Origin of the sequence: Pseudomonas sp. EpS/L25 (assembly GCF_001512295.1) — a bacterium.
In the GTDB taxonomy this organism is placed as follows: Bacteria; Pseudomonadota; Gammaproteobacteria; order Pseudomonadales; family Pseudomonadaceae; genus Chryseomonas.
The window spans coordinates 200,416-308,506 of sequence record NZ_LNUP01000014.1 but is presented as its reverse complement, the minus strand read 5'-3'; the positions used below and the strand labels follow the sequence as shown (position 1 = coordinate 308,506).

94 protein-coding genes and 5 pseudogenes (1 of these 99 cut by a window edge) are annotated in these 108,091 nt (G+C 63.7%); 57 read left to right on the top strand and 42 right to left on the bottom strand.

The window, feature by feature from the left end:
* From AR540_RS26225 to AR540_RS16310, 3 genes and pseudogenes are all read left to right on the top strand, one after another.
* A pseudogene (locus tag AR540_RS26225) lies at positions 1-119 on the top strand (IS30 family transposase); the annotation flags it as partial.
* A gap of 280 nt (positions 120-399) precedes the next feature.
* Positions 400-2,607, top strand: a complete 2,208-nt coding sequence (locus AR540_RS26120; protein ID WP_153014261.1) for a hypothetical protein — start codon at positions 400-402, stop codon at positions 2,605-2,607.
* Positions 2,608-3,050: 443 nt separating this feature from the next.
* Complete coding sequence (locus tag AR540_RS16310) at positions 3,051-5,468, top strand: DEAD/DEAH box helicase (RefSeq protein ID WP_059230259.1); 2,418 nt, start codon at positions 3,051-3,053, stop codon at positions 5,466-5,468.
* A 337-nt stretch (positions 5,469-5,805) separates the two neighbouring features.
* Here the strand turns inward: AR540_RS16310 and AR540_RS16305 are convergent, their stop codons facing one another.
* Positions 5,806-6,708, bottom strand: coding sequence for a LysR family transcriptional regulator (locus tag AR540_RS16305; RefSeq protein WP_059230258.1), 903 nt, complete (start codon positions 6,706-6,708; stop codon positions 5,806-5,808).
* Between the two features lie 136 nt (positions 6,709-6,844).
* On the opposite strand from AR540_RS16305, the gene AR540_RS16300 reads away from it, so the two are divergent.
* A complete protein-coding gene (locus AR540_RS16300) occupies positions 6,845-7,591 on the top strand; it encodes an SDR family oxidoreductase (protein ID WP_059230257.1) in 747 nt (248 codons plus the stop codon).
* A gap of 81 nt (positions 7,592-7,672) precedes the next feature.
* Positions 7,673-8,347 (top strand): glutathione S-transferase family protein, encoded by a 675-nt coding sequence (locus AR540_RS16295; protein ID WP_059230256.1) that lies wholly within the window; start codon positions 7,673-7,675, stop codon positions 8,345-8,347.
* A 501-nt stretch (positions 8,348-8,848) separates the two neighbouring features.
* Here AR540_RS16295 and cls read toward each other — a convergent pair.
* Positions 8,849-10,288 carry a cardiolipin synthase gene (gene cls, locus AR540_RS16290; protein WP_059230255.1) on the bottom strand — a complete coding sequence of 480 codons (1,440 nt, stop codon included), beginning with the start codon at positions 10,286-10,288 and terminating at the stop codon, positions 8,849-8,851.
* 27 nt (positions 10,289-10,315) lie between these two features.
* On the bottom strand, positions 10,316-11,446 hold the full coding sequence (locus AR540_RS16285; RefSeq protein WP_059230254.1) for a methyltransferase: 1,131 nt from the start codon (positions 11,444-11,446) through the stop codon (positions 10,316-10,318).
* 72 nt (positions 11,447-11,518) lie between these two features.
* Here AR540_RS16285 and AR540_RS16280 point away from each other — a divergent pair, with 72 nt between their 5' ends.
* Positions 11,519-12,295 carry a ferredoxin--NADP reductase gene (locus AR540_RS16280; RefSeq protein WP_059230253.1) on the top strand — a complete coding sequence of 259 codons (777 nt, stop codon included), beginning with the start codon at positions 11,519-11,521 and terminating at the stop codon, positions 12,293-12,295.
* Positions 12,296-12,528: 233 nt separating this feature from the next.
* Positions 12,529-14,085: a TerC family protein gene (locus AR540_RS16275; RefSeq protein WP_059230252.1), complete on the top strand. Its 1,557-nt coding sequence runs from the start codon at positions 12,529-12,531 to the stop codon at positions 14,083-14,085.
* 168 nt (positions 14,086-14,253) lie between these two features.
* Here the strand turns inward: AR540_RS16275 and mscL are convergent, their stop codons facing one another.
* Positions 14,254-14,703 carry a large-conductance mechanosensitive channel protein MscL gene (gene mscL / locus AR540_RS16270; RefSeq protein ID WP_059230251.1) on the bottom strand — a complete coding sequence of 150 codons (450 nt, stop codon included), beginning with the start codon at positions 14,701-14,703 and terminating at the stop codon, positions 14,254-14,256.
* Positions 14,704-14,928: 225 nt separating this feature from the next.
* Between mscL and AR540_RS16265 the strand changes: the two genes are divergently transcribed.
* The 5 genes from AR540_RS16265 (at position 14,929) to AR540_RS16245 (ending at position 18,302) form a co-directional block, all read left to right on the top strand.
* Positions 14,929-15,168, top strand: coding sequence for a YdcH family protein (locus AR540_RS16265; RefSeq protein ID WP_059230250.1), 240 nt, complete (start codon positions 14,929-14,931; stop codon positions 15,166-15,168).
* A gap of 238 nt (positions 15,169-15,406) precedes the next feature.
* Positions 15,407-15,616, top strand: coding sequence for a hypothetical protein (locus AR540_RS16260; RefSeq protein ID WP_059230249.1), 210 nt, complete (start codon positions 15,407-15,409; stop codon positions 15,614-15,616).
* Between the two features lie 146 nt (positions 15,617-15,762).
* Positions 15,763-16,029, top strand: coding sequence for a hypothetical protein (locus tag AR540_RS16255; protein WP_059230248.1), 267 nt, complete (start codon positions 15,763-15,765; stop codon positions 16,027-16,029).
* A gap of 115 nt (positions 16,030-16,144) precedes the next feature.
* Positions 16,145-17,506 (top strand): DNA repair protein RadA, encoded by a 1,362-nt coding sequence (radA, locus tag AR540_RS16250; RefSeq protein ID WP_058760248.1) that lies wholly within the window; start codon positions 16,145-16,147, stop codon positions 17,504-17,506.
* Between the two features lie 85 nt (positions 17,507-17,591).
* Positions 17,592-18,302 (top strand): copper resistance protein B, encoded by a 711-nt coding sequence (locus AR540_RS16245; protein ID WP_059230247.1) that lies wholly within the window; start codon positions 17,592-17,594, stop codon positions 18,300-18,302.
* A gap of 377 nt (positions 18,303-18,679) precedes the next feature.
* Here the strand turns inward: AR540_RS16245 and AR540_RS16240 are convergent, their stop codons facing one another.
* The 3 genes from AR540_RS16240 to AR540_RS16230 all read right to left on the bottom strand — a co-directional run bounded on the left by AR540_RS16240 (position 18,680) and on the right by AR540_RS16230 (position 21,198).
* Positions 18,680-19,045 (bottom strand): PilZ domain-containing protein, encoded by a 366-nt coding sequence (locus tag AR540_RS16240; RefSeq protein WP_059230246.1) that lies wholly within the window; start codon positions 19,043-19,045, stop codon positions 18,680-18,682.
* Between the two features lie 144 nt (positions 19,046-19,189).
* The gene (locus tag AR540_RS16235) at positions 19,190-19,828 is read right to left on the bottom strand and encodes a response regulator (protein WP_059230245.1); all 639 of its coding nucleotides are present in this window, start codon (positions 19,826-19,828) and stop codon (positions 19,190-19,192) included.
* The gene (locus AR540_RS16230; protein WP_059230244.1) at positions 19,825-21,198 is read right to left on the bottom strand and encodes a cache domain-containing protein; all 1,374 of its coding nucleotides are present in this window, start codon (positions 21,196-21,198) and stop codon (positions 19,825-19,827) included. The genes AR540_RS16235 and AR540_RS16230 overlap by 4 nt, the downstream gene beginning before the upstream one ends.
* 451 nt (positions 21,199-21,649) lie before the next feature.
* On the opposite strand from AR540_RS16230, the gene AR540_RS16225 reads away from it, so the two are divergent.
* The 3 genes from AR540_RS16225 to yjiA are packed head-to-tail and all read left to right on the top strand — an operon-like array spanning position 21,650 to position 24,973.
* The gene (locus tag AR540_RS16225) at positions 21,650-23,707 is read left to right on the top strand and encodes a carbon starvation CstA family protein (protein WP_059230243.1); all 2,058 of its coding nucleotides are present in this window, start codon (positions 21,650-21,652) and stop codon (positions 23,705-23,707) included.
* A 12-nt stretch (positions 23,708-23,719) separates the two neighbouring features.
* Positions 23,720-23,923 (top strand): YbdD/YjiX family protein, encoded by a 204-nt coding sequence (locus AR540_RS16220; protein WP_007162682.1) that lies wholly within the window; start codon positions 23,720-23,722, stop codon positions 23,921-23,923.
* 57 nt (positions 23,924-23,980) lie between these two features.
* Complete coding sequence (gene yjiA, locus AR540_RS16215) at positions 23,981-24,973, top strand: GTPase (RefSeq protein WP_059230242.1); 993 nt, start codon at positions 23,981-23,983, stop codon at positions 24,971-24,973.
* Positions 24,974-25,081: 108 nt separating this feature from the next.
* Here the strand turns inward: yjiA and AR540_RS16210 are convergent, their stop codons facing one another.
* Positions 25,082-25,561 carry a DUF721 domain-containing protein gene (locus AR540_RS16210; RefSeq protein ID WP_059230241.1) on the bottom strand — a complete coding sequence of 160 codons (480 nt, stop codon included), beginning with the start codon at positions 25,559-25,561 and terminating at the stop codon, positions 25,082-25,084.
* Positions 25,562-25,946: 385 nt separating this feature from the next.
* Here AR540_RS16210 and secA point away from each other — a divergent pair, with 385 nt between their 5' ends.
* From secA to AR540_RS16190, 4 genes are all read left to right on the top strand, one after another.
* Entirely contained in the window at positions 25,947-28,688 is a 2,742-nt protein-coding gene (gene secA / locus AR540_RS16205) for a preprotein translocase subunit SecA (protein ID WP_059230240.1), read from the top strand.
* Between the two features lie 217 nt (positions 28,689-28,905).
* Entirely contained in the window at positions 28,906-30,123 is a 1,218-nt protein-coding gene (gene argJ / locus AR540_RS16200) for a bifunctional glutamate N-acetyltransferase/amino-acid acetyltransferase ArgJ (RefSeq protein WP_059230239.1), read from the top strand.
* Positions 30,124-30,198: 75 nt separating this feature from the next.
* Positions 30,199-30,837: a glutathione S-transferase family protein gene (locus tag AR540_RS16195; protein WP_059230238.1), complete on the top strand. Its 639-nt coding sequence runs from the start codon at positions 30,199-30,201 to the stop codon at positions 30,835-30,837.
* Positions 30,834-31,781, top strand: coding sequence for a Nudix family hydrolase (locus AR540_RS16190; protein ID WP_059230237.1), 948 nt, complete (start codon positions 30,834-30,836; stop codon positions 31,779-31,781). The genes AR540_RS16195 and AR540_RS16190 overlap by 4 nt, the downstream gene beginning before the upstream one ends.
* Positions 31,782-31,954: 173 nt before the next feature.
* On the opposite strand, the gene AR540_RS16185 is transcribed toward AR540_RS16190, so the two are convergent.
* From AR540_RS16185 to AR540_RS16175, 3 genes are read right to left on the bottom strand one after another with little or no spacing between them, the layout of a single operon-like run.
* Positions 31,955-33,004, bottom strand: a complete 1,050-nt coding sequence (locus AR540_RS16185) for an alkene reductase (RefSeq protein WP_059230236.1) — start codon at positions 33,002-33,004, stop codon at positions 31,955-31,957.
* 15 nt (positions 33,005-33,019) lie between these two features.
* The gene (locus tag AR540_RS16180) at positions 33,020-34,183 is read right to left on the bottom strand and encodes an MFS transporter (protein ID WP_059230235.1); all 1,164 of its coding nucleotides are present in this window, start codon (positions 34,181-34,183) and stop codon (positions 33,020-33,022) included.
* 18 nt (positions 34,184-34,201) lie between these two features.
* The gene (locus AR540_RS16175) at positions 34,202-34,492 is read right to left on the bottom strand and encodes an ArsR/SmtB family transcription factor (protein ID WP_059230234.1); all 291 of its coding nucleotides are present in this window, start codon (positions 34,490-34,492) and stop codon (positions 34,202-34,204) included.
* A gap of 194 nt (positions 34,493-34,686) precedes the next feature.
* Between AR540_RS16175 and AR540_RS16170 the strand changes: the two are divergent.
* The 4 genes and pseudogenes from AR540_RS16170 to AR540_RS16155 all read left to right on the top strand — a co-directional run bounded on the left by AR540_RS16170 (position 34,687) and on the right by AR540_RS16155 (position 40,523).
* Positions 34,687-35,402: pseudogene (locus tag AR540_RS16170) on the top strand (OmpA family protein).
* A 249-nt stretch (positions 35,403-35,651) separates the two neighbouring features.
* Entirely contained in the window at positions 35,652-37,790 is a 2,139-nt protein-coding gene (locus AR540_RS16165) for a putative bifunctional diguanylate cyclase/phosphodiesterase (RefSeq protein ID WP_177339245.1), read from the top strand.
* 178 nt (positions 37,791-37,968) lie between these two features.
* Positions 37,969-39,123: a phospholipase D-like domain-containing protein gene (locus tag AR540_RS16160; RefSeq protein WP_059230231.1), complete on the top strand. Its 1,155-nt coding sequence runs from the start codon at positions 37,969-37,971 to the stop codon at positions 39,121-39,123.
* A gap of 95 nt (positions 39,124-39,218) precedes the next feature.
* Positions 39,219-40,523, top strand: a complete 1,305-nt coding sequence (locus AR540_RS16155) for an acyltransferase family protein (RefSeq protein ID WP_082707028.1) — start codon at positions 39,219-39,221, stop codon at positions 40,521-40,523.
* On the opposite strand, the gene AR540_RS16150 is transcribed toward AR540_RS16155, so the two are convergent.
* From AR540_RS16150 to yaaA, 6 genes are all read right to left on the bottom strand, one after another.
* The gene (locus tag AR540_RS16150; RefSeq protein WP_059230229.1) at positions 40,498-40,866 is read right to left on the bottom strand and encodes a putative quinol monooxygenase; all 369 of its coding nucleotides are present in this window, start codon (positions 40,864-40,866) and stop codon (positions 40,498-40,500) included. The genes AR540_RS16155 and AR540_RS16150 overlap by 26 nt on opposite strands.
* Before the next feature lie 128 nt (positions 40,867-40,994).
* Positions 40,995-42,515, bottom strand: a complete 1,521-nt coding sequence (locus tag AR540_RS16145) for a fumarate hydratase (protein ID WP_059230228.1) — start codon at positions 42,513-42,515, stop codon at positions 40,995-40,997.
* A 222-nt stretch (positions 42,516-42,737) separates the two neighbouring features.
* Positions 42,738-43,712, bottom strand: a complete 975-nt coding sequence (locus AR540_RS16140) for a 2-hydroxyacid dehydrogenase (RefSeq protein WP_059230227.1) — start codon at positions 43,710-43,712, stop codon at positions 42,738-42,740.
* Positions 43,713-43,736: 24 nt separating this feature from the next.
* Positions 43,737-44,600: a TIGR01459 family HAD-type hydrolase gene (locus tag AR540_RS16135; RefSeq protein ID WP_059230226.1), complete on the bottom strand. Its 864-nt coding sequence runs from the start codon at positions 44,598-44,600 to the stop codon at positions 43,737-43,739.
* 116 nt (positions 44,601-44,716) lie between these two features.
* On the bottom strand, positions 44,717-46,177 hold the full coding sequence (locus AR540_RS16130) for a mannose-1-phosphate guanylyltransferase/mannose-6-phosphate isomerase (RefSeq protein ID WP_059230225.1): 1,461 nt from the start codon (positions 46,175-46,177) through the stop codon (positions 44,717-44,719).
* A gap of 395 nt (positions 46,178-46,572) precedes the next feature.
* Complete coding sequence (yaaA, locus tag AR540_RS16125) at positions 46,573-47,352, bottom strand: peroxide stress protein YaaA (protein ID WP_059230224.1); 780 nt, start codon at positions 47,350-47,352, stop codon at positions 46,573-46,575.
* A gap of 353 nt (positions 47,353-47,705) precedes the next feature.
* Here yaaA and AR540_RS16120 point away from each other — a divergent pair, with 353 nt between their 5' ends.
* From AR540_RS16120 to moaE, 4 genes are all read left to right on the top strand, one after another.
* Positions 47,706-49,097 carry a PhoH family protein gene (locus AR540_RS16120; RefSeq protein ID WP_059230223.1) on the top strand — a complete coding sequence of 464 codons (1,392 nt, stop codon included), beginning with the start codon at positions 47,706-47,708 and terminating at the stop codon, positions 49,095-49,097.
* A 140-nt stretch (positions 49,098-49,237) separates the two neighbouring features.
* Entirely contained in the window at positions 49,238-49,717 is a 480-nt protein-coding gene (gene moaC, locus AR540_RS16115) for a cyclic pyranopterin monophosphate synthase MoaC (RefSeq protein WP_059230222.1), read from the top strand.
* Positions 49,714-49,965 (top strand): MoaD/ThiS family protein, encoded by a 252-nt coding sequence (locus AR540_RS16110; protein WP_059230221.1) that lies wholly within the window; start codon positions 49,714-49,716, stop codon positions 49,963-49,965. The genes moaC and AR540_RS16110 overlap by 4 nt, the downstream gene beginning before the upstream one ends.
* Positions 49,966-49,967: 2 nt before the next feature.
* A complete protein-coding gene (gene moaE / locus AR540_RS16105) occupies positions 49,968-50,423 on the top strand; it encodes a molybdopterin synthase catalytic subunit MoaE (RefSeq protein WP_059230220.1) in 456 nt (151 codons plus the stop codon).
* Positions 50,424-50,799: 376 nt separating this feature from the next.
* Here the strand turns inward: moaE and rhlB are convergent, their stop codons facing one another.
* From rhlB to AR540_RS16090, 3 genes are all read right to left on the bottom strand, one after another.
* Positions 50,800-52,278: an ATP-dependent RNA helicase RhlB gene (gene rhlB / locus AR540_RS16100; RefSeq protein ID WP_059230219.1), complete on the bottom strand. Its 1,479-nt coding sequence runs from the start codon at positions 52,276-52,278 to the stop codon at positions 50,800-50,802.
* A 95-nt stretch (positions 52,279-52,373) separates the two neighbouring features.
* Positions 52,374-53,324, bottom strand: a complete 951-nt coding sequence (locus AR540_RS16095) for a GGDEF domain-containing protein (RefSeq protein WP_059230218.1) — start codon at positions 53,322-53,324, stop codon at positions 52,374-52,376.
* A 205-nt stretch (positions 53,325-53,529) separates the two neighbouring features.
* A complete protein-coding gene (locus AR540_RS16090) occupies positions 53,530-54,186 on the bottom strand; it encodes an alpha/beta hydrolase (RefSeq protein WP_442963797.1) in 657 nt (218 codons plus the stop codon).
* A 357-nt stretch (positions 54,187-54,543) separates the two neighbouring features.
* Here AR540_RS16090 and AR540_RS16085 point away from each other — a divergent pair, with 357 nt between their 5' ends.
* The 7 genes from AR540_RS16085 (at position 54,544) to AR540_RS16055 (ending at position 61,194) form a co-directional block, all read left to right on the top strand.
* Complete coding sequence (locus AR540_RS16085) at positions 54,544-55,572, top strand: amino acid ABC transporter substrate-binding protein (RefSeq protein WP_059230216.1); 1,029 nt, start codon at positions 54,544-54,546, stop codon at positions 55,570-55,572.
* A 98-nt stretch (positions 55,573-55,670) separates the two neighbouring features.
* The gene (locus AR540_RS16080) at positions 55,671-56,858 is read left to right on the top strand and encodes an amino acid ABC transporter permease (RefSeq protein ID WP_059230215.1); all 1,188 of its coding nucleotides are present in this window, start codon (positions 55,671-55,673) and stop codon (positions 56,856-56,858) included.
* Between the two features lie 9 nt (positions 56,859-56,867).
* Positions 56,868-57,968 (top strand): amino acid ABC transporter permease, encoded by a 1,101-nt coding sequence (locus AR540_RS16075; protein ID WP_059230214.1) that lies wholly within the window; start codon positions 56,868-56,870, stop codon positions 57,966-57,968.
* A gap of 10 nt (positions 57,969-57,978) precedes the next feature.
* Positions 57,979-58,746 (top strand): amino acid ABC transporter ATP-binding protein, encoded by a 768-nt coding sequence (locus tag AR540_RS16070; protein WP_059230213.1) that lies wholly within the window; start codon positions 57,979-57,981, stop codon positions 58,744-58,746.
* Positions 58,747-59,252: 506 nt separating this feature from the next.
* Complete coding sequence (gene pcsA, locus AR540_RS16065; RefSeq protein WP_153014265.1) at positions 59,253-59,945, top strand: phosphatidylcholine synthase; 693 nt, start codon at positions 59,253-59,255, stop codon at positions 59,943-59,945.
* Complete coding sequence (locus AR540_RS16060) at positions 59,942-60,268, top strand: GIY-YIG nuclease family protein (protein WP_442963799.1); 327 nt, start codon at positions 59,942-59,944, stop codon at positions 60,266-60,268. Before pcsA ends, AR540_RS16060 begins: the two co-directional genes overlap by 4 nt.
* Positions 60,256-61,194, top strand: a complete 939-nt coding sequence (locus AR540_RS16055; protein ID WP_059230210.1) for a glutathione S-transferase family protein — start codon at positions 60,256-60,258, stop codon at positions 61,192-61,194. The genes AR540_RS16060 and AR540_RS16055 overlap by 13 nt, the downstream gene beginning before the upstream one ends.
* Before the next feature lie 60 nt (positions 61,195-61,254).
* Here AR540_RS16055 and AR540_RS16050 read toward each other — a convergent pair whose 3' ends face one another.
* From AR540_RS16050 to AR540_RS16030, 5 genes are all read right to left on the bottom strand, one after another.
* Positions 61,255-61,875 (bottom strand): flavin reductase family protein, encoded by a 621-nt coding sequence (locus AR540_RS16050; RefSeq protein ID WP_059230209.1) that lies wholly within the window; start codon positions 61,873-61,875, stop codon positions 61,255-61,257.
* Positions 61,876-61,884: 9 nt separating this feature from the next.
* Positions 61,885-62,355: a metallophosphoesterase family protein gene (locus AR540_RS16045; RefSeq protein ID WP_059230208.1), complete on the bottom strand. Its 471-nt coding sequence runs from the start codon at positions 62,353-62,355 to the stop codon at positions 61,885-61,887.
* Positions 62,356-62,364: 9 nt separating this feature from the next.
* The gene (locus AR540_RS16040; protein ID WP_059230207.1) at positions 62,365-63,894 is read right to left on the bottom strand and encodes an apoptosis inducing factor family protein; all 1,530 of its coding nucleotides are present in this window, start codon (positions 63,892-63,894) and stop codon (positions 62,365-62,367) included.
* 77 nt (positions 63,895-63,971) lie between these two features.
* Positions 63,972-64,886, bottom strand: a complete 915-nt coding sequence (locus AR540_RS16035; protein ID WP_059230206.1) for a cation diffusion facilitator family transporter — start codon at positions 64,884-64,886, stop codon at positions 63,972-63,974.
* Entirely contained in the window at positions 64,886-65,311 is a 426-nt protein-coding gene (locus tag AR540_RS16030) for a hypothetical protein (protein ID WP_059230205.1), read from the bottom strand. Before AR540_RS16030 ends, AR540_RS16035 begins: the two co-directional genes overlap by 1 nt.
* Before the next feature lie 102 nt (positions 65,312-65,413).
* Between AR540_RS16030 and hrpB the strand changes: the two genes are divergently transcribed.
* Complete coding sequence (hrpB, locus tag AR540_RS16025; RefSeq protein ID WP_059230204.1) at positions 65,414-67,933, top strand: ATP-dependent helicase HrpB; 2,520 nt, start codon at positions 65,414-65,416, stop codon at positions 67,931-67,933.
* A 36-nt stretch (positions 67,934-67,969) separates the two neighbouring features.
* On the opposite strand, the gene AR540_RS16020 is transcribed toward hrpB, so the two are convergent.
* Together AR540_RS16020 and AR540_RS25655 are read right to left on the bottom strand one after the other, a co-directional pair.
* Entirely contained in the window at positions 67,970-68,773 is an 804-nt protein-coding gene (locus AR540_RS16020; RefSeq protein ID WP_059230203.1) for a nucleotidyltransferase domain-containing protein, read from the bottom strand.
* A 792-nt stretch (positions 68,774-69,565) separates the two neighbouring features.
* Positions 69,566-69,970: a hypothetical protein gene (locus AR540_RS25655; RefSeq protein ID WP_059230202.1), complete on the bottom strand. Its 405-nt coding sequence runs from the start codon at positions 69,968-69,970 to the stop codon at positions 69,566-69,568.
* On the opposite strand from AR540_RS25655, the pseudogene AR540_RS26115 reads away from it, so the two are divergent.
* Positions 69,969-70,346: pseudogene (locus AR540_RS26115) on the top strand (translesion DNA synthesis-associated protein ImuA); the annotation flags it as partial. The gene AR540_RS25655 and the pseudogene AR540_RS26115 overlap by 2 nt on opposite strands.
* A gap of 8 nt (positions 70,347-70,354) precedes the next feature.
* Here the strand turns inward: AR540_RS26115 and AR540_RS24930 are convergent.
* From AR540_RS24930 to AR540_RS15985, 6 genes and pseudogenes are all read right to left on the bottom strand, one after another.
* A pseudogene (locus tag AR540_RS24930) lies at positions 70,355-71,514 on the bottom strand (IS3 family transposase); the annotation flags it as partial.
* 58 nt (positions 71,515-71,572) lie between these two features.
* Positions 71,573-71,935, bottom strand: coding sequence for a hypothetical protein (locus AR540_RS24925; RefSeq protein WP_082707026.1), 363 nt, complete (start codon positions 71,933-71,935; stop codon positions 71,573-71,575).
* Positions 71,936-71,999: 64 nt separating this feature from the next.
* Positions 72,000-73,289, bottom strand: a complete 1,290-nt coding sequence (locus AR540_RS16000; protein ID WP_059230201.1) for a cation:dicarboxylate symporter family transporter — start codon at positions 73,287-73,289, stop codon at positions 72,000-72,002.
* Between the two features lie 69 nt (positions 73,290-73,358).
* Positions 73,359-74,567 (bottom strand): pyridoxal phosphate-dependent aminotransferase, encoded by a 1,209-nt coding sequence (locus AR540_RS15995; protein ID WP_059230200.1) that lies wholly within the window; start codon positions 74,565-74,567, stop codon positions 73,359-73,361.
* A gap of 11 nt (positions 74,568-74,578) precedes the next feature.
* Complete coding sequence (locus AR540_RS15990) at positions 74,579-75,244, bottom strand: RraA family protein (RefSeq protein WP_059230199.1); 666 nt, start codon at positions 75,242-75,244, stop codon at positions 74,579-74,581.
* Between the two features lie 199 nt (positions 75,245-75,443).
* On the bottom strand, positions 75,444-76,361 hold the full coding sequence (locus AR540_RS15985) for a LysR family transcriptional regulator (protein ID WP_059230198.1): 918 nt from the start codon (positions 76,359-76,361) through the stop codon (positions 75,444-75,446).
* 532 nt (positions 76,362-76,893) lie between these two features.
* Here AR540_RS15985 and AR540_RS15980 point away from each other — a divergent pair.
* The 3 genes from AR540_RS15980 to pxpB all read left to right on the top strand — a co-directional run bounded on the left by AR540_RS15980 (position 76,894) and on the right by pxpB (position 80,423).
* Positions 76,894-78,231, top strand: a complete 1,338-nt coding sequence (locus tag AR540_RS15980) for an MFS transporter (protein WP_059230197.1) — start codon at positions 76,894-76,896, stop codon at positions 78,229-78,231.
* A gap of 113 nt (positions 78,232-78,344) precedes the next feature.
* Positions 78,345-79,592 carry an OprD family porin gene (locus AR540_RS15975; RefSeq protein ID WP_082707033.1) on the top strand — a complete coding sequence of 416 codons (1,248 nt, stop codon included), beginning with the start codon at positions 78,345-78,347 and terminating at the stop codon, positions 79,590-79,592.
* 171 nt (positions 79,593-79,763) lie between these two features.
* Positions 79,764-80,423: a 5-oxoprolinase subunit PxpB gene (pxpB, locus tag AR540_RS24920; protein WP_082707025.1), complete on the top strand. Its 660-nt coding sequence runs from the start codon at positions 79,764-79,766 to the stop codon at positions 80,421-80,423.
* Positions 80,424-80,464: 41 nt separating this feature from the next.
* On the opposite strand, the pseudogene AR540_RS25480 reads toward pxpB, so the two are convergent.
* From AR540_RS25480 to lon, 5 genes and pseudogenes are all read right to left on the bottom strand, one after another.
* A pseudogene (locus AR540_RS25480) lies at positions 80,465-80,596 on the bottom strand (IS5/IS1182 family transposase); the annotation flags it as partial.
* A 563-nt stretch (positions 80,597-81,159) separates the two neighbouring features.
* Positions 81,160-82,128, bottom strand: a complete 969-nt coding sequence (gene cmoB / locus AR540_RS15970) for a tRNA 5-methoxyuridine(34)/uridine 5-oxyacetic acid(34) synthase CmoB (RefSeq protein ID WP_059230196.1) — start codon at positions 82,126-82,128, stop codon at positions 81,160-81,162.
* Complete coding sequence (gene cmoA / locus AR540_RS15965) at positions 82,125-82,862, bottom strand: carboxy-S-adenosyl-L-methionine synthase CmoA (protein ID WP_059230195.1); 738 nt, start codon at positions 82,860-82,862, stop codon at positions 82,125-82,127. The genes cmoB and cmoA overlap by 4 nt, the downstream gene beginning before the upstream one ends.
* 68 nt (positions 82,863-82,930) lie before the next feature.
* Positions 82,931-83,323 (bottom strand): protease inhibitor I42 family protein, encoded by a 393-nt coding sequence (locus tag AR540_RS15960; RefSeq protein WP_059230194.1) that lies wholly within the window; start codon positions 83,321-83,323, stop codon positions 82,931-82,933.
* A gap of 61 nt (positions 83,324-83,384) precedes the next feature.
* Positions 83,385-85,775: an endopeptidase La gene (gene lon, locus AR540_RS15955; RefSeq protein ID WP_059230193.1), complete on the bottom strand. Its 2,391-nt coding sequence runs from the start codon at positions 85,773-85,775 to the stop codon at positions 83,385-83,387.
* A 246-nt stretch (positions 85,776-86,021) separates the two neighbouring features.
* Here lon and AR540_RS15950 point away from each other — a divergent pair, with 246 nt between their 5' ends.
* The 6 genes from AR540_RS15950 to AR540_RS15925 all read left to right on the top strand — a co-directional run bounded on the left by AR540_RS15950 (position 86,022) and on the right by AR540_RS15925 (position 91,153).
* Positions 86,022-86,669, top strand: coding sequence for a methylamine utilization protein (locus AR540_RS15950; protein WP_059230327.1), 648 nt, complete (start codon positions 86,022-86,024; stop codon positions 86,667-86,669).
* Positions 86,653-88,971 carry a putative bifunctional diguanylate cyclase/phosphodiesterase gene (locus AR540_RS15945; RefSeq protein ID WP_059230192.1) on the top strand — a complete coding sequence of 773 codons (2,319 nt, stop codon included), beginning with the start codon at positions 86,653-86,655 and terminating at the stop codon, positions 88,969-88,971. The genes AR540_RS15950 and AR540_RS15945 overlap by 17 nt, the downstream gene beginning before the upstream one ends.
* On the top strand, positions 88,968-89,819 hold the full coding sequence (locus AR540_RS15940; protein WP_059230191.1) for a DUF3034 family protein: 852 nt from the start codon (positions 88,968-88,970) through the stop codon (positions 89,817-89,819). The genes AR540_RS15945 and AR540_RS15940 overlap by 4 nt, the downstream gene beginning before the upstream one ends.
* Positions 89,819-90,247: a group I truncated hemoglobin gene (locus tag AR540_RS15935; protein WP_059230190.1), complete on the top strand. Its 429-nt coding sequence runs from the start codon at positions 89,819-89,821 to the stop codon at positions 90,245-90,247. The genes AR540_RS15940 and AR540_RS15935 overlap by 1 nt, the downstream gene beginning before the upstream one ends.
* 78 nt (positions 90,248-90,325) lie before the next feature.
* Positions 90,326-90,763 (top strand): hypothetical protein, encoded by a 438-nt coding sequence (locus AR540_RS15930; RefSeq protein ID WP_059230189.1) that lies wholly within the window; start codon positions 90,326-90,328, stop codon positions 90,761-90,763.
* 153 nt (positions 90,764-90,916) lie between these two features.
* Entirely contained in the window at positions 90,917-91,153 is a 237-nt protein-coding gene (locus tag AR540_RS15925) for a hypothetical protein (RefSeq protein WP_065242545.1), read from the top strand.
* Here the strand turns inward: AR540_RS15925 and AR540_RS15920 are convergent.
* Positions 91,150-92,133, bottom strand: coding sequence for a DctP family TRAP transporter solute-binding subunit (locus AR540_RS15920; protein ID WP_059230188.1), 984 nt, complete (start codon positions 92,131-92,133; stop codon positions 91,150-91,152). The genes AR540_RS15925 and AR540_RS15920 overlap by 4 nt on opposite strands.
* A gap of 168 nt (positions 92,134-92,301) precedes the next feature.
* Here AR540_RS15920 and AR540_RS15915 point away from each other — a divergent pair, with 168 nt between their 5' ends.
* Entirely contained in the window at positions 92,302-93,135 is an 834-nt protein-coding gene (locus tag AR540_RS15915; protein ID WP_059230187.1) for an aldo/keto reductase, read from the top strand.
* On the opposite strand, the gene mnmC is transcribed toward AR540_RS15915, so the two are convergent.
* The gene (mnmC, locus tag AR540_RS15910) at positions 93,132-95,072 is read right to left on the bottom strand and encodes a bifunctional tRNA (5-methylaminomethyl-2-thiouridine)(34)-methyltransferase MnmD/FAD-dependent 5-carboxymethylaminomethyl-2-thiouridine(34) oxidoreductase MnmC (RefSeq protein ID WP_059230186.1); all 1,941 of its coding nucleotides are present in this window, start codon (positions 95,070-95,072) and stop codon (positions 93,132-93,134) included. The genes AR540_RS15915 and mnmC overlap by 4 nt on opposite strands.
* Before the next feature lie 55 nt (positions 95,073-95,127).
* A complete protein-coding gene (locus AR540_RS15905) occupies positions 95,128-95,343 on the bottom strand; it encodes a DUF6316 family protein (RefSeq protein ID WP_059230325.1) in 216 nt (71 codons plus the stop codon).
* 297 nt (positions 95,344-95,640) lie between these two features.
* On the opposite strand from AR540_RS15905, the gene AR540_RS15900 reads away from it, so the two are divergent.
* The 8 genes from AR540_RS15900 (at position 95,641) to gspK (ending at position 102,211) form a co-directional block, all read left to right on the top strand.
* Positions 95,641-96,279 (top strand): peroxiredoxin, encoded by a 639-nt coding sequence (locus AR540_RS15900; RefSeq protein WP_059230185.1) that lies wholly within the window; start codon positions 95,641-95,643, stop codon positions 96,277-96,279.
* 162 nt (positions 96,280-96,441) lie between these two features.
* The gene (ssuE, locus tag AR540_RS15895; RefSeq protein WP_059230184.1) at positions 96,442-97,029 is read left to right on the top strand and encodes an NADPH-dependent FMN reductase; all 588 of its coding nucleotides are present in this window, start codon (positions 96,442-96,444) and stop codon (positions 97,027-97,029) included.
* A gap of 14 nt (positions 97,030-97,043) precedes the next feature.
* Positions 97,044-98,009 (top strand): sulfonate ABC transporter substrate-binding protein, encoded by a 966-nt coding sequence (locus AR540_RS15890; RefSeq protein ID WP_059230183.1) that lies wholly within the window; start codon positions 97,044-97,046, stop codon positions 98,007-98,009.
* Between the two features lie 24 nt (positions 98,010-98,033).
* A complete protein-coding gene (ssuD, locus tag AR540_RS15885) occupies positions 98,034-99,182 on the top strand; it encodes an FMNH2-dependent alkanesulfonate monooxygenase (RefSeq protein WP_059230182.1) in 1,149 nt (382 codons plus the stop codon).
* Between the two features lie 11 nt (positions 99,183-99,193).
* The gene (gene ssuC, locus AR540_RS15880; protein ID WP_059230181.1) at positions 99,194-99,982 is read left to right on the top strand and encodes an aliphatic sulfonate ABC transporter permease SsuC; all 789 of its coding nucleotides are present in this window, start codon (positions 99,194-99,196) and stop codon (positions 99,980-99,982) included.
* Positions 99,979-100,788, top strand: coding sequence for an aliphatic sulfonates ABC transporter ATP-binding protein (gene ssuB / locus AR540_RS15875; RefSeq protein ID WP_059230180.1), 810 nt, complete (start codon positions 99,979-99,981; stop codon positions 100,786-100,788). Before ssuC ends, ssuB begins: the two co-directional genes overlap by 4 nt.
* A 23-nt stretch (positions 100,789-100,811) precedes the next feature.
* Positions 100,812-101,027 (top strand): TOBE domain-containing protein, encoded by a 216-nt coding sequence (locus AR540_RS15870; RefSeq protein WP_059230179.1) that lies wholly within the window; start codon positions 100,812-100,814, stop codon positions 101,025-101,027.
* Positions 101,028-101,191: 164 nt separating this feature from the next.
* Entirely contained in the window at positions 101,192-102,211 is a 1,020-nt protein-coding gene (gene gspK, locus AR540_RS15865) for a type II secretion system minor pseudopilin GspK (protein ID WP_236712080.1), read from the top strand.
* A gap of 315 nt (positions 102,212-102,526) precedes the next feature.
* Here gspK and AR540_RS15860 read toward each other — a convergent pair whose 3' ends face one another.
* Positions 102,527-104,560, bottom strand: coding sequence for a PhoX family protein (locus tag AR540_RS15860; protein WP_059230177.1), 2,034 nt, complete (start codon positions 104,558-104,560; stop codon positions 102,527-102,529).
* A 197-nt stretch (positions 104,561-104,757) separates the two neighbouring features.
* Between AR540_RS15860 and AR540_RS15855 the strand changes: the two genes are divergently transcribed.
* The 3 genes in view from AR540_RS15855 to gspD are tightly spaced (each overlapping or abutting the next) and all read left to right on the top strand, a layout consistent with a single transcriptional unit that may run on beyond the window.
* A complete protein-coding gene (locus AR540_RS15855; RefSeq protein WP_059230176.1) occupies positions 104,758-106,428 on the top strand; it encodes a hypothetical protein in 1,671 nt (556 codons plus the stop codon).
* On the top strand, positions 106,428-107,195 hold the full coding sequence (locus AR540_RS15850; protein WP_059230175.1) for a hypothetical protein: 768 nt from the start codon (positions 106,428-106,430) through the stop codon (positions 107,193-107,195). The genes AR540_RS15855 and AR540_RS15850 overlap by 1 nt, the downstream gene beginning before the upstream one ends.
* Positions 107,192-108,091, top strand: the start of a protein-coding gene (gene gspD, locus AR540_RS15845; RefSeq protein ID WP_059230174.1) for a type II secretion system secretin GspD. It continues 1,044 nt past the right edge of the window; only the first 900 of its 1,944 coding nucleotides appear in the window; its start codon is at positions 107,192-107,194; the stop codon falls past the right edge of the window. The genes AR540_RS15850 and gspD overlap by 4 nt, the downstream gene beginning before the upstream one ends.

The window sequence follows — 108,091 nt, the reverse complement described above, 5'->3', positions numbered from 1 at the left end:
TCTATTCGCAGGACGAACTGGATGAAGTGGCTCGGCAGTTAAACGAGCGTCCCAGAAAGACCCTGGGGTACTCGACTCCCGCCGAGTGTTTTAACCACGCTGTTGCGTCGACCGGTTGAATCCACAACCCAAAGCGGACGGTCTCGGCAGGCTGTTTACAGCCAGAAGCGGTCATTCTGCCTCTTCTTTGTCCTGATACGTATCGATGTGATGCGTATCAGGCAACCCGCAAGCGTTGGCCCTGCGGACAAGAAATTATTGTTCTGTTGGCTATTTGCCTTTACCCACAAGGTCGCTATGGATAATGTGACGGACGACACAGGCACAAACCTATGAGGCAGTGCCAACCCTACACGACACGATTTGTGAAGGGCTGTGCTGTGTCATCACGGAGTCGGTATGGACATGGATTGGGAAGCGCTGTTAGACGAACTGTGGAGCTATGCCGCATCGGATCCAAAAGAGCTGGAGACGAAGATTCGTTCGTGCCTGAAAGGCCACTCCTCGGAAGGCCTGCTCCAAGCCATTTCGCTTCTGATTGCTCAAGGGCAGCAAGCCACAGCCAGGGCACTCCTTACCGAATTCCTGAGAAGTCATCAGTCAGCGGATGATATACGGCGCAGACTTGAACTAATTCTCCACTTCAAAAAGCATCGCGCTCCGCAAACGTTCTCGATCAAGAGCAAGCACCGCAGCAAAGAACTGCTCATTAAAGACGTCAACGACCTTGTCGCATTTGGCAAGTTGCAGGCTGCCGAGTCGCTCCTCCTAGAAGCCATTGATACGTTTGAAGAGCCTGATTCCCTGAATCTGCTCAGCCGCGTGTACAGGCTGCAACGCCGCCCCATAGATGGGGCAAAGGCCATGCAGCGTGCTCTCCTCTTGAAACGCCAACAGCAGGCCTTTGTCGAGATTGAGCCAGAAGAGTCGACAGACGACCTGCCAACAGACAGTGACCTGGCATTCCTCAATGACTCAGCTGAGCAGCTGACGCCCCTAGGAAACCCAATAGCGCCGGCCGGCAAGGCGTTGACCGAGACAGTCGATGATTCGTTTACCTTCATTCAGAACACGGCGTCCCATTATCCTGCTTTGAAAACTGTCGGCTGGTGGGAGGGCCAATTAGAATCAACGCCGCCTGAAGCTTCAAAATTCCTCGATGAGCCCAGTGACGCACCAAGTACGGATCCAGCGGCTACAGACGACTCCTCCGATGCGCATGTGACTGAGGATGAGAGCGCCCTGTCCTCCGCCACAAAAACCATTCTAAAGCTCGCCCATCCACGGAAGGAGACGGAAGCAGGAGAAGGATTAGCCAAGGTCAAGATATTCAACAGATCGGGGCACTCACTAATCCCTGCTCAACCAACAGACTTAGGCGCTCCAGAACTATCGGGCTCCGATGAGTCTTCATTGCTGCCTACAACATCGTCAGACCCGGGGGTTCCTGCTTTCCCGTCTCAAACTCACGATGAAATATCTGACGAGAACGATGAGGATTACCCCGCACACACCGAGCTAGCGCTAAACACCCCGACTTCACCTGAGCCGAACTCAGGGCTTGAAGATCAGGAAGACCCCATCGACCTAGATCATGACTTACAGGATCTGTCGATCTACGAGCTTGGTGCAGAGCAGGAAGAGGACATCCAAGATGTTGTGGACGACTTCCGCGATCTGGATGACGAATATGCGGCATACGTCTTTGACCCGGATGAAGTTTTCGGTAGCGAAGATCCTGAAGCTGATGATAAGGCTGATGGGTTAGCCGACAAACTCTCACGCGAAGATCGTGCGCTACAGAAAGCCGCCGAGTTGATCGGTAGAGCCAACTGGTCAATCAGCACTCTCCCTCTGGTTCAGCAGATTTTTGTCATGAGCGGCTGGGGGGCAACTCGTCTTGCCTTGGAGAGAGAAATCGATAAAGGGCTCACCCCTGACGAGTTAATCCTCGCAGCGCATATCAAGGTGATCTGGGCCGAGAACGATATTTATTGGATTGCTTTTGATAAGACCGGCAGTAGTCGCCTTTCTCACCAAGTGCTGTCCTGGCCTACAGCCTTGCTGATCTTGCGCTCATTTGAGTCACTACCTCAGGTGGAAGAAATTGAGGTCTTCCTCGAAACCCTCTTTGCTACTTGGTATGAGAACAACTCCCTACGCCGCGCTTTTAGGGCCTTTGCTCGATACCTATGGTTCAGATTCGCCAATCTACAAGGTTGCTTACCCGCCAGCCAGCACTTTGACTTCTGTAACCCTCGCGAGCTACCTGCCGAGGAATACAGCGACTTAGGTCTGTACGACACCTTGGAGTGTGAGAAAACCGAAATTCTTAGGGCCTATGGCGTGTTTCAAACCAAACATCCGCAGGAGCCCAGCTGCTATTTCAGTGACAAGCCAGCAGTAGAGGATACGCCGTCGCTTAATGACGAAAAACGCTCGAAGAAACAGGCTGATGATGCAGATATGCCTAGCGACGTTGAGCCCGAGGAAGAGAGCATTGACGATGATGCTGATGGAGCACCGCCTCAATGGTCAGCAGCGCCCCTTGCATCTGCCTTGCACACAAAAAATACCGACCAACCCTCGCCAAGCATTGAGCCGTAAGGATAAAGGACTAGCCCATGAAGCCCCTCAGACTTACCCACGTTCCAGGTTGTTGGGTCAGCCAAACATTACCCAGCGGCCAGAGTGAACGCCTGGGCATCGTCAAAATGGCCATCGCGAAAGACGCCGAAGATCAGCTTCAGGTTCAGGTTCACTGGTTCAGTCCGGAAAAAAAGCTAGCCTATGTCGATGCATCTGCCGTTCGCTCTGGCTTTAAAAATGGCATGGATGTGGTCGACGAAACCCCAGGTAGCGGTGTTCGCTCACTAGGGCAGGGCGTCATCATGCAGCAGCGCACATTGGCAGGCAGCGAGCAAGTATTGGTCGATTTTCCTGAACGTGGTGAGCGCCATTGGCTGCCCTATCAATATCTGCGTCAGGTAAAAGGTGTTAAACATCGCTTTGTCACCGCCAGAAAAGGCGAAGCTCACGATGCCGAGCGCATGCGCCTGCGCATGCTGGCCCATGCCATCAAGGTGTGGAATGAGAATACCGGTGCCCTTTCTCACCTAGAAATTGAACCACTGCCTCATCAGATTCATCTTGTGCACCACATCCTCGCATCCGGCAACTTCAACTGGTTGATTGCAGACGATGTTGGTTTGGGTAAGACCATCGAGACCGGCATGCTGCTGCATGCCATGCGGCAACGAGACTTGGTCAGACGCATCCTGCTAATCACGCCCGCTGGCCTGACCAAACAGTGGCAGGAGGAGCTGTATCACAAGTTCAAGCTCGAAGACTTCGAGATATATGGCGAGGACTTTTTCATCAATGAACCCCGCCAATGGAAGATGCACGACTGTGTCATCGGCTCCATGGATCGACTCAAGCAGGAGGGGCACTTGGAAAGCCTGCTCCAGGCAGAGCCTTGGGATCTGGTGATTTTTGACGAAGGGCATCGACTCAGCCGCCGCCAGTACGGGCAAAAGCTGGACAGCTCTGAACGCTATGACCTGGCGAAGAACTTACGTAGCCAGACCAAGCACATACTGTTGCTGAGTGCGACCCCTCACCAGGGCATGCAGGACAAGTTCGTCGCACTGCTAGAGCTGCTGCGCCCTGAGCGCCGTACCGAACTGATGGCACTCAACCTGAAACCTGAAATTCTGCACGACATGGTATTTCGTAACCACAAAGCCGATGTAACCGACGCAGAAGGGAACTTCATCTTCCAAGGCAAGATCACCAAGGCTTTGAAAGTGCCCAGCAGCCTGGAGTCCGTCGAGTTCGATAAAACGCTTCAGGACTATCTGCGCAAAGGCTATGCCGCAGGTGAATCGCTAGGCCGTAAAGGCAACGCCATTGGGTTTGTCATGACGGTTTATCGCAAACTGGCGGCCTCCAGCGCAGCAGCCATTCACCGGGCCCTTTGTAATCGCCTTCATCGGCTGCTCGACGATCAAGCAAACGGTACGTCCACAGAAGAGCCCAGCGATGAGCGCTACCTAGGTGAGTGGGAAGAACAGTTCGCCAGCGATGCACGTGAGTTCTTTGCCGGTGAAATTCAGTTGTTGGAAGACCTCATTGAAGAGGCCTCTGCCCTGAAGGCCAACGACCTCAAACTGAAGCAGTTCATTGACGAAATCATCGTCAAAATTCACGTAGCCAACCCTGACGAGAAAGTGCTGATTTTTACCGAATACCGCACCACCCAGAGCTACCTGCTGGGTACCCTAACCGAGCACTATGGCAGCGGCCAAGTCGAGCTAATCAATGGCTCCATGCAGCATGCTGATCGACGAGAGGCCATTAAGCGCTTTGAGGAACAGGGGCGCTTTCTGATCTCGACCGAGGCCGGTGGAGAAGGCATCAACCTCCAGAGCAAGTGCCACATCATGGTCAACTATGACTTGCCCTGGAACCCCATGCGCCTTGTACAGCGCATTGGCCGCCTGTATCGCTATGGACAGAAAAAGAAGGTGGTCGTGTTCAATATCCAGCAAACCGACAGCCTGGATCAGAATATCGTCGACCTGATGTATGAGCGAATCGACAGCGTGGTGAATGACCTGGCCGAGGTTCAACAGCATGAATTCAATGATGGTCTGAAAGACGAAATCCTCGGTCAAATGGCCGAGTTGATCGATGTGGAAGATATCCTGCAACAAGCCACAAAACTTGGCATCGACCGAACACGAGAGCGTATCGATGAAGCGTTGAAACAGGCTCGCAGCGCTGCCGCCAAACAACGAGAACTGTTTGTCCACGCCGCCACCAGCGACCCAAATGAGCTACGCGATGAGCTGGAAATCACCGTCGAGCACCTCTACAGCTTCGTCCTGGGAATGTTCGAACAACTGGGCATCGAGGTCGCGGAGCGCAGCCACAAAGAGCGGCTTTTGCGTATTCGATTGTCCGAGCAAGTGATGCGTGACATGGGGCTTTCCCCCAAAGCCTCCCAACGTATGGACGTGACCTTAGATCGCATGCTCGCCGCAAATCGCCCAGACACCCACATACTCGACCTCAACTCCAAGCTGATGCAGTACTTGCTGAGCAAAGCCTGCGAGCATGACTTTGGCGGTCTGGTTGCAATGCTCAAAGCACCAGAACTCGGCGAGGGGGCACTACTTGGAGCCATGCTGCGCTGGCAAGGACCACAAGGCAAACGCATGCGGCAGGAGTTTGGTGTCATTCAGGTTAGCGGTGGAAAAGCCAAACTGAACCCTGCAAAGGCCAGCCAATGGCTCCTGAGCCCTGCCGAACACAGCAGCCTTATCCCCGACCCTGAGGCCTCCAAAGGGCTGTTCAAGGTTGCAGAAGAAACGGCTAATCGACGACTGGCCGATGCCAGTAACCGCTACCTGATACCCGAGAATTTGGACTGGACGGCCGCAGGCTGGATGCAATCGCACTGAGGTCATCCAATTTAGCCTACGCGCCGCTCCGCTTTCAGCTAGGAAAATGGGAGGGTTTAAGAACGACCGCTTCTGGCGGCGATTGCAGCCAGTGACGACAGGCAGCTACCGGCCAGAAGCAGCATGTCGCCTGCATCAGCTTTGACAGCCAATATAAACCTTTCGAGATGACGCATTGTGGTGTCTACGAAATCATGGGCAATTCATTGGTCTAGGGCCGGTGGTGAGTCAGAGCTCTGAGATAGAAGCGTTACGTCTCAATGACTATCCAGATCCGCTGATCGCAATGGTGGTAAGCGTACATCCTGGTTCACTACAAGGGGCACTGCGGCTCTGATTATCCGTTCGCGCGCTGCTCACGGAATGCAGAGCTTTTTGCAAACACATCGGCCATGAAGTCCATGAATACAATGGCTCGCTTGGGCAGCAGCCGATTCGCCAGGTATACAACTTGGATTGGCACCTGTGGTGCTACGTAGTCTTTAAGCAGCAATTCAAGGTTGCCAGTTCTCAGCCCCTCCTCATAAAGCCACTGAGGCCCCTGTGCGATCCCCAGCCCTGCGTTGACATACTCACGGATCGCGTCGGGAGAGTTAACCCGCAGTCGCCCGGAGACAGGGACATCGATGTCCTTGAACCGCCAGTTAGTCCCGGTAGATAGCAGGGTGTAAATAAGGCAGTCGTGTTCCTTCAGGTCATCAGGCGAAGAGGGAGCGCCTCGTTTCGCCAAGTACTCGCGGCTGGCCACGCACACGCGCTCGAACCAAGCTAGTGGCCGTGCATGCATTGCGCTGTCCTCCAGGTGGCCGATGCGAATCGCGAGTTCGGCTCCCTCGTCGACCAGATTGACGTAGCGATCGTTGATTTGAAGATCGAGCGATACTTCTGGATAAAGCTCCAGAAACCTAGCCACATGGGGCACGATAAAGGTGTGCGCCAATGCAGTCGGGCATGCAACACGCAGTAACCCAGAAGCCGCCACGTTGCCTTTCAGTGAAGATTCGGACTGTTCCACCGAGTCCAAGATACGCCGCGCGTCTGCGTAGTAGCGCTCACCTTCAGGTGTGAGCGTCAGCTTACGTGTCGACCGGTGAAGCAATCTGGTTTGCAGATGATCTTCGAGAGCGGCGACGTAACGGCTCACATTCGGCTGCCCGAGCCCAAGATCACGTCCTGCAGCCGAAAAGCTGCCTGTCTCGACGGCGCGTACAAAACAGCTCATCAGTAGCAACCGATCCATCACACGTCCTCTTTCATGCGGATTTCGCATGAGATCTATTCTTTACGGCCATCTTATCAGCGCGATGGCATAAATCCATGATCGCTCTCAGAAGGTCAGTCGTCCGGCTGACCGTCACAAATGAGAGGAAATTTACATGTCCCGTTTAAAAGGCAAGCGTACGCTCATCACTGGCGGCACAAGTGGCATTGGTCTGGAGACCGCAAAGCAGTTCCTCGCAGAAGGCGCGTGGGTGATCGTCACTGGCGTCAACCCTGAGTCCATTGCGAATGCACAAGCTGTCTTGGGTAGCGAGGTTCCAGTGCTACGAGCCGACTCCGCCAGTGTCACAGCCCAGAAGGAGCTGGCCCAAGCTGTTCAGTCTCATTACGGGCACCTCGACGTTGCCTTCCTCAACGCCGGCGTATCCGTCTGGATGCCGATCGAAGACTGGAACGAGGAGATGTTTGACCGCTCCTTTGACATCAACGTCAAAGGCCCATACTTCCTCCTGCAAGCACTGCTGCCGGTCTTCTCCAACCCGGCATCGGTGGTTCTTAACACCTCGGTCAGTGCGCACCTGGGTGAGGCGCGTTCATCGGTTTATGCGGCAACGAAGGCGGCTTTTCTGAACATGTCCAAGACGCTCTCGAGCGAGCTCCTACCACGTGGTGTTCGAGTAAATGCGGTCAGCCCAGGGCCGATCGATACGCCGCTGTACGACAAGCTGGGTATCCCCGATGCCTACCGCGAGCAGGTCAACAAGGATATTGCTGCGACCATCGCATTAGGCCGTTTTGGCACGCCTGAAGAAGTAGCCAAGGCGGTGCTGTACCTCGCGTCGGACGAGTCTCGTTGGACGGTGGGAACGGAAATCATCGTTGATGGTGGTCGCTCGCTTTAACAAGCTGGGCACGCCTTCGCGTCTGTACATCCCGCTTCCAGTCCGGAAGCGGGAGCTGTCGAAATAACAACGGGTATTCAAATGTCGCAAGCACAGCTCACGCTCGTTAGCCACGGGCTTTGCCCGTTTGTTCAGCGAGTGGCAATTATGCTCCTTGAAAAAGAGGTTCCATTTCAGCGCATCGACGTGGATCTAAAGGTCAGGCCCACCTGGTTTATGGCTATCTCACCAACAGGCAAAGTCCCACTCCTGAAGGTGCAAAAAGGCGACGAGAAAGCCAATGTGCTCTTCGAGAGCACGGCCATCTGCGAGTACATCGAAGAAGTGTATCCGGCCCCTGCTTTACATCCGGAAGATGCCATCACCCGAGCTCAACACCGTGCCTGGATCGAATTCGCCACTGCCATGCTCGCGGATGCGTGGGGATATCTGAATGCTGGTGATCAGCAAGCAGCGCTAGGTAAATCTGCAGCGTTGAGAGGCAAACTGGAGCGATTCAATTTTGAGAAGTCGGACGGCCCTTACTTCGCTGGCGCGAAGCTCAGCATGGTGGATATCGCCGTTGCTCCAGTTTTCCGCTATTTCGACCTTCTAGGATTCGAATTAAGTCATCCGTTGTTCGAAGGGCTTGGCCGCGTTGCAGAGTGGCGCCATGCACTGGCAAACCGCGCGAGTGTTCAAGCTGCAGTTGCCGAAGATTATGCGTCCCGGTTCCGCGCACATCTGCAGCACGCCAAGGCCATCTTGGTTAGCTAAGTCGGGCATTTCGGTTTGGCCCAGGCCTCCGCTGCGGTGTTATCGAAAAGCCCTGCCCCCATTCCTTCTCTCTAAGCTCAGAGCCGTCTGATGGGGTCTCGTAGGGGTTGCTTAAATGGTCGAGGTGAGACCCTTGGTTTTCCAGAAACCTTTAAGCCTCAAGATGGTACTCATGCGACTGTGAAATCGTCGCCAAGTTTTGACTACTGCAAAGGGCGGCTTCTGCCTGTTAGCTGCCTACCGCCAACGCCTGCTTTGGGTCGATAACAGCCCTTCAAGCTTTTCCCTCGCCATTAAAGGCCATCTCTAAATTGTTTACCGAAAATTCCGCAGACAGTCGCAGCTGTTACTAGCAGGACCTAGGGCAGTTGCATAAATTGCCACCAGCAGTCGCAGCTATTTCGAACATCTGGAGCCGCCGATTGAGGCCTTCGCTGGCGAGGAGTCGCCTTTGTTTCGGAAACCGGCACCTTTCGCTGCTTGTGGCCTTGTACCGGATGCTCAGAGCACCGGCGAGAATACCCGCGCCACCCGCATGGCCACCCGCCGCCAGCGGCGCAAGGCGGCGTTGTCCTCGGGGGTGAGTTCGCGGGAACGGCTGAAATCCTGCTCCAGCATCTTGCGCACCTCCCAGGCGAACTGCACGTCCATGACCATCACCATCACCTCGAAGTTGAGGCGGAAGGAGCGGTTGTCCAGATTGGCGCTGCCCACCGCGGCCACGTCCTCGTCGATCAGCACCACCTTCTGATGCAGGAAGCCCGGGCCGTAGCGGAATACCCGGATGCCGGCGTGCACCGCCTCGAAGGCATAGAGGTAGGAAGCGGCATAGACCACCTTGTGGTCCGGTCGCGAGGGCAGGAGGATACGCACGTCCACCCCGCGCAGGGCGGCCAGGCGCAGGGCCGCCGAAACGGCTTCGTCGGGGATGAAGTAGGGGGAGGTGATCCAGATGCGATGGCGCGCCGAATGGATGGCCTCGACGAAGAACAGCGAGCAGGTCTCCTGGTCGTCCGCCGGGCCGCTGGGCACCACCTGGCAGAGCACCCCGCCGTCCTCGTAGCGCTCCGGCAGCAGCAGGGTGGGCAGCTTTCTGGTCACCCAGTACCAGTCCTGGGCGAAGGTCTCCTGCAGGGTGGCCAGCGCCGGCCCGCGCAACTCGATATGGGTGTCGCGCCAGGGCGCCAGGGGCGGCTTGAGGCCCATGTACTCGTCGCCGACGTTGAGCCCGCCGGTGAAGCCCACCTCGCCATCGACGATCACGATCTTGCGGTGGTTGCGGAAGTTGACCTGGAAACGGTTGATCAGCCCGCGTCTGTTGCTGAACCCCTTCACCTCGCAACCGGCCTCGCGCAGCTTTTCTACATAGGCGCGCGGCAAGGCGTGGCTGCCGATGGCGTCGTACAGCAGGAAGACCTTGACCCCGGCGCGGGCGCGGTCGAGCAGGGTGTTCTGCAAGGCCAGGCCCAAGGCGTCGTCGTGGATGATGAAGAACTGCACCAGCACCACCTGCTGCGCGCCGCGAATGGCGCCGAGGATGGCGGCGAAGGTCTCCTCGCCATTGACCAGCAGTCGCACCTGGTTGTTGGCCACGCAGGGGGTGCCGGTGAGGGCGGTCATGGCCTTGAGCTTGCGGTTGGCGGCGCTGCACTGCTGGGCGGCCATGGCCTCGGCGATCCAGGGGCGCCAGTCCAGCTCGGCGGCCTGGCGCGCCATCTCCTCGTCCGCCTGCCGCCGTGCCTTCACGTAGCTGTCGAAGCGGCGCCGGCCGAACACCAGGTAGGGAATCAGGCTGAGGAAGGGCATGAACACCAGCGCCATGGCCCAGGCCATGGCGCCCTGGGCGGTGCGTACCGTGACGATGGCGTGCACCGCCGCGCTGATGCCGATCAGCTCGAGGACGAGGGCGATGTAGTGGAGATCGAGGGGCAGGGATGGCACGCGGGCGGCTCTCTTCTCCAGGGGACGTCAGAGGGGTTGGACCGCCCTGAGTATCACGAATTTCGGCGTGGCCGCGATCTGTTCGACGCGCCTGAACAGCCGCTTGAGCTTGACGTGATACCCCAGATGGCGATTGCCCACCAGCCAGAGTTCGCCCTGGGCATCCAGCGCGGCGCGCGCCTGCTGGAACATGCGCCAGGCGAGGAAATCGCCCACCACCTGCTGCTGGTGGAAAGGCGGATTGCACAGGATCAGCTCCAGCGAGCGCGGCGGCTGGTCGGCCAGGCCGTCGGCGGCCTGGATCGTCACCGGGCGGTCGCCGCAGGCCGCGGCCCAGTTCTCCCGCGCCGACTGCACCGCCATGTAGGACTCGTCCACCAGGGTGAACCGGGCCTCCGGATTGGCCAGGGCACAGGCCAGTGCCAGCACGCCGTTGCCACAGCCGAGGTCGGCCACCCGGGCCTCGCCCAGGCCCTTGGGCAGGTGCGGCAGGAAGGCGCGGGTGCCGATGTCCAGCCCTTCCCGGCAGAAGACATTGGCGTGGTTGACCAGCATCAGCGGCGGTTCGTCCAACCGATAGCGACTGGGGTAGGGCGAGGCCACTACCGGACGAGTTTCCGGGGTGGCGAACAGCAACCGCGCCTTCTTGACGGCCAGCGACGCCTGCACCGGGCCGATATGCCGTTCCAGCAGGTCGCCTGCGGCGCGCGGCAGGTGCTTGAGCATGCCGCCGGCGATCACCCGCGCACCGGGCGCCAACTGGCCGTGCAGGCGAATCAGTTGTTCTTCCAGCAGGGCCAGGGTCTTGGGTACCCGCACCAGCACTAGGTCGAAGGGACCGCTGGTCGCCTCACTGGCCGGGACGAAGGTCACGGCGTCGGCGGCCAGGCCGTTGCGCGCCAGGTTCGCTTGCAGCGCCAGGGCCGCCAGGTGCGAGTCGCCACTGGATGTCACCTGAGCGTGGCCGGCCAGGCTGGCCGCCAGGGCGCCGAAAGCGTCGTTGAGCACCAGCACCCGGGCGGCGGGGACCAGTCCGCTTTCGGCGACCTGCTGCAGCAGGTATTCGTCGGCGGCGTCGAAGGCCTGCAGGGGATCGTCGCGGCGCGGTGGCTGACGGTCGAGTTCGAGGGTGGCGAAGGGCGAAACGAGAGAAGGCATGGTTTCTGTCGGTGTTTATCGGCGGCTCACTGCGGGACAATGCCACCAAGCAATCGGGAAAAAGAGGCCAGTATGACCGCCACCGACGACAAGTTCACCCGCGAGACGATCACCGCCGTCTGGCCCTGGAGCGACAACCTCTTCAGCCTGAGGACCACCCGTGACCCGCGCTTTCGTTTCCGTGCCGGCCAGTTCGCCCGCCTGGGCGTGCGCAAGGCCGATGGCGATGTGGTCTGGCGGGCCTACTCCATGGTCTCGGCGCCCCATGACGACTTCCTCGAATTCTTCTCCATCGTGGTCCCCGGCGGCGCCTTCACCAGCGAACTGAGCCGCCTGCGCGAAGGCGACGAGCTGCTGGTGGAAAAGCAGCCCTACGGCTATCTCACCCTGGAGCGCTTCGGCGGTGGTCGTGATCTCTGGCTGCTGGCCACCGGCACCGGCCTGGCGCCCTTCCTGTCGATGCTGCAGGAGCCCGACACCTGGGAGCGCTTCGAGCGCATCGTGCTGGTCTACAGCGTGCGCGAGGCCCGCGACCTGGCCTACCAGGACGTCATCCAAGGCTACGGCCAGGTGGAGCACCTCGAAGGCCTCACCGACCGCCTGGTCTATGTCCCGGTGGTCACTCGCGAGAATCACCCTGGCGCCCTGCGTGGTCGCATCACCAGCCTGATCGAGAATGGCGAACTGGAACGCGCCGCCGGTGTCACGCTGTCACCCGAGCACTCGCGCATCCTCATCTGCGGCAATCCGGAGATGGTCGACGATACCCGCCAGTTGCTCAAGACGCGCGATCTGCAACTGGCCTTTAGTCGCCGGCCCGGCCAGGTGGCAGTGGAAAACTACTGGTAACCGTGAAGTTGTACGGGCGTCTTTACGTTTTCTTCACAATTGGAAAAGGTTGGGCCTTTAGCTTTGGGCCCGCGTTGCTCTAGGATCGGAATTTCCAAGGCTACTTTCCGAGTTCCGATGAGCAGTGACAGATCCGAGCCGCCCCCGGCCTCCTGGCCAGGTGCGGCTGACACCCCCTCCCGTTTTCCTTCCTCCGTGGCCGCTCGGCCCGCTCAGACGGAGGTCCGCTACTGATGGAATGGATCGCCGATCCCACCGCCTGGTTGGGACTGCTCACCCTGATCGTCCTCGAAATCGTCCTGGGCATCGACAACCTGGTCTTCATCGCCATCCTCGCCGACAAGCTGCCGCCCGCACAGCGCGACAAGGCACGGGTCATCGGCCTGTCCTTAGCGCTGATCATGCGCCTGGGCCTCCTGGCCAGCATCTCCTGGATGGTGACCCTCACCGAGCCGCTGTTCGAGGTGTTCGGCAAGGCCTTCTCCGGCCGTGACCTCATCATGCTGTTCGGTGGTATCTTCCTGCTGTTCAAGGCCACCACGGAGCTGCACGAACGCATCGAGGGCCATACCCACAAGACCGGTGGCAGCCGTACCTACGCCGCCTTCTGGCCGGTGGTGGCGCAGATCGTGGTGCTCGATGCCGTGTTCTCGCTGGACGCCGTCATCACCGCCGTGGGCATGGTCGAGCACCTGAGCGTGATGATGATCGCCGTGATCATCTCCATCGGCCTGATGCTGGTGGCGAGCAAGCCGCTGACCGCCTTCGTCAACGCCCACCCCACGGTGATCATGCTGTGCCTGGGCTTCCTGATGATGATCGGCCTGAGCCTGACCGCCGAAGGCCTGGGCTTCCACATTCCCAAGGGCTACCTCTATGCCGCCATCGGCTTCTCGATCCTCATCGAGCTGGCCAACCAGGTGGTGCGCTGGAAGCGCAAGCGGCAGATGCACGAACGCCTCGGCATGCGCGAGCGGACTTCCCAGGCCGTGCTGCGGTTGTTGGGCGGTCGCCTGCGCGAAGACGAAGTGGACGAGGACATCGCCGAGCTGATGGATGGCGAGAAGGGCGAAGGCCCGGTGTTCGATCGCCGTGAGCGCCTGATGATCAGCGGCGTGCTGCAATTGGGCGAGCGCCCGGTGCGTACGGTGATGACCGCCCGCGCCGATGTCGACATCCTCGATGCCGACGCCCCGCCGGAACGGCTGCGCGAGCAACTGCTGGCCTCGGCCCACTCGCGCCTGCCGCTGGTGGTCAACGGCAACATCGACGAACCCCTGGGCTACGTGCACAAGAAGGAGCTGTTCACCGACATCCTGCAGGGCCAGACCCCCGACTTGCGCAATCGCGTGCGTACGCCCATCCACCTGCCGGCCCAGGCCTCGGTGCTGGGCGCCCTCGAACAGCTGCGCGCCGCCTCGACCCACGTGGCCTTCGTGGTCAACGAATTCGGCGGTTTCGAAGGTTTGCTGACGCTGACCGACATCCTCGAGGCCATCGCCGGCGAACTGCCGGATGCCAGCGAGGACAGCCTGCCGGAGCTGGAAAAGGTGGAGAACGGCTATCGCGCCAGTGGTGGCCTGAACCTGCACCCCCTGGCGCAGCGCACCGGCTTCCAGATCCCGGAGAACGAGGACTACCAGACCCTCGGCGGCCTGGTGGTGGACCTGCTGGGACGCTTACCGATGGCAGGTGACCGTCTGGAATACCAGGGCTGGCAGCTGACCGTGGAATCGGTCAAGGACCGGCGGATCGGCTGGATCCGCCTGGAACGACCCGCCTCCGAGTGAGGCGGGGCTTGCTGTAAGTCTCTGCAAAGGCTGTGGTCTAGAGTCAAACTAGACCTAGGTGGCCCTGCGAAAAGCCCTGAGGAAGCGGATCGGGGCCACCCAGGCCGGGCTGGTGATCCAGAGGCTTTTCAACGCCGTTTGGCCGACGCGCAGCCGCCTTTGAAAGGCTTACAGCGGGTTGATCGGCGGTTCCTGCTTCACCCCAGGCGCCACGGTCGCCTGGCTGTTCTGTTCTTTCAGCAGATCACGGATCTCGGTCAGCAGCACCTGATCCTTGGTCGGGCCGGACGGCGCGGCTTCCTGGTGCAGGCGCAGGCGGTTGAGCACCTTGATCGCCATGAAGATGGCGAAGGCGATGATCACGAAGTCGAAGATGGTCTGCAGGAACTTGCCGTAGGACATGACCACCGCCGGCTGGTCGCCCACGGCCGCGCGCAGGGTGATCGCCAACTGCGAGAAATCCACACCCCCCAGTAGCAGGCCCAGCGGCGGGGTGATGATGTCGGCGACGAAGGACGACACGATCTTGCCGAAGGCAGCGCCCAGGATGATGCCGACCGCCAGGTCGACCACGTTGCCCCTCATGGCGAATTTCTTGAACTCGGCGATGATGCTCATGCTGCACTCCTTTGGATGGTTTCGAAGAGACGATAGACGATTGTGCTCGCTTCGCTCGAGTTTGGAACCTTGCTAACGGTCTCCAGGTTCCCGGGAAACGGCAAATCAGCTGCAAATCGGCAGCTGGTCGTGGCTGTCGCACTTTGCCTTGGGCGCCGGGTCCACCCTTGTACGACGAGGGCTGCCCCCTCGCGACGTCAACTTCTCACGCCCAAGGAGGCTCCGATGGTTGCCAAACACGACCTGCACAAAGACTTTCCCGAGTACGCCGAACAGCTGGACAGCCGTCCGCAGACCGATGCGGCCTTCGCTAAGCTACTGGACGACTACGCGAAACTCGACCAGCAGATCCTCGATCTGGAAGAAGTGGAAGAATCCAGCGGCGACGAAGAACTGGGTCGTCTGCGCCGCGAGCGCGTGCTGCTCAAAGACAAGATCGCCCAGCAGCTGAAATATCCGTCCTAGCGCACCTTGGCCCGGCGCTCGCCGTCGGGTTTCGCTTAGAGCCTGTTCATAATCTCGCGAGCTAGAGCCAAACAAGGCGAAAATGGCTGAGGAAGCGGAGTTTACGAGGGGTAAATGAGCATTCCGAGGCCATTTTCAACGCGGTTTGGCCGACGCGCAGCAGATTTTGAACAGGCTCTTGGTGCGATTGGCAAGTGCCGCGGCGTTGCCATCATGCCCCCTGAGCAGGAGGGACAAGATGAGCGATGAAGCGGCGATGTACCGGCAGTGGCAGTTGTGGATCACCGAGGCGGCCTTGGACGTGCAACGCCGTCGGGTCCAGCAGGAATTCGCCGAATACAGCCGGCTGCTGGCGTCACTCCAGCACCTGGAGCAGCTGCACTGGCAGGAGGCCTTGCCCAGTTGGCTGAGAGGGAATGCCGTGCCGGCCTCGCTGTTCAAGCACTGAGGTGGGCACTCCTCTGGGCGGGTGCCCGTTGCGTGTGCGCTGAACGTCAGGTGTTGCCCTGAGGTCAATGCCTTGACCCCACCCGAGTTTCACGGGGTAAGCGAGATTCGCCCGGCCGCACCGGCCCTCCCGATGAGGATGTCCCCATGAAGCGCACCGCCCTGATCGCCCTGATGCTGTTCGCCACTGCTCCCGCCTTCGCTCAGGATCTCTGCTCCGTGCAGCTGCAAAAGCTGGACGATGCCAGCAAGATGAAGACCAATCAGATCGGCCCGGGTAGCTCCCAGGCCAAGCAGATTGCCGAATTCCGCAAGAACGCCATGGCCGCCCACCAGGCCGGCGATGAGAAGAAGTGCATCGCCCAGGCCAACCAGGCCCTGACCATGCTGCGCCAGCCAGGCGAAAGCCAGTAGGGCGCTTTGCCGGTTCCACCTCAGGCGCGCTCCGCGAGGATCGCGCCTTTTTACTGTCCATGCATCCAGTCGTGCTATGCTCGTCGCCTTCCTTTCGCGACAGGAGCTCCCCGGCATGGCCAAGGCCAAGCGTCTCTACGGCTGCACCGAATGCGGCGCCACCTTTCCCAAATGGGCGGGTCAGTGCGGCGAGTGCGGTGCCTGGAATACCCTGGTGGAAACCGTCGTCGAAACCTCCGCCGTGCCCTCCGGTCGCGCCGGCTGGGCCGGACAGCAGGCGACCATCAAGACCCTGGCCGAGGTCAGCGTCGAGGAAACGCCACGTTTCACCACCGACTCCACTGAACTCGACCGGGTCCTGGGTGGTGGTCTGGTGGACGGCTCCGTGGTGCTGATCGGCGGCGATCCTGGCATCGGCAAGTCCACCATCCTGTTGCAGACCCTCTGTCATCTGGCCGCGCGCATGCCGGCGCTCTATGTCACCGGCGAAGAATCCCAGCAGCAGGTGGCCATGCGTGCCCGGCGCCTGGGCCTGCCGGAAGACAAGCTCAAGGTCATGACCGAGACCTGCATCGAGACCATCGTCGCCACCGCCCGCCAGGAAAAGCCGCGGGTCATGGTGATCGACTCCATCCAGACCATCTTCACCGAACAGCTGCAGTCCGCCCCGGGCGGCGTGGCCCAGGTGCGCGAGAGCGCGGCCCTCCTGGTGCGCTTCGCCAAGCAGACCGGCACCGCCATCTTCCTGGTCGGCCACGTCACCAAGGAAGGCGCCCTGGCCGGACCGCGGGTGCTGGAGCACATGGTCGACACCGTGCTCTATTTCGAGGGCGAATCCGACGGTCGCCTGCGCATGCTGCGGGCGGTGAAGAATCGCTTCGGCGCGGTCAACGAGCTGGGTGTGTTCGGCATGACCGACAAGGGCCTCAAGGAAGTGTCCAACCCCTCGGCGATCTTCCTCAATCGTGCCCAGGAGGCGGTGGCCGGCAGCGTGGTCATGGCCACCTGGGAGGGGTCGCGGCCCATGCTCGTGGAAGTGCAGGCGCTGGTGGACACCAGTCACCTGGCCAACCCGCGCCGGGTCACCGTAGGGCTGGACCAGAATCGCCTGGCCATGCTGCTGGCGGTGCTGCATCGCCATGGCAGCATTCCCACCTACGACCAGGACGTCTTCATCAACGTGGTCGGCGGGGTCAAGGTGCTGGAGACGGCGGTGGACCTGGCGCTGATGTCGGCGGTGATTTCCAGCCTCAGGGACCGCGCCTTGCCGCACGACCTGCTGGTGTTCGGCGAGATCGGCCTGTCCGGCGAGATCCGCCCGGTCCCCAGCGGCCAGGAACGTCTCAAGGAGGCTGCCAAGCACGGCTTCAAGCGCGCCATCGTGCCCAAGGGCAATGCGCCGAAAGACCCACCGCCTGGCTTGCAGGTGGTAGCGGTGACACGGCTGGAGCAGGCACTGGATGCGCTGTTCGAATAGTCAAGGCTGGCATTCGTAATATTTTTAAAACTATGAGTGCGGCAGAGCGGTCTATCAGGCGCTTCCATGATCCTGGATAACCGCCATGCCTCGTTTGCTCCCGCTGTCCTTGCTCTTCGCCGGTCTTGCCGCCAGCGCCTTCGTCCAGGCCGCCGATCCCAGCGCTCGCGCGCCGGCCAGTCTGGAAGTGGATCAATTGGAGTGGCAGCGCGCCGACGAGGGCAGCGTCCTCAACTGGGACCTGGAAGGCTGGGTCCTGGGCGGTGGCGCCGATCGGCTGGATTTCCGTAGCCAGGGCGAACGCAGCAACGGCCATACCGAGCAGGCCGAGGTACAGGCGCTCTGGGGGCATGAACTGGCCAGGGGCTGGGGCAGCGTGGCCGGTATCCGCCAGGATTTCAAACCCGGCTCGCCACAGACCTGGGCCGCCCTGGGCATCCAGGAGCACGCGCCCGAGGACCTCGACATCGAGATCACGGCCTTCTTCGGCGAGAACAGCCAGACCGCCCTGCGCCTGGAAGCCGAATACGACTGGTCCCTGACCCAGCGGCTGATCCTGCAGCCGCATACCGAACTCAACTTCTACGGCCGCAACGACGAGTCGCGCGGACAGGGCGCCGGTTTCGCGGAAAGCGAGGCAGGGCTGCGCCTGAGATACCAGGTGACCCCGGAGGTCGCGCCCTATGTGGGCGTCTCCTGGAACGCCACCCATGGCAACACCGCCGCCATGGCACGCGAAGAGGGCGAAGACACCCACGACGCCCGGCTGGTGGTGGGTCTGCACCTGGAATTCTGAGGCGAGAGGAAGCGGCTAATCCTCAGGCCTGTCGATAGCGTGGAAAAGGCTACGCCGTTTGCCACGCTACGGTCTGACTGCTATCGCGGCCATGGCGGTTCGCCGATGCGGCTGCTCCTACAGGAAGAGGTACGCCGGTTTGACGTGATCTTTGCCGTGGCTGATGGAAAATGAACGCCTGCTCGGCTAGCCCCCTCTCCCCTCGGGAGAGGATTGGGGTGAGGGCCTCCTCGCCACCAAGTCTCCAGTGGAAAAGGCTGCGCCGTTTTCCACGCTACGTGAGGTGTCCCCACAGCGATAAGACAGTTGCTCCTACAGACTCTGATTTGACTATAGGAGCGGCCCATGGCCGCGAGCTCTTACTCAACGGTGACGACCTAAGGCGCTCCCAGCGCCGCCAGTTCGCGCTCCAGCAGCGTCTCGTCGCCCAGGTTCAGTTCCACCAGGCGGCGCAGGTGGCTGATGGAGTCCAGGTCGATCTGCCGGCAGGCGAAGGCCAGCTGGCCTTCGGTTTCCCGCACCAGCTCCACTTCCATGCTCACCTGGGTCTCGTCGTTGAGCGCGATGCGCAGCTGATAGGCGGCGCTCGGTTGCGCTTCCCAGCCGGCGGGTCGGCTCAACAGCACGCCCTTGAGCGAGATGTCGTCCACGGGCGCCGCCCACTGACGTTCACCCTGGTGCAACTGCGCGGGGGCATCGAAGGTGAAGCGGGTAAAGCGGCGACGCTCGTTGGTGTCGTTCATGGCTCACTTCCTGAGGGTTCCTGATCACTGTAGACGACAGCCGTCGTCTCGTATCGACTTCGCCTGCGAGGGTAGCCGGCCGCGTCCGGAGGAGCCAGCCCGAGCCGGCTCATTGGTCGCCTGGATGCGAGCAGCGGCTCTTGGTCAGACGTTAGACGAGTCTTCCCCCCGCCAGCCGTATTCCCGCGCATGCCGGACCAGGTCGGCCGGCTTCTGGATGTCGAGCTTGCGGCGGATGCTCAGGCGATGGGTCTCCACGGTGCGCACACTCAGGTGCAGTCGCTGGGCCATTGTCTTGTTGTTGAGGCCCTGGGCCATCAGCAGCAGGACCTGGCGTTCGCGCGGGGTGAGCTCCCCCTCGCTGGTACCTCCTTCACCCAGGCGTGCGGCGATGGCGCGGCTGTAGAAGCGTCCGCCCACCGCCAGGGCCTTGACCGCGGCGATGATCTCCTCGGAGGGGGCATCCTTGAGCACGTAGCCCGCCGCGCCTACCCGTAGCGAGGTACTCACGTACTCGCGATTGTCGTACATGCTCAGGATCAGTACCCGGGCGCGGGGTGCGCGCTCGGTGATCAGGGCGGTCAGCTCCAGGCCGTTGATGTCCTTGAGGCCGATGTCCACCAGCAGGATGTCCGGGTCGAGACGGGCCAGCAGCTCGAGCGCCTCCTCGCCACCGCTCGCCTCGCCGACCACGGTGAAGCGGTCGATGGTGCCCAGCAGCGCCCGCACCCCGGCGCGGACCAGGGCGTGGTCGTCGACCAGGACGATGCGGATCGGCGTCATGTCGGGCTCTCTTCGTCGGCGGGGAGGTCGGAGCGTAGCAGAACCACGTCCAGGGTCGTGCCGCCAGGCCCGGACTGGATGGCGCAGCGCCCGCCGAACAGTTCCACCCGCTCGCGAATGTTGCGCAGGCCGATGCCGCCGCTCTGGTGCTCCACCTGCTGGGTGTCGAAGCCGCGCCCGTCGTCGTGCACGGTCAGACAGGTCCAGCGACCACGGTGCTGCAGGTCGATGACCACGTGACTGGCGTCGGCATGGCGTTCGATGTTGGTCAGGGCCTCCTGGACGATGCGGAAGAGGGCGACGTCCAGGTCGCCGCCGGACGGCGTGCCATCCAGGGTCTGCCGATAGTCCACCGCCAGGCCACTGCGCTGGCGGAATTCCTCCACCAGTTGACCGAGGGCGGCGGGCAGGCCGAGGGTATCCAGCAGGGAAGGGTGCAGGTCATGGGAGATGCGGCGGATCTCGCCGATGGCCGAGGCCAGGCGCTGGGTGCCCTCGCGCAGGGACTCGCTGGCGCTGGCCTTGCCGGCGCCCAGCTCGCGGCTGGCCAGTTCGAACTGGAACTTGATGGATACCAGCAACTGGCTGATGCCGTCGTGCAGCTCCCGCGACAGCCGCGAGCGCTCCTCTTCCTGGGAGGTGATGAGTCTCTGGGTCAACTGCTTGAGCTTGCGGTCGGCCAGGCGGTGTTCGCTGACGTTGAGCGTCAGGCCGCCGGCGAACACCAGCAGCACCGCCACCAGGGCCACCCCGGCGCTGGCCAGCAGGGTGGTGCGGATGCCTGCCGCCACGTCGTGGCGTACCTGGGCCAGGGCGGCGTCGACGTCGTCCAGATAGAGCCCGGTACCAAGCACCCAGCCCCAACGCTGCAGCTGGGTGACGTAGGCCAGCTTCTCCGCCATCTGCCCGCTGGAGGGCTTCTGCCAGCCATAGCGCTGGAAGCCGTCGCCTTCGCGGGCGCTCCTGAGCAGGGCCTGGATCACCAGCAGGCCGGTGCCGTCGGTGAGTTGCCAGAGATCCTGGCCGACCAGCTCCGGCTGGCGCGGATGCATGAGGTTGCGGCCGTGCTCGTCATAGACGAAGAAGTAGCCGTCGCTGCCGAAATTCAGACTGGCCAGCAGCGCCAGGACCCTGGTCTTGGTGTCCTCGTCGTCGCGGCCACCGCCGTACAGTGGCTGGATGGCGCTGACGCCCATCTCCACGTAGTTGCGCAGCTCCGCCTTCTTGCTGCTGAGGATGCTGTGCTCCAGCAGGCGTGCCTGTTGCTCGCCGAGGCGCTGGCTCTGTTCCAGCACCACCAGGCAGACCGCCGCTACCGCCAGCAGCAGGGGCAGGATGCCGAGGGCGACCATCTTGTATTTGAGCTGCATCGGGACTCGTCCAGGTTCTGTACGATAAAGTCGCCGAGCGAAGGTCAGGCGAGGCGAAAAAGATTGAGGACGCGGAGTTTACGAGTGGTAAATGAGCATTCCGAAGTCTTTTTCAACGAAGCATCACCAAGCGCAGGCACTTTTCGTACAGAACCCAGGGTGTCTACGTAGAACTACGTAGTGGTCCTTGGGTAGTTCTGCGAATTTCGCTGTCGCGTAGCGGCGCCGATAGTAATATGGCTCCGCTGTGGGCTCTCAGAGCCTGTTCAAAGGCTGCTGCGCGTCGGCCAAACGGCGTTGAAAATGGCTTCGGAATGCTCATTTACCACTCGTAAACTCCGCTTCCTCAGCCATTTTCGCCTTGTTTGTCTCTAGCTCGCGAGCCTTTGAATAGGCTCTCAAACAATAACAAGTATCGCCGCGGCCATAGATGCGCGGCAGGAGAACAAGCATGACCCGAATGGCCAGCCATCTAGCCTGGTTCGCCGTTGCCGTACTCGGCGCCTTCGCGCTGGGTACCGTGGCGCTAAGTCGAGGCGAAGCGATCAACGCCCTCTGGATCGTGGTCGCCGCCGTGGCGATCTACCTCGTCGCCTACCGCTACTACAGCCTGTTCATCGCCACCAAGGTGATGGGGCTCGACGCCAAAAGAGCCACGCCCGCCGTCCTCAACAACGACGGCCTGGACTACGTCCCCACCAACAAGCACATCCTCTTCGGCCACCACTTCGCCGCCATCGCCGGCGCCGGCCCGCTGGTCGGTCCCGTGCTCGCCGCCCAGATGGGCTATCTGCCCGGTACCCTCTGGCTGATCGCCGGGGTGGTCTTCGCCGGTGCGGTGCAGGACTTCGTGGTGCTGTTCCTCTCTACCCGCCGCAACGGACGCTCCCTGGGTGACATGGTGCGCGAGGAGATGGGCCGCATCCCCGGCACCATCGCCCTGTTCGGCTGCTTCCTGATCATGATCATCATCCTCGCGGTGCTGGCGCTGATCGTGGTCAAGGCCCTGGCCGAAAGCCCCTGGGGCATGTTCACCGTGATCGCCACCCTGCCGATCGCCATGTTCATGGGCGTCTACATGAGATACATCCGCCCCGGGCGCATCGGCGAGATCTCCCTGGTCGGCGTGGTACTGCTGCTGGCCTCCATCTGGTTGGGTGGCCTGGTCGCCGCCGATCCGGTGTGGGGTCCGGCCTTCACCTTCACCGGCGTGCAGATCACCTGGATGCTGATCGGCTACGGCTTCGTCGCCGCCGTGCTGCCGGTCTGGCTGGTGCTGGCGCCGCGTGACTACCTGTCCACCTTCCTCAAGATCGGCACCATCATCGCCCTGGCCATCGGCATCCTGGTGACCATGCCGCTGCTCAAGATGCCGGCCCTGACCCAGTTCGTCGACGGCACCGGTCCGGTGTGGAAGGGCACCCTGTTCCCCTTCCTGTTCATCACCATCGCCTGCGGCGCGGTGTCCGGCTTCCATGCCCTGATCAGCTCGGGCACCACGCCCAAGCTGATCGCCAAGGAAACCCACGCCCGCTACATCGGCTACGGTGCCATGCTGATGGAGTCCTTCGTCGCCATCATGGCCATGGTCGCCGCCTCGGTGATCGAGCCGGGCGTCTACTTCGCCATGAACAGCCCGGCCGCCGTGGTCGGTGCCGACGTGGTCTCGGTCGCCGCCAAGATCAGCACCTGGGGCTTCGTGGTGACGCCCGAGATGCTGCAGGCCACCGCCACCGAGATCGGTGAGCACACCATCCTGGCCCGTGCCGGGGGCGCTCCCACCCTGGCAGTGGGCATCGCCCAGATCATGCACAACGTGCTGCCGGGCGAGAACACCATGGCCTTCTGGTACCACTTCGCCATCCTGTTCGAGGCGCTGTTCATCCTCACCGCGGTGGATGCCGGTACCCGCGCCGGACGCTTCATGCTGCAGGACCTGCTGGGCAGCTTCGTCCCGGCGCTGAAGAAGACCGACTCCTGGACCGCCAACGTCATCGGCACCGCCGGTTGCGTCGCCCTGTGGGGCTGGCTGCTCTACCAGGGCGTGGTCGATCCGCTGGGCGGCATCAACACCCTCTGGCCGCTGTTCGGCATCTCCAACCAGATGCTCGCCGGTATCGCGCTGATGCTGGGCTCCGTGGTACTGATCAAGATGAAGCGCCAGCGCTACGTCTGGGTCACCCTGGTGCCGGCCGTGTGGCTGCTGATCTGCACCACCACCGCCAGCCTGATCAAGCTGTTCGATTCGAATCCGGCCGTCGGCTTCCTGGCCCTGGCCAGGAAGTACAGCACCGCCATGGACCAGGGCCAGGTGATCGCCCCGGCCAAGAGCATGGAGCAGATGCAGCACATCGTCTTCAACGCCTATACCAACGCCACTCTCTCGGTGCTGTTCCTGGTGGTGGTGATGAGCATCCTGTTCTTTTCCATCAAGGTCGGTCGCGCCGCCCTGGCCAAGCCCGAGCGCAGCGACCGCGAGACCCCGTTCCAGCCGGCCACGGGCGTTTAAAGGAGAATCCTCATGTTCAACGACCTGGGTCGCATGGGTAAGTACCTGGGGCAGGCCGCCAAGATGCTGGTGGGCATGCCCGACTACGACACCTACGTCGAACACATGCGCGGCAAGCACCCGGACCAGCCGGTGATGAGCTACGAGGCCTTCTTCCGTGAGCGCCAGGAGGCGCGCTACGGTGGCGGCAAGTCGGGCGCCATCCGCTGCTGCTGACCCAGGGTCTCCTCCAGGCCGGGCTCCAAGCCCGGCCTCTTTCCGTCTGGAGTTGCCATGCACGAACCCATTCCCGTCACCGTCCTGACCGGCTTTCTCGGCGCCGGCAAGACCACCCTGCTCAGGCACATCCTGCAGGCCGAGCATGGCCTCAAGATCGCCGTGATCGAGAACGAATTCAGCGCCCTGGACGTCGATGGCGAATTGCTGGAAGACGCTGGCGCCGTACAACTGATGAAGGTCGCCAACGGTTGCGTCTGCTGCACCGGCAGCAAGGACCTGGCCTATGCCCTGACCGTGCTGTTGGAGCGGCTGGACAGCGGCGAACTGGATTTCGAGCGCCTGGTGGTGGAGTGCACCGGCCTCGCCGATCCCGGTCCGGTGGCCCAGACCTTCTTCACCGACGACTTGCTGCGCGAGCGCTATCTGCTCGACGGGGTGCTGACCCTGGTGGACGCCGTCCACGCCAGCGAGCAACTGAGCGATCCGCTGCTGCAGGCCCAGATCGGTTTCGCCGACCGCCTGCTGCTGACCAAGCTCGACCTGGCCGAGCCGGCCGCCGTCGAGGCGCTGGAGAACCGCCTGCAGCGCATCAACCGGCGCGCACCCATCCGCCACGTCGATCACGGTCGCATCGAGCTGGCCGAATTGCTGGACATCCGCGGCTTCAACCTGCACGACGAAGACCTGGCGCCGCCCACGCTGTTCCGCCCACTGCGGCCGGTGTCGGAAGCCGTCAGTCTCACCGAGCGCATCCAGTCCATCGCCATCCGCGAGCCGCGCCCCTACGACCAGGACAAGATCGGCAAGGTGATGGAGATGCTGCTCGATACCCTCGGCTGTGACCTGCTGCGCTACAAGGGCCTGCTCAACATCGCCGGCGAGGACCGCCGCCTGCTGTTCCAGGGCGTGCAGCAGATCTATGCCGCCGATTGGGAGCGCGACTGGGCACCGGGCGAGGAGCGCGAAAGCCGCGTGGTGCTGATCGGCATGGACCTGCCGGAAGAGCGCATCCGCGCCGCCTTCGAGCGTGCGGTGGCGCGGGACTGAAGACTACCCTGGCGGCACTGCGGTCCGGGGCAGGACCCTCCGCCGGGGAACGCAGGCGGCGCTCCTGACGCCTGGCGTCCTGGGCCGCCGGCTGGGAGCGGGCCCTCGCTAGGCTTCGTCGTCCGCGCTCGGCGTTACCCGGGTGCCGGTACGACTGGCCAGTCGTTCCAGGGCCGCCTTGAGCTTGGGATCACGGATGCCAGCGGCCACTTCGCGCAGGCTGTCGGCACCCACCTGGCTGACCTGCCGTGCCGGCCGCGGTCGCGCGGCCGTGCCCGGATTCGGCTGCATCTTGAATTGCAGCCGCATCAGCCCGGCGAACTCCGGTGCCTTCTGCAAGAAGCGCAGCAGGCGCGGCTGCTGGTAGCGCAGTCGCGTCGCCCAGTGGGCGTCGTTGACCACCAGCAGCAGGGTGCCGTCGCGCCAACTGGCCACCCGGCAATGGGGGCGGGCGGCGGGCTGCAACTGCTCTTCCAGCAACTGCTGCAGCCGACCCAGCCGCTCGGCCTCGCGAAACAGCGCCTTGAGCGGTTTGGCCTGGCGCAACAGGGCGGCGGGAGCGATGGCGTTGAGCGGACGAAAGGCCATGCGCAGGACTCGCGATGGGCGAAGGGGAGTCGTGGATGGTAACAGATCGCCCGGGCGTCCTGGCGGCTGGTGGCCCGTCGTTCTTTCCTCATCGGCATTTCCGAGTAGAATGCCCGATTACCATTGCGGGACATCGCAGGCCTAGTGTGGTGTTTCAGACGTTCGCGCAAGAGTTGGCGAGTGAGTTTTTGACCTGGGCCAGGCGCCGGGACGAGTCATAGCAGGGCTATGGCGAGGAGTGGCAACGCCGCCCAGGCCGAAAAAGCGCCGCCAAAATTGTGCAGTTAACGTCTGAAACAACACACTAACGTCCGTGCCCAGGCGTCTGGCCAGGCCTTGCCGCCCGTTTCGCTCCCCCCATTCCAGCGGAAGAATTCCAGTCGATATGTTTGCGCCTTTGTTGAAGAAATTCTTTGGAAGCAAGAACGAACGAGATGTCAAACGCCTCGGCAAGGTGGTCCAGGCCACCAATGCGTTGGAGTCTCAGATTGCCTCCCTGAGCGACGAGCAACTGCGCGCCAAGACCGAGGAATTCAAGCAGCGCGTGGCCAAGGGCGAGTCCCTCGACACCCTGATGCCCGAAGCCTTCGCCGTGGTCCGCGAGGCCGGCAAGCGGGTCATGGGCATGCGTCACTTCGACGTCCAGCTGATCGGCGGCGCCGCGCTGCACGAAGGCAAGATCGCCGAGATGCGTACCGGTGAGGGCAAGACCCTGGTGGGTACCTTGCCGGTCTACCTCAATGCGCTGTCCGGCAAGGGCGTGCACGTGGTCACGGTGAACGACTACCTGGCCCGCCGCGACGCCAACTGGATGCGGCCCCTCTACGAATTCCTCGGCCTGTCGGTGGGCATCATCCTGCCGTTCCAGCCGCCGGAAGAGAAGCGCGCCGCCTACGCCGCCGACATCACCTACGGCACCAACAACGAATTCGGCTTCGACTACCTGCGCGACAACATGGCCTTCAGCCTGGCCGAGAAATTCCAGCGCGAGCTGAATTTCGCCGTGGTCGACGAAGTGGACTCCATCCTCATCGACGAAGCCCGGACCCCGCTGATCATCTCCGGCCAGGCCGAGGACAGCTCCGAGCTCTACCAGAAGATCAATTTGCTGATCCCGCGCCTCCAGCAGCACATCGAGGAAGAGGAAGGCAATCCGACCCAGGTCGGTCACTACACCATCGATGAGAAGACCCGCCAGGTGGAAATCACCGAGCTGGGTCACCAGTACATCGAGGAGATGCTCACCGAGGTTGGGCTGCTGGCCGAGGGCGAGAGCCTCTACTCGGCGCATAACCTGGGTCTGCTGACCCATGTGTTCGCCGGCCTGCGCGCCCATACCCTGTTCCATCGCAACGTCGAGTACATCGTCCAGCAGGACCAGGTGCTGCTGATCGACGAGCACACCGGCCGCACCATGCCGGGTCGCCGCCTCTCCGAAGGCCTGCACCAGGCCATCGAGGCCAAGGAAGGACTGCCGATCCAGCCCGAGAGCCAGACCCTGGCCTCGACCACCTTCCAGAACTACTTCCGCCTCTACAACAAGCTCGGTGGCATGACCGGCACCGCCGACACCGAGGCCTTCGAATTCCGCCAGATCTACAACCTCGACGTGCTGGTCATCCCGACCCACCGCGAGATCGCCCGTAAGGACTTCAACGACCTGGTCTACCTGACCCAGGCCGAGAAGTACCAGGCCATCATCGAGGACGTGAAGCAGTGCCAGGCCGAAGGCCGTCCGGTGCTGGTGGGTACCGCTTCCATCGAGAGCTCCGAATACGTCGACCAGTTGCTGACCCAGGCCGGCATCGAGCACAAGGTGCTCAACGCCAAGTACCACGAACGGGAAGCCGAGATCATCGCCCAGGCCGGTCGTCCGGGTGCCGTGACCATCGCCACCAACATGGCCGGTCGCGGTACTGACATCCTGCTCGGCGGCAACTGGGAAGTGGAAGTCGCCGCCCTGGAGAATCCCACCGAGGAGCAGATCGCCGCGATCAAGGCTGCCTGGCAGGCGCGCCACAAGCAGGTCATCGACGCCGGTGGCCTGCACGTGATCGCTTCCGAGCGCCACGAATCCCGCCGGATCGACAACCAGCTGCGCGGCCGTGCCGGTCGCCAGGGCGACCCGGGCTCCAGCCGCTTCTATCTGTCGCTGGAAGACAGCCTGATGCGCATCTTCGCCTCCGACCGGGTGAAGAACTTCATGAAGGCGCTGGGCATGCAGGGCGGCGAGGCCATCGAGCACCGCATGGTCACCAACGCCATCGAGAAGGCGCAGCGCAAGGTCGAAGGCCGCAACTTCGACATCCGCAAGCAGCTGCTGGAATACGATGACGTGGCCAACGAGCAGCGCAAGGTGATCTATCACATGCGCGACACCCTGCTGGCCAGCGAAGACGTCGGCGATACCATCAAGGGCTTCCGCGAGGAGACCCTGACCCAGGTGATCAACGAGCACATCCCGCCGCAATCGCTGCCCGAGCAGTGGGATGTCCCCGGCCTGGAAGCCGAGATCTACAGCGTCTTCGGTCTGCAACTGCCCATCGGCCAGTGGCTGGACGAGGACGAAAAGCTCTATGAGGACACCCTGCGGGTGAAGATCCTCGAGCAGCTCGAAGCCGCCTACATGGAAAAGGAAGACATGGCCGGCCTCGAGGCGCTGCGCAACTTCGAGAAGCAGATGCTGCTGCGGGTGATCGACGATCTCTGGAAGGATCACCTCACCACCATGGATCATCTGCGTCACGGTATCCACCTGCGCGGCTACGCCCAGAAGAACCCCAAGCAGGAATACAAGCGCGAGTCCTTCAACCTGTTCCAGGAGCTGCTGGACAGCATCAAGCGCGACACCATTCGCGTGCTGTCCCATGTCCAGGTGCGCCGTGAAGACCCGGCGGAGGAAGAGGAGCGCATGCGCCGCGAGGCCGAGGCCATGGCCCAGCGGATGCAGTTCCAGCACGCCGAGGCGCCTTCGCTGGTCGACCCCGAGGTGCTCGAGGACGAGCAGGGCGAAGACACCGTGGTGCCGCTGCAGCCCCAGCGCAACGACCAGAAGATCGGTCGCAACGAACCGTGCCCCTGTGGCTCCGGCAAGAAGTACAAGCAGTGTCACGGTAAGCTCGACTGATCATCCTGGACTGCCGGCCGTCGTCGTAGGCGATGGCGGCGGTCCGCAGCAGGCGGCAGCCCGTCGGCAGTGTCGACGCCAGACGGTAAACTCCGCCCGCTAGGCTGACCGCTTCAGGTTTTTTGGCGTCCTCATGAGAGACGCCTGAATCTTGGTCATCACGCCGCGACCGGCCGTCCGTTCGCGGCGTTTCCTTTTCTCTCACTGGAGTTTTCCCATGGCTGTCGGTCTCGGTCCGCTCTCCACGTTGCACCCGGTTCCCGGTTTCGAACTCGGTATCGCCTCCGCCGGCATCAAGCGCCCCGGGCGCAAGGACGTGGTGGTGATGCGCTGCGCCGAGGGCTCCAGCGTGGCCGGGGTCTTTACCCTCAACGCCTTCTGCGCCGCGCCGGTGATCATCGCCCGCCAGCGCTTCGCCGGTCCGGTGCGCTACCTGCTGACCAACACCGGCAATGCCAACGCCGGTACCGGCCAGCCCGGCCTGGCCGCCGCCGAACGTACCACCAAGACCCTGGCCACCCTGGCCAGCGTGGGCGAAGAGGCGGTGCTGCCGTTTTCCACCGGGGTGATCGGCGAGCCGTTGCCGGTGGAGAAGATCGAGGCTGCGCTGCCGGCTGCCCTGGCCGATCTGGCCGAGGACAACTGGGCCGCTGCCGCCACCGGCATCATGACCACCGACACCCTGCCCAAGGGCGCCAGTCGCCAGTTCCAGGTGGATGGCGTGACCGTCACCGTGACCGGTATCAGCAAGGGCGCCGGCATGATCAAGCCGAACATGGCCACCATGCTCGGTTACGTCGCCACCGACGCCAAGGTCGCGCGTGCGCTGCTGCAGGATCTGCTGAGCGATGCCGCCAACCGCTCCTTCAACCGCATCACCATCGACGGCGATACCTCCACCAACGATTGCTGCATGCTGATCGCTACCGGGCGCGCCGCCATGGCGGAAATCACCCAGGCCAGCGGCGAAGCCTTCGAGCAACTGCGCGAGGCGGTCTTCGCGGTGTTCGCCGAGCTGGCCCAGGCCATCGTCCGCGACGGCGAAGGTGCCACCAAGTTCGTCACCGTGCAGGTCAATGGCGGCGCCAGTGCCCAGGAGTGCCTGGACGTCGGCTATGCGGTGGCCCATTCGCCGCTGATCAAGACCGCGCTGTTCGCTTCCGATCCCAACTGGGGCCGCATTCTCGCCGCCGTCGGCCGGGCTGGAGTGCCCAATCTGGACGTCAGCCTGATCGATGTCTTCCTCGGCGGCGTGCAGATCTGTCAGCAGGGCGGTCGTGCGGCGACCTATACCGAAGACCAGGGCGCGCGGGTCATGGCCCAGGCGGAGATCGAGATCCGCATCGAGCTGGGTCGCGGTAGCCACCAGGAGACCATCTGGACCACCGATCTGTCCCACGACTATGTGAAGATCAACGCCGAGTACCGTACCTGATCGGCGCTGTGGCGTGCGGCCCGGCCACACGCCTCCTGCGGTCCCGATGACCGCACCGTTTCGAGGAATTCCCCCATGTCCCAGCTGCAACTCGTGATCGGCAACAAGAACTTCTCCTCCTGGTCGCTGCGGGCCTGGCTGGCCATGGAGCTCAGCGGCGCCCCCTATGAAGAGGTGTCGATCCCGCTCTATGCCCCCAACAGCCGGGCCTTGCTCAAGGCGCAGTCGCCCACTGGCAAGGTGCCGGTGCTCAAGCTGGCGGAGGGCACCATCTGGGATTCCCTGGCCATCGTCGAGTATCTGGCCGAAGCCTATCCCGACGCCGGCCTCTGGCCCGCCGGCACCCTGGCCCGCGCCCATGCCCGGGCGCTGTGCGCCGAGATGCACAGTGGCTTCCTCGCCCTGCGGCGTGAATTGCCGATGGACCTGCGCCGCCGCCAGCGGCTGAAGTCGACCACCGCCGAAGCCGTGGAAGACATCCAGCGCATCCAGCGCCTGTGGCGCGAGTGCCGCGAGCGCTATGGGGAGCAAGGGCCCTATCTGTTCGGCACCCCGACCATCGCCGATGCCTTCTATGCGCCGGTGGCCAGCCGCTTCCGCAGCTATGGGGTGGAGCTGTCAGCCGAAGCCGCCGCCTATGTCGAGACCATCCACGCCTGGCCGGCCTTCCAGCGCTGGCTGGCGGAGGCGGAAACGGAGGAGCAGAGCGCATGACTCGTCTGCATGTGGTCGCCGCGGTGATCCGCGATCCCCAGGGCCGGATCCTTATTGCCCAGCGCCCGGCGCACAAGCACCAGGGCGGACTCTGGGAGTTTCCAGGGGGCAAGGTAGAGGCGGGCGAGGTCCCGGCGACCGCCCTGGCCCGCGAGTTGGTCGAAGAACTTGGCATCCAGGTGACCGCCGCTCGCCCGCTGTTGCAGGTGCGCCACGACTATCCCGACCAGGCGGTATTGCTCGACGTCTGGCAGGTGGATGCCTTCACCGGCGAGGCCCACGGCGCCGAAGGCCAGCCGCTGGCCTGGGTCGCGCCACGCGACCTCGCCGGCTACGACTTCCCGGCGGCCAATCGGCCCATCGTCCAGGCCGCGCGCCTGCCGGAGCGCTATCTCATCACGCCGGGGGAGCTGAACACCGCTGAGTTGCTCAATGGCCTGCACCGGGCACTCGACCAGGGCATCCGCCTGGTCCAGTTGCGCACGCCGGACAACTTCGATCCCCAGTATCGAGACCTGGCGGGGGACGTGCAGGGCCTCTGTACCGGGCGTGCCCAGCTGATGCTCAAGGGCCCGCTGGAATGGCTGGGCGATTTCCCTGCGGCTGGTTGGCACCTGACCGCCGAGCAACTGCGCCGCTATGCGCCCAATGGCCGGCCCTTCCCGGAGCAGCGCCTGCTGGCGGCCTCCTGCCACGATGCCGAGGAACTGGCCCTGGCCCAGCGGATGGGCGTGGACTTCGTCACTCTGTCACCGGTGATGCCCACCACCAGCCATCCCGGTGCGCCGACCCTGGGTTGGGTCAGGGCCCAGCAGTTGCTGGCCGACTGCAACCTGCCGACTTACCTGCTGGGTGGTCTGGGCGAGGACGATCTCACCAGCGCCTGGCAGGCCGGCGCCCAGGGCGTGGCGGCGATCCGGGCGTTCTGGCCTGGGGCTGTCTAAACCGCTGCCATGGTGGTCCGCCGAGGCGTGCGGGAGGGAGCGTCGCCAGTCGCGGCCATGGGCCGCTCCTACGGGGTCAGGCATTACTGTAGGAGCGGCCCATGGCCGCGATAAAGCCGATTGCTCATGAAGAGGCCCGCCAATTGGCGGGCCTTTCCTATCGGAGCGGCAATTTACAGCCGCGGATAGTCGATGTAGCCCACGGGACCCTTGCTATAGAAGGTGTCCGGGCGCGGCTCGTTCAGCGGCGCATCCTCGGCCAGGCGCTGGGGCAGGTCCGGGTTGGCGATGAAGGGCACGCCGAAGGCCACGGCGTCGGCCTTGCCTTCACCCAGCCAGGCGTTGGCTTGGGCCTTGTCGAACTTCTCGTTGGCGATATAGACGCCGCCGAACGCCGCCTTGAGCTGCGGTCCGAGGCTGTCGCTGCCGGCCGCTTCACGGATGCAGATGAAGGCGACGTGGCGCTGGCCCAGTTCGCGAGCGACATGGCCGAAGGTGGCGGCGGGATCGCTGTCGCCCATGGTGTGCATGTCGCCGCGGGTGGACAGGTGCACGCCGACGCGATCGGCGCCCCAGACGTCGATGCAGGCATCGGTCACCTCCAGCAGCAGGCGGGCACGGTTCTCGATGGAGCCGCCGTAGGCATCGGTGCGCTGGTTGGTGTCGCTCTGCAGGAACTGGTCGAGCAGATAGCCGTTGGCGCCATGCACCTCGACGCCATCGAAACCCGCGCGCTTGGCGTTCTCCGCACCACGGCGATAGGCGGCAACGATGCCAGGGATCTCGGCGGTTTCCAGCGCGCGCGGGGTGACGTAGTCACGCTTGGGTCGCAGCAGGCTGACATGGCCCTGGGCGGCGATGGCGCTCGGTGCGACTGGCAGTTCACCGTCCAGGTAGCTGGGATCGGAGATGCGGCCCACGTGCCAGAGTTGCAGCACGATGCGGCCACCGGCCTTGTGCACGGCGCCGGTCACGCGTTGCCAGCCGGCGACCTGTTCCTCGGACCAGATGCCGGGGGTGTCGGGATAGCCGACGCCCATGGGGTCCACCGAGGTGGCCTCGGTGATGATCAGGCCGGCGGAGGCGCGTTGCACGTAGTACTCGACCATGAGATCGCCCGGGACCCGGCCCGGTTCGGCACGGCAGCGGGTGAGGGGCGCCATGATGACGCGGTTGGGCAGTTCCAGGGCGCCGATCTTGATCGGGTCGAACAGCTGAGTCATGGCTAGCTCTCTTGGTTAGCTGGCGGTGGCCAGGCCGCTCTTGCGGGCCTGGTTGGCGGTCAGCAGGGTGGCGATGAGGGCCAGCAGGGCGAGCCCGCTGGCGGCGAGGGGTACCGCGGTGAGACCCAGGCCGTGGTCGATGACCAGGCCGCCGACCCAGGCGCCGAGGGCGTTGCCCACGTTGAAGGCGCCGATGTTGAGGGTCGAAACCAGGTTCGGCGCGTCCTTGCCGAAGGTGACCACGTTGATCTGCAGGGCCGGTACGGCGGCGAAGGCGGCCGCGGCCCAGAGGAAGAGGGTGATCTCGGCCGGCAGGAAGGCCTGGCCGGTCCAGCGTAGGGCGGCGGAGGTCAGCGCCAGGGCGACGAAGATGCCTACCAGACTGGTAGCCAGGCGCCAATCGGCCAGCCGCCCGCCGATGAAGTTGCCCAGGGTCAGGCCCAGGCCGATCAGCAGCAGGGTGCCGGTCACGCCACGGGGCGAGACGCCGGTGACTTCCTGCAGCAGCGGTGCCACGTAGGTGAAGAGGGCGAACATGGAGGCGGCGAAGAACACCGTCATCGACAGCGCCAGCCAGAAGCCCAGGCCACGCAGGGCGAGCAGTTCGCGGCGCAGGTCGGCACGGGTCTGGTTACGGTCGGCGGGCAGCACGCGCCAGAGGCCGATCAGCGCTATTACACCGATGGCCACCACGGCCCAGAAGGTCGAGCGCCAGCCGGCGGCCTGACCCAGGGCGGTACCCAGGGGCACACCCAGCACATTGGCCAGGGTCAGGCCGGTGAACATCAGGGCGACCGCCGAAGCGCGACGATTTTCCGGAACCAGGCTTGCCGCCACCACGGCACCGATGCCGAAGAAGGCACCGTGGCAGAGGGCGGTGACCACCCGCGCCAGCATCAACATGTTGTAGCCGGTTGCCACCGTGCAGAGCAGGTTGCCGACGATGAAGATGCCCATCAGCGCGAGCAGGGCGCGCTTGCGCGGCCAATGCGCCGTGGCCAGCGCCATGAAGGGCGCGCCGACGGCCACGCCCAGGGCATAGCCGGTGACCAGCCAGCCGGCGCTGGGGATGGAGACACCCAGGTCGGCGGCGACGTTGGGCAACAGGCCCATGATGACGAATTCGGTGGTGCCGATGGCGAAAGCGCTCAGCGCCAGCACGATGAGAGAAGCGGGCATGACGGTTCCTTGCACAGACTAGAGATCGCGAGCGAGGTGTTGCAGGAAGGCCTGGATGGCCGCCTCGTCGCGTTGGTAGAACACCCATTGACCGACCCGCCGCGTGCTGACCAGTCCGGCCCGCGCCAGTACCGCCAGGTGCGCCGACACCGTGGATTGCGAAAGCCCCACCCGCGCCTCGATCTGGCCAGCGCACACGCCTACGCCCAAGTCGTGCTCCTGGTGCGGGAAATACCGCGCGGGCTCGCGCAGCCAGCTGAGGATCTGTCGACGCAGGGGATTGGCCAGGGCCTTGAGGATGTCGTCCATCACGGAGGTATCGTCATATCGGGTTGCCACGAACCTTAGATCGCAAAAAATCGATATGCAAGCTATCTATCTTCGTTTCTGACTATCACCGGCTTAGAGTGGCGCTATCGCCAGAGGTGTCAGGGGTTGCCGCTTCGTTCAGTCGCGATTCAGATCAGACGGCTAGAATTCAAGGTGCGGCTCAGTCCGCCGCGATCGTCCAAGGAGTAAACACATGGCGCTGCCCACCCGTATCCTTCTCGCCAGCCTGGCCTTGGCTACCCTGGCCGGATGCGCATCCCCCAACCCCTACGAAAACCAGGGCCAGGCCAGCGGTGGCACCTCCAAGACCGCCAAGTACGGTGGCCTGGGTGCCCTGGCCGGTGCGGTCGCCGGTGCTGCCATCGATCACAACCATCGTGGCAAGGGGGCGCTGATCGGTGCCGCCGCCGTGGGTGCCGCGGCAGCGGGCTATGGCTACTACGCCGATCGCCAGGAAGCCGAGTTGCGCAAGCAGATGGAGAACACCGGCGTCGAGGTTCAGCGCCAGGGTGACGACATCAAGCTGATCATGCCCGGCAACATCACCTTCGCCACCGATTCGTCGGACATCGCCGGCAGCTTCTACAAGCCGCTCAACGATCTGGCCAATTCCTTCAAGCAATTCGACCAGAACAGCATCGAGATCGTCGGCTACACCGACAGCACCGGCAGTCGCGCGCACAACATGGACCTGTCGCAACGCCGTGCCCAGGCCGTGGCCAACTACCTGACCGCCCAGGGCGTACCGGCAGCGCGCCTGAGTACCCGCGGCGCAGGCCCGGACAATCCCATCGCCAGCAACGCCACCGCCGATGGCCGGGCACAGAATCGCCGCGTCGAGGTCAACCTGCGCGCCCTGCCGGGCGCCACTGGACCCCCCGCCCAGTAACGACCGTCCGTCGTCCCTGACCAGCAGTTTCCGCCCCTTCGCCAGTCGGGGTGGAAACTGCTTTTTCATTTTGCGTTCTGATCCACGTCGCGAAGGGTCCCTTCTGCCGATCGGCAGAGGGCAGACGTCAGTCTGGCTGCTACCCTAGTAAGGTTGAACAGACGCTTCGTATAACGGTCACGACGGGAAGGGATAGTCAGCCGCCTTGGCTGCTGCATGGCGGCCCAGGGCCGCGGGGAGAAGAGGTTGATGGAGTGCCCGTTGCCGCAGACAGAGCAAGGCCCGGTATTGCTGGTGGTGGACGACCGCATGGAGAACCTGCTTGCCATGCAGGCCGTGCTGGAGGTTGGAAACTGGCGGGTGATCACCGCGGCCTCGGGTGAACGCGCCCTGCAGTACCTGCTGGATGAAACCGTGGACCTGGTGCTGCTCGACGTCCAGATGCCGATCATGGACGGCTTCGAGGTGGCGCGCATCATGCGCAGCAACCTGCGCACCCGCTTCACCCCGATCATCTTCGTCTCCGCCGAAGCCCATTCCTACGAATCCGTGCTGCGCGGCTATGCGACCGGCGCGGTGGACTATCTGCTCAAGCCGGTCGATCCCAACATCCTCAGGCACAAGGTGCGCTCGCTGCTCGATCACGAGCGCAATCGCCGCGAACTGCTGCAGGCCACCCAGCAGCTGGAGTTGGCCAAGTCCTTCAGCGATTCCCTGCTGGACAACGCCGCCGAGGGCATCCTCACCGTCAACGAGCAAGGCCGGGTGACCTTCGCCAATGCCGCCATCGCGCGGATGCTCAGGTGCAGCGTCAGCGACCTGGTACATGCCAACTTCCTCGATTTCCTCGAAGGCGGCAGCGGCCTGGACGACTGGCAGACTTCGCCCTTCATGGAGCATTACGACCGCCGCGAGACCTATCGCCTGCACGATGCCCGGCTGCGCACCAGCCGCGGCGACAGCCTGCCGGTGGCGCTCTCCTGCGCGCCATTGCCACGCATGCAGCGCGCCATGGTGATCATCGCGCTGGACATGTCCCGCATGCGCGAGCTGCAGGAGCAACTGGAATCCCAGGCCGTCACCGATGCCTTGACCGGGCTGCTCAACCGGCGTGGCTTCAACCAGACGCTGGAAGCGGCGCTGGCGCGGACCGGGCGCAACGGCAAGCGCATGGCGGTGCTCTACATCGACCTCGACGGCTTCAAGCGCATCAACGATTCCCTCGGCCACGAGGCGGGGGATCGGGTGCTGTGCATCGTTGCCGAGCAGCTCAAGAGCTGCATGAGACCCTACGACATCCTGGCGCGCATGGGCGGCGACGAATTCACCGCGCTGCTCGATTCCCTGGAGCATCCCGAGGATGCCGCCCGGGTCGCCGAGAAGTTGCTGGAGCTGCTGGCCACGGTGCATCGCATCGACGGCATGGAGGTCAGCCTGGGCGCCAGCATCGGCATCGCCAGCTATCCCGACTGCGGCCACACCGTCGACGGCCTGCTGAGATCCGCCGACATCGCCATGTACGAGGCCAAGCGCGGCGGGCGCCAGCAATACCGTTTCTTTTCGCCGGAGATGAACGGCCGTGCCCGCTCGCGGCTGATGCTCGAAGAGAGCGTGCGCAACGCCATCGACAACAAGGACTTCGTGCTCGCCTACCAGCCGCAGGTCTATCTGCGCGACGGTCGCCTGCGTGGCTTCGAGGCGCTGCTGCGTTGGGAGCACACCGTGGCCGGCAAGGTCTCCCCTAGCGTCTTCATCCCGCTGCTGGAGGAGACCCGCCTGATCAACCGCATCGGCGACTGGATCTTCCGCGAGGGCGCCACCAAGTTGCAGTCCCTGCAGGAGATCTATGGCGAGGAACTGTTGCTGAGCATCAACCTGAGCCCGGTGCAATTCGGCATGCCGCAATTGGCGGAAAGCCTGCGCCAGATCATCGAGACCCATCACCTGCGACCCGAGCAGATGGAGATCGAGGTGACCGAATCCGCGTTGATGCACGACATCGACTACACCCGGGCGCAGCTGTCGCAACTGCGTGCACTGGGCGTACGCATCGCCGTGGACGACTTCGGCACCGGTTACTCCTCTCTTGCGTACCTGCGCCACTTCGAACTGGATACGCTGAAGATCGACCAGCTGTTCATCGCCAACATGCTGGATTCCTCCCGCGATGCGGCCATCGTCAGCACCATCCTCGAACTGGGCCGCAACCTCGATCTCGAGGTGATCGCGGAGGGCGTGGAGACCCTGGAACAACGGGATTGGCTGATCGATCACGGCTGCGAGATCATGCAGGGCTTCCTGGTCTCCCGGCCGCTCAGCGCCGAGGTGACCGGCCGCTTCCCGCAGCAGGTCGACTGGACCGCTCGCCGCCCCGAACCCACGCTCTAAAGTCCAGCCACGCTGCACGCCGTGCTGTCCGTCCGTCAGTCGTAGGACGCGGGCAGGCGGGGCGCACCCGGGCTAGACCTTTCACGCGCGGATGCTGGCCCGTCAGGCGCCGAATGCCAGTGAACGAACCGGCGGCAGCGCCTTCTTATGCTCGGGCCATCGGCACGGAGTAGGAAGCATGCGGGGCGCCGTCTTTCCATGGCGGGAAAACAACCAATTCGAATTGCTGGTGGACGGTGGGCGGTTCTTTCCGGCCATGCTCGCGGCCATCGCCGGCGCCCAGCGCCAGATCGACATCGAACTCTATCTGGTGGAGGCCGGCAGCTGCGCCGAGCGACTGCTCGTGGCCCTGACCGAGGCCGCAGGGCGAGGCGTCCGGGTGCGTTGCCTGTTCGATGGCTTCGGTACCCTGAAGATGGATGCCAGGTTGCGCCGTGAACTGGAAGCGGCGGGTGCCGAGATCCGGCTGTTCAATCCGGTGCGTTTCCTTCACGGCCTGCACAACCTGCACCGGGATCACCGCAAGATCTTCATCGTCGACGGCCACGAGGCGTTCGTCGGCGGCAGCGGAGCGACCGACGACTTCTGGGACCCGGAACAGAGCGACTGCAATTGGCACGAGGTCATGGTACGTATCCAGGGACCGCTGGTGGACGACTGGCTGGCCCTGTTCGAGCGCCAGTGGGAGGCGGTCCGCCGCCGCCGCGCCTGGAAGCCGCGTGCCCGTCGGGGGCGGGAGCGACCACCCCCGCCGCCCGTTGCCCAGGAAGGGCAAGGCCGGGTCGCCTATGCCGACGCGCGCCAGCACCGCGACATCCTGCAGGCGCTGATCCGCGCCCTGGTGGGCGGTCGCGAGCGGATCTGGTTCGCCACCCCCTATTTCCTGCCGACCTGGCGCGTGCGTTGGGCGTTGCGTCGCGCGGCCCGCCGCGGTGTCGACGTGCGCCTGCTGCTCACCGGACGCCACACCGACAATCCGCCGGTGCGCTTCGCCGGGCAACGCTATTACCGCAGCCTGCTGCGCGCCGGCGTGCGCATCTACGAGTACCAGCCGCGTTTCATCCACGCCAAGATGGTGCTGGTGGATCACTGGGTGAGTGTCGGTTCCTGCAATTTCGATCACTGGAACCTGAGATTCAACCTGGAAGCCAATGTCGAAGCCGTAGACCGGGGGCTCAGCCAGGCCGTCGCGGCCAGCTTCGTCAAGGATTTCGCCCAGAGCCGGGAGATCACCCTCGACTTCTGGCGCAGTCGGCCCTGGTGGTTGCGCGCCCGCGAGTGGCTGTGGGGTTCGTTGGATCGGTTGGTGATCGGTGTACTGGGGCGCGGTTAGCAGCCTCGAGGGACCAGGTGCGGGTAACATAACCGGTCCGGCGCCGTTGGCCGGATCCATCGTCCAGCGGACGAGGCCAGACGAGTAACGCCTTAGTGCAGACTTTAGATAAACACCGCTTCATCGGTCTGGAGTGGCTCAGGTTCCTGATGGGTTTCTATGTGGTGGTCTACCACACCATCCATTTCTATCCCGAGCGCAAGACCATCCCCCTGCTGGATGAAATCACCAGCATGGGCTTCTTCGCCACCAGCACCTTCTTCGTGCTCTCCGGCTTCCTGCTCGCCCACGTCTACTGTGGCCGCGGCAGTCTGCGCGAACCCGCACGCAGCTTCTGGACCAAGCGTTTCGCCAACCTCTATCCGATCCATATCTTCGCCCTGCTGCTGGCGATGGCCGTGGTGACCTGGATCGGCAGCCTGGGCATCCCGCCGGGTGCGGCGACGGCGAGCATCCGCTTCGTGGTATTCGATACCAACGAGCCCCTGGCGCGCACCAATCCCGAGCTGTTCCAGCACTTCATGAGCGATGGCGAGCTGGCCTTCAATGCGGTGCTGCAACTGTTCATGCTGCAGGCCTGGAATCCCTACTACCTGACGTTCAACGCGCCGCTCTGGTCGATCTCGGCGCTGTTCTTCTTCTACCTGACCTTTCCCAAGCTGGCGCCGCGACTGATGACCAGCGAGCGGCCCTGGCAGCTGTTGCTGCTGGTCTGGGCGCTCTACCTGATCCCGCCGGTGCTGGTGATCATCCACCAGAACTACGGCATGCCCTTCACCGGCCTGCTGCAGCGGGTACCCCTGCTGCGTCTGCCTGAATTCCTCGCCGGCATTCTGCTCTACGCCATCTTCCGGCGGCAGCACGAGCGCGGCTGGGCACCCTCCGAGCGGCAGCGCATGCTGCTGGCGAGCTATCTGATCCTCAGCTTCGCCCTGGGCACGGCACTCTTCACCCATGGGCCCAAATTCTGGTACTTCCTCTTCCACAATGGACTGTTCCTGCCGTCGCAGCTGATCCTGGTGTACCTCGCCGCCCTGGCGCGGGAGCCGGCGAGCGAACGCCTTCGCCACTGGTCCCCACGGCTGGGAGGGGCTTCGCTGTCGATGTTCGCCCTGCACGTACCCCTGTCGGGCATCTACATGACGCTGGAGCAACTGATCGGCGGCGATCTCAAGGCCTGCCTGGCCGGTCAGCGTGAAACCTGCATCGCCGCGGCTGGGGCCTATACCAACTCCATCGAGTGGTACTGGCTGTTCCTGCTGCTGGTGGTGGTGCTCTGCGTACTGTTCCAGGAGCGGCTGGTGGTGCCCACGCGCAAGCGTATCCTCGCCGTGTTGCTGCCGCGACTGGCGCCGCAGCAGAAACCACCCCAGCCTAGCGGCGGAAGCCTTCGGCCATGACGAAGAAGCGGGCGTCGAGCGCTGCCAGCGGCTCCCGCAGCAACGCCAGCTGATCGGCCGCGCCGAACACCTCGAAGCGTTCCAGGGTGGCGATGGCCTGGGCTTGCTTCAAGAGATCGCCGACGTTGTCCAAGTGGTCGAGCAGTGCCTGGGCATCACGATAGCCTTCGCGGCAGCGCGCCGTGGCGCCGTCGTAGCAGAAACCGTAGTAGAGACAGCCGGGTTCGTTGCGGGTGCGTTGCAGCATGGCCTCACCCAGGCGCTTGAAGGCCTCGACTTGATCGGGCTGGATGGCGAAGACGGGGGCGAGGCTGCAGACGGAATCACTGGGAAGGGTGGGCATGGGGGCTCCGGGGTCAGGGATGGTCTCTATGCGACCCCTGCCAATCGGCAGTGCTCCCGCCGGCTGACGGATGCGCGCCCGATGAAAAAGCCCAGCACGGGGCTGGGCTTTTCTACCGCGACTGGCGCCTAGATCTCGACGGCCAGGCTGTCGGCAATCTTCTTCTGCCACACCTGAGGTCCGGTGATATGCACCGACTCGCCGCGGGTGTCCACCGCCACGGTCACCGGCATGTCCTTCACCTCGAACTCGTAGATGGCTTCCATCCCCAGTTCCGGGAAGGCCAGGACCTTGGCGCCCTTGATGGCCTGGGCCACCAGGTAGGCGGCGCCGCCGACGGCCATCAGATAGACCGCCTTGTAGTCCTTGATCGCCTCGATGGCGATGGGGCCACGCTCGGACTTGCCGATCATGCCCAGCAGGCCGGTCTGGTCGAGGATCTGGCGGGTGAACTTGTCCATGCGGGTCGCGGTGGTCGGGCCGGCCGGACCAACCACCTCGTCGCCCACCGGATCGACCGGGCCGACGTAATAGATGAAGCGACCCTTGAGGTCCACCGGCAGCGGCTCGCCCTTGTTGAGCATGTCGACCATGCGCTTGTGGGCGGCGTCGCGACCGGTGAGCATCTTGCCGTTGAGCAGCACGGTCTCGCCCGGCTGCCAGCTCTGCACCTCTTCCGGGGTCAGGGTGTCGAGGTCGACGCGACGGGCGCTCGGGCCGGCTTCCCAGACGATTTCCGGATAGGCATCCAGCGGCGGGGCCTCCAGCGCGGCGGGGCCTGAGCCGTCCAGCACGAAGTGGGCGTGGCGGGTGGCGGCGCAGTTGGGGATCATGCACACCGGCAGGGAGGCGGCATGGGTCGGGTAGTCCTTGATCTTGACGTCCAGTACCGTGGTCAGGCCGCCCAGGCCCTGGGCACCGATGCCCAGCTGGTTGACCTTGTCGAAGATCTCCAGGCGCAGCTCTTCCAGACGATTCTGCGGACCGCGGGCCTTCAGCTCATGGATGTCGATCTCGTCCATCAGCGCTTCCTTGGCCAGCACCGCGGCCTTCTCGGCGGTACCGCCGATGCCGATGCCCAGCATGCCCGGCGGGCACCAGCCGGCGCCCATGGTCGGCACGGTCTTGAGCACCCAGTCGACGATGGAGTCGGACGGGTTGAGCATGGCCATCTTCGACTTGTTCTCGGAACCGCCGCCCTTGGCCGCGACGTCGATCTCCACGGTATTGCCGGGGACGATCTGATAGTGGATCACCGCCGGGGTGTTGTCCTTGGTGTTCTTGCGAGCACCGGCCGGGTCGGCCAGGATCGAGGCGCGCAGGACGTTTTCCGGCAGGTTGTAGGCGCGGCGCACGCCTTCGTTGATCATCTCGTCCAGGCTCAGGGTGGCGCCGTCCCAGCGCACGTCCATGCCGACCCTGGCGAACACGGTGACGATGCCGGTGTCCTGGCAGATCGGCCGGTGGCCGGTGGCGCACATCCGCGAGTTGATCAGGATCTGGGCGATGGAGTCGCGCGCGGCGGCGGACTCCTCGCGCAGATAGGCCTCGTGCATGGCCTGGATGAAATCGACGGGGTGGTAATAGGAGATGAACTGCAGGGCGTCGGCGACGCTCTGGATCAGATCATCCTGCTTGATCACGGTCATGTACGCGCTCCTCTTGGCGGTTTCTTGCGTCTCGACCACGGGCGGTGGGGAGACGGGCGCGCAATTCGGGTCGCACGGACCGGGTCGCGAAGGAGCCCGATCGGAGGGGTGGCCTGACACACTGAGAGAGGCCCACCGGCCAAGGCGGCCGACCCGAGAGCGGCGCGGCAGTATAGCCCGTTCAGGCGCTCGGCGGCAGCGGCTCCGGTCGGCGCTGGGCGATCAGCGGCGTTCCAGGGCTGCGGGATTGACCAGGTCGGTCGGCCGCTCGCCGGAAAGGGCGGCGATCAGGTTGTTCACCGCCCGCTCGGCCATGGCATAGCGGGTCTCGTGGGTGGCCGAGCCGATGTGCGGCAGGGTGACCACGTTGGGCAGCTCGAACAGCGGCGAGGCCTCCAGCGGCTCGCGGGTATAGACGTCCAGGCCCGCGCCGCGGATCTGGCTGTTGCGCAGCGCCTCGATCAGCGCCGGCTCGTCGATGACCGGGCCGCGCGCCAGGTTGATCAGGATGGCGCTGGACTTCATCAGCTCCAGTTCGCGTGCCCCGATGAGGCCTTCGGTAGCGGCCGACAGGGGCACCACCAGGCAGACGAAGTCGGCTTCCCGAAGCAGGTCATCCAGCTCACGACGTTGAGCGCCCATCTGCACTTCCAGCTCGGGCTTGGCGCTGTTGGCGGTATAGAGGATCGGCATGTCGAAACCGAAGTGGCCGCGCTTGGCGATGGCCGCGCCGATGCGACCGGCGCCGACGATGCCCAGCGTGCGGCCATGGATGTCGGTGCCGAAGTGCTCTTCGCCGATGCCCTTGCGCCAGAGACCCGCCTTGACGAAGGCGTCCAGCTCCGGCACTCGCCGGGCGGCGCTCATCAGCAGGGTGAAGCCGAGATCGGCAGTGGTGTCGGTAAGGACGTCCGGGGTGTTGGTGAGCAGGATGCCGCGCTCGGTCAGGTAATCCACGTCATAGCTGTCGAAACCCACCGAGACGCTGGCGACGGCTTCCAGGGTGGTGGCCATCGCCAGTTCCTTCTCGCCTAACTTGCGACTGGCGCCGATCAGGCCCTGGGCCTTGGCGGCGGTGGCAGCGAAGAGGTCGAGATTGGCGCTGACGGGAAGCACCTCGACGGTGAAGTGTTCGCGCAGGCGTTCCACCAGCGTTTCGGGTAGGCGGTTGAAGACCAGTACGTGCTTCTTGCTCATCGATACCTCGGCGTGCGAAAAAATTTAGGCCAGGCCGGCCGCCGCGAAGCGCGGACGCTCGGGATGCTGGCTCAGCAGGGCTTCGAGTCCCTCGCGGCAGGGCTCCTGATTGAACGCCAGTCCCAGGGCTTCGCGGTGGATCCCGGTAGCGGCTAGCCAGAGGCAATCGATTTCCGCGGCGGCCGCGCCCGGAACGTCGGTCACCAGGGAATCGCCGACGAACAGCAGGCGGCTGGCGCCTCGCTCGCGCAGCTCCTGCGCCGCACAACGATAGGCATAGGGATCAGGCTTGCCGTACCAGGTCACCGCGCCGCCCAGTTCGACGAAGCGATCGGCCAGCTTGCCGGCCGCGTAGAAGGGTAGACCCCCGGAGACCACGTTGCGATCCGGGTTGGCGCAGAGAAAAGGCTTGTCCAGCGCTCCAGCCAGGGGCGCGAAGCGGGCTTCCAGCTCGTCTTCCGGAAAGCTGCCGACGCCCAGGATGATGGCGGCCTGGGCGATATCCTCGACGAAACGCGCGCGGATCTCCTCCGGCCAGCCTACCTGGCCGGTTCCGGGGCCGGACAGGTAGATGCCGCCCTCGCGGAACCGGGGGTCTTGCAGGAAGGCGTCTATGGCCAGTTGACCCGAAGTGGTGATGCCGGCGAAGAGTTCGCGCGGTACACCCAGTTTGCCCAGCTCTTCGGCCATGCCCGCGGCATCGCGCGAGGCGTTGCTGAGGAACCAGACCGGTTTGCCTTCCCCCGCGCGACGCTCCAGCCAGGCCCGAGCGCCGGGAAAGGTCTCGTAGCCGTCGATCAGCACGCCCCAGAGGTCGAGGATGAAACCGTCGTAGGTAGCCAGGGCTTCATCCAGTTGATCGAGGCGGAGCAGGGTGGGGGAGGTCATGCAGAAGAATCCGATGGCGAAAGGGGAAACGACAAGCCTAACCGGTTTTACCGAGCGGCTGCCGAAAACGCAGACACCGGCCTGGGCCGGTGTCTGTTTGTAGCTCTCGACGAGACTTAGCGCGTGGAGGCCTTGCCTGCCTTGGCGACTTCCAGGGCCTGGGTGTCGACGCGGCCGTAGATGTCCTCGAAGCGGACGATGTCGTCTTCGCCCAGGTAGCCACCGGACTGCACTTCGATCAGCTCCAGCGGTACCTTGCCGGGATTGGCCAGGCGGTGCACGGAGGTCATCGGCAGGTAGGTGGACTGGTTTTCGGTCAACAGGAAGACCTTGTCGTCACAGGTGACCTCGGCGGTACCCGACACCACGATCCAGTGCTCGGCACGGTGGTGGTGCATCTGCAGCGACAGCTGGGCGCCCGGCTTGACGGTGATGCGCTTGACCTGGAAGCGCTGGCCCATGTCGATGGAGTCGTAGGAGCCCCAGGGACGGAAGACTTCCTGGTGCGCCTTGACCTCGTTGCGATTCTGCTTCTCGAGGGCGTTGACCAGCTTCTTGACGTCCTGGACCTTGTCCTTGTGGGCGATCATGACCGCGTCCTTGGTTTCCACCACGACCACGTCATCCAGGCCGACCAGGGTCACCAGCTTGCCGTTGCCGTGCACCAGGCAGTTGCGGCTGTCGTGCAGGACGACATCGCCCTTGAGCACGTTGCCGTTGCTGTCCTTGGCATGGACGTCCCACAGCGCGGACCAGGAACCGACGTCGCTCCAGCCGGCGCTCATGGGCACCACGCAGGCGCGGGTGGTCTTTTCCATCACGGCGTAGTCGATGGAGTTGTCCGGGCAGACGGCGAAGGTGGCGGAATCGATGCTGATGTTGATGCCGTCGATACTGCTGCGCTCCAGCGCCAGCAGGCAGGTGTCGTAGATGTCGGTGTCGTGCTTCTTCAGCTCTTCCAGGAAACGGCTGGCGCGGAACAGGAAGATACCGCTGTTCCAGCAGTAGTCGCCGGAGGCCACGTATTCGGTGGCGGTGACGGCATCGGGCTTCTCGACGAAGCGTTCGACACGCGCCACGCCCTCGGGCAGGCCGTCGTTGGTGCCGGTCTTGATGTAGCCGTAGCCGGTCTCGGGCGCGGTGGCGGGGATGCCGAACAGCACCATCTCGCCACGCTCGGCCGCGGCGGCGGCCTGTTGCAGGGCGGCCTTGAACTGGGCTTCGTCCTCGATCACATGATCGGCGGGCAGCACCAGCATCAGATCATCCTTGCCGTCGGCGACCAGTTGCATGGCAGCGATGGCCACGGCCGGCGCGGTGTTACGGCCGAAGGGCTCCATGATCAGCGCCTGGGGCTTGCACTCGACGGCCTTGAGCTGCTCTTCCACCAGGTAACGGTGTTCGGCGTTGCAGACGATGATGGGGCAATCGATGCTGCCCTCGCAGCCCAGGCGATTGATGGTCTCCTGGAACATGGTCTGTTCGCTGGTCAGGGCCAGGAACTGCTTGGGGTAGAGCTTGCGCGAGAGGGGCCAGAGTCGCGAGCCGCTACCACCGGACAGGATGACGGGAATCATGGGCGTTACTCCTTCAGCGTCTGCTGATTTGTGGCCGCTGTCCCTAAGGTCGGGACGAAGCGTCCGTGCTTCGAAAGGTCAACCGCCCGGAAGCCGTGGCGGTACAGATGAACAATGCGGACTGATCGCCAGTGGCCATCACGGCCTGTGGCAAGGACCAGACAAAGACAGAATCAAACGAAAGTGGTTCTCAGCGAAGTTTCCTTTTTCCGGAATAACGACGGTTTTGAGAGTTCCGACAAGTTTTCTCGCCCGAAAGACCCCGTCGCTACGCTGCAACCTTTTTATTGGAGGGAGATGACAGTCTTTCACGGAAGCAGACCACCGAATGTGAGCTCTTCGCCAGTTCTGGGGCGCAAGACCGGGTTCGCGCGGTCATCCGTCGATTCTAAGGGCTATTCCGCAGGCTCATCACGCAGAAAAACCAGTTTGTCGGCCGTGGAACGCTCCTCGGAGTAGGCATAGCCCTGCTCGGCGAAGTCACGGAGGTCAGCCACCTGGGTGATACGTCTTTTGATGACGTACCTCGCCATCAGGCCGCGGGCCTTCTTGGCGTAGAAACTGATGATCTTGTAGTCGCCGTTCTTGAGATCGCGGAAGTCCACATCGACCACTCGGGCCTGCAACTGGCGCCGACGCACGGCGCTGAAGTATTCGTTCGACGCCAGGTTGAGCAGGACGTCATCGCCCTGGGCCGCCAGGTCCGCGTTGAGCCACTCGCTGATGCGCTCGCCCCAGAAGGCGTAGAGGTCCTTGCCGCGGGCGTTGGCGAACTTGCTGCCCATCTCCAGGCGGTAGGGCTGCATCAGGTCCAGGGGACGCAGCAGGCCGTAGAGTCCGGAAAGCATGCGCAGGTGGCCTTGGGCGAAGTCGAAATCGTCATCCTCGAAGTCGTCCGCGGCCAGGCCGGTGTAGACGTCACCCTTGAAGGCCAGGATGGCCTGCTTGGCGTTCTCCGGGGTGAATTCGGGTGTCCAGCTGCCGAAGCGGGCGACGTTGAGGGCCGCGATCCTATCGGAAACGCCCATGAGCTTGGCGACATCCCCTGGCGTCAGGGCGCGCAGTTCCTCGATCAGCTCGCCGGCGTGCTCCAGGTGCTGCGGCAGGGTATGGCGGGACGTGTGGGGCGGGGTGTCGTAGTCCAGCGTCTTGGCGGGCGAAATCACCATCAACATCGGCGTGGCTCCTCTTGGCGAGGCGCCATTCTAGAGGCCTGCCAGGCGCTACTCCAGCCTGCCTTGCCGATGGCATCGATAGATATCGACCTCGGGCATGCGGCGACGTTGCCCGCCTGGTCGACTATCCCCACCGGATGGTGAAAAAACGGGTGCGGCCAAAAAAAAGCTTTTGTGCCCAAGGTCTTTTGCGTTATTACCGAAGTGTCCGTCGCATCTCTCGGGTCCCGTGCCCTCATGTTGGCCGGTCCGTGAACCCGTTGCTGGAGCGACGGCACCTTTCGCCGCGGAGCGCCGCCTGGCGCTCCGTCGACTGGCTTGCGAGTCAAGCGTTTCTGACGAGGTGACCGAGTATGGATGATCACGGACGTTCCCGCCCCACCCAGCCCACCCTCTATGTGCTCGACACCAACGTACTGATCCACGACCCGAACGCGCTGCTCAACTTCGAGGAGCACCACGTCGCCATCCCCATGACGGTCCTGGAGGAACTCGACAAGCTCAAGACCGGCAAGCACAACGTCGCCGCCGAGTGCCGACAGGCGATCCGCCTGATCGATAGTATCCTGGCCGAATCCTCGCCCGAGGACGTCGAGCGGGGCGTACCCATTCCCCGCGGCAAGGGCGAGGCCAAGGGCCGCCTGTCCATTCTCATGGGGCGGCGCGCCGGGCCCATGGCCTGCCTGCCCGACGACATCAACGACAACCGCATCATCAACCAACTCGTCGAATTGCGTACCCAGCATCCCCAGGAGCGGGTGGTGCTGGTCACCAAGGACATCAACATGCGCCTCAAGGCGCGTGGCTGCGGTATCGCGGCGGAGGACTACCAGACCGACCAACTGCTCGACGACGTTTCCCTGCTCTCCCAGGGTTACCACAACATTCCTGGGTCCTTCTGGGACAACGTCAGCAAGGTCGAAAGCCGTCAGGAGCTGGGCCGGGTCTGGCATCGCGTCCAGCTCTCCGCCGAGTTGCCGCCCTTCAACGTCAACGACTTCGTGCTCGACGAGCAGGGCTTCGTCGGCTGGGTCAAGGCGGTGCGCGACGGCGAGGTGATCCTGCTCGACATGCACCAGGAGCCGCTGATGCACCAGGAAGCCTGGGGCCTCAAGCCACGCGACATCTACCAGGCGCTGGCGCTGTTCGCCCTGCTGGAGCCGGATATCCACCTGGTCAACCTCACCGGCGCTGCCGGTTCGGGCAAGACCATCCTGGCGCTCGCCGCGGCCATCGAGCAGACCATGGTCACCAAGAGATACCGCCGCATCATCGCCACCCGCAGCGTCCAGGGGCTGGACGAGGACATCGGCTTCCTGCCCGGCACCGAGGCCGAGAAGATGGAGCCTTGGCTGGGCGCCATCACCGACAACCTCGAAGCCCTGCACATGGATGATCACAACCCCCACGGCAGCGTGGACTACATCCTCAGCAAGGTGCCGCTGCAGTTCAAATCCCTGAACTACATCCGCGGCCGCAGCTTCCAGCAGAGCCTCATCCTCATCGACGAGTGCCAGAACCTCACCCCGCACCAGATGAAGACCATCATCACCCGTGCCGGCAGCGGCTCCAAGGTGATCTGCCTGGGCAACCTGGCGCAGATCGACACCCCCTACCTCTCGGCCACCAGCTCGGGCCTCACCTACCTTTCCGAGCGCTTCAAGGGTTTCAACCATGGCGTGCACATCACCCTGCAGGGCGTGCCACGTTCCGTCCTCGCCGAATACGCCGAGGCTCATCTGTAAGCGCCAGGGCTTGTCTGAAAAGCCGCCGAGCGAGCCCAGGCACTTTTCCGACATGGCCCATATCCCCCGCCCGGCCGCGGGCGGGGATCAAATCCCCGGCGGCGGGTCTACAATGGCAGGTCTTTTCCAGGAGTCATGCCGTGCTGACCCATCTCGATTCCCAAGGCCGTGCCAACATGGTCGACGTCACCGACAAGCAGGTGACCTTCCGTGAAGCCACGGCCGAAGCCCGGGTGCGCATGCGTCCGGAAACCCTCGAACTGATCCAGAGCGGCGGCCATCCCAAGGGTGACGTCTTCGCCGTGGCCCGTATCGCCGGCATCCAGGCGGCCAAGAAAACGGCCGATCTCATTCCCCTCTGCCATCCGCTGATGCTCACCAGCGTCAAGGTCGTCCTGACCGCCGAAGCGCCCGATGCCGTGCGGATCGCGGCCACCTGCAAACTCTCCGGCCAGACCGGCGTGGAGATGGAGGCCCTGACCGCGGCCAGCGTCGCGGCGCTCACCCTCTACGACATGTGCAAGGCGGTGGACCGCGGCATGACCATCGAGGCGGTGCGCCTGCTGGAAAAGAGCGGTGGCAAGAGTGGCCACTTCCACGCCGAGGAGCAGCCGGCATGATCCGCGTGCAATTCTTCGCTCGCTATCGGGAAGCCTTGGGCTGCGCCGAGGACAGTCTCGCCTGGGAGCCGGACCTCGCCACCGTGGGCGATCTACGCGAGCACCTGGTGCAGCGCGGTGGCCCCTGGGCCGAGACCTTGGGCGAACAGGGCTTGATGTGTGCCCGCAACGAAGAACTCTGTGGTCTGGCCGAGCCGCTGCGCGACGGCGATGAGGTCGCCTTCTTCCCCACCGTGACCGGAGGTTGACCATGGCCATCCGTGTGCAGGCCGAGGCCTTCGATCCCGGCCAGGAGCTCAATGCCCAGCATGCCGCCAATACCGGAGTCGGTGCCGTAGTGGGTTTCGTTGGCTATGTCCGGGACTTCAACGACGGACGCGACGTCGGCGGACTGTTCCTCGAGCACTTTCCCGGCATGACGGAAAAGGCCCTGGCGCGCATCGCCGAAGAGGCCTGCCAGCGTTGGCCGCTGCTGAACGTGGATATCCTGCATCGCATCGGTCGCCTGGAGCCGGGCGAGCCCATCGTCTTCGTCGGCACCGCCAGCGCCCACCGCCAGGCTGCCTTCGATGCCTGCAATTTCGTGATGGACTACCTCAAGACCCGTGCACCCTTCTGGAAGAAGGAGGACACGTCCGATGGCCCGCGCTGGGTGGAGGGGCGTGCCAGTGACCAGGACGCGGCGGGACGCTGGGCGAAGGGCTGAGGGGTAGCGTGGAAAACCGCGTAGCGTTTTCCACGCGGCTCCTAAGGAGTCCTATCGCAGCCATGGGCCGCTCCTAAGGAAGAGGTACGCCAGTTTGACGTGATCTTTGCCTTGGCTGATGAAACTGAACGCCTGCTCGGATAACCCCCTCTCCCCTCGGGAGAGGGTTGGGGTGAGGGCCTCCTCGCCACCAAGTCTCCAGTGGAAAAGGCTGCGCCGTTTTCCACGCTACGTGAGGCATCCCCACAGCGATAAGACCGTTGCTCCTACGGGTAAATAGAACTCCTGTAGGAGCGACCCGTGGCCGCGATAAGAGTGGTACGCCCTAAGGAAAACCGCTTGTCGGACCGCTATGACAGCCGTTGGAAGGGCCGTTTCAACGCTGCCGAGGTACCGACTTGAGCAGCTCGGCTGGCGGCATCTCGCAGGAGATCTTGCGGCCCAGCAGGGTCTCGATGGGCGGCAGGGCGAAGGCATCGTCCTCGCCGGCGAAGCTGATGGAGGTGCCACTGGCGCCGGCACGACCGGTACGGCCGATGCGGTGCACGTAGTCGTCCGGGTCTTCCGGCAGGGTGAAGTTGATCACATGGCTGATGCCGTCGACGTGGATGCCGCGACCGGCGACGTCGGTGGCCACCAGCACGCGGATCTTGCCGGCGCGGAAACCTTCCAGGGTCTTGATGCGCTTGTGCTGAGGTACGTCGCCCGACATCTGGGCGGCGCTGATACCGTCCTTGGTCAGGCGTTCCTCGATACGGCGCACCTCGTCACGACGGTTGGCGAACACCATCACCCGCTCCCAGTTGTTCTGGGCCACCAGGTTATAGAGCAGCTTGTACTTGTCGCTGGAGGAGACAGCGTAGACGTGCTGCTCGACGGTTTCGCTGGCCACGTTCTCCGGTTCGATCTCGACGATGGCCGGGTTGGTGGTCCACTGCCGTGCCAGGTTCATCACGTCTTCGGTGAAGGTGGCGGAGAACAGCAGCGTCTGCCGCTCGCTCTTGGGCGGGGTCTGGCGAATGATCTGGCGCACCTGGGGGATGAAGCCCATGTCCAGCATGCGGTCGGCCTCGTCCAGCACCATGACCTCGACCATGTCCAGGTGCACCTCGCCGCGCTGGTTGAAGTCCAGCAGGCGGCCTGGAGTGGCCACCAGGATGTCGCAGTAGCGGGCCTCGAGCTGCTTGAGCTGCTTGTCGAAGTCCATGCCGCCGACGAAGCTCATGACGTTCAGCCCGGTGTACTTGGCCAGGTCCAGGGCGTCGTTGGCGATCTGCACCACCAGCTCGCGGGTTGGCGCGATGATCAGTGCCCGCGGTTCGCCCATGTAGCGTTCCTTGGGCGGTGGCGTGGTGAGCAGCTGGGTGATGGTGGAGATCAGGAAGGCCGCGGTCTTGCCGGTGCCGGTCTGGGCGCGGCCGATGGCATCCTGGCCCTTGAGGGTGAAGCCCAGCACCTGCGCCTGGATAGGTGTGCAATAGGGAAAGCCGAGGTCGTGGATGCCGTGCATCAAGCGCGGGTCCAGGTTGAAGTCATGGAAGCGCGTCTTGCCTTCCTGGGGCTCTACCGCGAAATCTTCCAGTTTCCAGGTATCCACCGGCTTGGGTTTGCGCGGGCTGCGTTCACGACGGGGCTTGGCAGGTTTTTCCGCTTGCCGGCGGGCGTCCTGCGCCGGGGCGCTGTCCTGGGGCTTGGGTTTGCGGGGCGCGCGCTCGGCCTGGGGCGCGGGGGCAGCGACGGCAGGCGCCGCAGGCGCTGCGGGGACGACGCTGGGATTCACTTGGGGCGTAGCGGGGGAGGCCGGCTGAGCGCCGTCCTGGTCCTTGCCCAGAAATTTTTTGAGTGCCTTGAGCACGGAAGGTCTCGATCATCGAAAGCGGAATGAGACCGCAGTGTAAAGCAACCTACGTGCCCAGCAACAACTACCTGCCGAATGCCGTGACGGCCGGGCTAGCCACAGATCCGATTCCGCCCGGCGCCCTTGGCCTGGTAGAGCGACTTGTCGGCACGCCCTACCAGTTCGTCGAGGGTATCGGCCTTGCGCATCTGCGCCAGGCCGATGGATACGGTGACGCCCGGCAGTTTGCCGCAGGGTGAATAGAAATCTTTGATGTCCGCCAGGCTCTGGCGCAGGCGTTCGGCGATGGCCATGGCCTCTTCGCGGTCGATCTCCGGCAGCAGGATGACGAACTCCTCGCCACCGTAGCGGGCCATGCTGTCCTTGGGACGCAGCTGATCCCGCAGCGTATTGGCTACCAGGCACAGCGCATAGTCGCCCGCCAGGTGCCCATGGGTATCGTTGTAGTGCTTGAAGTGATCCACATCGAGCATCAGCAGGCTCAGCGGCTGCCGATTGAAGGCGCAGCGGGTGCTTTCGCGCTCGAACAGTTGCTCGAGTCGCCGGCGATTGAACAGGCCGGTCAGGGTATCGACGTTGGCGTTGCGTTCGGTGTCGACGATGAGCTGGTTGCCCCGGCGCATCCGCTCGCAGAGGATACCGAGCAGGTTGTGCATGGCCTTGGCCGAGCGCTCGATCAACTCCAGCACCAGGTCGCGATGCAGGCAGAGGACCCGGGTGTCGGCCTCGGCGATGACGTGGGCACTGGGTCGCTCGCTGTCCAGGAAACTGATCTCGCCCGAGCACTCACCCACCCCCAGCAGATAGATGGGAGGATTCTCCGGAGAGCCCAGGTGCACGCGCAGCCGTCCCTCGAGGATAAGGTACATATAGTGGTTGGGCTGCGCGGGCGACAGCAGGCATTCGCCGGCCACCAGGCTACGCGTCGCCGAACGGGCGATAAGGGCTTCCAGCAGATGGGTTTCCACACCTTTGAACAGGCGCAGATCCTTCAGGGAAGAGACCGGCACTTCGGCCAACCATAGCGACAAGGGCGCAGCCATCAACAGATCACCCCATGGGCTGAAAGGAAAACTCGGACCATAGCTGCTCCATGCACATCACGACCTTCAGGCACCCACACTGGACCGGACGAGCCTCGCAAAGTTCGTTCGTTTCCCGCCATGGAAGCCCGCTTTCAGCGCCAGATGTCGCGAAGTGTCGACCGGTTTCCAAAAATCGCCCTGGAGCGAAATGCTGCCTTTCGTGTCAGCCGAGGCGGTCCTGCAACCAGGCCTGGATGTCCTTGATTTCCGCCGGAATGACCTCGTGACGCATGGGATAGTCGTGCCAGAGCGCTTCCACGCCCGCGGCGGTCAGCGCCTCGTAGGCGGCGCGTCCCAAGGCGAGGGGCACCACGTCGTCCTGGACGCCATGCAGGCAGAGCGCCGGCGTGGTGGCGCCGCGGTTCGACTGGTCACCGTCGAAGCTGGGTGCGTAGGTCGAGAGCGCCATGACGCCACCGAGCGTCACGCAAGGCGTGTTGTAGGCGGCGTGTAACACCACTGCGCCACCCTGGGAGAAGCCCGCCAGCACGATGCGTTCGGCAGGGATGCCCAGACCGCGCTGCTGCGCGATGAGCGCCTGGACCGTGGCGGCCGATTCTTCGAGCTGCGCCCGGTCGATGGCGCGGGCGGGATTCATGGCCAGGATGTCGTACCAGGAGGGCATGGCCCAGCCACCGTTGATGGTGACCGGGCGGGTCGGTGCCTGGGGCAGGATGAAGCGCGTACGCTTGAGCGTCTGTTGCAGCAGCTCGGCCACCGGCTCGAAGTCGTGCCGGGAGGCACCCAGGCCATGCAGCCAGATGACGCAACTATCGGCCGATCCGGCAGCCGATTCCAGCACAAGAGGAAGGTTTTCCAAGGTTTTGCTCCAAAATGGGGCTCTCAAAGAGCGGTGTGGTAACAGTTGGTGCGCAGGATCAATGTCGCATTATCGTAATTTTTTCCGGCGATTTTTTGCCAGAAGTCCACGAGCCGGCGGTTTGCGCAGGGAGCGGTGTTGTCGCATCCGCTGGTCCGCTAATTGCCTCAATCAATGCACGACCGGGCAGTGCACCAACAGGTAACACCGCTGCCCTGCCTGGTTGCGCCCATGTCAGACCGCTGTCTTCGCGTTGCCGGGGATCGCTGGTTCGGGCAGGTTGCACGGTCATCACGCGAGAGACATCGCGGTGCCGTGCCGCTGGAACGCAATTCATAAACACATTGGAGCTTATCGATGAAGATGGTGAAGTCCACCCTGGCAATTCTGACCACCGCCGCCGCCCTGGGTCTTTCCAGCATGGCTCACGCGGGCGCTACTCTGGATGCAGTAAAGAACAAGGGGTTCGTGCAATGCGGCGTCAGCGATGGCCTGCCGGGTTTCTCCTTCACCGACTCCAAGGGTGAATACAAGGGTATCGACGTGGACGTCTGCCGCGCCGTCGCCGCCGCCGTGTTCGGCGATGCCTCCAAGGTGCGTTTCACCCCCCTCACCGCCAAGGAGCGCTTCACCGCGCTGCAGTCCGGCGAGATCGACGTCCTGTCGCGCAACACCACCTGGACCAGCTCCCGCGATGGCGGCATGGGCCTGATGTTCACCGCCGTGACCTACTACGATGGCCAGGGTTTCCTGGTGAACAAGAAGCTGGGTGTGAAGAGCGCCAAGGAGCTGGACGGCGCCACCGTGTGCATCCAGGCCGGTACCACCACCGAGCTGAACCTGGCTGACTACTTCCGCTCCAGCGGCATGAAGTTCACCCCCATCACCTACAGCACCTCCGATGAAAGCGCCAAATCCATGGAAGCCGGTCGTTGCGACGTGTTGACCTCCGACCAGTCGCAGCTCTATGCCCAGCGCATCAAACTGGCCAAGCCCGACGACTACGTCGTATTGCCCGAGGTCATCTCCAAGGAGCCCCTGGCTCCCGCCGTCCGTCGTGGCGACGAAGACTGGTTCACCATCGTCAAGTGGGCACAGTTCGCCATGGTCAGCGCCGAAGAGCTGGGTCTGACTTCCGCCAACGTGGAAGCCCAGGCCAAGGATTCCAAGAACCCCGACGTCCGTCGCCTGCTGGGCACCGATGGCGAGTTCGGCAAGGACCTGAAGCTGCCGAAAGACTGGGCACTGAACATCATCAAGCAGGTCGGCAACTACGGCGAAGTCTTCGAGCGTAACGTCGGCATGGGTTCCGACCTGAAGATCAAGCGTGGTCTCAACGCCCTGTGGAACGCAGGCGGCCTGCAGTACTCCCCGCCGGTCCGTTGATCTCGGCGCCTTAGTCGCCGACACCTTCCGGATGTGCAGATTCTCGCCCTGCAGCGCTTTCGCGCTGCGGGGCGAGGGTTTAATGAGGCTTCCAGTAGATGCAAAACGTTAGCAAAACCTCGCCACCAGTCCGTGGGTCGCTACTGACCGACCCGCAGGTACGTTCGTGGCTGTTCCAGGTCGTCGCCGTCGTCGCCGTCGTGGCCTTCGGCTGGTTCCTGTTCAACAACACCCAGACCAACCTGTCTCACCGGGGGATCACCTCGGGCTTCGGTTTCCTCAACAACTCCGCCGGCTTCGGCATTCCCCAGCACCTGATTCCCTATACCGAGGGTGACACCTACGGCCGGGTATTCCTGGTCGGCCTGCTCAACACCCTGCTGGTCTCGGTGATCGGCATCGTGCTGGCGACCATCATCGGCTTCACGGTGGGCGTGGCGCGGTTGTCCAGCAACTGGCTGCTGCGCAAGGTCGCCACGATCTATATCGAGATCTTCCGCAACATTCCGCCGTTGCTGCTGATCTTCTTCGTCTACTTCGCCGTCCTCGCGCCGCTGCCTGGCCCGCGCCAGAGTCTGAGCCTGGGTGACGCCTTCTTCGTCAACAACCGCGGCCTGTACATGCCGGCCCCGAGCGCGGATGCGGGCTTCATCCCGGGCCTGATCGCGTTTCTGATCGCCGTCGTGGCGAGCGCCGTCGTGTTCCGTTGGGCACGCAAGCGTCGACATGCCACCGGCGAGCGCTTCCCGGTGCTGTGGACGATCCTGGCGCTGGTGATCGGCCTCCCGCTGCTGGCGGCACTGGTGTTCGGCAAGCCGTTCCATTGGGAGCTGCCGGAGCTGCAAGGTTTCAACCTGCGCGGTGGCTGGGTGATCATCCCGGAACTGGTTTCGCTGGCATTGGCGCTGTCGGTCTACACCGCCGCCTTCATCGGTGAGACGGTACGGGGCGGTATCCAGGCGGTCAGCCATGGTCAGACCGAAGCGGCCAGCTCCCTGGGCCTGCGTCCCGGGTTGACGCTACGCCTGGTGATCATTCCCCAGGCTATGCGGGTGATCATTCCCCCGCTGACCAACCAGTATCTGAACCTGATGAAGAATTCCTCCCTGGGGGCCGCGGTGGGCTATCCGGAGATGGTGGCGCTGTTCGCCGGTACTACGCTGAACCAGACCGGCCAGGCCATCGAGACCATGGCCATCACCATGAGCGTGTACCTGGCCATCAGCATCAGCATCAGCATCCTGATGAACTGGTACAACAAGCGCATCGCGCTGATCGAGCGTTAAGGAGCGCGTATGAGTAACCAGACCCATACCTTCAAACCGGACCTGCCGCCGCCGCCCTCCAGCGTCGGTGTCCTGGCCTGGATCCGTGGCAACCTGTTCTCCAGCGTCGGCAATACCCTGCTGACCCTGCTCGGCCTCTACCTCGTCTGGCTGATCGTGCCGCCGGTGGTGAACTGGGCCTTCCTCAATGCCACCTGGAGTGGCACGACGCGGTCCGATTGCGCGCCGGGCGGTGCCTGCTGGGTGTTCATCAAGGAACGCATCGGCCAGTTCATGTACGGCTTCTACCCCGAAGACCAGCGCTGGCGGTTCGATCTGACCGTGGTGCTGGCCGTGGTCGGCGCCATTCCGCTGTTCCTCGACAGCTTCAAGCACAAGGCCCGCTACGGCCTGTCCCTGCTGGTGATCTTCCCACTGGTCGCCTTCTGGCTGCTGTACGGTGGTCTGGGCCTGCGCGTGGTCCCCACCAGCGAGTGGGGCGGCCTGATGCTGACCATCGTCATCGCGGCGGTGGGCATCGTCGGCGCGCTGCCGCTGGGCATCCTGCTGGCCCTGGGACGACGCTCCAATCTGCCGGCGATCAAGGTCATCTCCGTGACCATGATCGAGTTCTGGCGGGGTATCCCGCTGATCACGGTGCTGTTCCTGTCGTCGGTGATGCTGCCGCTGTTCCTGCCCGAGGGCATGAACCTCGACAAGCTGCTGCGCGCCATCGTCATGGTGATCATCTTCGAGGCCGCCTACATCGCCGAGGTGGTCCGCGGTGGCATGCAGGCCATTCCCAAGGGCCAGTACGAAGCCGCTGCCGCGATGGGCCTGGGCTACTGGCGCACCATGGGCCTGGTGATCCTGCCCCAGGCGTTGAAGCTGGTGATCCCGGGCATCGTCAACACCTTCATCGCGCTGTTCAAGGATTCGAGCCTGGTGATCATCATCGGCCTGTTCGACCTGCTCAACAGCATCAAGCGCGCCACCTCGGACCCGGCCTGGCTGGGCATGTCCACCGAGGGCTATGTGTTCGCAGCGCTGATCTACTGGGTTTTCTGTTTCGCCATGTCCAGCTACTCCGCTCGCCTGGAGCGCAAGCTGAACACCGGCCACAAGCGTTAGGAGTCATCAGATGAACGTAAGCAACAAGCAGCAGGTCGACAGCAGCAAGGTCATGATCCAGCTCAAGGACGTGAACAAGTGGTACGGCCAGTTCCACGTGCTCAAGGACATCAACCTGACCGTGACCCAGGGCGAGCGCATCGTGCTGTGCGGCCCCTCCGGCTCGGGCAAGTCCACCACCATCCGTTGCATCAACCGCCTGGAAGAGCACCAGAAGGGCCAGATCATCGTCGATGGCACCGAACTGACCAACGATCTCAAGCAGATCGAGACCATTCGCAGCGAAGTCGGCATGGTGTTCCAGCACTTCAACCTCTTCCCGCACCTGACCGTGCTGCAGAACTGCACCCTGGCGCCCATGTGGGTGCGCAAGATGCCGAAGAAGCAGGCCGAAGAGATCGCCATGCACTATCTGCAGCGGGTACGCATCCCCGAGCAGGCCCACAAGTATCCTGGGCAACTCTCTGGCGGCCAGCAGCAGCGGGTGGCCATCGCCCGGGCGCTGTGCATGCAGCCACGCATCATGCTGTTCGATGAGCCGACCTCGGCCCTCGACCCGGAGATGGTGAAGGAGGTACTGGACACCATGATCGGCCTGGCCCAGGACGGCATGACCATGCTTTGCGTGACTCACGAGATGGGCTTCGCTCGCACCGTGGCGAACCGGGTGATCTTCATGGACAAGGGCGAGATCGTCGAACAGGCCGCACCGGACCAGTTCTTCGACAATCCGCAGAACGAGCGGACCCGACTGTTCCTGGGGCAGATCCTGCACTAAGAACCTGTACAAGTCTGCTGCGCGTCGGCCAAACGGCGTTGAACAGACCCTGGGTCGCCAGCCCGGCCTGGGCGGCCCCGTCGCCATGCTCATTTACCACGCGTAAACTCGAGCGCGAGTCCGATCTGCTTCCTCAGGTCTTTGATTCGCTGGCGCTCCCCCTTCGGGCCAGCCATTGGCTGTTACTCCCGCTGGTCGTTGCGCCTTGTTTGGCTCTGGCTCGCGAGACGTTGAACAGGTTCGGTGTGTCCGGGGCGGGCCTCGGTCCGCCCCGTCAGCCTGCGAACCCAATCACGGGCGTTCGGCGGGAAGGCGGGCAAAGCGCGCCAAGGCGCGGTATCCTCGATCTTTGGCGCCCGGTTCCCGGGGTCGGCGGCTGAGGTTCGCCCTGCCGTGCACAGGCTTCTTCGCCGATTTCGTGACGCATCGTTAGAACATGCGCTGCGCCGGGCAGTCGAAGCCGTCATCATAGAGAGACGCCCGTGAACTCCATTTCCCATCCGCTCATGCTGACAAAAGCCAAAGCCTGGAGCGCCCATGCGGTGACTTCCAGCGGTGTGATCCTCGCGCTCCTGGCGCTGCTTGCCCTGGTCGACGGCCAGCCCAAGGGTTGCCTCATGTGGCTCGGCATTGCGCTGCTCGTCGATGGCCTCGACGGCACCCTGGCGCGCAAGTTCGAGGTCAAGCGGGTGCTGCCGCATTTCGATGGCTCCGCCCTGGACCTGGTGGTCGACTACCTGACCTACGTCTTCATCCCGGCGATCTTCATCTATCGCTTCGTTCCGCTGCCTGTGCACTTCGAGCTGGTGGCGGTGGGCATCATCCTATTGTCGTCGCTGTTCTGTTTCTGCAATGTGAACATGAAGAGCGCGGACAATTACTTCGTCGGCTTCCCCGCGGCCTGGAACGTGGTGGCGCTGTACTTCTACGTGTTGGACCTGGCGCCCTGGTTCAGCATGGCGGTGGTGCTGGTGCTGGCGGCCCTGACCCTGACCCGGGTCAAGTTCCTGCACCCCTTCCGAGTCCGCCAGCTGATGGCGCTGAACATCACCGTGACCTCCATCTGGTTGCTGAGCAGCGCCCTGATGGTGTTCGTGCATCCCGACAAGCCGCTGTGGCTGATGGTGCTCTGGTTCGCCAGCGGCATCTACTTCGTCGGCGTGTGCGTCTGGCGTACCGCGCGGGAGTGGTTCGCCTGACGGTGAGCGACGCCCCTCCGCCATCCGCGCGCACCTGGTATGTCTACCTGGTGCGCGCCGAGAACCAGGCGCTCTACTGCGGCGTCAGCGACGATCCCGAGCGCCGTTTCGCCCAGCACCGCAGCGGCCGCGGTGCCCGTTTCTTTTCCTCCAGCCCGGCCCAGGCGCTGGTCTACGTGGAGGCCTGCGCAGACAAGTCGAGCGCGCTGCGCCGGGAAATCCAGATCAAGAAACTACCCAAACGAGCCAAGGAAGCGCTGGTGCTGGCCCTGCCCGCCGCGCTGCCAACGGTTGCCTCAGGAGCACTGTCATGTCCGAGTTGATTCTGCATCACTACTGGCAATCGCCCTTCGCCGAGAAGGCGCGCCTGCTGCTGGGCTTTAAAGGCCTCGCCTGGCGCTCGGTGATCATCCCGCGGATGTTGCCCAAGCCCGAATTGACGGCGCTGACCGGTGGCTATCGCAAGACGCCGGTGCTGCAGGTGGGGGCCGACGTCTATTGCGACACCGCGCTGATCGCTCGCCGCCTGGATGCCGAAAAGGCGATGCCGGCGTTGTTTCCGCAAGGGCAGGAGGCGGTCGTCGCGGCCTTCGCCGCCTGGGCCGATTCGGTAGTGTTCCAGCATGCGGTGGCGCTGATCTTCCAACCGGAGATCATGGGGCCGCGCCTGGCCAGTCTGCCACCGGAGCACGCTCAGGCCTTCCTCGATGACCGCAAGGCACTGTTCAGTGGCGGCAGCCTGAGCCGACTGACGCCCGAGCAGGCCCGGCAGCAGCTGACAACCTTGCTGACGCGTCTGGAGACCCAGCTGCAGCGCAGTCGGGGCGACTATCTGTTCGGTGCGCCGTCGGTGGCCGATATCGCCTTGGCGCACAACTTCTGGTTCCTCAAGAGCACGCCGCAACTGGCACCTCTGGTAGACGAGCGTCCTGCGATCGCCGCCTGGTTCGCGCGGGTACTGGGGTTCGGTCATGGTACCTATGAAGAACTCGATGCCGGTGAAGCCTTGAACATCGCCGAGGCGGCGGAACCTGTGGCCCTGCCGCGCGACCAGGCCATTCCGGTGGAAGGTTTCGCCTGGGGTGATCGGGTGAGCGTGGCCGCGACCGATTATGGGGTGGACCCGGTGGTGGGGGAGCTGGTCCATGCCGACGCCGAGTCCCTGGTGGTCCGCCGTCACGACGAGCGCCTGGGGGCCATCCAGGTGCATTTCCCGCGGCTGAACTTCCGCGTCGGTGCGGCGGAGTAGCGCGGTGCGGTGACAGGAACGGCGCCCTAGGGCGCCGTTTTGCTTTCCCGGGCTGGCCGATCAGTCCGGACGGCGCATCCGAAACAGCGCGGACTCGGTGATCTCGAAGTAGTCGGCTGGGCCACCGCCGCGGACGATGGGGCGGGCGGCGGCGGTCTGATAGATGCCGTCCTTCAGCAGGCGCTTGTCGATATGGGCGGCGACCACTTCGCCCAGCACCAGCCACTGATCCAGGTCATCTCCGGCTGCGGTCTTGAGACGGACGATCTGGCTCAGCTTGCACTCGAAGGCTACCTGGGCGCGCGCCACTCGCGGCACCTTGACCACCGTCGAAGCGGCAGGCTCCAGACCGGCCAGGGCGAATTCGTCCACGTCCGGGGCGACCATGGCGCTGCTGGCGTTCATTTCCTCGGCCAGTTCGCGGGTGGCCAGGTTCCAGACGAATTCGCCGGTGCGCTCGATATTGGCCACGCTGTCCTTGTAGCCCTGGCTGGAGAAGCCGATCAGCGGCGGCTTGTAGTTGAAGGCGTTGAAGAAACTGTAGGGCGCCAGATTGAGGATGCCGGTTTCGCTGTGAGAGGAAATCCAGCCGATGGGGCGTGGGGCGATGATGGCGTTGAAGGGGTCATGGGGCAGGCCATGGCCCTGGCTGGGTTCGTAGAAATGGTAGTCGATGGTCATCGGGATTCCTTAGAGGGGGAGTTCCAGGATCTCGGCCTGGACTTGGCCGGCATCCAGGGTCAGGCGGCCGACGCTGATGGGGAGGCGAAAGCGACGCGGACCGGCGCTGCCGGGATTGACGTAGAGTACGCCATCGCGCTCCTCGATCAGCGGCTTGTGCGAATGGCCGCTGATGACCACGCGCACCTGGGCGTCCACGCCCGCCAAGTCCAGCTCCGGCAGGATGTGCAGCATATGGATGCCAACGTCGGCCAGGGTCAGGGTGATGCGTTCGGGAATCTCGTCGGCCCAGGGCGCATCGTCATTGTTACCCCGCACCACGGCCAGCGGGGCCAGCTCGCGCAAGCTATCGAGAATCTCGGGCTTGCCGATGTCGCCGGCGTGGAGGATGAAGTCACTGCCGGCCAGGGCCGCCAGGGCCTCGGGCCGCAGCAGACCATGGGTGTCGGCGATGAGGCCGACGTGATAGGGCTTGGCCATGGCGGTTCCTCAGTTGGCCTGGACGATGTCCAGGGCCTCGGCGCGCCCCAGCGGCTGGCGCAGACGCTGGGCCAGGATGGCGGTGGCACGCTCGCGCTGGCAGGCCACGACGCCGACCACCTGATCCTCGGCCAGCAGCAGGGAGACGAAGGTCTGGTCGCCCAGGCTGCCGTCGAGGTGCATGTCGTCCCACTGCCGTGGATGGCCCAGGTATTCGTATCTCTTGCCGTGGTGCAGCGTCCAGAAGAACGGTACGTCCTCGTAGCCTTCGGCGTGGCCGAGCAGGTTGCGCGCCGCCAGGCGGCCGTGTTGCTGGGCCAGGCGCCAGTGTTCGATGCGGGTCGGCTGACCGGCGAAGGGGAAGGTGGCCAAGTCACCCGCCGCATAGAGACCCTCGGCGGCCTTGAGCTGGGCATCCACCGGGACGCTGTCGTCATCCGCCAGCGGCAGATTGGCGATAAAGCCGGTCGCCGGCGCGATGCCGGTGCCGATCAGGACGAGATCGGCGGGTAGGCGGGTACCGTCCTTGAGTCTGACCTGGCGAACCTGATCGTCGCCTTCGAAACCCACCACTTCGCTGGGTGCATGAAAGGTCACGCCGTTGGCCTCGTGCAGGGTCTTGAAATGCTGACCCAGGGTCTCGCCCATTTGCTTGACGAAGGGCAGGGAGGCGGGGGCTACCACGTCCACCGCCAGCCCCTGCTGGCGCAGGGCGGAGGCGGCTTCCAGGCCGATGAAGCTGGCGCCGACGATCACCACGCGGCCCACGTCGGGCAGGTCGGTCAGGATGGCAGCGGCATCGGCGCGGGTGCGCAGCAGGTGAATGCCCTCGAGGTCGGCACCTGGTACGGCCAACGGCTTGGGGGTGCCACCGGTGGCGAGCACGCAGCCGTCATAGGTCAGGGTCTGGCCATTGCCCAGTTCCAACTGGCGAGCTTGGGCGTCCAGGCGTACCACCTCGGCGTGCAGGCGCTCGATGCGCTGCTGGCGGAAGAAGTCGGGCTCGCGCAGCGGCGGGGCTTCCTCCGGGGCCTGGTCGCCTTGCAGGACGAATTTGGAGAGCGCGGTACGATCATAGGGCTCGCCGGGTTCGCGGCCGATCAACAGGAGGCGCCCGCCGAAGCCGAATTCGCGCAGAGCGGCCGCAGCCGCCGTACCCGCAGCGCCCGCGCCGACGATGACGAACAGGCGGTCACCGTGCTGGACTTCCGGGGTCTGCGGCGGCAGCGGCTCGGTGCCGACCCGTACCTCGCCGTCGCGGACTTCCACCGGATAGCGCTGCAGGGCGTCCAGCGCCGGCGGCTCGCACAGGCTGCCATCGTCGATGGCGAAGCTCGCCTTGTGCCAGGGGCAGACCAGCCGACCCTGGCAGACGGCGCCGTCTGCCAGGGGGGCGCCGGCGTGGGGGCACTGGGCCTGGAAGGCACGGACCTCGTCGCCGACGCGTAGCAGCAGGATTTCGCTGTCTTCGATCTCGACTTTGGTACCGCGGTCTTCGCGCAGGTCGGCGAGGCGCGCGACCGGGTGCAGCGTTTTCATCGTTATCTCCCGGCGCTCTTGGGGGCGCTCTCTCAGGCTCAGGAGATTCGAGAGAGCGCAGCGGCGCCGGGTTCCGCTCAGCTGGCGGGCGGCAGGGGATGGCGGTGCGGGACGTCGGGGGCATCCAGCGGATCGGCGTGGACCAGCACCTCGGCCTGGGGATATTCGGCGTGGATGGCGGCTTCCACCTCTTCGCACAGCACATGGGCGCGGGACAGGCTGATCTCGCCCGGCAGTTCCAGGTGCAGTTGCACGAACCAGTGATTGCCGGAGATGCGGGTACGCAGGTCGTGGGCACCCGCCACGCCGGGCACCTGGCAAGCCAGCTGGAGCATGTGCTCGCTAATGTCGGTGGGCAATTCCTGATCCATCAACACGCCAAAGGAGTCTCGGGCGATGCCATAGGCGCTCCAGAGGATGTACAGGGCGATGGCCAGGCCGAACAGCGGGTCCAGCCAGTACCAGCCGAAGCCGGTCAGCGCCAGGGCGATGAGGATGCCCAGGTTGAGCAGCAGGTCGGAGCGGTAGTGCAGGGCATCGGCACGCACCACGGTGGAGTGGGTGAGGCGGATGACATGCTGCTGGTAAGCCACCAGGACGGCGGTCAGCGCCAGCGAGAAGAGGGTGACGGCGATGCCTAGCGCCTGGGCACCCAGGGGCTCGGGTCGTTGCAGGCGGCCGATGGCCTGCCAGGCGATGAGTACGGCGCTGATCCCGATGAAGACCGCCTGGGCGATACCGGCGAGGGATTCGGCCTTGCCGTGACCGTAGCGATGGTCGTCATCGGCTGGCTTGAGGGCGTAGTGCACCGCCAGCAGGTTGAATACCGAGGCGAGCCCGTCGAGCAGCGAATCGGTCAGGCCGGCGAGCAGGCTGACCGAGCCGCTGAACCACCAGGCGACGGCTTTGGCCAGGATCAGCGTCGTCGCCACCGCGACCGAGGCGGCGGTGGCACGACGCAGCAGTCGCTCGGTGCGGTGGGGGTCGCTCATCAGGCGCGGGGTGCGAGACCCAGGCTGGCGAGCTGTTCGGTGTTGCCACTGCGCTGCAGCAGACGCGGGTCGTCCAGCGGCAGGGTGCGGCCGGTAGTCTGCTGGATGATGGCCTTGAGGCGCGCGCGATCGACGCTGCCGTCCGGGTTGACGGCCTTGTTCAACTCGGCCGGGTCCACTTCGGCACGCTTGTTGTCGGGCAGGTAGATGGCGCCACTGGCGAAGTCCACGCCGAAGGCGATCAGGCCCGGGATGATGTAGAACAGCAGACCGATGGCATCCAGGGCGACGATGCCCGGGTCGATACGACCGCTGCCGGTGATCTGGCCGCGGCGTTCGGGATAGAACAGGGTGCCGCAGGCGGTCAGTTGGGTGAAGAGGGCGGCGGCGAGGACGCCACACACCGCGCGGGTACGCATCGACATAGACAACCTCCTGGTGGATGAGGCCGCCACTATAGCGGCCGGAATCACGGCGGGCGAGACGCTTTATACTGCCCGCCCCGTTGAGACCACCGGCCGTGCCAAATGACGCCCTTGCCCATCGATGTTGTCCTGCCCGAGCTGCGCCAGGTCCTCGCCAGCCGCGATGACTGCGTGCTGGAAGCGCCGCCCGGTGCCGGCAAGACCACCCGGGTGCCCCTGGCGTTGCTGGAGGAACCCTGGCTGGCCGGCCAGCGCATCCTGCTGCTGGAGCCGCGCCGGTTGGCGGCCCGCGCCGCGGCCGAGCGCCTGGCTGCGGAGCTGGGCGAGGCCGTGGGCGAGACGGTGGGCTATCGCATCCGCCTGGAGAGCAAGGTCGGGCCGCGTACCCGCCTCGAGGTGGTCACCGAGGGCATTCTCACCCGTCGACTACAGGACGACCCGGCGCTGGACGGCGTCGGCCTGGTGATCTTCGACGAATTCCACGAGCGCAGCCTGGACGCCGACCTGGCCCTGGCGCTGACCCTGAGCGGCCGCGAGTTGCTGCGCGACACGCCGCTCAAGGTGCTGGTGATGTCCGCCACCCTGGAAGGCGAACGCCTCGCGGCGCTGCTAGATGGAGCACCGGTGGTGCGTAGCGAAGGACGGATGTTTCCGGTCGCGACCCGCTGGAGCCGGCCGCTGGGCCAGGATGAGCGCCTGGAGGCGCGGGTGGCCGCCACGGTGCTGCAGGCGCTGGACGAGGAGTCCGGTAGCCTGCTGGTGTTCCTGCCCGGTCAGGCGGAAATCCGCCGCACTGCCGAGCGGCTGGCCGAGCAGCTGCCGGCCGGGGTGCTGCTCTGCCCGCTGCATGGCGAGCTGGAGCTGGCCGCCCAACGCGCCGCCATCGAGCCGGCACCGGCCGGCAGCCGCAAGGTGGTGCTGGCCACCAACATCGCCGAGACCAGCCTGACCATCGAAGGCGTACGGGTGGTGGTGGACGCGGGGCTGGCGCGGGTGCCGGCCTTCGATCCCGGCAGCGGCATGACCCGCTTGACCACCCGGCGTATCTCCCGCGCCTCGGCTACCCAGCGCCAGGGGCGTGCGGGACGGTTGGAGCCGGGAGTCTGCTATCGACTCTGGTCGGAGGAGCTGCATCGGCAGTTGCCGGCCTACGACAGCGCCGAGATCCTCCAGGCCGACCTGGCCGGGCTGGCGCTGCAATTGGCGCGCTGGGGCATGAGCGCCGAGGAGTTGGCCTGGCTCGATCCACCGCCCGCCGCAGCCCTGGCCCAGGCTCGCGACCTGCTGCTGCGCCTGGGTGCGCTGGACGAACAGGGTGCGCTCACCCCCCACGGCCAGGCCATGAGCGGCCTGCCGGCCCATCCGCGCCTTGCACATCTATTGTTGCGCGGCCAGAACTGGGGCCTGGCCGAGCGCGCCTGCGAGATCGCTGCGCTGCTGGGCGAGCGCGACCTGGCACCGGGGCAGGGCGCCGACCTGCATACCCGCCTGCTGCTGCTGGCCGGCGAAGGTCGGGGCCCACGCGGGGGCGTGGCGCGGATTCGCCAACTGGTCCGCCAGTACCGCGGCCTGTTGCGCGGCCAGCCCGCAGCGCCGGTGGCCGACCCTGAACACCCGCGCTGGACCGGGGCGCTGCTGGCCTGCGCCTATCCGGACCGCATCGCCCAGCAGCGCAAGGCGGGCGGCCAGGACTATCGGCTGGCCAATGGCCGAGCCGCCAGTTTTGGCGAGCCGGATGCGCTGATGAAATCCCCCTGGCTGGTGGTGGCCGACCTGGGCAGTCGCCAGGGGCAACGCGAAGAGCGCATCTACCTGGCCGCCGAACTGGACCCGGCGCTGTTCGACGGCCCCCTGGCCGAGCAGATCGTGCGCCACGACGAACTGGATTGGGACGAACGCGAGGGCGTGCTGCGTGCCGAGCGCCAGCGGCGGATCGGCCAACTGGTGCTGAGCCGCGAACCCTTGAAGAACCTGGACGCCGCTGCCCGCAGCCGGGCGCTGCTCGACCTGGTGCGCCGCAAAGGCCTGGAGTTGTTGCCCTGGACGCCCGAGCTGCGCCAGTGGCAAGCGCGCGTCGGCCTGCTGCGCGAACTCGACCGGCAGCAGGGCGGCGCGAGCGATTGGCCGGACGTCAGCGACAGGGCGCTGCTGGCTACCCTGGAGGCTTGGCTGCTGCCCTATCTGGATCGCGTCACCCGCCTGGCCCACTTCGCCAACCTGGACCTGGCCGCCATGCTCCAGGGCCTGCTGCCCTGGCCGTTGCCACGGCAATTGGACGAGCTGGCGCCGTGCAGCCTGACGGTACCCTCGGGTTCCAGCATCCGCCTGGATTACAGCGAGCGACCACCGGTACTGGCGGTACGGCTGCAGGAGCTGTTCGGCCTGGCCGACACGCCGCGCATCGCCGGCGGGCGCCTGGCGGTCAAGCTGCACCTGCTCTCGCCGGCGCGGCGTCCGGTACAGGTCACCCAGGACCTGGCGAGTTTCTGGGCCAACACCTATGGCGAGGTGAAGAAGGACCTCAAGGGGCGCTATCCCAAGCTATTCGCTAAGTTAGATCCATGGGTTGAATCGCTTAACCAAGAAGCATTGACAAAGGGTAGTGGCAAGAAACACACCTGACGTCTAGGTTCTGTACGAAAAGTCGCCGAGCGAAGGTTAGGCGAGGCGAAAAAGGCTGAGGAAGCGGAGTTTACGAGTGGTAAATGAGCACTCCGAAGCCTTTTTCAACGAAGCATCACCGAGCGCAGGCATTTTTCGTACAGACCCTAGGTCCCGCAGTGCATACAGGTCTATGTACCTGCCATCGACGCCGTCGTAGCGAGGTACGAACCAGTTATACGCCGCGACCGTCAGGCCCATGCTTGGCGTGTTTTTATGGCCGATTTTTGCATCTCGCCAGCGCTTGAGCGCCCGTACACACCGGCGAAATTGGTCGCGATCTTTGCCTGAAAACCGATTGGTGATTGTCGCTGTCAGCTCTTGAGCTTCGGATGGCTTCCATTCCCTATCAGATGTCGGCGTGGTGTCTCTACACCAGGCGATCTGCGTTTGGCCGATGGCGTTCGTGCAGTAAACGGCAAGGTCTATGTGATGGAGGGGAACCTCGGCCCGGTAATAGGTGACAGTCACACAAGGACGGCGAATCAAGGCCACGCGGTTGTGCCGTTCTAGAGCATCGCGAACGTATTTTTTTAGAACCAGAGGATCAGGATAGTCGCTCGGCGAGCAGTCGAAAAGCACACCTATATCCATGTCCGGGTTACCGCCCAAGGGATAGATACCCGTGTCCAGTGCATAGCTACCTTGGCTAAAGGTAGTGAAAGGGGGCGCATCCTCGCTGATGTTTTTATTTAGGTCTTCAAGCAGCGTATCGCGTCTGTCACGGAGTTCTTCGCTCCGGTCATACCCGTAAAGAATTGCCTGATGGAAGCTTTCAAACTGAGCTTGCGCGCGAGCCACGTGCCTTCCTCCTACCTGTGTTGTACACGAGATTATGGCCTTTTGATGGCCATGGGCAACATCGTTTCCCCTGCATCTTGAGCAGGACGCGTTTCAATACCTATCCGCTCTTTGTGGAAGTAGTCTGGCAAATTTCAATCGGCATACTTCGGCCATGACGTTCGTTCGTGTCTAGCTCAAGGCTTTGATGCAAAGATCCTGAGGTGCGCAGCATGAAATATAAATTGCGATAATTAAGTGGTAGACCGTTTAAACATAATCGATAGGCGTTGTGAAAACCTGACTAAGTGGTTGATGGCGTGTGCCGAAGCAAAGGCCTCCTTGACCTGTCGCGCGCTCTAGATCACTGACTATGCGTGCGTTTGGGGATTGATGGCCGCCACCACTTGGTTTGCAATCTCAAGTCACGTCGGTGTGAGGAGTCTTCTTTCAGGCCGCTACTCTAGGAACTGCAGCCTGTAGGATCTAAGGGTGTCTGAATTCGATGCCCGTTAGGTCTCAACCTCAACCGGTTTTCTGTAGGTGCGGAATCAAGCGGAGCCAGGTAGCGCCGCTAGGACGCCGTTTCGCTTCTACCGTTCGTCGGTGTCAAGCTTGCTGGGAACCCTTTCGCTTATTACTGTCTATCCATACAGTATCCTGAAAGGAGGTTTACCCCATGTCCATTTCGCACGCCATCCCTCGTCCCTGCCACGGTTGTCCCGGTCGTTCTGTCGAGTACCAGAAGGTCATGGCTTCAGGGATTGAGCAGGTGGGCCGTTATGGACATGCTTGGTGATGAGCAGGATAGCTTTACAGCAGCAGTCCCTGTTCCGTCCCACAGAGCTGACGTACTGCCGCAACCTCGTTGATCTGCTGACTGAAGAACTGGACCAGGTGCGTCAGTGCCTCGGGCAAGCCCAGCGCGCCAATCGCATTCTGGTCGCTGAGCGGGATGCCCTGACGGCGGAGGTACAGCGCCACCGACTGCGCTACGTCCAGTTCGTACAGGAGGAAAACCAGCGCCACGTGCCCCGGGGTGACCGGCTCATTCCCGACGACCGTGACGACCCGCTCTCGCGTGCCCAGCGTCATATCCTGCGGCTGGAGTCGATGAACTCCGTCCTGCACGCTGACCTCTTCAAGGTACGCGCGCAGCTGCAGGTGCTGCTCACTGAACGAGGCAGCTCGCCGTCGGCGCCGACGGGGGTGCGGCATGGATAACGCGGCCACCAATGTCGTTGCGCTCGACTCCCTGCTCGATAGTCGGCGCGTGTGGCGTGGGCAGAGTCCCCACATCGACGACGCCAGCACCCAGCCAACCGGGCACTCGGCGCTCGACGCCCAGCTACCCCTCGGCGGTTGGCCTGATGCCGCCCTGACTGAAATCTTAAGCGCTCGGCCGGGCCTGGGTGAGCTGACCCTCGTATGGCCGACACTGGCGCGACTCACCGCCGCCGGCGAGCGCGTGGTGCTGATCGCTCCCCCCTACCTGCTCTATCCACATGCGTGGCTGCAGGCTGGCGTCGACCTTGGCCGGCTGAGCGTTATCCAGGTCCAGGGCAAGGACGTGCTGTGGGCGGCAGAGCAGTGTAGTGGTCTACTGATCCCGGACACTGAATTGAGTCTTTCCTCAGCGACCGCAGGCGCTAGCCCTTCGTTGAACTGATGCGGTCGCCGCCAGTTGTATCGCTCCATCAGGAACCGGCCGATATCCTGTTGCGCTAGCGCAGCGCTCATGTACCCCACCGTCGGTATCCATTCACTTTTTAGGCTGCGAAATAGTCGCTCCATCGGCGCATTATCATGACAGTTGCCGCGACGACTCATGCTCTGTGTGAAGCGGTATCGCCATAGTCTCTGGCGGAAACTCCGGCTGCCGTATTGGCTGCCTTGGTCGCTGTGAAACAGCACATTCTGAGGCCGACCACGCTGCTCATAGGCCATATCCAATGCCTTGATCACCAGGTCGGCATCAGGCTTGGCTGAGAACGCCCAACCTACAACACGGCGGGCACAAAGGTCGATGACAGCCGCCAGGTAGTGCCATTGGCCTTCAGCCCAGACGTACGTAATGTCACCGCACCAGACCTCGTTCGGGGATGTAATGTTGAACTCACGATCAAGCACGTTCGGGATATCAGGCCGCTCCACGGTCGCCTTTTTGTAGGCATGGGAGCCCGGCTGTTTGCTGACCAAGTTCATCTCGCGCATCAACTTACGTACCTTGAATCGCCCGATCTGCATGCCATCCTCTTTCATCATCAGCATGATGCTCCGGCTGCCCGCAGCGCTTCGGCTTTGCGTAAACAGCTCGTTCACGCGGCTGCGCAAAAACACCCGCTCGGCATCCGGATACCGACGTTTTCGGCAGTACGCGTAGTAGCAAGATCGAGTGACTTCAAAGACCGAGCACAATAGATCAACCGGCTCTTCTGAGCGGAGTTGATCAACTAACGCGAGCGCTCGTGTTCCTCGGCCATCAAGAGCGCGGTAGCCTTTTTTAAGATAGATTTTTCCCGTTCCAGCCGATTGATCCGAGCTTCCAGTTCTTGGATTTTTTGCTGCTCAGGTGTCAACGCCTTGCTGGTCGGGGTGACGCCGCCACGCTCCTGCTGGAGCTGGCTGACCCACCGGCGCAATGCTGATTCAACTAACCCGAGCGACCGCGCTGCCTCGATGTGGCTGTAGCCTTGGTCGAGCACCAGGCTGGCGGCTTCACGTTTGAATTCGGGGGTAAAAGTTCGTCGTTGTCTGTCCATCGAACACCTCTGTATGGCGACATCTTCGCCTAAAAAGGTGTCCGGGGTGAGTAGACCACTACAGCTCAGCCACAGAGGCTGCATTTGCCCCCTCTTGATTCACTACTGCCACCCCAGCTTTGGTGCACGCTTCAACGTCAACGGTATCGAAGCCTGCACCGCCTGAAGATACGCAGAGGAGCTGCGAGCACTGCGCCAGCAACTGCGCCGTTACCCACCATTGGCGTGGGAGTTCATCCTTGGCGGCAGAGACATGGTAGGCGTGGGCTTTAGATAAACCCATGGCGGTGATGTCATCGAACTCTCTTGCTGGAAGTTCACTCACCTTTACCCGCAGCTCCTGTTGGATCACTTCGTCGAAGATGGGATCAATCCACAAATCAAGTCTGCAAACGTTTATTGCTTCACCTGTACGTACCATCTCGCCGCACCTCTCGTTACAGATCTTCTTGTCCCTTGACGTGCCGTAGAAATAAACAGCGCTCTCAAGCCGATTCGTTCTGCGCGTGTCCAGCCGAGCAGTTGCGTGCATCGGCTCGTGTCTCTCTTCTCTCCTCGCACTTAGCAATCACTAAGGGGGCGAGGGCATTACCAAGCACATTGAGAGCGGTAGTTGGCATGTCCATCAAACGGTAAACCCCGGCGATGAAGGCGATACCCTCCAGTGGCAAACCTGCGCTGGCCAACGTTGCGGACAAAATGACAAACATAAATCCCGGTACCCCGGCTGCTCCTTTCGAGGTCAGGACCATCGTGACGACTAGGAGGGCTTGAGTGGAGAGGCTAAGGTCGATCCCATAGAGCTGAGCGACGAACAACGTGCCTATGCCCAGGAAAAGCGACGCTCCATCCAGATTGAAAGAGTAGCCAATAGGGACAACGAAGCTCACCAAGGAACGCGGTGCTCCAAAGGTCTCCAGCTTGGCCATGAGCTGGGGCATGACTGCAGCGGAACTTGCACTGGAAAATGCCAGGATAAGCTCGTCCTTCAGATGCTTTATCAAGCCGATGAAATCAATACCTGCAAACTTTGCAATGGAGCCCAGGACGGCAAAAGCGAAGAATATGATCGCGGCGTAACTCACCAGGATGAGCTTTACCAATGGAAGGAGTGATGCAAAACCGAAGTTCGAGACTGTCACCGCGATCATGCCGAAAACGCCAATTGGCGAGTACGCCATGATCATCGACGTGACCTTGAACATCGCCTCAGAAACTCCGCGGAGGCTATCGATCAGCGGCTGCTTCCTTTCTGTTGGAAGCTTTGACAAGCCAAGTCCGAACATCACCGCAAAAATGAGTACTGGGAGTAGATTACCCTTCGCCATGGCATCGACAATGTTGTCAGGAATAATATTGACAATAATCTGTGCAAAGCTGTGGTTGGCAGTGCCTGTCGCTGCAACGTTGACATCAGCTGCTTTGAGGCTGGCCATGTCCGTTCCTGTACCTGGCTCCAGTACATTACCAATGACTAAACCTACAATGATGGCAGTCGTGGTAACGGCAAAGAAATAGCACAGGGTTTTAGCACCAACGCGACCTAAAGATTTCCCATCCCCATTACCTGCAATACCCACAACCATACAGGCAAATACGATGGGAACTACAATCATTTTCATTAGACGAATGAAAATATCGCCCGCCGGCTGTAGAATGTTGCTAATCATCCACGGTCGCGATTCTGGAAACTGATGAAGGATTGCACCAGCTATGATACCAGCAGCCAGCCCCAACATTATTTGAACAACTAGCGGTATGCGTGGCTTATTCATGGCAATGCGCCCTTTAACAAAATAAACTGGTCATGCGCGCCTCGAAAGGCGCGAATGGATGGTAGATCGTCACGAAAGTTTTTCGCAGGCCGACCGGAACCGCTTACAGCCTTCTTCGATAACTTCCATCGAGCTAGCAAAGCTCAGCCGGACATAGGGTGAAAGCCCGTATGCTGCTCCAGCCACAGTGGCGACTCCGCCTTCCTCGAGGAGAAATTTGACCAGCTCTGTATCTGACCGCAGGCTCTGTCCTGCCGGCGTTTTCTTTCCCATCAGGCCAGAGACATTGGCATAGATGTAAAACGCACCGTCTGGCAATGTGAAGGTTAGGCCTCCAACAGGGCTCAGCATCTCAACCATGCGTGCTCGGCGCGCCGTGTAGATTTCGCGCATTGATTGGATGGGGGACTGGTCCCCAGCAAATGCGGCGACGGCTGCTGCCTGGCTGACAGAGCTAGGGCAAGTAGTCGTTTGCGATAAGAGTTTACCGATCGCAGCAATCAGGAATTTCGGGCCGGCACCAAAGCCCAAGCGCCAGCCGGTCATCGCGTAGCCTTTAGAAGCTCCGTTGAGGATTAGCGTCCGCTCCTTGAGATCTGGCGCAACGTTGACGAAGGAAATGTGTACCGCATCCCCATACACGAAATGCTCATATATCTCGTCGGACATGATTAGCACGTGCGGGTGTTTTCTCAGCACCTGCGCTAAGCCTTCCAAATCCGTCTTGCTGTACACGGCGCCGCTGGGGTTGTTCGGGGTATTGAGGATCACCCACTTAGTTTTTGCAGTGATCGCTGCATCAAGCTCCGCTGGTTGCAGTTTGAAGCCGTTTGACTCATTTCCGGGAATGATCACTGGCGTGGCGTCATTCAACTTGGCGATATCAGGATACGAGACCCAATATGGGGTATGGACAATAACTTCATCGTGGCGATTTAACGTTGCGGCGAGAGCATGGTAGATAATGTGCTTACCACCACAACCCGCAACAACCTCATCAAGGCCGTACGAAACGCCATTGTCGCGTTGAAGCTTTTGGACGATTGCCTCACGCAGAGCCAACGTACCGGTGGTACTCGTGTAATGAGTTTCGCCATTTTCCATCGCATATTGTGCAGCCTTCAAGATATGCGAGGGGGTATCGAGGTCAGGCTCACCGATAGTGAAGTTAACAATGTCCTTTCCTTCAGCCCGAAGCTTGCTTACCAGCGCGTTAGCTTCAATGCTTGGAGACGGTGCAATACCTAGTACGCGTTCTGACAAAAACTGTTGACTCATGGTCTTGCCCCTTATCCAGCCAAACCGTTGTTTTTCAGAACTTTATCAAGCCATGACTGATAAACCTCACCAGTGGCGATCTCAGCTTTCACTTCTTCTTCGTGCGCTTCGTGCTGCTTCGCTTTTCGCAGCACTTCAGGTGCATCGGCTTGCGAAAACGCAACAAAACCGTCTTCGTCTCCGACGATCATGTCGCCCGGGTTGATGATCATCCCGCCGACAGACACGGGGACATTGATTTCCCCTGGACCGCTCTTGTAAGGGCCGCAGTGAACAACGTTGCGTGCGTAGAGGGGGGTATTCTCAAAAGCAGCAACATCACGAATCGCGCCGTCAACGATAAAGCCAACGCAGCCTCGCTGCTCCGCATACAGCTTGATGAGTTCACCGATCACCGCGTTGATTTCGTCGCCTTGTGCGTCGATTACCAATACGTGTCCGGGCTCAAGCATGGTGAGTGCTTTGTAGACGTAAAGGTTGTCGCCGGGCCGAGTCTTGACCGTCAGTGCGGTACCAACCAGCTTCCCGGTGCGGTTATATCGATTGAGCCCGCGGGCACCGATGTGCCGACCCAAGTTGTCGCTGATGTGAGGAGTGACGACGGTGCGGAAAGCTTCGATCAACTCCGATGAGGCGAGCGCGGGAGATGGAAGGATACGAATACCTGGCAATGACATAACAAACCTCCGGTAAGGTGGGAGCCCTCTGGCTGACCCCAATCTTATGGAAGCTAAACCGATACTTTTAGCGATATTTACGAATCAGAATAGTCCACTTTTATCGATGGTTTTCCGCTTACATCCCTGTTTGCAGCCAAGGCCGCTCTAGTTGGCAGCGTTAGGTCTATCAATGACAGTGCACCACCCAGCATATCCTTCATGCCGCGTAGTGACGCCCTTGGAGAAGCATTGTGCCGAAATCACACGCTTGCACCGCGAGCCGCGCGACCTCGACACTTAGTCCTAACAACCGATCAGCCCGATGAAGCGCCGCATAGCGGACATGTGGGAGCCTGGGCCGAGTTTCGATCACTCTCAGGAGGCCCTGATCAAGCAGCGGAGATAGGCATTCTTTGGGCAGGTAACTGATGCCAAGCCCTGACAACGTTAGGCCAACTTGCGCGACCAAATAGTTACTAATGATGGTTCGATTGAAACGTACATCGTGCTGGGCAAACCATCGGTCATAGACAAGGCCTGTACCCGAGCTGCCACCTTGCGTTAGTACCGTAAAGGACGCTAACTCTTGCAGATCGACGGGGCCCGGACGGTGAAAGAGGTGCGGGGCACTCATCCAGGCGTTTTCCACCGTCTTCAGCGGCGTTGCCACAAATCTCGCATCATCGAACACATCCGGAATGATGATCAGATCCAGCTGATCAGCTTCGAGCTTCTTGAACAACTCGGAACTGAGCTCGACGGACGGCTCCAGTACGACCATGGGATAGGCATGCCGGATGCTCTCAATAAGCGCTGGCAGCCATGTCAAAGCAGTTAACTCTGTCACCCCGAGCCGGAAACGTCTGACCAAAACCTCCTTGGAGCTAATGCGTTCAAGAAGATAGTCCCGCTGCTTGAGCATGTCCGACGCATACTCGAAGAGCTCAGTTCCCTTTTCAGTAAGGCGAGCACTGCGTTTCGTTCGGTCGAATATCGGGGTGTCAAAGGCCTCTTCCATTTCCTGGATTCGCTTGGAAATCGCGGACTGGGACATGTTCAGTTTGGCTGAGGCTGACTCGAAGCTGCCAAGCTCGACGATCCAGTAAATAGCCTCCAGCTGCTTGAATGTAATCACTCACTGACCTCATGAGAAAAAGCGGGGTATTGGAGAGGTAATATATTTATAAAATGACTATGACACATTTTCAATAGCGATTTCCTTTTTCCTCGCTTGTCACCTGACGCCGTGCCATAGGCGATCTCATCGGGAGAATGCGCGCGGTGCCGAAATACCCCACACACGTTAGAGACCACGAAGTTATAGGTAAAAACCCTTATAAATCATTTAGTTAGCGAATAGTTTTCTTGTTGTGTCAGTAGGCTACGCGCCGCGCAGATAGGCCGTGGGCCGCAGAGGCGTCCCGTTTTCATGAAAAAAAATGAACATAAGACATCACTTAATATCGCTAAAACGCAGCAGTCCGCCGTCGTACCATCGCAACACAACAACTACTGGATGGGCAATCATATGCACCACCATCGTCTTCGAATATTGCTACTGGTGACCGTGTGAATTCGGTCAGCTCAGCTGATTCGACCTTCTGAATACTCTGCCGTAATTGGGCTATCTCTCAGCGAAGCCCGTACACTCCTTGACGAGTAAGCGCATGAAGCATTCCGAGCTAAGCATTGCCAGTAGGCTTGATCGACTCCCTGTCGGACGTTTCCATTACCGGCTGATTTTCATGATCGGCGCAGGGCTATTTCTCGACTCCTTTGAGCTCGCTTTGGCGGGAAGCGTTCTCGGGGCGCTTTTAGCGGAGCAGTGGAGCACTACGCAGCTGAACGCCTGGTTTATCTCAGCCACCTTTATGGGATTCATAATCGGTGCATGGACGTCCGGAATCCTCGGGGATCGAATCGGACGGCGCTACTGCTATCAGATCAATCTTGCAATTTTTGGACTCGCATCCTTAGCCGCAGCATTTTCGCCAAACATGTACGTCTTGATCGGCCTACGGTTCCTGATGGGTATCGGCCTTGGTGGTGAACTGGTCCTCGGGTTCGCGACACTGAGCGAGTTTGTACCGCCAGAGAAGCGCGGCCAGCTCGTAGCGTTCTTGTCCTTCATTGCTCAGTCGGCACTCTTCGTAGCCGGCGTTTGCGCCCTTTGGGTCATACCGAATCTGGGGTGGCGATGGATGTTTGGTATAGCGGGCGTAGCAGCGCTGATTATTTGGGGACTACGGAAATCTATGCCGGAGTCCCCACGTTGGCTTGCATCGAAGGGCCGATTCGACGAAGCGGATGCGATTGTCTCATCGGTAGAAAAATCGATGAACATTGCGCCGATGGCCCACTCGCACTCAACCGGGCCAACGGTAGCGGTTGAAACTGCGACTATCGGAGATCTCTTTCAGAGGGGTCAGCGCTCGAAGATGGTTGTCGGTATCTCCATCATGATCACTATCCAAATCTGCCTCTATGGTCTCGTCAGCTGGCTGCCTTCTTTCTTTGTCCAGCAAGGACTTGGGATCGTAAAATCGCTGCAGTGGAATACCATTATGAGCTTTGGCGGACCGGTAGGTGGCATCATTGCTCTGCTTCTGGTAGACCGCGTCGGTCGTAAGCCAATACTTGTCTGTGCCGCTATTTGCGCTGCTGTTCTTGCCGCCATCTATGTTTCATTGACTGATGAAAACACCTTGATCGGCGTCGGATTCTTACTTATCTCATCGATCTACACAGTTGTGGTGGTGGGGCAAGCTATCTACCTTTCTGAGTTATTCCCAACTCGACTGCGTATGCGTGGCACGGGAACCTGTAGCGCCGTCGCCAGGCTGGTCGCAACCATGATTCCTTTTGCCATTCCAGCCATATTCGCGGCAGGTGGTATAAAACTGGTAATCGGTATTGTGGGTGTAGTGCTTTTGACCTTCGCTTTGATTATTGCATTTGTGGGGAAAGAAACGCGCAAACAGTCGCTCGAGCATATCAGCTCTTAAATGATCTTTCGAAACCCACGGCAAAGCCGTGGGTTGGCAGCGTACGGCCTAAAAAATAAAGCATGCATAAAACTGCCCTCAATAATCAGTTTTAAGGTTAACAGTTCATGCGAATGTTCAATTTCAGGCGCTTGGCCTTGACGATTTCAGCTTGTTCAGCAGGATGGATAACAGCTCCCGATTTTGCTAATGCGGATTTCATTAGCGATAGCAAAGCTAATCTTGAACTTCGCAACCTGTATTTCAATCGAGACTTTCGTCAGCCAGGGGGAAGCTCAGCTAGCGGCCAAAGCAAGGCTGAGGAGTGGGGTCAAGGGTTCATGCTCAGAGCGGAATCTGGCTATACCGAGGGTGTCGTGGGACTCGGGGTCGACGCAATCGGCATGCTTGGTCTGAAGCTCGATTCCAGCCGTGATCGCGCAGGTACAGCTCTTTTCCCTACCGGGGGTGATGGGCAGTCGCAGGACGAGTATTCGAAACTTGGGCTCACGGCAAAGGCCAAGGCATCTCAAACCAATTTAAAGGTAGGCACCCTAATATTCCGAAATCAGATGCTGCTATCTCCAGATGGTCGCTTGCTCCCACAAATGTTTCGCGGAGCGATGCTTGAGTCAAAAGAAATCAAGGGGCTTACTCTACAGGGTGCAAAAATCACCGATGCAATGGCGAGTCAATCAGGGCATTGGGACAAGATGGTAGCCAACCGTCTCGGGGGTGAAGGGGGCGCTTACGTATTCTACGGCGGAGATTATGAGCTAAATAAGCTAACTAGCGTCGGACTGCATTACGGAAAACTTGAAGATGTCTACCAACAATACGTAGCCAACATGAGCACTGCTCTACCTTTGGGTAACTCTAGCTCTATCAAGGTGGACTTACGCTTTGCAAAAAGTCAGGAAGACGGCAGCTATCGTGACGTAGACAACAAGGCGCTAGGGGGAATGTTCACCTATAAGGTAGGCGCTCAGTCGTTTGGTGTAGGCTATCAAAAGATGCATGGCAATGATCCTTACCCTTATGTCTCAAACTCCGACCCTTATCTCGTGAACTTCATCCAAATCAACGATTTTGCGAATATAAACGAGAGGTCTTGGCAGGCTCGATATGATATCGATCTAGCCTCCATCAGCTTGCCTGGACTTGCTTTGATGACTCGCTACGTTAAGGGTGACGATGTTCGCCTGAGCAATGGCAGTTCGGGCGAAGAATGGGAACGAGATACCGACATCACTTACGCCTTTCAAAGCGGCCCACTCAAGAATCTTTCGCTTCGCTGGCGGAACGCGACGGTGCGTTCAACGTTTGGTAATGACCTTGATGAGAACCGTCTGATAGTGCAGTACATGATCCCTATTCTTTGATGGAAATGCCTCATGCGCTTCACGTTACTGGGGCGCATGATTGAGGATCAGACAGGTTGACTCATGAAATTAACTACAGATTTGCTATTAGAAAAAATCGTTTAAAAGCATGAGCGGTTAGGCAGACAATTAGACAGCTAAGCTCAAATCTAGCACTCACAGCGAGGCAGAATGAAAGCTCCAAAATATCACCGCACGGGTACCCGGGGGATTTTGATCGAGTCTCAACAAGGCCAGGCATCCATCGAGGTGCAGAGGGTTTACTGGGCACTAGATTCAGCATGTCACTCCCTCCCAGGTTTGGTAGAAACGGTGCCAGGCATGAACAATTTGCTTCTGGTTTTTGACTCATTGCTCGGAAGGGAAAATGTCCTTCCGTTGCTGCCAGACGTCTGGGAGCAATGCCTTGAGCAGAGAGAGGCACGTGAGACCTCAATCATTACCATCGGAGTCCACTACGGTGGCGACGGGGGAGTAGATCTTGTTCAAGCAGCACAATATGCGGGACTGAGTGTTGACCAGTTCGTGAAGCATCACGCAATGGTTGATTACACAGTGTTTTGCCTAGGCGCACATCCCGGATTTGCCTATCTGGGGGGATTAGACCACCAGTTGCATGTTCCTCGTCGCGCTGAGCCAAGGGCGAGTGTCGCCAAGGGCAGCGTCGCGATTGGCGGGAGTCAAACAGGCGTTACTGCTGCCACTCTGCCCAGTGGGTGGAATCTTATAGGAACTACTGAGTTGTCGTTCTTTGACCACCTCAGCGAACCTCCTACTCTTCTTGCACCGGGCGATACTGTAAGGTTTGAAATCTTGGGCGTTCGAGCATGATTCAAATTCTAAAATGCATGCCAGGGTGCACGGTCCAAGACCTAGGCTCTGTACGAAAAATACTGGCGCAGACAGCGCAGCGTGCAAGCGAGCGTGACCATCGCCGCGAAACTTTTTGCCAGCTTGTCGTAGCGAGTGCCGATCCTGCGACTCTCCTTCAGCCAGCCGAACATCTCAGAAGTGAAACGATGCATCGCCGATGGTAGTGTGGGGTTTCCCCATGTGAGAGTAGGTCATCGTCAAGCGCCTAATACCCAGCACCCCCGCTCAGTTCACTCTGGCGGGGGTGTTGTCTTTGGGGTGGGAAAAGTTTGGCCAGGAACCAGGGCGCTGGAAGCAGCTAATTGGCTAGTGGAAGCCTGACGCGGCGTAGCTGGGATTGCCCTCACCCTAGCCCTCTCCCGGGGGAGAGGGGACCAAAGGGCGCTGCGGAGACAGTGGAGTAGCGCCTGCCAGATAGGTGCTGTCTTGAGCCTGTAAGAGCCACAACAGCCCGGCTGCGCCGGGCTGTTGTGTTGGATGCGCGCCACAGAATCATCGTAGGTTAGCGCTGAGCGCAGCGAAGCCCAACAATCAGCTCCGCTGCAGGGATCAAGCGAACGGCGGTAGGGCGGTGAGGGAGGCAAGGTTGGCTTCCGGATGTTGGGCTTCGTCAGGCTCAGCCCAACCTACCGCAGCACCTCAGGCGGCGTCACGCGAGCAGGAAAAAGCCCGGCATGTGCCGGGCTTTTTGCGTTCAGGGTTTGCGGGCGATCAGGGTGGCGCGCAGGGGGGCGGGAAGGCCTTCGATGGTGCGGCTGGGATCCTCTGGATGGAGAAAATCCGGCAGCGACTGGAAGCCCATCCATTCGGTGGAGCGTTGTTCGTCCACCGTGGTAAGGGTGAGGTCGACCAGGCGGATGTCCTCATAGCCCGCGCGGCGGAGCCAGAGTTCGAGGGCGGCGGTGGAAGGCAGGAACCAGACATTACGCATCTGGGCATAGCGGTCTTCGGGGACCAGGACGGTGGTGGCATCGCCCTCGACGACCAGGGTTTCCAGGACCAGCTCACCGCCGCTGTCGAGGCAGTTCCTCAGGTCCAGCAGGTGGTCGATGGGCGAGCGCCGATGGTAGAGCACGCCCATGGAGAAGACGGTATCGAAGCCGCCATCCAGTGCGGGCAGTTCTTCCAGGGTCAGTGGCAGATGCCAGGTGGGCAAGTCGGGCAGATAGCGCCGCAGGGCCTGGAACTGGCAGTGGAACAGCCAGTTAGGATCTACGCCCAGGACCAGGGCGGCTCCAGCACCGAGCATGCGCCACTGGTAGTAGCCGTTGCCGCTGCCGACATCCAGGACGCGCTTGCCCTGCAGATCCAGATGGGGGGCGACCCGATCCCATTTCCAGTCGGAGCGCCATTCGGTATCCAGATGGAGATCGAACAGCTGGAAGGGGCCTTTGCGCCACGGGCGCAGTTGTAGCAGTGCCTCGCGCAAGGCCTGGTGCTGCGCCGCTGAAGGAGAGCCGGCAAGGCGCAGGGTCTCGCGCAGCTCGATGCCTTCCACCTTGATCTCGGGCAGGGCGTCGACGCCGGCTTGCCAGCGCTGCAGATCGCCATGGCCGCGTACGTACCTGTCGGCGAGAACGGTATCGAGCGCCTGGGACCAGGTGGCCAGCGGGGTATCCGCCAGCGCCTGTTGCAGGTCTGCGAGGTAAGGGGGCTGGGTCATGGCAGAGCGATCAGGGAGGTGAAGTTGAGGCACTGGAACCAGGGTACGACGGTGGTGAAACCGGCGGCCTGCAGGCGTGCGCGGTGTTCGTCCAGGGTGTCGGTGAGCATGACGTTTTCCAGGGCAGTGCGCTTCTGGGCGATTTCCAGTTCGCTATAGCCATTGGCGCGCTTGAAATCCAGGTGCAGGCCGTTGAGCAACCGCTGAGTCTGGTCATCCGGGAAGCGGATCTTCTCGGACAGCAGTAGGGCGCCACCCGGTAGCAGGTTGGCCCGCAGGCGGCTCAGCAGGCCCGGGCGCTGTTCCGGAGCGATGAACTGCAAGGTGAAGTTGAGGGCGATCACCGAGGCCGGTGCGAGGGGCGCCTCGAGGATGTCGGCCTCCACCACCTCTACCGGGAGCAATTCCTCGTGCATGGAATCCTGGGCGCTGAGGTATTCCCGGCAGCGGGTGACCATGGCCGCAGAGTTGTCGATGGCGACCACCCGGGCGCCCTCGGCGCGGACATGGCGGCGCAGGGCCTGGGTGACCGCTCCCAGCGAGCAGCCGAGATCATAGAGGCGGCTGTTGGGCTGGGCGAAGCGCGCGGCGATGACGCCGAGGTTCTCGACGATGGTGGGATAGCCCGGCACGGATCTCTTGATCATGTCGGGAAAGACGCGCACCACGTCTTCGTTGAAGGTGAAGTCGGCAGGAGGCTGCGGCGACGCGAACAGGCGGTCGGCTTCGCTCATGGGCGGTACCTGGAAAATCGAAAGGGGGCATTGTACCCCCGGCAGGTGTTGCGGGACTTGGCTTTGCTTTAGCGGATTTCGATGCGGCAGTCGAAGCGGGCCTGGGGCGCTGCCTGGGCGTCCCAGGGTTGGCGGGCCTCGAGTTCGAGATGGGCAGTGCCGCCGCCCTGGGCGCGGAAGCGCCAGAGTGATTGCCCGGCGCTGCCGATGCCGCCCTGGTCCTGGCGCTGTTCGCGGAAGACTTCCGGACCGAGTTGCTTGAGGTTGTCGCTGCGCTGGAGGATGGTCCAGCGATAACCGCTGGTGGGATCGCTGGGCAGGGTCAGCGTCAGTTCCTGGCCGCTGCGCATGATCAGGGGCGTGCAGTCGCCGTCATCGCCGAGGATGAGGTTGCCGCTCGGCGGGGTACTGCTGCAACCGGCCAGCAGCAGACTGCTCCAGAACAGAAGGCGCGGGGACATGGAAACCTCCGGGGTATGACGGCAAAACGCAGAGCATACCCCAAGAGGACAGGCGGTCGGATCAGAAGAGCACCTTGGCCACGTCGGCGAAGCGGCGGGCGAAGTGGACGGTCAGCCCCTCCTTGAGATAGGCGGGCAGTTCTTCGAAATCACCCCGGTTCGGCTCCGGCAGAATCAGTTCGTTGATCTTCTGGCGCCGCGCGGCGATGACCTTTTCCCGCACCCCACCGATGGGCAGTACCTGACCGGTCAGGGTTAGTTCACCGGTCATGGCGACGTTCTTCTTCGGGGCCTGATTGCGCGCCAACGACAGCAGGGCGGAAGCCATGGTGATACCCGCGCTGGGGCCATCCTTGGGCGTGGCGCCCTCGGGGACGTGCAGGTGGACGAGGGCTTGGTCGAAGAAATTGGGATCGCCCTTGAATGCCTTCAGGTGGGCAGTGATGTAGCTGTAGGCGATCTCGGCGGATTCCTTCATGACGTCGCCCAGCTTGCCGGTGAGCTTGAAGCCGCGATTCAGCGTATGGATGCGGGTCGCCTCGATGGGTAGGGTGGCGCCGCCCATGCTGGTCCAGGCAAGGCCGGTGATGACGCCGACACCGGAGAGCAGCTGTTCCTTGCGGAAGCTGGGCATGCCCAGGTAGTCCTCGAGATCCGAGGCGCCGATCTTGATCTTCAGCTCGGGATTTTCGATGAGCCTGACCACCGCCTTGCGCACCAGTTTGCCCAGTTGCTTCTCCAGCTGGCGCACGCCAGCCTCGCGGGCATAGCCCTCCACCAGGGCCTTGAGCGCGCTGTCGGTGAGGGTCAGGCGATCCTTGGGGACGCCGGCCTTGTCCAACTGCTTGGGCCAGAGGTGGCGCTTGGCGATGGCCTGCTTCTCTTCGGCGATGTAGCCGGAGAGGCGAATGGTCTCCATGCGATCGAGCAGGGGACCGGGGATGGAGTCCAGGGTGTTGGCGGTGCAGACGAAGAGCACCTTGGACAGGTCCAGGCGCAGGTCGAGGTAGTGATCGAGGAAGTCGACGTTCTGTTCCGGGTCCAGGGTTTCCAGCAGCGCCGAGGCCGGATCGCCCTGGTAGCTCTGGCCCATCTTGTCGATCTCGTCGAGCATGATGACCGGGTTCATCACCTTGACGTCGCGCAGGGCCTGGACCAGCTTGCCGGGCATGGCGCCGATATAGGTACGGCGGTGGCCCTTGATCTCGGCTTCGTCTCTCATGCCGCCGACGCTGAAACGATAGAAGGGACGGCCGAGGGATTCGGCGATGGACTTGCCGATGCTGGTCTTGCCAACGCCGGGCGGACCCACCAGCAGCACGATGGAGCCGGCCACCTCGCCCTTGAAGGCGCCCACGGCGAGAAATTCGAGGATGCGGTTCTTGATGTCGTCGAGGCCGGCGTGGTGGCGGTCGAGCACCTTGCGGGCATGCTTGAGATCGAGCTTGTCCTGGCCGTGGACGCCCCAGGGCAGGTCGGTGGCCCAGTCCAGGTAGTTGCGGGTGACGGCGTATTCCGGTGAGCCGGTTTCCAGGACGGACAGCTTGTTCAGCTCGTCGTCGATGCGCTTCTGCGCAGCCTCGGGCAGGACCTTGCCGTCGAGGCGCTGGCGGAAACTTTCGATGTCGCTGCTGCGGTCGTCCTTGGTAATGCCCAGTTCCTGCTGGATCAGCTTGAGCTGTTCCTTGAGGAAGAATTCGCGCTGACGCTCGTTGATCTTGCGGTTGACCTCGGCGGAAAGCTCTTTCTGCAGGCGCGCGACTTCCACTTCCTTGCGCAGCAGCGGCAGGACTTTCTCCATGCGCTGCAACATGGGCACGGTATCGAGCACCTGCTGCAATTCGGCGCCCGGGGCGGTGGTGAGGGCGGCGGCGAAGTCGGTCAGCGGTGAAGGATCGTTGGGGCTGAAGCGGTTGAGGTAGTTCTTCAGTTCTTCGCTGTAGAGCGGATTGAGCGGCAAGAGCTCCTTGATGGCGTTGATCAGCGCCATGCCGTAGGCCTTAACCTCGTCACTGGGATCGGGGCTGGGACGCAGGTGTTCGACTTCCACCAGGTAGGGTGGCCGCTGGCGCCGGAGCCAGCCGCGGATGCGCACCCGCGACAGGCCCTGGGCGACGAATTGCAGCTTGCCGTCCTGGCGACTGGCGTGATGGATGCGCACCAGGGTGCCATGCTGCGGCAACTGGTCGGGATCGAAGCCTTCGCTGCCCTCGGGTTGCTGCTCCATATAGAACAGGGCGAGGCTGTGGTGGTCGGTCTTGGCCACCAGTTCCAGGGTTTCCGCCCAGGGCTCTTCATTGACGATGACGGGCAGCACCTGGGCCGGGAAGAAGGGGCGGTTGTGGATAGGGATGATGTAGAGCTTGTCGGGGAGATTCTGGCCGGGCAGGACGAGGCCGGTCTGGCCCGCTTCCTCGCTGAGAATGTCCGCTTGATTATCCTGATCGCTCATTGGCGTACCTTGGGCTTGGATGTGAGGCCAACATGGGGCGAGCTCGCGGCTTTTTCAACGCAGGCCAACACCTGTCCTTCTTGACCGCCGGGGCGGACCCTAAGTGCGACCGCAGGGGCGATGAGTGGTCGGGGGCGCGATAAAGATTCCCCAGGTACGGCCGCTAATGCTGGAGTCACGCCGGAAAGCCGGTGATGGCTTCGACGGGCAGGCACTGGAGTGTGGTGGGTGAACAAGCAGTGGGTGATGGCGGGGCTTCTGGCGTTGGGGCTGGGTGCCGCGCAGGCCGCCGAGATCGCGGTCCAGGTGCTCGACAGGCAGGGTGCGCCCCTGACCGACGCCGTGGTGTTGCTGTCCGGCCAGGGCCTGGTGCCGGACCCAAGACCGGCGTCCATCGACCAGCAGAATCGGCGTTTCGTGCCCCATGTCCTGGCGGTGTCCACCGGGACGGCGGTGAGCTTTCCCAATTCCGACGACATCCGCCACCAGGTCTATTCCTTTTCCTCGGCCAAGCATTTCGAGTTGCCGCTCTACCACGGCATCCCCAGCACGCCGGTGGTGTTCGACCAGCCCGGGGTGGTGGTGGTGGGCTGCAACATCCATGACTGGATGGTGGGCTATGTCTATGTGACCGCCGCCGGGCGCGCCGTGGTGACCGACGGTCAGGGCCGCGCTCGGCTCGAGGTGCCGGATGGTCATTATCGGCTGGCACTTTGGCATCCCGACCTGAGCGATCGACGCGAGGTCGCTCAACCCGACCTGGATGTGGCGGGCAAGTCGGTGGCGCTGCAGCTGCAACTGGCGGTCCAGCCCAAGCCGCTGCCTGCGGAACCGCCGACCACGAGCTTCGAGGAGGCCTTCCACAAGGCGGCGCACGATGAAGCTCATCCATAGTTTCCAGACCCGGATCGCCGGCAGTCTCTTCCTGCTGATGCTGGTGGTCATCGCCCTGGTCTATCTGACGGTCAAGGCCGCCACCGAGGCCAGTGCGGTGCGCCAGTCCTACGATCAACTCGACACCGGTGCCCGGGTGTTCCGCCAGGAGCTGGACAGCCGTTGCCGCCGTCTGAACGACGCCGTGCGGGTGCTCGCCGCGGATTTCGGCTTTCGCGATGCCGTGGCCAGTGGCGACGTGCCGACCCTGAGGTCGGTGCTGGCCAACCACGGCGCCCGGGTGGGGGCGGGCGATACCTATCTGCTGGACCTGGACGGCCGCCTGATCGCCAGCACCGTCGCTGGCCACAGTCAGGAGGAGCCCTTGCCAAACGTAGCCGCAACCTCCAATGGCGATGGCTGCGTGGTGGCGAGCGTGGGACTGCCACTGCTGCGCGTGACGGTGCCGGTCCGGGCGCCGCTGCCCATCGCCCAGGTGGTGATGACCTTCGCCATGGATCAGGCCATGGCCGAGGAATTCCGCTCGCTGATCAATCTGGACGTGGTCTTTCTCGGTGCGGCGCCAGCCATGGCCAGCACGCTGCCGGAGACGCGCCGCGAGTTGCTGGTGCAGGCCCAGGCCGATGCACCGGCGACGGATGCCGTCTGGCAGCTGGCGCTCGACGGGCATCTCTATCAGGTCAAGCGCCTGGTCCTGGGGACAGCTGAGGCGCCGGTCCAGGTCTATCTGCTGCGCTCGTTGGATAGCGCCCTGGCCGAATTCGGGCCATTGCTCAGACAGCTTGGATTGATCGCCTGCGGCGCGTTGCTGGCGGCGCTGCTGGGGGCGCTGGCGCTGGCGCGCAACCTGGCCCAGCCGCTGCGCCAACTGTCCGAGGTGTCCTGGCGCATCGGCCAGGGCGACTACTTGGTGAAGATCGAGGTGCCACGGCGTGACGAGTTCGGGCGCCTGGCGCAGGTGCTGGAGGGGATGCGCCAGGGTATCGCCGAGCGCGAGCAGCAATTGAGTCACAACGCCCTGCACGATGCCCTCACTGGCTTGCCCAATCGGGTGCTGGCGGAGGAGCGCCTGCGGGTGTTCATGGCGACTCAGCCCCAGGTGTCGCTGCTCTATCTGGGCCTGGAAGGCTTCCAGGCCATCAACGAGACCGCCGGGGTGGCGGGTGGCGACCATATCCTCAAGGTGGTAGCCGAGCGCGCCCAGGCACTCTTGGCCGGACGTGGCTGCGTCTCTCGCCCGGTGGGCGACGAATTCCTGGTGCAGCTCTGCCGTCTGGACGTGGCGGGTGCGGTCGGCCTCATCGCTCAATGGCGAGCGCTGCTGGCCGAGCCCATCGAGCACGAGGGCCAGCTGTTTCGCCTGAATTGCCGAGTGGGCGTAGCGGGCTATCCGCAGCACGGGGATGATCCGCACCTGCTGATCGAAAGAGCCCGGGGCGCGATGCTCGATGCCGGCGGCATGCCGGATCGGCTGCGGGTCTACGACCAGGAGCGCGATGCGGCCCAGCAGCGACGCCTGCAGCTGGTCCAGGATCTGCCCCTGGCGGCCGAGCGTGGCGAGTTGCTGCTGGTGTTCCAGCCCAAGGTGGCGCTGCACCATCAGGGTGGCCACCAGGCGGAGGTGCTGCTGCGCTGGCGGCACGCCGCGCTGGGCATGGTCTCGCCCGCTGAATTCATTCCCCTGGCCGAGTGCAGTGGCAGCATGGCCGGCCTGACCCGTTGGGTGATCCGGACGGCGATCCGCCAGTTGGCGCTGTGGCAGGCCCAGGGCCGCGAGGTCAAGGTGTCGCTGAACGTCTCCGCGGTGGATCTCTCCGATCGGCAGCTGCCGGAGCGAGTGATCGGCTGGCTCGACGAGGCCGAGGTGTCGGCCCGCCAGCTGACCTTCGAGATCACCGAGAGCGCCATCATGGCCGATCCCGAGGCGGCCATCGCCTTGCTCAAGCAACTGTCGAGCCTCGGCATTCGCCTGTCGGTGGACGACTACGGCACCGGCCATGCGTCGCTGGCGCATCTCAAGCGCCTGCCGGTGGATGAGTTGAAGATCGACCAGTCCTTCATCAGGGAGCTGGAGGCCGGCAGCGATGATGCCGTCATCGTGCGTTCGACCATCGAGATGGGGCACAACCTGGGGCTGGAAGTGGTCGCCGAAGGGGTCGAGGAGGCCCGGGCGCTGGCCTTGCTGAGGGGCTGGGGCTGCGATGTGATCCAGGGTTACTACATCAGTCGCCCGGTGCCGGCTGCCGAGTTCGAGGCCTGGATGGAACGGCAGGATCTGCCCGTGACGGAGGCGCTGGCATGAACAGGGGGTGGGCGCTCGTGCTAGGTCTGCTTGCCTCCGGCGTGCAGGCCGATGGCGGCAAGTTGCTCGCCACCGGCGGGGCGAGCAGCCTGGAAGGTGCGGCCGGCGGCGGCATCACCCCCTGGGCGGTGATCGGCGGCTATGGCGAGAGTGGGCAGCCCGGCGCCACGGCCTTCGCCACCCGGGTCTGGACCGGTGATTATCGACTCGATGCTGCCGGCGCCGCGGTGGCCTATGACAATCGGGTGGAGGTGTCCTACGCGCGGCAGCGCCTGGACATGCCTACCCTGCGGCGGCTGATGAACCTGGCGGAAGAAAGCCTCAGCCAGGACGTCATCGGTGCCAAGGTACGCCTGGCGGGCGACCTGATCTACGACCGCCTGCCGCAGGTGGTGCTGGGCGTGCAGTACAAGCACCAGCGTGATTTCGCCATCCCGGAGGCGGTAGGGGCCCGGCGTGACAGCGATGTCGAGGGCTACCTCGGCGCCAGTCGCCTGATCCTTGGCGGTGCCTTCGGCTACAACCTGCTGCTCAACGCCGGCGTCAGGTACAGCCGGGCCAACGAGATGGGGCTGCTGGGTTTCGGAGGGGATCGCAACGATAGTCGTCAATGGCTCAAGGAAGGTTCGGCGGCGGTGTTCTTCAATCCACGCTGGGCCGTGGGGACGGAGTATCGGCAGAAGCCGCAGAACCTGAGCTTCACCCACGAGAGTGACTGGGTGGATGCCTTCGTCGGCTACTTCCCCAACAAGCATCTCTCGCTGGTATTGGCCTATGCCTGGCTGGGCGAGGTCGCCACCCTGGACGATCAGGAAGGGCTCTACCTGTCGCTGCAGGGGAGCTACTGATGACGCTCAAGCCGCTGTTGCTGGTCGCCCTCCTGGCGGGCCTGCTCGGCTGCTCATCCCAGCCACCCGCCGGCGATCGCCTTTACCAAGAGCTGGGCGGCCAGCCGGGAATCACCCGGATCGTCGAGGGCATGCTGCTCAACATCGCGCGCGATACGCGGATCCGGCACTACTTCGCCAATGTCGACATCGGTCGTCTGCGCGGGCTGCTGATCCAGAAGCTCTGCATGGATGCCGGCGGCCCTTGCGCGTACCAGGGAGCGAGCATGGCGGAAAGTCACCGCGGGCTGAATCTGCAGCCGGCCGACTTCAATGCACTGGTGGAGGATCTGCAGCTGGCCATGCAGCAGGAGGGCGTGCCGCAGCGTACCCAGAACGCCCTGCTGGCCCGCCTGGCGTCGCAGCGCGGCGAGGTGATCCGCCAGTGAGGCACCGGCGGTCGCCTGGGCCGAACCCAGGACGCCACGGAGCATCCCTAGGCAAGATGCCTACAGCAGGGACACCCCATGAGCAAGACCACCTCCGCTGCCGATCTTGGCCTGACCCTCACCCTGGAGGACGAGCGAGCGCTGTTCGGCTGGTTCCTGGCCAGCTACCTGTTCGGCAAGCGCATCTCCCAGACCATCGCCGCCCAGGCCTGGACGGTGATCTATCGCCGGCATGGGCGCGACACGCCGCGCAAGATCCTCAATCTCTCCTGGCAGCAACTGGTCGACCAGTTGGGCGAGGGACATTACCGGCGCTATGACGAGAGCACGGCGACACGCCTGCTGGAGGCCTGTCGCCAGTTGCAGGACGACTATCACGGGCGGTTCGCCGACCTGCGCGCGGCGAGCCTAGACCGGGCGGATTTCGAGCGCCGGCTGCAGACGCTCAAAGGGGTGGGACCCAAGACCTGCGAGATCTTCATGCGGGAAGCGGGCGCGCTGCTGTTTCCCGCCTGATCGGGCTGGCTTGGAGGCCGATGGCGCATCGAGCTTCCGTCGTTGGCTGCTTCCCGGGATGATGACGCCAGGCGTATCGAGGGGAATTCGATGGAGCGGGGTAACAGGAGGGGCGTCGAGGGCAACGCGGCCAGGCGACCAGGATCGCGGGCGGTGGCCATCATCATGCTGAGCCTGTTGCCGGAGCTGTGGTTGGCCGGCCCGGCCCTGGCGGAGCCGGCGGCCTACTGGCGCTGGCGCAGCGCCGCGGACGGCCAGGAGTTCTGCACCCAGACCCCGCCAGGGCCAGGCTGGACCCAGGTCGCCGGGCCCTTCCGCGATCTCCAGTGCCGGGAGCCGGGCAGCGTGCCGCTGCGACGCTGGGCGGCGCCGCCGCAGCGTTCGCCCTAGTTGGAGTTCTCGGCGGCCTTGAGCAGGGCGCTGCCGATCTCGGCTTCGTACTGTTTCCACACCGGCCGCATGGCATCGCGCCAGTGGTTCCGCTGGTCGGGTGTGAGAGTCAGGATCTCGCTGCCGCCAGTGGCGGCGATCCGGCCGCGGTCCCGCTGGTTTTCGGCTTCGGACTGCTTCTTCACCTCGAAGGTCACCTGGTCGATGATCTCCTCCAGGGTGCTGCGCACCGAGAAGGGCAGGGCTCGCCAGCGTTCGGCCTTGGCGATCAGCATGTAGTCCAGCGCACCGTGGTTGGTCTCGGTGAAATAGCGTTGTTGCTGATCGAGTCGCTGGCTCCAGTAGTTGGACCAGGTGTTCTCGGTGGCGTTGACGGTGCCGCTGGTGAGCGCCTGCAGCGTCTGGTTGAAGGGCAGCTTGACCGCCGTCGCCCCCAGGGTTTCGAACTGACTCTGCAGCACGTCCGAATTCTGGATGCGGAAGATCAGCCCCTTGGCGTCACCGGGCTCGCGGATCGGCTTGCGGGCCGAGAGCTGCTTGAGGCCGTTGGGCCAGTAGGCCAGGCCGATGAGGCCGTTCGGTTCCAGGCTCTGCAGCAACTGCCTGCCGCTGGAACGTGCCTGGAAGTGATCCAAGGCCGCACGACTCTCGAAGAGGAACGGCAGGTCGAACAGCTTCAGCTTGGGGCTCAGGGGGGTGAGCTTGCTGATCGCCGGGGCGAGGATGTCCACCTTGCCGTCCTGTAGGGCCTGCAGTTCGCTGGCATCATCGAAGGCCGTGCCGTTGGGCAGCACCTCCACCCGTACCTGCCCGGCGAGGCGCTGCTCCACCAGTTGCTGCAGCAGCAAGGCGCCCCGGCCCTTGGGTGTATCGGGGGATACCACATGGGAAAATCTCAGGGTTATGACATCGGCCTGGACGGCCGTCAGCGGTAGGGCGGCGAGCAGCAAGGCGCAGAGGCCCGGGATTGGCGACTTCATGGAGGCTCCAGGATCTTATTGTTGATTCCTTATAAGCCTTACTTTACCAGTGCGACGCCTGGTCGCAGCCCCTGCCGTATGGCCTTTGCTGCCGTTTGGCGGACGACTGGGAGAACCGCGACCCCTTGGGCGTTTCTAAACCGGTACACCCATGAGAAGGATGCGCCCATGAATACCGCTCAAACCGTTCGCCTGCCCGATGGCACAACCGTTCCGGCGCTGGGCCAGGGTACCTGGCGCATGGGCGAGAACGCCGATCTGCATCGCCAGGAGGTCAGTGCCCTGCGCCAGGGGCTCGACCTGGGCCTCACCCTGATCGACACGGCGGAGATGTATGCCGACGGGCGCGCCGAGGAACTGGTCGGCGAGGCCATCGCCGGACGCCGCGACGAGGCCTTCCTGGTGAGCAAGTTCTATCCGCAGAACGCCACCGAGGTCGGTGTACCCCTGGCCTGTGAGCGCAGCCTCAAGCGCCTGGGGACGGACGTCATAGACCTCTATCTGCTGCACTGGCGTGGCCAGGTGCCGTTGATCGAGACGGTCATGGCGCTGGAGAAGCTGCGCGACGAAGGCAAGATTCGCCACTGGGGCGTCTCCAACCTGGACACCGCCGACATGCTCGAACTGGCGGACGATCGCTGCAGCGCCAACCAGGTGCTCTACAACCTGGAGCAACGCGGCATCGAGCACGACCTGCTGCCCTGGTGCCAGCGCCAGCAGATGCCGCTGATGGCCTATTGTCCGCTGGGGCAGGGCGGTGATCTGCTGCGGCATCCGACCCTGGCGACCCTGGCCGAACGGCACCAGGCCACGCCGGCGCAGATTGCCCTGGCCTGGGTGTTGCGGCAGCCTGGGGTGATCGCCATTCCCAAGGCGGGTGACGCCGGTCACCTGGAAGAAAATGCCCGCGCCCTGGATCTGCGCCTGGGCGAGGACGACTTCGCCCTGCTCGACGGGGCCTTCCCCCCGCCACAAGCCAAGTCCCCGCTGGCAATGGTCTAACCTTTACCCCGAATCAGCCGGCGCAGGGAAAAGCGATTGGGGTGGCAGGCTTCCGCTACCCGTCGAGGAACCGGCAGGGGTTCGTCCTCGAGCCAGGCTGCCAGCAGTTCGGCGGCCAGCGGTGTGGTGACCAGGCCGCGCGAGCCATGGGCCAGGTTCACATAGAGGCCTGGTCGCCAGGGCGCCGGTCGATCCGGCACCTGGCGGGCATCCCGTTCCAGCACCTGATAGCGGTCGGCGAAGAGGGCCTCGTCCACCACGGGGCCGACCAGGGGTAGATAGTCCGGGGACGTACAGCGAAACGCTACCCGACCTTCCAGGGTTTCCGCTCGCCGTTCGGCCGCCAGTTCCGGCGATAGCTCGGCGAGCAGTTGCAGATTGCTGGCATGTTCGGCCTGACTAGGTTCGGTATCGTCTCGATCGAAGACGAAGCTGGCGCCCAGGCAATGTTCGCCGTGGCGGGCCGGTGCAAGGTAGCCCTCGCCGCAGACCACGGTAGCCAGTTCCTGGCTCCGGGGCGTTGCGGGCAGGGTCGACAGCTGCCCGCGGATCGCCTTGAGCGGAAGCTCTGGCAGCAACGATCGTGCCTGGGCAGCGCTGGCCACCACCACCACGTCAGCGGTGAAGGTAGCGTCGGTCGTCATGACCCGCCAGCCCGCTGCCGTCTGCTGCAAGCCGACGACGGCGGTGTCGGTGACCAGCTCGATGTTCGGCTGGGCCAACCAGTGTGCGCACAGCGCCGGCGGATGGACCCAGCCGCCTTCGGGGAAGAGCAGCCCACCTGCCGTCAGGCCGATGCCGGCGTGGCTGCTGGCGGCGTCGCGATCCAGGGGGTGCAGCAGGTCGGCTGGAAAATGCGCCGCCAATTGCGCCTGGCGGGTAGCATCCTTGTCGCTCAGGGCCAATTGCAGCACGCCGCAGGGTGACCAGGCCATGCCGGTGGGCAGCGCCTGCAACTCACGCAGGGTGAGGCCGAAGCCGTCGAGGATCAGTCGGCTCAGCGGCGTCTCGTGCGCCGACAGCTTGAGATAGAGCACCCCCTGGGGATTGCCGGACGCCTCCTGGGCAGGAGCGGCGTGGCGCTCGACGACCTGCACCTGCCAGCCGCGACGGGCGAGACTGGCGGCGGTGGCGCAACCGGCCAGCCCCGCGCCTATCACCACGGCCGTGCGTGGGCCTTGCGGGCGGGGCGGACGGGCGTACCAGGGCGCTGCGTGGGTGGTGACGGGGCGCTCCAGGCCGCCGGCCAGCATCTCCCGCTTGTGGCCGAAACCGGGCACCTTGCGCATGGCGAAGCCGGCCTCGTTGAGGCCGCGGCGGACGAAACCCGCGCAGGTGAAGGTGGCCAGGGTGGCTCCGGGGCGGGACAGCCGGGCGAGCTCGGCGAACAGCGCCGGCGTCCACATCTCGGGATTCTTGGCCGGCGCGAAGCCGTCGAGGAACCAGGCATCGACCTGGGCATCCAGCTCCGGCAGACGCTCCAGCACATCGCCGACCAACAGGGTAAGGGTGACGCGTCCCTCCGCCAGGATCAGGCGTTGGAAGCCGGGATGGATGGCCCGGTATTGCCGCTGCAGCGCCGCACTGTAGGGGGCTAGCTGCGGCCAGAGGGTGAGCGCCTGGGCGAGATCGGCCGCGGTGAGGGGAAAGCGCTCGACGCTGACGAAGTGCAGGCGGGCATCCCGGGGCGCCGTGGCCTCGAACAGTTGCCAGGCGCAGAGGAAGTTGAGGCCGGTCCCGAAGCCCGTTTCGCCGACGGTGAAGACGTCACCCGCTGCCAGGGCGGCGAAGCGCTCGGGTAGCCGATTCTGCTGCAGGAAGACATGGCGCGTCTCTTCCAGGCCGCTGGCGCGGGAAAAGTAGACATCGCCATAGGCGCGGGAGAGGGGTTGCCCGGAAGCGTCCCAGTCGAGCTGGGCGTGCTGGAAGTCGGTCATGGACGGCGCGGCCTGGAGGTCAGGGCGCGCAGTCTAAAGGATAGGGCGCGGGCGGTCAGACGTTGCTGACGGATTGGCGCAACAGACCCTGGGCGGTTTGCAGGCGCTCCAGATAGCGGTCGATCTGGTTCAGCGCCTCTTCACGGCTGAAGAAGGGCCCTTCCAGAGTACCCTCGCGGGTGGTGAAGAAGAACTGGCCGTTGACCACGCTGACGCGTTCGCTACGGAAATGGGTGCTGGCGCCGGGATCGTCATTGCGTTTGCCGAACATGAAAATTTCCTCCTCGTCTTGCCAACAGACCATCGTGGGCGCCTGGGGTTGCCACCGACAGGCCGATTTCCCGTCGGTTGTTGTCTTCATGATTAGCACCCTAGCCGCCGCTGCGCTTGTGTGGGGAGCGCCCGTTGAAGATGTGACGGACTTGGCTATTCTCAGCGGGCCAAGGCGGCGGGATGGTCCTGGCGAGGACTGCTTTCGCGTTATAACCACAGCGTGATCCGATCTTTCCCGCCGCCGACGCAGAGCGGCATAGTGCCTTCATCCCTACCTGCATCAGGAGAACTGCCAATGACCATCCGTCTGGGCGACATCGCCCCCGATTTCGAACAGGATTCCAGCCTGGGCCGCATCCGCTTCCACGAGTGGCTGGGCGACAGCTGGGGCGTGCTCTTCTCCCATCCGGCCGACTTCACCCCGGTGTGCACCACCGAGCTGGGCCTCACGGCCAAGCTCAAGGACGAATTCGCCAAGCGCGACGTCAAGGTCATCGCCCTGTCGGTGGACGGCCTGGAATCCCACCAGGGCTGGATCAAGGACATCGAGGAAACCCAGGCCACGTCCGTGGGCTTCCCCATCCTGGCCGACGCCGACCGCACCGTGGCCGGCCTCTACGACATGATCCATCCCAATGCCAACGACACCCTGACGGTGCGTTCGCTGTTCGTTATCGATCCGCAGAAGAAGGTGCGGCTGTCCATCACCTATCCGGCCAGCACCGGGCGCAATTTCGACGAGATCCTGCGGGTGATCGATTCCCTGCAGCTCACCGACAACCACAAGGTCGCCACGCCAGGTAACTGGAAGGATGGCGACGACGTGGTCATCGTGCCCTCGCTCAAGGACGAGGAAGAGATCAAGCGGCGCTTTCCCAAGGGCTACACCGCCGTCAAACCCTATCTGCGCCTGACACCGCAGCCCAATCGCTGAAATCTTCCGTGACGAGAAACCCCGGCCCAGGTCGGGGTTTTGTTTTTCTGGTTATAAACAAGTGCCTAAAGGGTATTTTTAGGGAATAAACGCCCGCTGCTAAGGTCCGCTCATTCCTTTTCGAGCGGCGCGACACCGCTCTTTTTTCTTCCGGAGGCGGCGATGCAGGTGGTGACTTTGGCGGGTAGTCCGGCAGCGCGGTCGCGCTCCAGCGGGGTGCTGGATCTGGCAGCGAACTGGCTGCAGGCGCGGGGTGTGGAGCTGTCGCGCTGGCGCATCCAGGACTTTCCCGCCGCCGACCTCATCGGCGCTCGCTTCGACAGCCCGCCGGTGGTGGAACTGATCGCCCAGTTGCAGGCCGCCGACGGCCTGGTGATCGCCACGCCGGTGTACAAGGCTTCCCTGGCCGGCGCCCTCAAGGCCCTGCTGGATCTGCTGCCCGAGCGCGCCCTGACCCACAAGGTGGTGCTGCCACTGGCCACCGCCGGCTCCAGCGGCCATCTGCTGGCCATCGACTATGCGCTGAAACCGGTGCTCTCGGCGCTCAAGGCGCAGGAAATCCTCAACGGCGTCTTCGCCGACGACAGCCAGGTCAGCTACACCGAGACCGGCGTGGCTCTGGTTCCGGCACTGGAGCAGCGCCTCCACGAATCCCTAGAACAATTCCACGCGGCCCTGGTGCGGCGTCCCCAGCCCCTGACCCCCGAGCTCCTGGCCAACCGGATCGGCCAGGCGCGCTGGGGCATCTGATCGGAGCGTTATCCATGCAGTTTTCGTTCAAGCGTTCAGTTCTCGCAGTCACCCTGCTGACCCTGGCCGCCGGCGTGGCCCAGGCGGAAGAGGTGGTGCGCATCGGCTACCAGAAGTACGGCACCCTCATCACCCTGAAGGCTCGCGGCACCCTGGAGCAGCGCCTCGCGAAGGACGGCGTCAAGGTGCAGTGGACCGAATTCCCCGGCGGCCCGCAGCTGCTGGAAGGCCTCAACGTCGGCAGCATCGACTTCGGCGTGACCGGCGAGACGCCGCCGGTATTCGCCCAGGCGGCCGGTGCCGATCTGGTCTATGTGGCCAACGAACCGCCGGCGCCCACCAGCGAGGCCATCCTGGTGCCCAAGGATTCGCCGATCCATTCCCTGGCCGAGCTCAAGGGCAAGAAGATCGCCCTGAACAAGGGTTCCAACGTCCACTACCTGCTGGTGCAGGCACTGGCCAAGGCCGGCATCGACTACAAGGACATCCAGCCGGTGTACCTGCCGCCCGCCGATGCCCGCGCCGCCTTCGAACGCGGCGCGGTGGATGCCTGGGTGATCTGGGATCCCTACCAGGCCGCCGCCGAGACCCAGCTGCAGGCGCGGACCCTGACCGATGCCACCGGCCTCGCCGACAACCACCAGTTCTATCTGGCCACCCGCAGCTTCGCCAAGGCCCATCCCGAACAGGTCGGCGCCATCGTCGACGAGGTGCGGTCGGTGGGTGAATGGGCCAAGGCGCACCCGGACCAGGTCGCTGCCCAGGTGGCGCCGCTGCTGAACCTGCCGCTGGAAACCGCCGAGCGGGTGGTGAAGCGCCAGGGCTATGGTGCCCAGTTGATCAGCCCCGAGGTGGCCGCGCAGCAGCAGAAGATCGCCGATGCCTTCACCGCCCTCAAGTTGATTCCCAGGCCGCTGGTCATCCGCGATGTGGTGTGGACCCCGCCCGCCAGTCTGCAGACCGCCGCCGCCAAACCCTGATTTCGCTTATCTGGAGAACGCCTCATGAGTCTCGACATCTTCTGGTTCCTGCCGACCCACGGCGATGGCCATTACCTGGGCACCGCCGAGGGCGCCCGCGCGGTCGACCACGGCTACCTGACTCAGGTCGCCCAGGCCGCCGATCGCCTGGGCTTCGGCGGGGTGCTGATCCCCACCGGTCGTAGCTGCGAGGATTCCTGGCTGGTAGCCGCCTCGCTGATCCCGGTCACCCAGAAACTCAAGTTCCTGGTGGCCCTGCGTCCCGGGATCATCTCGCCCACCGTGGCGGCGCGGCAGGCGGCCACCCTGGATCGTCTGTCCGGCGGCCGGGCGCTGTTCAATCTGGTCACCGGTGGCGATCCGGACGAACTGGCCGGCGACGGCCTGCACCTGTCCCACAGCGAAAGGTACGAAGCCTCGGTGGAATTCACCCGCATCTGGCGCCGTGTCCTGGAAGGCGAGACGGTGGACTACGACGGCAAGCACATCCAGGTGAAGGGCGCCAAGCTGCTCTATCCACCGCTGCAGCAACCGCGCCCACCGCTGTACTTCGGCGGCTCCTCCGATGCCGCCCAGGACCTGGCGGCCGAGCAGGTGGAGCTCTACCTGACCTGGGGCGAAACCCTGGACGCGGTGCGCGAGAAGATCGAGGCGGTCAAGGCCAAGGCCGCCGCCCAGGGCCGCACGGTGCGCTTCGGCATCCGCCTGCACGTGATCGTCCGCGAGACCAACGAGGAAGCCTGGAAGGCCGCCGACCGCCTGATCGCCAACCTGGACGACGCCACCATCGAGAAAGCCCAGGCCGCCTTCGCCCGCTTCGATTCGGTCGGCCAGCAGCGCATGGCCGCCCTGCACGGGGGCCGTCGCGACAACCTGGAGATCGCTCCCAACCTATGGGCCGGCGTCGGCCTGGTGCGTGGTGGTGCCGGGACCGCCCTGGTGGGTGACGGTCCCACCGTGGCCGCGCGGGTCAAGGAATACGCCGCCCTGGGCATCGACACCTTCATCTTCTCCGGCTATCCGCACCTGGAAGAGTCCTACCGGGTGGCCGAGTTGCTGTTCCCGCACCTGCCGGTCAAGCGGCCGACCCAGGTCGAGGGCGCCAACTACGTCAGTCCCTTCGGCGAGATGGTGGCCAACGACATCCTGCCGCAGAAAGCGGCGCAGAGCTGAAGGGGGACGGCATGAGCAGTACGACCGAACGTCAATTGCAGCGGCTGGCACCCTGGCTGGTGCCGGTGGCCCTGATCGCCGCCTGGCAGCTATCGGTGAGCAGCGGCTTGCTATCCAGCCGCATCCTGCCGTCGCCAGCGGCGGTGCTGGAAGCGGGCTGGAGCCTGGTCAAGAGCGGTGAGCTCTGGCAACACCTGGCCATCAGTGGCTGGCGCGCCGGCATCGGCTTCGCCATCGGCGGCAGCATCGGCCTGGCGCTGGGCTTCATCACCGGGTTGTCGAAGTGGGGTGAGCGCCTGCTGGACAGCACCCTGCAGATGGTGCGCAACGTGCCGCACCTGGCGCTGATCCCGCTGGTGATCCTCTGGTTCGGCATCGACGAGTCGGCCAAGTTGTTCCTGGTGGCCCTGGGAGTGTTCTTCCCCATCTACCTGAACACCTACCACGGCATCCGCAACGTCGATCCGGCGTTGGTGGAGATGGCCCGCAGCTACGGCCTCTCCGGCGCGCGACTGTTCTGGCACGTGGTGCTGCCGGGCGCGCTGCCGTCCATCCTGGTGGGGGTGCGCTTCGCCCTGGGCCTGATGTGGCTGACTCTGATCGTCGCCGAGACCATTTCCGCCAGCTCCGGTATCGGCTACCTGGCGATGAACGCCCGGGAATTCCTGCAAACCGACGTCGTGGTGCTGGCCATCCTGCTCTATGCCGTCCTGGGCAAGCTGGCGGATCTCGCCGCCCGCGGCCTGGAGCGCGCCTGGCTGCGCTGGCATCCGGCCTATCAGAAGGGAGTCCACGCATGACCAGTCTGCAAGCCGTTCCGCCGCTGGCGCGAGGCATCGCTCTGAAGCTGCGACAGGTGGTGAAGAAATTCGGCGAGCGCACCGTGCTCCATGGGATCGATCTGGAGATCCCGGCCGGTCAGTTCGTCGCCGTGGTGGGTCGCAGTGGCTGCGGCAAGAGCACCCTGCTGCGCCTGGTGGCCGGTCTCGACCGCGCCAGTGGCGGCACCCTGCTGGGGCAGGACGAGCCCCTGGCGGAGCATCGCGACGATACCCGGCTGATGTTCCAGGATGCGCGCCTGCTGCCGTGGAAACGCATCATCGACAATGTCGGCCTGGGCCTCAAGGGCGACTGGAAACCGCGGGCGCTGGAAGCCCTGGAGGCGGTCGGTCTGGCCGATCGCGCCGAGGAATGGCCTTCGGCGCTGTCCGGCGGCCAGAAGCAGCGCGTGGCCCTGGCCCGCGCCCTGATCCACCAGCCGCGCCTTCTCCTGCTCGACGAGCCCCTGGGTGCCCTGGACGCCCTGACCCGCATCGAGATGCAGCAACTCATCGAAGGCCTCTGGCAGCGCCATGGTTTCACCGTGCTGCTGGTCACCCACGACGTGGGCGAGGCGGTGGCCCTGGCCGACCGCGTGGTGCTCATCGAAGACGGCCACGTCGGCCTGGATCTCGACGTCAATCTGGCGCGCCCCCGGGCCGCCGGCGACGCCCAGCTGGCTCGCCTGGAAGCCGAGGTGCTGGCGCGGGTGCTCCAGCAGCCGCTCAACCCCGCTCTACCCGAAATCGTGCAACCCCTGCCCACGCAACTGCGCTGGGCCTACTGATCGTTCATCCGAGGAGTTCTGCCATGACCATCAAGGCCATCAACGTTCGCAACCAGTTCAAGGGCACCATCAAGGAAATCATCGAAGGCTCGGTGCTCTCCGAGATCGACGTCCAGACCGCCGCCGGCATCGTCACCTCCGTCATCACCACCCGCTCGGTCAAGGAGCTGGAACTCAAGGTGGGCAGCGAGGTGATCGCCTTCGTCAAGTCCACCGAGGTGTCCATCGCCAAGCTGTGATGCTGCCGTCGTGTTGAAAAACCCGCCCTGGTGGCGGGTTTTTTTCATGGGGGATCGGGTGTCGCCAATGGATCAGCTTGGCCTGAGCGCCGCCATGGCGTACTCCTGCCACGATTCTGCAACCTGCGTCGGTTCCAATGCCGCTTTTGCCTGGGGGAATGCGGGTGCGGCGACAAGGGGGCGTGGCGCTGCTGATGGCGCTCTGGGCGCTGGCGCTGGTGGCGGCACTGTTGCCGGTGCTGCTGGCCGAGGGCCGCGCCGAGTTGCAGCGGGCGCGGTTGCTGGAGCACGAGACCCTGGCGCGGGCGCTGGCGGCGGGAGCCGAGCAGGTGGTCACGCTGGGGCTGGTGCAGGCCGGGGCGCGGCAGCGGCCGGAGTTCTGGCGGAGCCTGAGGGGCGAGGTGCTGGCCTACCAGGTGGAAGGGGCCGAGGTCCGTGCCCAGCTGCGCGATTTGCATGGCTGTTTCAACGTCAATGCCCTGGCCGGCCCGGAACGGGTCCTCGCGCTGCGCCAGTTGAAGCTCTTGCTGGCGCAGCGTCCTGGTGGTCTGGCGGAACCTGGGCTGACGGCGGAGGGGTTCGCCGAACGGCTCGCCGATTGGGTCGATGCCGATGGCGAGAGTCACGAGTTTGGCCTGGAAACGCCGGAGGCCCTGCGCCTGGCCCCGCCGGTACTGGTACCCAATCTGCCTTTGGCCGAGGTGGGCGAACTGGATCGCCTCGTGCCGGCGCGTCCCGGTCGCCACCTGCAGTTACGTGAACTCTGTGCGCTGCCGGAAACCGGTGGTTGGCGACTCAATGCCAATGCCCTGGGCGTGGAGCAGCTGCCGCTGTTGGAGGCGCTGTTCCTCGGCAAGGTGCCGCGGGAGACCCTGCAACTCCTGATCACGGCGCGACCCGCCCAGGGCTATGTCACCGTCGAGGCCCTGCGCGAGGCGCTGCCCGGGGTAGGGGAGGAGACCTTCACCCTGCTGACCCAGCGGCTGATCCTCAATAGCGGTGACTTCCTGCTCGGGGTGGAGGTACGGCGCGATGGCCAGGTCTTGCGCCAGGTGCGGCAGTTGTCGGCCCAGGGCGTGAGTCGCTGGCACGCGTCGGTGCCGGCGCAGCGGGTACGACTGTTGGCGACGCGGGACACCACGCTGTGGACGCCGGGACCCGGTGGGGCGGAGGTGTTGCAGTAAGGTGAGGTTTATCGCGGCCATGGGCCGCTCCTACGGTTACGGCAGAGCCCGTAGGAGCGGGCCCATGGCCGCGATCCGCAAAACGCCAGAGTCCAGTAGGAGAGTCGCATCGCCGGACCGCCATGGCCGCGATGGCTGGGCATCAGTGGAAAACGCTGGCGCGGTTTTCCACGCTACGGACGAGAGTCCGGCGTAGGGCGGAAAACGGCGCGGCCTTTTCCGCGTGGGGTCGGTGGTCGTGGAGCTATCTTGCGGGAAAGCAAAAAGCTCCCGCGGTCGTCGCCGACCGGGGGAGCCTGGTTGTCGCCGACTCGATCAGACGCCGATCTGGCCGCCGTCGAGCTTCTGGATCACCACGGTGGAGGCGCGCGGCCGGACCTTGGTGCCGGCCGGGGTGGCCTCGGTGGCGACTTCGCTGTATGGCCAGTTGTCCGGGTGCTGGACGTTGATGAACATGGTCGTCAGGTCCGGCGTCCAGGTGATCCCGGTGATCTCGCAGCCATTGGGGCCGACCAGGAAGCGGCGTAGCGCGGTCTGGTTGGTGGCCGAGATGGCGACCTGCTTGCCACTACCATCCACCACCTGGGCCGGGATGACCGCCAGCAGCTGGTCGTTGGTGTAGTCGGCCACGGCGTTGTCGCTGTTGTCGGTCTCGATCCAGAGGATGCCGCGGCTGTCGAAGGCCAGGCCGTCGGGACTGGCGAACTGGTTGAGTTCGGTCAGGCCGGAGCGGTTGATGTCGGGCGCGGCGCCGGCGTCCGCGCCGAAGACGAAGATGTCCCAGGTGAAGTCGGTCTGGTTGTTGTTGTCCTTCCAGCGCACGATGTGGCCGTTGACGTTGGGCACCCGCGGGTTGGCGGCGTTGGCCGCGGTGCGCGCGGAATTGTTGGTGAGAGTGACGTAGACCTCGCCGGTGAAGGGGTTGACCGTGGTCCACTCCGGACGGTCCATGGGGGTGGCGCCCACGGCGTCGGCGGCACCGCGGGTGTTGAGGATGATGCCGGCCAGGTCGCCGTAGAGCGCGCCCAGGGTACGGCCGTCCTTGGTCGGCGCATTGACCGTCAGCGGCAGCCACTTGCCGTTGCCGCCATCGTCGAAGCGGGCGACGTAGAGGGTGCCGTTGTCCAGGTACTTGGCGCCGATGGCCAGGCGGTTGGTCGCGTTGGCGTCGGCTGGATCCCAGGCTGCGGCGGAGACGAACTTGTAGATGTATTCGTTGCGCGAGTCGTCGCCCATGTAGAACGCCAGCGGCTGGCCGGCGACCGGGATGCCGTAGGCCGAGCCCTCGTGGCGGAAGCGGCCCATGGCGGTGCGCTTGGTGGCCGGCGCTGCGCTGTCGTAGGGATCGATCTCGACGATGTAGCCGTAGCCGCTGGCTTCGTTGCGGAAGTCCTGGGTGGCGTTGGCGCCGGTGGGGGTCAGGTCGAAGCGGCGGAACTCGTTGTCCACCTCGCTGGCGTCACCCGCCGGCGTCTCCCAGCCGTAGTTGCTCTTGCTACCGATGCCGATGCGCTTCTGATCCACCGGCAGGGTGCCCTTGTTGACGAAGATCCCCGGCCAGTTCTCCTCGCAGGTGAGGTAGGTGCCCCAGGGGGTGAAGCCGTTGCCGCAGTTGTTGTTGGTACCGCGGGTACGGGTGCCGTCGGGGGAGTAGGGGGTGATCAGGTTGGCGTTGCCGCGCAACGGACCGGCGATCTCCATGGGCGTGGCGCTGGTGAAGCGACGGTTCAGGGCATCGTTGGTGACGACCTGCCAGATGCCATTGACCTTGCTGATGCGGATGACCGCCGCGCCATGGGCGTTGATTTCCTTGCGCACTTCCTCGGCCGGACGCTTGCCGTTGGTGGTGGTCGGACCGTTGGGGTGCAGCACCTTCTGGTCGATGTATTCGTAGTTGATGGCCAGCAGGCCGTCGCTGCTCGAATTGTTCAGCGGGAAGAAGTGCATGCCATCGTGGTGCATGCCGGCGGCGTTGGCCTGGTCGGTGGAGGTGTTGCTGCCATCGCTGCGCCAGGCGTTGGCGAGGTTGTTCAGCGGCGTGCCCCAGGGCGCCAGGGTGCGGGCGCTGTAACCGGCGGCCAGGACGATGGCGTCGATCCGGGCGCCACGGATGGAGTCGAAGCCGAGCTTGAGCTGCGGCGTGCCGGGTTGGCTGGGGGCCGGATCGTCGTCCGAGCCGCCACCGCCGTCGAAGCAGGCGGTGAGACCGCCGCCCGCGATCAGCGCGATGGCGGCGCCCAGGCCTCCTTTCATGACGCTGCGGCGCGACAGGTAACGGTCGACGACGGCATCCAGCGGTTCGTTGCCGCTTTCGTTGCGATTACGGTCGTCGCTCGTGAAAGTGCTCATGCGCAAAGCTTCCTTGGTTGATCACGGGAGTCGGCGACTTTAGGAAGCCTCTGTGATGGTCTGGTGACTGAAAGGTTACAGGCGGTCATTTCCCGGCAGTCGAGCTGTAACAGTTTGTAACTTGTTGTTTTGTCATGAATTTGTAGCTTTTCGCCGCCTAGGATGCCGCCCTCTCTAGCGCGCAAGGCAGATATCGGATGGGCAACTGGGCACGACGCCAGGTCTTGGGTTGGCTCGCCGCTGGCGCCACGGTGCCTTTGCTGGGCGGCTGTGCCCGGGGCTTCTCGACCCGCTCGGGCGATGCCGATCTACAGCTGCTTTATGTGGCCGATACCCTGGATGCCCGTGAACCCGGCTGGCCGGTGGTACCGCGGGTGCGCCTCGGCCCGGCCGGGCGCATCGGTGCCGCGCCCTGGCGCACCGGTGCCGATGCCGCGCGCCTGGCGCCGGCACTGGCGCCCCTGCTCGATGCCGGGCGTGGCGATGGCCAGCGCTACGGCGGCTATGCCGCGCTGGCCAGCCAGCTGGCGCAACTGCGCACTCGCCAGGGTGCGACCCGTAGCCTGACCCTGGAAAACGGCCAGTGCTGGAACGGCAGCGGTCTGACCCAGCTGACCCGTGGCGAAGCCGGCGTCGATGGCAGCCTGCTGCTGGGCAGCGACGCCCGGGTGAGCAGCGACGAGCGCCTGCTCTGGCCCGAGCGCAGCGCCGCCCTCTATCGCCGCTATGGTCGTCCGGTGCTGGGCGGCTCCCTCGGCGAGGAACGGCGCACCGCCTTGGGCGTCGTTCCCTTTACCCTGGTCGAGCGCGACGGCGTGCGCATCGCCCTGGTCGGCGTCACCGATCCCTACGCCAGCGACCAGCAGGCGCCGCTGGCCGACTGGTATGCCCGGTTGCGTCCGGTGCTGGCCGAGGCGCGGGGCAAGGCCGATCTGCTGGTGGTGCTGGCCGATGTCGGTACCGGCCCAGGCCTCTGGTTGGCCGAGCGGCTGGAGGAAGCGGACCTGCTGCTCTGTGCCCGGGGTCAGGATCTCTGGCCGGAGCTGATTCCGGTGATGCGCGGCAGTGGTCGTCCGCTGCCGGTCTGCCTGCCGGGCGCCCGAGGTGTCGGCTTCTTCGAGATTCGCTGTCGCGGCGGTCGCGATGGCTGGCGCCTGGACGCCGGCTTCCATCCGGTGCAGGCCGAGCGCGTCCTCGACCGCACCCTGCTGGAAAGCCATCAACGCCAGCTGGCGGCAGCCCGGGCGCCCCACGCTGGCTGGCTCGACCAGCGCCTGGCGCGGGCGCCGGTGGATCTCTGGCGCCGCGACCTGCTCGGCGGCAGTTGGGACGCCCTGATCGCCGCGGCCCTGGGCGGCAGCGAGGCCCAGCCGGTGCTGCTGCCCGGGTTGAGATACGACCTGCCGCTACGGCGGGGCGACTGGATCACCCGCGAGCACCTGATCGCCCTCTGCGGCGGTCACGAGGCGACGGTACTGGAGTTGCCCACCTCGGCCGATGCCTTGCGCAATCTCCTGGAAGAGGCTGCCGACAACCGTTTCGGCGAACCCCTGCTGCTGGACAACAGCCAGGATCTGCCGCGGTTGATCGGTGCCCAGTGGAGTTGCCGCTACGGCGCGCCCCGTGGCCAGCGCATCGGGCCACTGCAGGTGCCCCTGGGCGGCTCCTTCGCCTGTCGCACCTTCGCCCTGGGACGGGACCTCGGCAGCGGCGAGGCGCTCTGGCAGCGTCTGGAAGCCTATCTGCGCGCCCGGCCCGCCGACTGGGGCCTGGCACCACTGCCGGTGCCGCGCCTGGAGTTCGTCGAGGGGCATCCCGGTTGGCATCCGCTGGCCGCGCTGCGCCAGCGTCTGGAGCGGCTGGCCTGATGGCGCGGCTGCTCAGCCATCCCCTGGCGCTACGGCTGCTGACGCTGCTCTGGCTGGGCATCGCCGCCTGGTTGGCGGCGCGGGTGGTCTGCGATTTGCGCCTGCTCTGGCTCGCGCCGTCGGCGCCCAACGGCCAAGCCGCGCCGCTGCCGGCTACCGATCTGCTGGCCGGTCACTGGCGCGCTGCCAGCCAGGCCGCGCCCAATAACCTGCCGATCCAGTGGGTCGGGGCGATCAAGGCGGTGCCCATCGATGGCTCCGTGGTGGTGCTGCGCTACGGTGAGCGGCAGGTGTCGCTGGTGCAGGGCGACAGCCTGGCGCCCGGCCTGGTGCTGATCGCCATCGACGCCCAGGGCCTGGTCTTCAGCCGCGGCGATCACCAAGAACGGCTGCCCTGGCCGGCGCCGCGGGAACTGGTGGGTCTGGCGGCCAGCGGTACGGCCAAGCCGAACGCAGTCAAGGCGCCGCCCATGCCAGTGGCGGACGAGGGCGATCTGGCCAGCTTGCTTCGCCGCATTCGCGCCACCCCCGTGCGCGAGCACGGCGAGCTGACCGGTTACCGCCTGCAGCCCGGCGCCGAGCCGGCCTTCTTCAGCGGCCTGGGCCTGGAGCCTGGCGATGTGCTGCGCCGGGTGGATGCCGTCCCCGTGGCCGATACCCGGGCGCTGTTGCAACGGCTACCGCACTGGCGCGCCACTGGCGCCCTGACCCTGGAACTGGAACGTCAGGGCCGTGCCCTGGCCCTACCCGTGAGACTGTCCCTGTGAAGAAACGCAGCTATTGCGGCCTGTTCCTTGCCTTCTGGCTGCTCGGCGCCCAGGCCGAACAACGCTTCGAGGTCAACTTCGAGAACAGCGAGATCGATCTGTTCATCGAAAGCGTGGGGCGCATTACCGGCACCAACTTCGTCATCGATCCGCGGGTGCGCGGCACCCTGACGGTGCGCAGCGCCCAGCCCCTGGCCGCCGATGACGTCTACGCCCTGGCCCTGGCCCAGCTGCGCGCCAACGGCTACGCCGCGGTGGAGGTGGACGACGGTGCCCCGGCCAAGCCCGGTGCCGGCGATACCGTGGCGACCCGGGTATTCGCCGTGCGCGGCGGCAATCTCGAACAGCTGCTGGGCATCGTCCGCCCGCTGATGGACACCCGGGTCGGGGTGGCCACGCCTTATCCCGCCAGCAACCTGCTGGTGGTGACCGACTGGCGCAGCAACCTCAGCCGCATCGGCCAGTTGCTGGCGCGGCTGGATCGCGGTCGCGACGAGCCGGTGGAGATGATCGCCCTGCGCCACGCCCAGGCCCGCGACACCGCGCCCCTGGTGGAGCGGCTGCTGGCCAGTCGCGGCCAGGCTGGTGGCGGGGTCCAGGTCCTGGCGGACGCCCGCAGCAATGCCCTCATGGTGCGCGGCGACGAGGCCGTACGCCGCCAGGTGCGCCGGCTGGTGGCCGAGCTGGACGTCTCCCGCGATGCGGCCAGCGACACCGAGGTGGTCTACCTGCACCACGCCAAGGCCGGCGAGGTGGTCAAGGTGCTGCGCGGCCTGAGTGGCGAGGTCACCCAGGAGGCGCGGGTGGAGATCCCGGTGGCGGCACCTGTTGGTAATACCACCCCTGTAGAGGGTGGCGGGGAAGGGGAGACCTCCTCTGCCAAGGCGGGCGGCGGG

Bases quoted from the DNA above. Each gene is read 5' to 3' on its own strand.
- AR540_RS16075 (WP_059230214.1), top strand. From the start codon at position 56,868: ATGAGTAACCAGACCCATACCTTCAAACCGGACCTGCCGCCGCCGCCC.
- AR540_RS16260 (WP_059230249.1), top strand. From the start codon at position 15,407: ATGAGCGATGAAGCGGCGATGTACCGGCAGTGGCAGTTGTGGATCACC.
- lon (WP_059230193.1), bottom strand. From the start codon at position 85,775: ATGAGCGATCAGGATAATCAAGCGGACATTCTCAGCGAGGAAGCGGGC.
- AR540_RS16235 (WP_059230245.1), bottom strand. From the start codon at position 19,828: ATGACGCCGATCCGCATCGTCCTGGTCGACGACCACGCCCTGGTCCGC.
- secA (WP_059230240.1), top strand. From the start codon at position 25,947: ATGTTTGCGCCTTTGTTGAAGAAATTCTTTGGAAGCAAGAACGAACGA.
- mscL (WP_059230251.1), bottom strand. From the start codon at position 14,703: ATGAGCATCATCGCCGAGTTCAAGAAATTCGCCATGAGGGGCAACGTG.
- AR540_RS16275 (WP_059230252.1), top strand. From the start codon at position 12,529: ATGGAATGGATCGCCGATCCCACCGCCTGGTTGGGACTGCTCACCCTG.
- AR540_RS16110 (WP_059230221.1), top strand. From the start codon at position 49,714: ATGATCCGCGTGCAATTCTTCGCTCGCTATCGGGAAGCCTTGGGCTGC.
- AR540_RS16045 (WP_059230208.1), bottom strand. From the start codon at position 62,355: ATGGCCAAGCCCTATCACGTCGGCCTCATCGCCGACACCCATGGTCTG.
- AR540_RS15990 (WP_059230199.1), bottom strand. From the start codon at position 75,244: ATGTCATTGCCAGGTATTCGTATCCTTCCATCTCCCGCGCTCGCCTCA.
- AR540_RS26120 (WP_153014261.1), top strand. From the start codon at position 400: ATGGACATGGATTGGGAAGCGCTGTTAGACGAACTGTGGAGCTATGCC.
- argJ (WP_059230239.1), top strand. From the start codon at position 28,906: ATGGCTGTCGGTCTCGGTCCGCTCTCCACGTTGCACCCGGTTCCCGGT.
- AR540_RS16095 (WP_059230218.1), bottom strand. From the start codon at position 53,324: ATGGCTGCGCCCTTGTCGCTATGGTTGGCCGAAGTGCCGGTCTCTTCC.
- AR540_RS16220 (WP_007162682.1), top strand. From the start codon at position 23,720: ATGTTCAACGACCTGGGTCGCATGGGTAAGTACCTGGGGCAGGCCGCC.
- ssuC (WP_059230181.1), top strand. From the start codon at position 99,194: ATGAGCAGTACGACCGAACGTCAATTGCAGCGGCTGGCACCCTGGCTG.
- AR540_RS15860 (WP_059230177.1), bottom strand. From the start codon at position 104,560: ATGAGCACTTTCACGAGCGACGACCGTAATCGCAACGAAAGCGGCAAC.
- moaE (WP_059230220.1), top strand. From the start codon at position 49,968: ATGGCCATCCGTGTGCAGGCCGAGGCCTTCGATCCCGGCCAGGAGCTC.
- AR540_RS15870 (WP_059230179.1), top strand. From the start codon at position 100,812: ATGACCATCAAGGCCATCAACGTTCGCAACCAGTTCAAGGGCACCATC.
- yjiA (WP_059230242.1), top strand. From the start codon at position 23,981: ATGCACGAACCCATTCCCGTCACCGTCCTGACCGGCTTTCTCGGCGCC.
- AR540_RS16195 (WP_059230238.1), top strand. From the start codon at position 30,199: ATGTCCCAGCTGCAACTCGTGATCGGCAACAAGAACTTCTCCTCCTGG.
- AR540_RS16265 (WP_059230250.1), top strand. From the start codon at position 14,929: ATGGTTGCCAAACACGACCTGCACAAAGACTTTCCCGAGTACGCCGAA.
- ssuD (WP_059230182.1), top strand. From the start codon at position 98,034: ATGAGTCTCGACATCTTCTGGTTCCTGCCGACCCACGGCGATGGCCAT.
- AR540_RS16030 (WP_059230205.1), bottom strand. From the start codon at position 65,311: ATGTCGATGCGTACCCGCGCGGTGTGTGGCGTCCTCGCCGCCGCCCTC.
- AR540_RS16080 (WP_059230215.1), top strand. From the start codon at position 55,671: ATGCAAAACGTTAGCAAAACCTCGCCACCAGTCCGTGGGTCGCTACTG.
- AR540_RS16285 (WP_059230254.1), bottom strand. From the start codon at position 11,446: ATGCCTTCTCTCGTTTCGCCCTTCGCCACCCTCGAACTCGACCGTCAG.
- AR540_RS16070 (WP_059230213.1), top strand. From the start codon at position 57,979: ATGAACGTAAGCAACAAGCAGCAGGTCGACAGCAGCAAGGTCATGATC.
- AR540_RS16310 (WP_059230259.1), top strand. From the start codon at position 3,051: ATGCGCCTGCGCATGCTGGCCCATGCCATCAAGGTGTGGAATGAGAAT.
- cmoB (WP_059230196.1), bottom strand. From the start codon at position 82,128: ATGACCCAGCCCCCTTACCTCGCAGACCTGCAACAGGCGCTGGCGGAT.
- mnmC (WP_059230186.1), bottom strand. From the start codon at position 95,072: ATGACCGACTTCCAGCACGCCCAGCTCGACTGGGACGCTTCCGGGCAA.
- AR540_RS15995 (WP_059230200.1), bottom strand. From the start codon at position 74,567: ATGAGTCAACAGTTTTTGTCAGAACGCGTACTAGGTATTGCACCGTCT.
- yaaA (WP_059230224.1), bottom strand. From the start codon at position 47,352: ATGTTGATGGTGATTTCGCCCGCCAAGACGCTGGACTACGACACCCCG.
- AR540_RS15905 (WP_059230325.1), bottom strand. From the start codon at position 95,343: ATGTTCGGCAAACGCAATGACGATCCCGGCGCCAGCACCCATTTCCGT.
- AR540_RS16040 (WP_059230207.1), bottom strand. From the start codon at position 63,894: ATGAAAACGCTGCACCCGGTCGCGCGCCTCGCCGACCTGCGCGAAGAC.
- AR540_RS16055 (WP_059230210.1), top strand. From the start codon at position 60,256: ATGTCCGAGTTGATTCTGCATCACTACTGGCAATCGCCCTTCGCCGAG.
- AR540_RS15855 (WP_059230176.1), top strand. From the start codon at position 104,758: ATGGGCAACTGGGCACGACGCCAGGTCTTGGGTTGGCTCGCCGCTGGC.
- AR540_RS16150 (WP_059230229.1), bottom strand. From the start codon at position 40,866: ATGCCCACCCTTCCCAGTGATTCCGTCTGCAGCCTCGCCCCCGTCTTC.
- AR540_RS25655 (WP_059230202.1), bottom strand. From the start codon at position 69,970: ATGCCGCACCCCCGTCGGCGCCGACGGCGAGCTGCCTCGTTCAGTGAG.
- AR540_RS16165 (WP_177339245.1), top strand. From the start codon at position 35,652: ATGGAGTGCCCGTTGCCGCAGACAGAGCAAGGCCCGGTATTGCTGGTG.
- AR540_RS15975 (WP_082707033.1), top strand. From the start codon at position 78,345: ATGTTCAATTTCAGGCGCTTGGCCTTGACGATTTCAGCTTGTTCAGCA.
- AR540_RS16145 (WP_059230228.1), bottom strand. From the start codon at position 42,515: ATGACCGTGATCAAGCAGGATGATCTGATCCAGAGCGTCGCCGACGCC.
- AR540_RS16175 (WP_059230234.1), bottom strand. From the start codon at position 34,492: ATGGACGACATCCTCAAGGCCCTGGCCAATCCCCTGCGTCGACAGATC.
- AR540_RS16225 (WP_059230243.1), top strand. From the start codon at position 21,650: ATGACCCGAATGGCCAGCCATCTAGCCTGGTTCGCCGTTGCCGTACTC.
- ssuE (WP_059230184.1), top strand. From the start codon at position 96,442: ATGCAGGTGGTGACTTTGGCGGGTAGTCCGGCAGCGCGGTCGCGCTCC.
- hrpB (WP_059230204.1), top strand. From the start codon at position 65,414: ATGACGCCCTTGCCCATCGATGTTGTCCTGCCCGAGCTGCGCCAGGTC.
- AR540_RS15850 (WP_059230175.1), top strand. From the start codon at position 106,428: ATGGCGCGGCTGCTCAGCCATCCCCTGGCGCTACGGCTGCTGACGCTG.
- AR540_RS16240 (WP_059230246.1), bottom strand. From the start codon at position 19,045: ATGAACGACACCAACGAGCGTCGCCGCTTTACCCGCTTCACCTTCGAT.
- AR540_RS15940 (WP_059230191.1), top strand. From the start codon at position 88,968: ATGAACAGGGGGTGGGCGCTCGTGCTAGGTCTGCTTGCCTCCGGCGTG.
- cmoA (WP_059230195.1), bottom strand. From the start codon at position 82,862: ATGAGCGAAGCCGACCGCCTGTTCGCGTCGCCGCAGCCTCCTGCCGAC.
- AR540_RS16160 (WP_059230231.1), top strand. From the start codon at position 37,969: ATGCGGGGCGCCGTCTTTCCATGGCGGGAAAACAACCAATTCGAATTG.
- AR540_RS15945 (WP_059230192.1), top strand. From the start codon at position 86,653: ATGAAGCTCATCCATAGTTTCCAGACCCGGATCGCCGGCAGTCTCTTC.
- AR540_RS16255 (WP_059230248.1), top strand. From the start codon at position 15,763: ATGAAGCGCACCGCCCTGATCGCCCTGATGCTGTTCGCCACTGCTCCC.
- AR540_RS16230 (WP_059230244.1), bottom strand. From the start codon at position 21,198: ATGCAGCTCAAATACAAGATGGTCGCCCTCGGCATCCTGCCCCTGCTG.
- AR540_RS15890 (WP_059230183.1), top strand. From the start codon at position 97,044: ATGCAGTTTTCGTTCAAGCGTTCAGTTCTCGCAGTCACCCTGCTGACC.
- AR540_RS15900 (WP_059230185.1), top strand. From the start codon at position 95,641: ATGACCATCCGTCTGGGCGACATCGCCCCCGATTTCGAACAGGATTCC.
- pxpB (WP_082707025.1), top strand. From the start codon at position 79,764: ATGAAAGCTCCAAAATATCACCGCACGGGTACCCGGGGGATTTTGATC.
- AR540_RS15960 (WP_059230194.1), bottom strand. From the start codon at position 83,323: ATGTCCCCGCGCCTTCTGTTCTGGAGCAGTCTGCTGCTGGCCGGTTGC.
- AR540_RS15935 (WP_059230190.1), top strand. From the start codon at position 89,819: ATGACGCTCAAGCCGCTGTTGCTGGTCGCCCTCCTGGCGGGCCTGCTC.
- AR540_RS15930 (WP_059230189.1), top strand. From the start codon at position 90,326: ATGAGCAAGACCACCTCCGCTGCCGATCTTGGCCTGACCCTCACCCTG.
- radA (WP_058760248.1), top strand. From the start codon at position 16,145: ATGGCCAAGGCCAAGCGTCTCTACGGCTGCACCGAATGCGGCGCCACC.
- AR540_RS16050 (WP_059230209.1), bottom strand. From the start codon at position 61,875: ATGACCATCGACTACCATTTCTACGAACCCAGCCAGGGCCATGGCCTG.
- AR540_RS16280 (WP_059230253.1), top strand. From the start codon at position 11,519: ATGACCGCCACCGACGACAAGTTCACCCGCGAGACGATCACCGCCGTC.
- AR540_RS16130 (WP_059230225.1), bottom strand. From the start codon at position 46,177: ATGATTCCCGTCATCCTGTCCGGTGGTAGCGGCTCGCGACTCTGGCCC.
- AR540_RS16135 (WP_059230226.1), bottom strand. From the start codon at position 44,600: ATGACCTCCCCCACCCTGCTCCGCCTCGATCAACTGGATGAAGCCCTG.
- AR540_RS16035 (WP_059230206.1), bottom strand. From the start codon at position 64,886: ATGAGCGACCCCCACCGCACCGAGCGACTGCTGCGTCGTGCCACCGCC.
- AR540_RS24925 (WP_082707026.1), bottom strand. From the start codon at position 71,935: ATGGTACGTACAGGTGAAGCAATAAACGTTTGCAGACTTGATTTGTGG.
- AR540_RS15980 (WP_059230197.1), top strand. From the start codon at position 76,894: ATGAAGCATTCCGAGCTAAGCATTGCCAGTAGGCTTGATCGACTCCCT.
- AR540_RS15920 (WP_059230188.1), bottom strand. From the start codon at position 92,133: ATGAAGTCGCCAATCCCGGGCCTCTGCGCCTTGCTGCTCGCCGCCCTA.
- AR540_RS16305 (WP_059230258.1), bottom strand. From the start codon at position 6,708: ATGGATCGGTTGCTACTGATGAGCTGTTTTGTACGCGCCGTCGAGACA.
- AR540_RS16245 (WP_059230247.1), top strand. From the start codon at position 17,592: ATGCCTCGTTTGCTCCCGCTGTCCTTGCTCTTCGCCGGTCTTGCCGCC.
- AR540_RS16210 (WP_059230241.1), bottom strand. From the start codon at position 25,561: ATGGCCTTTCGTCCGCTCAACGCCATCGCTCCCGCCGCCCTGTTGCGC.
- AR540_RS16185 (WP_059230236.1), bottom strand. From the start codon at position 33,004: ATGACTCAGCTGTTCGACCCGATCAAGATCGGCGCCCTGGAACTGCCC.
- AR540_RS15915 (WP_059230187.1), top strand. From the start codon at position 92,302: ATGAATACCGCTCAAACCGTTCGCCTGCCCGATGGCACAACCGTTCCG.
- AR540_RS16140 (WP_059230227.1), bottom strand. From the start codon at position 43,712: ATGAGCAAGAAGCACGTACTGGTCTTCAACCGCCTACCCGAAACGCTG.
- AR540_RS16000 (WP_059230201.1), bottom strand. From the start codon at position 73,289: ATGAATAAGCCACGCATACCGCTAGTTGTTCAAATAATGTTGGGGCTG.
- AR540_RS16295 (WP_059230256.1), top strand. From the start codon at position 7,673: ATGTCGCAAGCACAGCTCACGCTCGTTAGCCACGGGCTTTGCCCGTTT.
- AR540_RS16120 (WP_059230223.1), top strand. From the start codon at position 47,706: ATGGATGATCACGGACGTTCCCGCCCCACCCAGCCCACCCTCTATGTG.
- pcsA (WP_153014265.1), top strand. From the start codon at position 59,253: ATGCTGACAAAAGCCAAAGCCTGGAGCGCCCATGCGGTGACTTCCAGC.
- AR540_RS15950 (WP_059230327.1), top strand. From the start codon at position 86,022: ATGGCGGGGCTTCTGGCGTTGGGGCTGGGTGCCGCGCAGGCCGCCGAG.
- AR540_RS16190 (WP_059230237.1), top strand. From the start codon at position 30,834: ATGACTCGTCTGCATGTGGTCGCCGCGGTGATCCGCGATCCCCAGGGC.
- ssuB (WP_059230180.1), top strand. From the start codon at position 99,979: ATGACCAGTCTGCAAGCCGTTCCGCCGCTGGCGCGAGGCATCGCTCTG.
- AR540_RS16085 (WP_059230216.1), top strand. From the start codon at position 54,544: ATGAAGATGGTGAAGTCCACCCTGGCAATTCTGACCACCGCCGCCGCC.
- AR540_RS16180 (WP_059230235.1), bottom strand. From the start codon at position 34,183: ATGCCCGCTTCTCTCATCGTGCTGGCGCTGAGCGCTTTCGCCATCGGC.
- AR540_RS16300 (WP_059230257.1), top strand. From the start codon at position 6,845: ATGTCCCGTTTAAAAGGCAAGCGTACGCTCATCACTGGCGGCACAAGT.